Source organism: Nodosilinea sp. P-1105 (assembly GCF_012911975.1).
Classification (GTDB): Bacteria; Cyanobacteriota; Cyanobacteriia; order Phormidesmidales; family Phormidesmidaceae; genus Nodosilinea.
In genome coordinates this window covers 1-115,343 of record NZ_SMDQ01000009.1, presented here as the reverse complement: position 1 = coordinate 115,343, position 115,343 = coordinate 1, and the positions used below count along the sequence as shown (strand labels likewise).

Here is a 115,343-nt window from a genome sequence, read left to right as displayed (position 1 = left end):
TGGTCGCACCGGCCGAGCCGGTAACGAAGGCCGGGCCGTGTCGCTGATTAGTAGCGATGAACTGCACCTGCTAACCAAAATCGAGCGGTTGCTGAAGCAGTCCATCAGCCACGACATCGTACCGGGCTATGAGCCCTCCTTTTCTATGAAGTCTAGACCGGCTGGGAATAGTGCTCCACCCCGCCGTCGCTCCTCGAACCGTCGCCGCTCTGGGGGTGGGCCTCGGCCTGCGGTAGCGGGTCAGCGCCGAGCAGCGCCAACCCTAAAGAAAAAGGCCGCGCGCACAGCGTAACCTGATCGTGCGGTGAATGCATAACTAGAAACCGGGTTTCTGGGGAGTGGTCAGCTAAGGTCTGACACCCACCAGAAACCCGGTTTTTGGCTGTCTAGACCACATCCAAGGTTGAAGGCATTAGCGATCGCGATCGCGTTTGGTCATATAGGCCTTAACCATGGCGTGGGTGCCCCGTTCTGTTTCCCCTTTGGCGGGGCGGCGCTGGGTAAAACTGCCATCGGGGGCCATGTCCCAGGCTTGGCGATTATCCGCCAGCATAATATCCAGCACATCCTGAAGTTCGGCCATCAGGGCTGGGTCTTCCACGGGGGTGACCGCTTCCACTCGACGATCCAAGTTGCGGGTCATCCAGTCGGCACTACCGATGTAGTATTCGGGCTGGTCGTTGTTGTGAAAGCAGAAAATGCGGGAATGCTCTAGAAATTGGCCAATGACGCTAATCACCCGAATATTGTCGCTGACCCCCTTGATCCCCGGTCGCAGACAGCAGATGCCCCGCACAATCAAGTCGATCTCAACCCCGGCTTGGGAGGCTTCGTACAATAGCCGAATGATCTTGGCATCCACTAGGGAGTTCATCTTGGCGATAATTTTGCCCTGTCCCCCGGCTTGGGCATGGTCGATTTCGCGCCGAATCAAAGCTTCCATGGATGTCCGCAGGGTGTAAGGGGCCACCAGTAGTTTGCGGTAGGTCTGCTGCCGCGAATAGCCGGTGAGAAAATTAAATAAATCGGTCAGATCAGCCCCCAAATTCTCCTGGCAGCTGAACAGTCCCAAATCGGTGTACAGCTTCGAGGTTTTGGGATTATAGTTGCCAGTGCCAATGTGCACATAGCGGCGAATCTGGTCCCCCTCTTCTCGCACCACCAGGGTGGTCTTGGTGTGGGTTTTCAGCCCCACAATGCCGTAGACCACGTGCACCCCAGCATCCTCTAGAGTTTTGGCCCATTCGATATTGTTGGCTTCGTCAAATCGCGCTTTCAACTCCACCAGGGCCACCACTTGCTTACGGTTTTCGGCAGCGGTAATCAGCGCCTTGACGATTGGGGAATCCCCGGAGGTGCGGTAAAGGGTCATTTTGATCGCCAGCACCCGAGGATCGTGGGCGGCCTGGGTAATAAACTCCTGTACCGAAGCGGTAAACGATTCATAGGGATGGTGCACTAAGAGATCCCCCTGACGAATCACCTGGAAGATATCCGGGGGCTGCTCGGTGTAAGTGTTTTTATCTTCGTCGTCGATATCAATTACTGGCTGTAGCCGCAGCGGCACTAAGGGGGCCCAGGGTTTATCCTTGAGCTCCGGTAGGGGGAGAGATAAAAAGAAGAATAAGTCCCCCAGGTGCAGCATGCCATCGATCTCGAAGACCCGATCGGCTTTCACCTTCAGCTCTCGCATCATCCCCTGGCGCAGATCCTCGGGCATGGAGCTTTCCAACTCTAGGCGGCAGACAAACCCTTCCAGCCGCCGCTTGCTAATTTCCTGCTCGATGGCAAGCAGCAGGTCATCGGCTTCATCCTCAAGTACCGGAAAGTCGGCATCGCGGGTAATCCGAAACAGGTGATGCCCGCCGATGGTCATACCCGGAAACAAATAGTTCAGATTTGCAGCAATCACTTGTTCTAGGGGTACCCCAACCCAAAGACAGTCTTTCCCCTGGTGGGTACACAGGTCATCCGGCATACTAATGAAGCGGGGCAAGCTACCGGGCACCTTTATCCGGGCAAAGCGCTCCACCCCATTATCTGGATTGATCACCCGTACCGCCAGGTTCAAGCTGAGGTTAGACATGCGGGGAAAGGGGTGGGACGGATCGACACTGAGCGGAGTTAACACCGGAAAGATGCGTTTCTCGAAATAGTCCGTCAGATAAGCCTGTTGTTCTTGGCCCAGGTCGCTGTATTGCTTCAGGTGAACTCCATACTGGGTCAGGGCAGGCCGCAGGTCTTGCTCAAAGGTCTGGTGCTGGAGCTGGACTTGCTCAATCAGGCGCGATCGCAGCATCGCCAACTGCTTGGGGGGGGACAGCCCATCTGGGGTGGTCGGATGCACATCAGCGTCGGCCTGCTCCATCACCCCTGAGATCCGCACCATAAAAAACTCATCCAGGTTGGTGCTGTAAATCGCCAAAAACTTTAGTCGCTCTAACAGCGGCGTGCGAGGGTCTAAGGCTTCGTGTAGGACCCGCTCGTTAAACCCCAGCCAGCTGATCTCTCGGTTGATATAGTACTGATGATCGCTCAACGTTACCGCTGGATCAGCGGCTTCAGCCTTAGCCATTCTAGACTCCATGTTTTGTCGTCTGGGCATCGTAACCAACCAACTTGATGATTAGGTTAAGAGCCTATCCGAATAACCCAGCAAGACACCATATGTGGCGTAAATCAAGGATTGAAATACCGTAGTAGCGCTTTTAGTGACTTTTCGGATAGGTTCTAAGAGGGTTCCAACTAAATACTGATCTGGAATTTCAATGGGGCCGGCCCAACGGACCGAGTTCGCGTCCTGGCAATGAATGCTTTTTTAGTTGGGATACCCTATGGATGTTTCACCAGGATCTTAGCCTTTACGGCCGACTATCCGTTCCAACTCCAACTCAGACCCCCACCCGAGTTGGGGGGGCAGCGGCTAAACAATGCGATGGAACATCCCTCTAACCCTGCCTATTTCATTAACCAGAGAGATAAAGCTAACTCAATTGGCTTGGAGGTTGCACTCTAGTGATAATCTGGATGATGGCGCTTTGGAATGTAACAGTGACATAGAAGCCGCCATAACAGCTGATCATACGGAATAGGCGCAAGCATGGTCACCACAGCAGAGAAAACAAACGTTGGCTACATTACTCAAATTATTGGCCCCGTTGTGGACGTTAAGTTCGCAAGTGGTCAGTTACCTAAAATCTACAATGCCCTAAAGATTAGTGGCACCAATCCCGCCGGTAATCAGGTGTCTGTTACCTGTGAAGTGCAGCAGTTACTGGGCGATTCCCAGATTCGGGCGGTGGCAATGAGCGGCACCGATGGTCTGGTGCGGGGTATGGAAGTGGTGGATACGGGGGCTCCGATTAGCGTGCCGGTTGGGGCGCCTACCCTGGGTCGTATCTTCAATGTCTTGGGCGAGCCCGTGGACGAAAAGGGCCCCGTCAACATGGAAAATACCTCCCCCATTCACCGGGATGCCCCTAAGCTGATTGAGCTAGAAACCAAGCCAACGGTTTTTGAAACTGGAATTAAAGTTATCGACCTGCTGGCTCCCTACCGTCGGGGAGGTAAAGTTGGTCTATTTGGTGGGGCCGGTGTCGGCAAAACCGTACTGATTCAAGAACTGATTAACAACATCGCCAAAGAACACGGCGGCGTGTCTGTGTTCGGTGGTGTGGGCGAGCGCACCCGTGAGGGCAATGACCTCTACAACGAATTTATCGACTCCGGCGTGATCAACGTAGATGACCTGGGCCAGTCCAAAGTGGCTTTGGTATACGGTCAAATGAACGAGCCCCCCGGTGCTCGGATGCGGGTGGGCCTGTCAGCGTTGACCATGGCCGAGTATTTCCGTGATGTTAATAAGCAGGATGTGCTGTTGTTCATCGACAACATCTTCCGGTTTGTCCAGGCAGGTTCTGAGGTGTCAGCGCTGCTGGGTCGGATGCCTTCGGCTGTGGGCTATCAGCCTACCCTGGGTACCGATGTAGGTGATTTGCAAGAGCGGATTACCTCTACCCTAGAAGGGTCAATTACCTCCATTCAAGCGGTATATGTGCCAGCGGATGACTTGACTGACCCTGCTCCGGCCACCACCTTTGCCCACTTGGATGCCACCACAGTGCTATCTCGGGCCCTGGCCTCTAAGGCCATTTACCCGGCGGTTGACCCCCTCGATTCCTCTTCGACCATGCTGCAGGCCAGCGTCGTCGGCGAAGAGCACTACCAAACCGCTCGGGCGGTGCAATCTACCCTACAGCGCTATAAGGAACTGCAAGACATCATCGCCATTCTCGGTCTCGATGAACTATCTGAAGACGATCGCTTGATTGTGGCCCGTGCCCGCAAGATCGAGCGTTTCCTGTCCCAGCCTTTCTTTGTGGCTGAGATATTTACCGGTTCCCCCGGTAAATATGTCTCCTTAGAAGACAACATCAAGGCCTTCAAACAAATTTTGTCCGGCGAGCTGGATGATATCCCTGAGCAGTGCTTCTACCTCAAGGGGGGCATCGAAGATGTATTTGAAGCCGCTGAAAAGCTGAAGGCTGACTCCAAGTAGACTCTCCTGCTAGGTGGATGGCCTGTTCAGCTGGCTTCCACCTAGTGTGCTTTCAAGATCACCTATCCCACTGTTGCTATGGCATTAACCGTTCGCGTAATTGCCCCAGACAAAACCGTTTGGGACTCTGAGGCAGAGGAAGTCATTCTGCCCAGTACCACTGGCCAACTGGGGATTTTAGCTGGCCATGCTCCCCTGCTTACCGCCCTAGATGTGGGGGTGATGCGGGTCCGAGCCGATAAGACCTGGGTGCCCATTGCGTTGATGGGGGGCTTTGCAGAGGTCGAAAGCAACGAAGTGACCATCCTCGTAAATGGGGCTGAGCGTGGCGATGCCATTGACCAAGCCGCTGCTAAAGCTGCCTATGCTGAGGCTGAAACCCGCCTCAGTCAAACCAGCGCTGATGATAAGCAGGCGATGATTCAGGCTAAACAAGCGCTGAAACGGGCTCGGGCTAAGTTGCAAGCCGCAGGCGGCATGAAGTAAATGGCAAAAAACCGCCTGCATGCAGGCGGTTTTTTAAGGGTGTTGAATCAATCGAGTCTCTGATCAATCAGGAGTTAGCCGATCACGAACTACCTGTGAAGGTGATTTCGGGAAACCGATCCTGAGCCTCGGTCAGGGATTTACCTCTACCTTCTTCTTGCCAGTAATTAATGATTTCCGTTGCTTTGTTAAGCACCTCAACCCGTTCTTCTTCTTCAATCCAGGGTTTGCTCTCAAGCTCGGTTTTCATTTCTTCCCAAGCATCGTTGCGCGGCCAAAAGAAGTAGGATGTCAGCGGACTGGTGCCCTTACCTACGACCTGGTCAACCGCTAGAGCCACATCATTTTCTAGCCAGAGAACCTTTAGTACAAATCTGGACAAGCACACCTCCGACGTAATGTTAAGAATACTACAGTCTATAATCCTACCATCTTTGTTGTTTAGCGTTAAGGCTGCGACATCATTCCATGACTTTTTTGGCAACATCCTGGGCAATTTTGATTTTTGATATTGATGGGGTGATTCGGGATGTGGGCGGGTCGTATCGTCGAGCCCTGGCGGATACTGTGGAACAGTTCACTGATGGGGCTTACCGTCCCACGGCTGAAGCAATTGATGCCCTCAAGAGTGAAGGGACCTGGAATAACGATTGGCAGGGGTCCCAGGAATTGGTCTATCGTTATTTTGAGGGTCAGGGGCGATCGCGAGGCACCATAGCTTTGAACTATGACGACATCGTCGATTTTTTTCAGCGGCGTTACCGGGGGGCTGACCCCACTGACCCAAACCAATGGACGGGTTACATTACCGAGGAGCCTTTGCTGGTCGATCGGTCTTATTTTGAGGCGCTGACCAATAGCCAGGTAGCTTGGGGGTTTTTTAGTGGTGCTACCCGGGGATCGGCCCACTATGTGCTGACCCGCCGTCTGGGCTTAGATCACCCGGCCCTGGTGGCCATGGAAGATGCCCCTGGCAAGCCTGATCCCACTGGACTGTTTGCGGTTGTGGAAACTCTGACTCAGCAAGCTCATCTGGCCCCAGATCTACCGGTGATCTATACCGGGGATACGGTGGCGGATATGCACACCATCGTCAAGGCTAAGGCGCAACAGCCTCAGCGACGCTGGCTAGGGGTGGGGGTATTGCCCCCCCATGTGGTAGCCAAAGGCGGCGATTATCAACAGCGCTATGGGGCGGCTTTGCAGACAGCCGGGGCAGAAGCTGTGGTTGACCAGGTCACAGCGTTGACCAGCCAGCGGGTGCGACAATTGATATAGCTTGGCGGGGTATGGCTGGTTTCAGGTTCAAGGATGGTAGCCGAATGGTTGAGCCAATGATGTTTTCTCAACGGACCCGGAAGCGGTTTGGCCAGCACTGGTTGACCAGTGAAAAGGTGCTTCACGCCATGCTAGAAGCGGCGGCGGTGACTCGACAAGACTGTGTGTTGGAAATTGGCGCCGGCACCGGGGTGCTGACTAAATGGCTGATGCCCCTAGCTGATGCCGTCGTGGCGGTCGAAATTGACTGGGACCTCTGCCGTCGGTTGCAAAACCAGTTTGCCCAGGTCGATAATTTTCGTCTGGTGCAGGGGGATGTGTTGGGGTTGGACTTAGGGGCGATCGCCCCAGCTAAAGATTTTCCCTTTGGCCCCCCCAACAAAGTGGTGGCTAACATTCCCTATTACATTACTGGGCCAATTCTAGAAACGCTGCTGGGTAGCCTGGCTACCCCTAACCCCAACCCCTATGACACCATTGTGCTGCTAGTGCAAAAAGAGGTGGCTGAGCGGTTGTATGCCAAGCCCGGCACCAAGGCGTTTGGGGCGTTATCGGTGCGGGTGCAGTATTTGGCGGCCTGTCGGCTGGTGTGCCCAGTACCGGCTAAGGCTTTTCGGCCACCGCCGAAGGTAGATTCGGCCGTGGTCCAGCTGACTCCTCGGCCCCTGGCCACCCCAGCGGTGGACCCCGAGGGGCTAAACCAGTTGGTGACGTTGGGGTTTAGGAGTAAACGCAAGATGCTGCGGAATAATTTAAAGGGAATCTGCGATCGCGATTCCCTGACCACCCTGATGACTCAACTGGGCATTGCCGATACCGCTCGGGCCGAAGATCTGAGTGTGGACCAGTGGGTGGCCCTGGCTAATCAGCTCGGTCAGGGCAACAAAAACCTGGAGGAATCCTAGTATCCTAGACACAAGTGGCTTCATTCATGGCAGAGGAACAATCATGAGCGACTGGTTAGACCATAGCGTGGTGGTAGACGTGGATATTCCTGTGGAAACTGCCTGGGCTCTGTGGTCCGACTTAGAGCAAATGCCCCGCTGGATGAAATGGATTGACTCGGTGCGGGTGCCCGAAGATAATCCAGAACTGTCGGAATGGAAGCTGGCGTCTCGGGGGTTAGAGTTTACCTGGCGTTCTAAAATCACCAACCTGGTCACCCATCAAATTATTCAGTGGGAAGCGATTGATGGCCTACCGAACCGGGGGGCGATTCGGTTTTATGACCGCAAAGAGGGCAGATCGACGGTGAAACTGACCGTATCCTATGCGGTGCCAACGATTGTTAAATGGATGGATGGTCTATTTTTAGGGCGCTTAGTAGAAGCCACCCTACAGTCAGACCTGAATCGATTCCGGGACTATGCCATGGCGGCCAAACAGCAACAGTCGTCTTAAGGGGTGATGGGGCTAACGGTTCAGCAGATTCAAACGCGCTTGGCCCGGGGGCAATTTGAAGCCTTATTTCGTGACGATTTAGGTTGGGCGGCCCCTGAAGCCCCAGACCTGCCCCCAGACCTACCGGGATCGGTACGGGTGCTGGCTCGTCGCGAGACGGCAGCGGTGATTTTGGTCACCGGAGCGACGGCGGCAGGAGAGTTTCCCTGGTCAGCCCCTTCTGGGCCTCCATCCACAGGCCCTGCCCTGGTTGAAGCATTCACCCCCGCCTACCCCGATCCGCTCGTGATTTGGCAGGATGCGGCCGGTCAGCGCTGTCTCTGGTACTGGCGGGGAAGTGTGGCATCCCAGGCCCACTGGCGGACTCACAGTGGGATAGTCGGGGTCGGTAGCCTCCCCTGGGCCACCAAGTTGCTGCGACTCCAAGCCGATCGCCCCGCAACTCCCCTGTACAAGGCGCTCAACACCCTAGAGGTGACCCCGACCCCAGCCCAAGTGCAGGAGTTTTTGTCCAGTTGGCAGAGCCTGGGCCAGGCCCTGGGGGCGATTCCCCAAGCTGCCGATCGTCATCACTATGCCGTGGTGCTCTTAGCCCGTTTAATTGCCCTGGTGGCGCTGCAGCGGCGGGGCTTTTTGGCGGCAGACGAGTGGTACTTGCATAACCAGTTTGGCCAGAGTCAGCAGCGGGGGGCAGACCGATTTTTTCAAGATATTCTGCAACCGCTGTGTCATCAGGGGCTGGGGCTACCGCTGGAGGAGCGATCGCGGCTGATCCAACAGCAGTTGGGCCCCCTCCCCTTTTTGCCCACTGGGCCATTCACCCCAGGAGACTTAGATCGACGCTGGGGTCAACTTCCCCTCGGCGATCGCGCCTTTGAGCCAGCCCTGACCTGGTTGGGGGATTTGGCCCCAGACACCGCTACACCGCTGGTGTATCAGTTGCGCCCGCTTCTGGAGGCCGCTGTCAACCAGCATAGCGGTACCTCCCTGATCACCCCAGAGCCAGGGGCCTGGGCCCTCTGCGATCGCACCCTCAAGGCCACCCTGCTGGACTGGGCTGAACCGCTGCTGGGCTACCGCCCGCCATCGCTGGAGAACCTGTGGCTCAGCCTTTCCCCGGCCCAGGCGGGGGCCCTACTCCAGCGGCTGGGGCAGATCACTGTGCTGGATCCAGCCTGTGGCTCTGGACGTTATCTCGGCTGGGGCCTAGAGCAGTTGATGGCTTTGGCCCAGATCTTGATTGCCATTGCCGACCTCGATCACACCGCTGCTGTCCCCGACTGGGTCCAACCGTCCCCCCTTGCCCTATATGGTCAGTTTGCGGGGCACAGCCTCTACGGCCTTGACCTGTGGCCACCAGCGGTGGAACTGGCCCGCCTGGGCCTCTGGTTGACGGGGGTGGCGTACAGCCAAGCGCCCGAGGACCTGGCCCGCCTGCCAGATCTGAGTCTGACCCTGTTGCAGGGCAATGCCCTGATTGGGCTCGTGCGGGTTGACTCGGAACGGTTTGACCAGATCCCGGCCAAAGGGCGGCGGAGTGCCAACCATGCGCCCCCGTTGCAGGGGAATCTGCTGCAGCCGTTGCTGGCCGATACCTACCAGTCAGTCCTGGCCGAGCGCCAGGTGCGCCTAGAGCACTACCGTAGCCAGACCCGCCTGCTGGCGGAAGCGGGGAGTGTGCCGACCTATGCCCAGGCGGACTTTTTGCGCGATCGCTTGGACGACCTCAACCGCATTGCCCAGGATAAACTCACCCATCTACTGTGGAGCGAAGGCAGTCAACAGCTCAGCATTCGGGTGGCCGATAGTGCCGGGTCCCGCCAGACTCGCCCCCTGGCGATCGCCGATGTGGAAGCGGTCAACCCCTTCCATTGGGGGTTTTACTTTCACGATCTACTGCGCGATCGCATCTCTGAGCCACAAGCCGACGGCCAGGGGGGCTTCGACATCATTCTCAGCCATTTCCCGGGTGGGACGGTACAGCCCACCGCCACTGAGTTTATCGACCTCTATCAGGATTTATTCCAGGCCAAGGGGGTGGCCCCTTCCACCTTTCTGCATAACCACCCCCAGGTGCTAGCCATTGCCCCTGACCTGGCCACCGCCTGGGATCACTATCGCGGTCAGTTTGCCCTGCCAGACAAATATTTCCGCCGCTCGGGCCAATATCCCTGTGCCGCCCAAAGCCAGGGACGACTTTACTGGTCGCGGCTGTTTCTGGAGCGGGCAGTGCAGTTACTGCGTCCTGGGGGGCGCTGTGGGGTGATGCTGGACCCCTTTTGGGCCAAGACGAACAGTGCCCCCCTACGCCACTGGCTGGAACGTCACACCACCCTAGAGGCGGTGGTCGATTTATCTAATCAGCAGGGTCTATGGCCTGACGTCCCCGGCCGCACGGCCCTCTGCCTGTTGTGGCTACAGCGTCAGGGGCCTACCACCACCTGTCCCTATAGTGCCCATAGCCGAGTCGCCAACGCCCTGGCCCCAGAGGCCTTAGGGGCGGCGTTGCAACGCCTGATCCACCTGACGGAAAAGGGACGCTAAATCAGTGGCATTGTCGAGCACCACATCGGCCCGGGCGGCTTTTTGGTCCAGGGGCATTTGGCTTTGAATGCGGGCGGTTGCTTGGGCTGGGGTAAGGTGATTGCGGGCCATCAGCCGCTGCTGCTGCTGCTCTGGGGGACAAGTCACCACCCAAATCTCGGTCACCTGGTCGGTCAATTCTGCTTCAAATAGCAGTGGGATCACTTGCACCACCACTGGCTCTGCGGCCAATGCCGCCATAGCAATGGTAAAGCTCTGGCGCACCAGCGGATGAATCTGCTGCTCTAGCCAGGTCTTTTCGGTGGGATCGTTAAAGACAAGATCCCCTAACCGGGACCGATTGAGGTGGCCATCTGGGGTCACCATGGCCACCCCGTAGCGGGCTTGAATCGCCTCCAGCACCGACGACCCTGGTGACACCGCCTGGCGGGCATAGATATCGGCATCCAGCACCGGTAGCTGGTGGGTGGTTTGCAAATAGTCAGCCACGGTGGATTTGCCTGTGGCGATGCCGCCGGTTAGTCCGATGATCCGCTGGCCCATGCGGCGATCGCCTCCGTAAGCGCATCTAGGGTATAGGTTGCTGGCTCAATATCCACTCGCCCGAGTTGTTCTCGGCAGGTGTGCGAGGTTTTCGGGCCAATGGAAGCCACCGCTACCCCTGCTAGCCACTGTCGCCAGTTAGGGCCTAGCCCCTGCTCCAGTAGTTGGCTAGTGTGCCCTACGGTTTTTGAACTGGCAAAGGTGATAACGTCCACCTGGCGATCGCGCAAAGCGTCGATCGCGCTGGCTTCTGGCCTTAACGGACAGCCCGACTCATAGGCCGCCACCTCCACTACCTCAGCCCCAGCGACGGAAAACGACTGCACCAGCACCTCTCGCCCACCGCTTTCCACCCGGGGAAACAAAATCCGCTGTCCGGCTACCGACTCGGGGAAGGTTTCCACCAGCGAGTCGGCCACAAAGTCGGGGGGAATAAAATCAGGGCTCAACCGCCATTGCTGCAGTACGGCGGCGGTTTTCTGACCCACTACCGCAATCTTTAGCCCCCCCAAGGCCCGCAGATCATGGCCCTGGTCCCACAGACGCTGGAGGAAAAAGTTAACAGCATTGGCCGAGGTGATGATGAGCCACTGAAAGCTGGAGAGCGCCGCGATCGCCCGATCCACCGAGTCCCAACTAGAGGGGGGGCGAATTTCCAGGGCTGGCATCTCAACCACCCTGGCCCCTCGGGCCGTGAGCAGGTCGGTGAAGGAACTGGACTGGCCAGCGGAGCGGGTGATCAGGATGGTTTTGCCGGTCAGGGGTGGGGCGGTAGGGACGGTCCCCGTGTGTCCGCCCTCTGGAGATGGGGGGATGGGGGGATGGGGGGATGGGGGGGGAAAGGCAACGGTAGGGGCGGTACCTGTGTGTCCGCCCTCCAGGGATGGAAGAGTGGGGAGGTCGGGCATCAGGTAGGGACGTAGGCGTACCACCTCGCCAAATACCATCACACAGGGGGACAGGGATTGCCCCTTCACTACCTGGCGAATGCTGAGCAACGTGCCTTCCCACACCTGCTGCTGGTCGTGGCCGCCCCAGCGAATAATCGCCACCGGCATATCGCCCCGACAGCCATTGTGCTGCAAGCGGCGCACAATTTCCTCCAGGTGGCGGCTACCCATCAAAATCACCAGGGTATGCAGTCGCGCCAGGGAGGGCCAGTCCAGCAGATCTGGGTTATGGGCTGTGACCACCCCAAATCCGTGGCTCCAGACCGGGTCCGTCAGCGGGATCCCCGCCAACAGCGGGGCGGCCAGGGCCGAGGAAACCCCTGGCACCACTTCAAAGGGACAGTGGGCTGCCTTCAAAGCCTGCACCTCTGAGGCGGTACGGCCAAAGATAAACGGATCACCACTTTTCAACCGCACCACCTGCCGTCCCTGGCGGCAGAGGTTGACCAGCAACTGGTCGATATCCCCCTGGGCCGGGCTGGGTCGCCCGCCCCGCTTGCCGACGTCAATGGTTTCGCAGTGGGGAGAGAGTAGGGTGAGCACATTGGGATCGACCAGGGCATCGTGCACTAGACACTGCGCCTGTTGTAACAGGCCATAGCCTCGCAGCGTCAGGTAATCGAGGCGGCCCGGTCCAGCCCCCACGATGTATACCCTGCCCATCTGTTGCTCTGCCCCTGTCATCAACGATCACCCTGTGTGTAGAGTCGCCTGTTCCGCCTTGGACATTACTATAGACCTAACCGCCTTACCATGTTGCTAATCTCTATTTGCTATGGAATCCAAGTCTTTCCTAGACGCCTTAAACCCAGACTCGATGGTGGTCAAACCTGGTCACCCAGTGAAGCTGAAGGAGTTTGATCCTGGCTTTACCGGAGGGTTTAAGAAAAAAGAGGCTAAAGACTTTCTGCAGGACGGTATTGAACAACTGGCCAAATACCAGGATGTGCTTTACGCCCAAAATACCTATGCCCTACTGTTGATCTTCCAGGCCATGGACGCTGCCGGTAAAGACAGCACCATCAAGCATGTGATGTCGGGGGTTAATCCCCAGGGATGCCAGGTGGTTAGCTTTAAGCAACCCTCTGAGGAAGAACTGGATCACGACTACCTGTGGCGATCCAGCAAAGCCTTACCTCGTCGGGGCAATATCGGTATCTTCAACCGCTCGTACTACGAAGAGGTGCTGATTGTGCGGGTCCACCCCGAGATCTTAAATAACCAGCAATTGCCGGACACTGTCCGCGGTCCCCACATTTGGCAGCAACGGTTTGAGGAAATCAACAACTTCGAAGAGTACCTGGTCAACAACGGCATTGTGGTCCTGAAGTTCTTTTTGAATGTGTCCAAAGAAGAACAGCGGCAGCGCTTTTTGAAGCGGATTAATCGCCCAGACAAAAACTGGAAGTTTTCTGTCGCTGACGCCAAAGAACGCCGCTACTGGGACGACTACCGGGCCGCCTACGAAGCTGCCATCACCCACACCAGCACTGACTGGGCCCCTTGGCATGTGATTCCGGCTGACCACAAGTGGTTCACTCGGTTGGCGGTGGCTAGCTTCATTTACCAGAAGCTCCAGTCTCTCGACCTGGCCTATCCTGAGTTGGAAGACAACCATCTGGAGCGCCTGCAAGAGGCGAAAGTCATGCTAGAAAAGGAAGCCAAGTAGTTTCCAGCTGTGACAGGAGTAATGTCCTAAACGCCATGGCCATCGCTATATTTGGCTGCGCACAGCCTGTTCACATTCCATCAGGGCCTGGCTACTACCAATGGTTTTTGCCCGTTGCAATACCTGAGGAATCAGATCCTTGATCGGTAGGGTCGGAAAAGTGGGGCTAGTATCCACGTCCTGATAATCACCGGCTTGCAACTGATATATCGTCAACTTGCCGGTGTCGTAAATCCATAGCTCGGGAACACCAATAGCCTGATACGCCTCGGTTTTAGTTTTAGAGGTGACATCACTTTCAATCGCCAGATCTGGCGGCGGATCTACAGCCAGATCAATGCGGTCTTTACCGATAATCGCCTGCTGATTTTGGATGTAAAAACAGTCATCCGGCTCCACACCCGCTAGATTAAGCCGCTTGAAGGTAGTGGAGCGTAGGGACTCCCAAGGCCGTTGCTGCAGTCGCAAAATGATTTTGACCACGTCAGCGATCACGACAATTACCCTTTCATGTTCGGGAAGGGGGGCCATAATATCCAGCGTGCGATTCCAGTAGTGAATTCGAGGTAGACGGCGATGATCACCCCGATGAGCCAGCAGGGCTTCATATTGTGTCCAGGTGACATCGTTAATCAATAGGTGGCTGCCTGGGGATAGCTCGATGGTGGTGATTGGTAGGGTGACCAGATTAAGCGTAGTCATCGAACGATTCTCCTGACGCCATAGTGCGATTGTATCCCTGACGCTATCAAATCTCTACACCTGTTAATTCTCAATTCAAGACTTGACCCTGCTCTAGGCTGACGGGCAAGCGACACCCCCTACTAGTGGTCTGTCAATTCTAAATTTGTAGGTTGGGTGGCGCGTCAGCAGAACCCAACAAGGCTGACTGCTGTTGGGTTTCACTGCGTTTCACCCAACCTACGGGACCCTAATTTTTAGTCTTGACGCTGCACTAGGCTTTGCTGTTCTAACCAGGCGGCCACCTGAAACAGCTTGACCTCCTGATATGGCGCAGCCACCAATTGAACCCCGACGGGCAACTGGCCAGGGCGGTGGATCGGCACCGACAGCACCGGCAGGCCGATAAACGAGAGGGGCTGGGTATAAAACCCCAGGTGGGGGCGCAGGGGAAAGGTGTCGCCATCGATAGTCAGCGTGGTTTGGTCTAAGGGTGGGGCGACGCAGGGGGTCGTGGGGGCCAACAGTACATCGTAGGACTGCAGGATGTCTCGAACGCGATCGCGGTACCAGCGTCTTAACCGCTGGGCCTGCACATACCAGGCAGCCGGGAGCATGGTTCCGGCTAAAAAGCGATCGCGGGTGGCGGGGTCAAAATCCATGGGGTGGTGACGCAGGCGGTCCAGGTGCAGTTGGCTGCCTTCGCAGGCGGTGATCAGGTAAGCGGCGGCTCTGGCCCGGTGGGTTTCGGGAAAGTCTACCTGGGCTGTAACCCCTAGGGCCTGGGCTACGTCATCAACGACTGTGCGCACCCCGGGCTCCATGCCGCGATCGAAATGTCCGCCCAAGCGGGCCAAGCGCAAACCCTGAATGCCCTGATTTAAGGCTGGAGTAACGGGTTCTGGGGACCGTTGGGTACATACGGGATCGGCCGGGTCTGGCCCCTGCAGAGCGTCATAGACCGCCGCCACATCGGTCACCGACCGACCGAACGGCCCCACGTGGTCAAGGCTGCTGGCAAACAGGTAGGCCCCAGCCCTGGATAGTCGTCCGTAGGTGGGCTTTAGGCCATATACTCCACAGAGGGACGCTGGTACTCGAATGGACCCATTGGTGTCGGACCCCAGGGTAACGGGTACCAACCCGGCGGCTACCGCCGCCGCCGACCCGCCGGACGACCCGCCCGCCATCCGGCGGGGATCGTGGGGGTTGGGGGTGGTGCCAAAGTGGTGGTTGATGGTGACAAAGCCGTAGGCGTACTCGTCCATGTTTAGCGCCCCCACCAGAATGGCCCCGGCCCCAGTCAAACGAGCGATCGCGGTAGCATCTTGGCTCGCTGGGGGATTGCCCTGGTTCAGTTTGGCCCCCGCTAGGGTGGTTATTCCCTGAATATCAAACAGATTTTTGACTGCAAAGGGGACGCCAGCTAAGGGACCGGGGTCTTGGCCAGCGGCGATCGCCTGATCGATCGCTTGGGCCTGCTGCCTGGCGCGATCGGCGGTGATCGCTGTAAAGCAGTTAAGGGCAGGATTTTGCGTTTGCAGGGTGGTCAGGGTCGCTTCAACCACTGCTAGGGCCGACAGGTGTCCCTGTTTAACAGCGGCAACCAGGGCCAGGGCATTTTGGGGTGGGGTCATAGCAGAAGCTTGGTCGGGGATGGTCTGGGTCATTTCTATAGACTGCACCCAGGCACTGGGGTTACGGCTCGAAGGTTGCGGCACTTTCGATGGTGTCGGGTAGCGCAAAGGTGATCACAGGCTGGGCGATCGCGCGGATATGCTCTAGATTAGCCACCACCCCAGCCTGAAGACTGGCAGGAACAGGAAGATCTAGCATGGTAGCCATGGCTGCCACATAAGCGGCCGTGTCAGAGGGAGGGAGCCCAGGAGATTCTCCATGAGCAGCGGGGGGAGCAGGCATTGACGTCTAAAAACACTAAGGGCAATAACAATATTGAATCATGGTTAACCCACCCAGCTCAGCCGCGTCGCTTTGCGGCGTCGGTTGGAGCGCAAGCTTTTTCATATGCTGATGAGTTCATGTACGCTAGCTCTGCCGCTAGCAATGTCTAGCAGCACCACGCCCTCTGACTCCGCGTCCAGCTGTGCAAGCAGCTCTCCACAAGCATTCCAAGCGGCCGACTGACCAACGCCGACAAAGCCATCGCTCGGCCCGATACAGTTCGCCATGATCACAAATATATTGTGTTTGCGTGCGACGGCGGGATAGTGCACCATTGCCTTGGCAAGACCACCAGCCGGTTTGGCAACACTGGCTAGATAGATCTCGGCAGACAATGCGGCCGCGCTGTCGGCATGATCCATCTGAAGCGACTCGTAGCAAATGGCAGGGACGAGCTTGTGGCCGCCACTCTCTAACACAAGCTGCTCAGCGCCGGGCACAAAGTAAGGATGTTCGTCGATATGTAGTTGTTGCTTGGCGTACATGCGACGAGCTACGCCAGGTGCGAACCAGAACATCCCGATATGCACGCCAGCAACCGTGGTGACAGGCATGCCGACCCCTATGAGTAGGTTATCTCTGTCGCTGCACTCCTGGAACATGTCGAGTCGGGGATCAGCCGTACCGATAGCCAGTGAGCTCGCGAGCCGTGGTTCAAAGCCCGTGAGCGAAAGCTCAGGAAAGAAAACTAAATCTGCCTGCTGGGCAACGGCCAGCTCGATGAGCTGAAGATGCTTAGCAACGTTCGTTGCGAAATTGCCTGCGGCTGGTCGAAGTTGAGCGGCACACACTTTCATGGTTGGGCGCTATTGAATGAGGGTATGACGGTAGAACTCCGCTGCAAGCATTGAATAAACGGCATGATTACATACTTGCCGTGCAGCCAATTAACAAACTGAACCCCTGCCCGATTCAAGTTTCAGCGAAGCCTGCTGTGATAGGTATTGCGGCTTGGCTCTAGCCCTTTTACTTAGGAGAAATCGCTGCGCGCTCTCCCTGCACTGCTCAGAGCCAGACCCCGATTCCAGTGCCGATTGGGCAACCCCGATTCTTTTTTGGAAAACACTCATGATCCTTTGGCGACAAACGATAGGTGTCAGTTTAGGTTTCGTGGCCGCCAGCAGCCTGTGGACTGTAGCCCAGGCCTACCCCGGTCCAGCAGACGGTGTAGAGGCTCCAAGTTTAGGTCAGGTGGACGAGGCGCTAGCCGAGGCGTCAACACCTGAGCCAGGACAGGTTGCGGCTATAACGCCCGACCAGAGTTTGCTGGAGGCTCTGGCTGAGGAAACTCTGGTTGCCCCAGACCCCACCCTAGAGGCTGACTTGATCGCCCCCCCCGCACTCGCGATCGCTCCAGTGACCACAGAGGTATTAGAACAGCTTTCGCAGGAGCAACTGGCCGCGATCGCCTCTATTATTTCGACTGCAGAAGCGTCAGCCAGCGCCAACCTTGTAGCAGAGCTGCCCCCCGAGATTTTAGCTCAGTTAGACGTTTTACCCATTATCGAACGCCAGGTGGGTCGCAGACGGTGGATGCCGACGGGGTTGGTCAGACGGTTGCGGGTGCCCCAGTTGGTTGCCGCTTTGATTCGCCAGCCCAAAAATACGGCTCTGGTCATGTTGGGTAACCACATTGTGGTTGTCAATCCCGTCACTGGTGCAGTCTTGGGGGCGGTGCTATCAGCCTTGTAGGGAATAGGCCAATCTCCTGTGCCAGACTATGGTGTACAGAGTTGCCGGGCTGTCCCCTATGACGATTCCATTAATTCAGGTTGATGCCTTTACTGATACCGCCTACAGGGGCAACCCAGCGGCCGTATGTGTGTTGCCTCAGGCTCTCCCTGATCGGTGGATGCAGCAAGTGGCCCAAGAAATGAATTTGTCAGAAACAGCTTTTGTCTATCCTGAAGCCGACTGCTACCGGCTACGCTGGTTTACCCCCACCGTAGAAGTAGATCTCTGCGGCCACGCTACCCTGGCCACCAGCCACGTTCTGTGGACTGAAGGCTACCTCAACCCCAACCAGGTCGCCAAATTCCACACCCGCAGTGGTGTCCTCACCGCCAGCCGCCGAGCCAACTGGATCGAGCTAAATTTTCCGACCAACCCATCCCAGGCGATCGCGGTTCCAGTTGGGTTAGCCGAGGCCCTGGGAGCCCCGATTAAAGCCGTGGTGGAAAATTCCCTGGGCTACTTAGTCGAGCTCGATTCAGCCGCCAGGGTAAAGGCGCTAAAGCCGGATTTTATTGCCCTTCAGCACTATCCTGTCCACGGAGTCATCGTTACCAGCCGCAGCCAGGCCCCCTATGATTTTGTCTCTCGCTTTTTTGCCCCCGCCATTGGTATCAACGAAGATCCGGTGACCGGCTCTGCCCACTGCTGCCTCAGCCCCTACTGGCGGGATGAGCTGGGCAAAACCACCTTTCTGGCCTATCAGGCTTCCCCCCGAGGCGGCGTGGTCCAAGTCAACGACGAGGGGGAGCGCGTCCGCCTTAGCGGTCAAGCCGTCACTGTCCTGCGGGGGGTGCTATTGAATGTGGCTGTTTAGAGACATTCTGTAATATCCACCAGTCTGGGGACAGGAATCTTCTAACCTAGAGCTGAAGCAACCCCCAGACATTATGCCCCGGCTGAAGATTGTAGATGCCTACGACTCATCCTTTACCCTTGACCCTGAGGCCCGCCAAGCTCTATTTAGCCTGCTAAACCAGGCAGCATTTCGGCAGCAAATTTGCGCTCAGCTCAGCTGTGCCCAGGTAGCCTTCACCGAGCTATTGTTTCAGCCGGTGCCCTACACGGCCCAAGCCACCAAGGGCATGCCCCCAGAGTACGAGCCGTACCACGACTCCCCTGACTACGCCATTATCAACGTGCCGCCCAACTTTATGTTCAAGGCAAAAGTGTTTAAGCCCAGTCGCCTCTGCGCCATTTACCAAATTTTGACTGGGCCCAACCCAAACCCAGAGGAGGCTTAGCATGACCCTTGATGTCCAGGCCCCGCTGCTTCGAGAGTTAGAATTTCTGCCCTACTGCGATGATCACGGGCGGCTGCCTCAGCAGTTCTCGAAGGCAGTCGGTATTTATGCTATTTATGATGCCGAGAAAACCCTACAATTTGTCGGCTATTCTCGCGACATCACCATGAGCCTGAAGCAGCATCTGGTCCGTTGCCCCCACGCCTGTCACTGGGTCAAGGTGACAACCATCGAGCGCCCAAATCGCACCCTGCTAGAGACGATTCAGTCAGCCTGGTTGGCGGAAAGTGGTACGCCGATTGGCGGTGATATCGACCAGACTAGGTGGACAGAGCCGATCGATGTCAAAGGGCAAATGACCCCAGACGAACAGAATCGGTATCAAGCCGCAGTCACTGAAATTGAGCAGGCAAAGTGCCTGAAAAAGATTGCCCAGCGGGTGGAAGCAGACCTATTAGCGCTGCTTAAAACCCGAGGCATTTGTGAACCCTTACGGTTTGACCCCAAGCTAAAAGAACAGGGGTTGCTGAATATCAAACCCTGACCTGACTCTCAAACGCTAAAATTCAAAGTTTCTACTGGCGGGCCGTGAGGCTAAAGTTGCGGAAATGCTTGGCTTGTTCTTCAATCCGGCAGGCAATGCGATCGCACACCAAACCACACAGCTCAAAAATCAACTCATCCGCCACCCGGTAATAGGCCGATGTTCCCTCAGTGCGGCGACTGAGAATGCCTGCCTGCAACATCACCTTCAAATGCTTTGACACATTAGCCTGACTGGTTTGGGTGGCATCGACCAACTCTTGGACGCATTTTTCTCCCTCCCGTAGCAGGTTCAGGATCCGTAGGCGCATAGGCTCGCTCAAGACACTGAAATACTCAGCCACTTGTTGCACCACCTCAACCGAAACCGGCTCACCAGTATTCATTACAAAAATGCACATGAGGAATTCTCAAACATCTTAACAACTTTTTCATTTTTCAAGCCATCGATAGCAATAGAGTCATGGAAAGAAAGGGCGCAACGTGAGATTCTAAGGGGGAGACCTATCCACCCAGAGGACTTCCGTGAAAGCCATCACCCTACTCGGATCGACCGGTTCCATCGGCACCCAAACCCTGGATATTCTGGAACATCACCCCGATCAGTTTCGCTTAGTGGGGATCGCAGCGGGAAACAATGTCGAGTTGCTGGCCCAACAAGTACGCCAGTTCAAACCCGAGATTGTGGCCATCTGCAACCCTGATAAAGTTGCAGAGCTGCAAACGGCCCTGGCGGACCTCGACCCCCAGCCGCAAATTTTAGCGGGCCAGGATGGCATCGTGGAAGTCGCCCGCTATGGCGACGCCGAGGCGGTGGTCACTGGCATTGTTGGCTGTGCTGGCTTACTGCCAACCCTGGCTGCCATTGAAGCGGGTAAAGACATTGCCCTGGCCAACAAAGAGACCCTGATTGCCGGGGGGCCAGCAGTGTTGCCCCTGGTGAAAAAACACGGGGTCAAGTTGCTGCCGGCTGACTCTGAACATTCCGCCATCTTTCAATGTTTGCAGGGGGTCCCCCAGGGGGGACTGAGGCGGATTCTATTGACCGCCTCGGGGGGCGCCTTCCGGGATTGGCCGGTGGATAAGCTGGCCCAGGTCACAGTCGCTGACGCCCTTAAGCATCCCAACTGGTCCATGGGCCGCAAGATCACCGTTGATTCAGCCACCTTAATGAATAAAGGGCTGGAGGTGATCGAAGCCCATTACTTGTTCGACATGGACTATGACCACATCGACATTGTTATCCATCCCCAGAGCATTATTCACTCCTTAATCGAGCTACAGGACACCTCAGTGCTGGCTCAACTGGGCTGGCCGGATATGCGCCTGCCCCTGCTCTATGCCCTCTCCTGGCCCGAGCGGATCTACACAGACTGGGAGCCCTTAGACCTGGTGAAAGCGGGCAACCTCACCTTCCGGGACCCCGACCACGCCAAATATCCCTGTATGGATTTGGCCTATGCAGCGGGCCGGGCCGGCGGCACCATGACCGCCGTCCTGAATGCCGCCAATGAGCAAGCTGTGGCCCTATTCTTAGAAGAAAAAATCCACTTTCTCGATATCCCTAAAGTCATTGAGGGCGTCTGCGATCGCCACCGGTCCCACAACATAGCCCAGCCAGCCCTGGCCGATATTCTGGCAGCCGACCAGTGGGCCAGAGCCGAGGTGATTAGCGTCAGCGAAACCCTGCCTAAAGCCACCGTGATGACGATGGGGTAATCGCTAGGGCATCGGTACAGTACGTCAAGATCCCAGGGTTCTTGGGCTAGTTGGCCAGGAATTTTGGGGTATCCGAGGGCAGAACCCTGGGATCTGTACCGGCGTTCTAGGGGGCTGGCTTAGGACCGCTAGTCAGCGGGTAGTGCTGGGCCAGAAAATTCAGGGCATCTGCTTCTGTTTGCACCAGGCCATCTAGCTGAGCGGCAAAAACAGCGTTCAACATCGGGCGAAATGTCGGCCCTGGCCGGTAACCAAGGGTTTTTAGCCGATGCCCATCGATCAAAGGCTGCACCTGGGACAGGTGGGTTAAGTAACGCCAAATCAATGGGCCCAGGGTACGGGGATGGCGGGCACTGACCAGCAACAGGGTGGGGGTGTCCGCCTGTACCAGGGCCTGATAGATCTGGCTGGGGGGTTGGGGGGTGGCAAAGTGATGCAGCCAGTCCTGCTCCAGGGACTGAAGCTGCTCTAAACGCTGGATGCTGCTGTCAGGCAGTTGCAGAGCGGCGGCAATGGTGACGCGATCGCCTGCCGGCACCGCCGCCAGCAATACTTCCAGGCGCATCTGCCAAGGGATAAAGCGGTGGGTCCAGCCAAACCGCTCCACCCATCGCGTCATCCGCCGCAGTTGCGTCCACAGAGCAGCTGTCATCGCCAGATCATCATGGATACACCTGAGCGCCCGGAGGTTATCCAGTAGCTCTAGGGCCGACTGCCAATAGGGGGCTTCCAGAATGTACTTCAGCTCATGCTTGAGCCGCACCTGCAGGGCAGGCACCCGTTTGACCTGGCGCTGCATCTGGGCATAGACACCGCTATCCAGAGCGTGGTGGATATAGCCCTGGGTTTGGGGATCAAGGCTAAACCCCAAGCGCACCGCAAACCGCACTGCCCGATAGATGCGGGTAGGGTCTTCAATAAAGCTGCTGGCATGGAGGACACGAACCACCCCCTGGCGCACATCCATCAGTCCGCCAAAATAGTCCAGCAATTGCCCTGCCCCCGGTTGGGTCAACCGCAGGGCCATGGCGTTGATCGTAAAATCTCGCCGGTACAGATCCTGCTGAATGGAACTGGCTTCCACCTCTGGGTTAGCCGCCGGGTAAGGATAAAACTCAGTGCGAGCGGTGGCAATGTCGATCATCACCCCAGCCAGGGGATGGTCCAAGTCTTTGCGCCACACCAAGGAGGCCGTTTGAAACCGTCCATGCACCTGAAGCTCTACCTCAGGGAAATTGGCCTTCACCGCTTCAGCCAAATCCACCCCTGCCCCCACCCGGGCCGCCTGGTAAAACCCATCCACCACCAAATCTAAATCCGGCAAGGTGACGGCCGCTTGCCCGTCGGCCAGCAGTAGATCCCGCACGGCCCCGCCCACCAGGTAAAGATGCCAGCCCTGGTCCTGGGCTGCTGTTACAATCTGTCCCAGGACTACCCTGAGCTGGGGGTTGAGGGTGTCATCTAGCCGGTGGCGTAGGGGTGGGGCGGGGGGCAGTTGGGGCCTTGGGGAGAGCACCTTTCCCGCCTGGTGATTGAGACCATTGGCCACCTGGGCCTGGTGCAGATGGCGCAGCAGGTCCGTGCGGGTGACAATCCCGACTAAACTCTGCTGATCGAGCACGGGCAGGCGGCCAATGTCGTAGGTGACCATCAGATGCTCAATAGCTTCTAGGGGAGTATCGGGGGTAATGGTCTTCAGGTTGGTGGCCATATACCCTTTCACCGGGGCATGACTGAGGCCATGGTGCAGAGCCAGGTCCAAATCTCGCCGGGAAATCACCCCCACTAACTGGCCCTCAGGGTCCACAACCGACAAGCCCGAATGGCCATAGCGCAGCAGAATGCGCTGGGCTTCTGCCATGGGGGTATCGGGGCGAATGGTGCGCACAGGCGACGACATCAAGTCGCGGGCGGTGGGGGGGTGGGGCAACTGCGATCGCGCCTCTGCTAGTGCCTGGTCTACCACCTGAGTGGGGTTCTGGGTGGTGAGGGTAGCCGCCGCCGCTGGGGGGTGACCACCCCCCCCCAGGGGAGTCAAAATCGAGCCCCAGTCAATCCCTAACCCCAACCCCATACGTCCTTGGGCACGGCCAATCAACATCAGCTTATAGTTGGTCGGCGGATGGGGAAAGTCATCCCCCGCCTGGGCCAGTCCTTGGGCCGACTCTTTGGTGGGATAGTAAGCCGCCAACAGCAAACTATCCACATCCGCCAGAGAAATTAAACGTTCCGCCAATCCAGACAACCCAGGAATATAGCCCTCCACGGGCAGCACCACCCAGGCTAGCCCATAGCCTCGAATCGTCTCAGTCTGCAACGCCTCCATCGCCGTTGATAGCAAATCCTGCAGCATCGGCGGCAGCCCCGGCTCCACAAATTCAGCAATCACTTGCATACTCGCCCCCTGCTGCATCAACCAAGCCAGGGCCAAAGCATCTCGCGCCGTTGTTTGTTCAAAGGTCAGCGAACCGGTATCGCTATGAATCCCCAAAGCCATCACCGTAGCCTCCACCCCGGTGGGCGCGATCGCCTGCCGTTGCATCGCCTCCACCACCAGGGTGGTAGTGGCCCCCACCCGATCAATCACCAGGTGCCGAGTGGTCGTTGCCGCCTCCCCTGGAGGGTGATGATCATAAATCGTAATCGGCACAGTCTCCCCTGGGGCCTGGGTAATCCATTCCGCCGCAGGGCCAAAGCGTTCCGGCTGTTGGGCATCCACCAGGGTCAACGAGCGAATCTGGTCGGGGCTCACGGCCCGCCGCTCAATCAATGGAAATTCATCTCGGTGAAACGCCACAAACCGTTGCACCGTCGGATGGCATCCCCCTGTTAGCACCACCCTCGCCCCAGGGCGTAATCTCGCGAGTCCGACAGCGGCCCCCAGGGTATCAAAGTCAGCAGTTGTGTGGCAAAGCACCAAATCCATAGTTATCGGGCCAGCGTCATATAGTCATCATAGGGCTCAGCCTCCTGACCCTAGACCAGCAAACCACCCGGTTGGCCCTAGACAACGTCCCCCCATCAGCGTAATCGGGCGTGACAGACATTCCCTTAGGTCCCCATTTCTGATAGCGTACTAGCAAGGATTGTGCTGCCAATAACCTAGGACGTTTGCTGTTGCCCTGGGGTTGAGGCCATCGTCATTTTGCTGCTGTGATTGAGAGATAGAGGGAAACCAATGGTCATTTTGTTCCAACTCGCGTTGTTCGCCCTGGTACTGCTGTCCTTTGTTCTGGTAGTGTATGTACCAGTTGCCTATGCCTCCCCCCAAAATTGGGATCAGTCTAAGAGATTGATTCTGTTCGGTTCAGTCATTTGGGGTGTGTTGGTCGTCTTAGTGGGCAGCTTGAACTACTTTGTGGTGTAACCCGTTTTAGCCTATGGCAACATTTGAAGGCACGTTTGCATCTACGGGCACGCCCAAGTTTGCCATTGTCCTAGGCCGGTTTAACGATTTGGTCACCGGCAAACTGCTGGCAGGATGCCAGGACTGTCTCAAGCGCCATGGCGTTGATATCAACCCCGCTGGCACCCAGGTAGACTACGCTTGGGTGCCTGGCAGTTTTGAAATTCCGCTGGTGGCCAGGCAGTTGGCCTTGACCGGGCATTACGATGCCATTATTTGCCTGGGGGCAGTGATTCGGGGCCAAACCCCCCATTTTGACTATGTCGCCGCTGAGGTTGCCAAAGGGGTCGCGGCCGCTGGCTTTCAAACCGGCATCCCGATCATTTTTGGCGTACTAACCACAGACACCCTCCAACAAGCCCTAGAGCGAGCTGGCATTAAGGCCAACCACGGTTGGGACTACGCCATGAGCGCCCTGGAAATGGCTAGCTTGATGGGGCAGATTCGTACCGCCTCAGGCTCCGCCTTAGGGAATGGCTCTCCCAGTTCTGGGCAACTATTGCCAGGGCAAGGGCAGTCGATGATGGCTCAAGATTAGCCTGGTCAACAACTTGAGAAGTCACTACACCAAAATTAACTGCCGCTAAAATGTTGACATCGATACATTTTTTTGAGATTCTTATTAAGGTCAAGTTGAGCGTAGCGCTTCTGATAGGGGTTGAACCCGACAGGGTCTGAAAAAGTGTTAAGCTTGATTTGTTATGCGGGTATAGCTCAGTGGTAGAGCGTCACCTTGCCAAGGTGAATGTCGCGCGTTCGAATCGCGTTACCCGCTTTTTGATTGTGATTTGGTTTTTGGGGACCTTCCTGCCGAGTGGTGGGTAATGTCTACTTAGACCTGTCAGGATGTCTCATCTCGGCAAGCTGTCCGACGTTTTCCCTGAGCTGCTGGAGCCTGGTGTCGTCAGCGGGCGATAGAAAGTAAACCTTAAGCTATGGGACCTGGGCAGGAAACTGGGTTAGTCTGCTGAAAAACGCAGTTGTCTTCTGGAGCGAGCCCGTGGTGAACCCCATCGTTGAAACCCTACCTGATAAGCCAGCGCTGATTGACAGGGGTTTGGCGATCGCCGTTGACCAGATCCAACAGGCCATAGCCGACCACGGCTACTGCACCCTAGCCTTAGCTGGCGGTAGTACCCCTAAACCACTCTACGCCGGCTTAGCCAAAGCCAATTTACCCTGGTCTCAGCTTTATATCTTTTGGGGCGACGAGCGTTACGTCCCGGTAGAGCATCCTGACAGCAACGCTGGCATGGCCAAACAAGCCTGGCTCGACCATGTGCCGATTCCGACCGAGCAGATTTTTATCCCCCCCACCCATCATCCTGACCCAGCCATATCTGCCCAAGCTTATCAAACGACAATTCAGCGACTGTTTGACTCCCTTCAAAAGGCACCTACCGCCATCCCTCAGTTTGATTTAATCTTTCTCGGTATGGGTGCCGATGGCCACACCGCGTCTCTGTTTCCTCACACCCCGGCCCTGGCCGTTCACGATCAACTGGTTACCGTAGGCATGAAAGACGGTGCTCCCCGCCTCACGTTTACGGTTCCCCTGATTAATCACAGCCGCCAGGTGCTGTTTCTGGTGGCTGGCGCCGATAAGCAAGCGGCCCTAGAACAGGTCTTTGCTGCCGATGGAGATGAGCAAACGTATCCGTCCAGGTTAATTCAACCCCAAGGGGAACTGCGGTGGTTACTGGACGCTCAGGCGGCCCATGGGTTGGCCTTGCCAGTTTAACCCCGCCGCGATCGCCCTGATTTGTCTAAGCTAAGCCCAAAAACCGTTATGGAGTGCGTTAACTCTGCATTAAAATTGAGTTAGGTCCTTTGGGCTCACCTATGATGAAAACTATCGGCAAGCAACTCTAGCTGAGTAATGTGATTACCCTCTCGCTGCTACACCCTTTGCATAAAACTCCGGTCCAGCATTGGTCGTTTGATCAAGAAACTGTCATCCGGTTAGGTCGTTCCACAGACAATAACGTCATCCTCTACAGTGCCGTTGTGTCGCGGCACCACGTCGAAATACATCGATCCGAAATCGGGTGGCTGGTCAAAAGTATAGGGACCAATGGTACCTACTTAGAGGGTAAACGAATTACGGAAATGCCTGTAGAAGACGGCATGGTGATTCGGCTAGCCCGATCAGGCCCCAACATCCAGATTCACATGACCGAAGAAAAACGGGATCCCCTTAAGGAGTTGCTGCAAAACCGCCGGAAGCACCAGCCCTCGGAGGGCTCTGAAGACAAGGACAAGCCCCAGTCTGAGCCATCCGTTGCCCATTCACACGAGAGCTTGCCACATCAAACCACAGTTATCAACCCCTAGAACACCGGTACTAATCCCCGGGTTCTTGAGCCGACTAGTGGTCTGTCAAGGCTAAAAATTAGGGTAAGTGCTTTGCAAAAGCTTTTTAAGCTTCAGGGAGGTTGCTTCAACACATCAGGACCTTTCATCCCCTCTCACGGAGGGGTGCCCAGAGGGCGGGGTGGGTCCCTTCGGGCTCGCTTGACCCACCCCTACCTACTTCGACAGGTTGCCCCTCCGGGGCCGCTACACGCTAGCAAAGCCATGCCGCAGGCTATACAGCACAGGCCTCCAAAGGAGGGGATTTCGGACCTTGATGCCACTAAATCTCTATATCTGGAAACCCTAAACTCAAGACTTGACGCTGCACTAGCCAGGATCTTTGAGGTATCTGAGGGCAGAACCCTGGGATTTTGAAATACTATATGGAATGCTCAGCGACATCAGGCGGTCAACCACTCCTGATGCCTGACACCTAAACCTGATCCCCTCAGCGACAGTTGCTATATTGCCGCCAGGCAGATGCTAGGCCATATCCACCGACGCCGCCAACGTCGCAGCCCTTTGCTGCATAGCTTTAAAGATGTTGTAGAACCCATTAGCCCGCGATGGCGTCAGACTCACATCCAACTGAGTCTCTTGAATAAAATCAGGGGCTAAGGCCGTTATTTCCTCAGGGGTAAGGCCATTCAGTGCTTTCACCAGCAACGCCACCAATCCTTTGGTAATCTGCGCATCAGAGTCAGCCTGGTACATCACCCTACCGTCTTCTAGATGAGCGATCACAAATACCTGAGAAACACACCCAGGCACCTTATTCTCCGGCACCTTCTGGTCCTCAGGCATCGGATCTAACTTCTTCGCGAACCACAGCAACTGCTGATAGCGTCGTTTAGGGTCAGCCGTTTTCTGAAAGCGGCTGACGATCTTAGTTACAGAAGCAGGACGAGTGTCAGACATAAGTACCTAGGCTGAACAAACAGCAGATATACTTATTCTAGACAATCTAGCAGTCTGCAACGCAGGCAATTATCAAGCAGGATAGCGATCTTAGGATGAATATAAGTCCTGTCCATCTTCAAACCTGGAGTCCCCTAGGGGAAAAGCTAGGGGTAAAGGCAAAAACTACGTCTTTCATCGTGGACTTGGCCTATGGCTATCCAACCGTAGTACAAGAAAAATACCACACTGACTAGCTATTGACTTTCTTGTATCACTCTCAAGTCTTGAAGACTCTTATTTCGTCGGTAGTTTACCAGCAAATCAAGAAGCCTATTTGGAATAGTTGCTTTGACTAGCAAAATCAGAAACATTAAGCGAGTGTAATATTCAAACACTATATCTGGCTTTATCCATATGGCTTTTAAAAGCTTTGCCAAAGAAAGCCTTAAGTTTGCTTTGGAGCGAGTCCCACTCAAGTACAATTCTGCAATATATCTATACATGTAAGATTTACTTGTTTTCTTCAAATACATCAAATTTTCAGGCACTATTGACTGATAAGTAATCTCTACTAAACGAAGATATTGACCTTCCATTCTATCAATTTTAGAGGATATAGACCCTGGAGATTTTCTGTATATGATTTGATTTTTAGGGACTACTACATAATTCCAACTTTTTGCTAATCTTAAACAAAAATCATAATCCTCAACTGCTTCCAGACCAACGGTAAACCGAATATCTCTAATAGCATCTCTCCGAACCAAAATATTAGAACCGCTACCCACAAAGTTGGATTCTAGTAGTTTTGGGAAGACATAGCCTTCGTACCGAACTTGTGCACCCTGAACAAAATGTGTTTCTTCTCCGCTGTCATGCATGAATACTGTCCAACTATAGGCAACACCAGCACTTTTGTCTTGCAATAACGCCTGGAGCTGTCGCTCAAGCTTATCATCAGACCACAAGTCGTCAGAATCTATAAAGGCCAAGAAATTACCACTGGAATAATCAATTCCACGATTTCTTGAAGCAGAAACTCCTGAGTTGCTATGATTATATATATTAATTCTTTCGTCCTGAATACTCTTGACGACATCCACTGTTCCGTCGCTAGAGCCGTCGTTAACAACTATAATCTCAAGATTTTGATGTGTTTGCTCTAATACTGATTGAATTGTTTTCCCAATAGTTCTTTCAGCATTATAGGCAGGTACTATAACTGATATTTTATAATTCATAGCAAATTCATCTTCAACTAATTACTTGAGAAATTTTTCACATTATTTTGCAAAATATTAGAGAATAAATCTCTAGACAAAATCTTTAATGCCAAAAATAATAAAGGTTTATCTGGAATACATGTGAATCTAATAGTTTTCAATATAAGCTGTAGCCTTCTTCTTCCTTGTTGCTTGATAGATTTTATCAACTAAAAATTTAGGCAAATATCTTCTGACTAAAAACTTTGAAATCAGTTTTTGGGTGTAATTCTCTAAGAGAATCTCCGGTTTTCTCTTTATGGAAAGATACAGATAATCTTGCGCACGTTGAATAGCTTGATCACTTGAAGAGCTTACTAAACATAATTCAGCACAGTACCTATACATTAAAGCTATTGCCATAGGTTTTAACTTTTGGAAATCCGTTGAAACAGACTCATATATGAGATTTATTGCTTCAATACCTTCTAAGAGCATTTTGTCGAAATTCAAACTCATAGAGTTAATAGATCGACGATAAAAAATTTGATTCTTGGGTACGGCAATGAATTTCCAGTTGATCGCTAATTTAGTATAAAATTCCCAATCGGCGTAACCACTTAACAACGGATTAAAAAGGTTAGTTGTTTCAATAGCCTCTCTACGAACAAGGATATTGGAGCCACTACCGATGAAATTGCCAACCAGAAGGTTCTTTAAAACATTTCCAGTAACGTTTGCCTTACTACCTTGACTAAAATAACGCTTACCACAATAGTCATACATATTCACAGTTGAGCTGTAAGATACCCCTGCGTAAGGATATTTAATTAATGCACTTATTTGAGCTTCTAGTTTATCATTCGTCCATAAGTCATCAGCATCTATAAATGTCAGGAATTCACCTCGGGCAAGGCTAATGCCGCGATTCCTTGCTGTAGATACTCCTGCATTTTCATATTGGAAAACATGAATACGACTATCATCAACCTGATTGATAATTTTATACGTCTGATCGGTTGAACCATCATCAATAATAATTACTTCAAAATCGTGAAAAGATTGAGAAAGAACTGACTGAAGTGTCTCAGATATCGTATTTTCTGAATTATACGCTGGGATGATTACTGATATTTTACACATTTGTGTCCTAAACTTTAACGATTAGCAGTATAGCTGGGAATTTCTAACTCATTATTTAATGTGAAAAGTTATGTCCGTCATAGCAGTCAAAACCTAAAAGTTAAAATACAAAAAGAGATTTGAGCCTGATCCTTCGAGAATATTAGAGCAAACTCCTGAATTCCAGCTCCTGCCTATTCAGAGCTTGCTGGCCTGAATCTCATGCCAGACTAATCATAGAAAAGAACAAGACTTTAAAGACTAGATATCCTGAAGTGAAAACTCATAAACTATAGAAGCACTCACGGGTACAGATATCATCCTGTGATAAACTGCTTTTGCCTTATGTTTGAATGCCTTAAATTTACTATTTCCATTTGCATAATTAATTTTAGATTGCTCCCACCACATATTTTCGCCATTATCAGTTATATACACAGAGCCAATAATAGGTAAGGGCTTTAAGGGAAAACCTCTTTTTTGCAAAAGAGAGGCGGTATCAATATGATAAAATATACAATCACTTCGATTGATTTTATCATAGGGAATTGATAAATCATTCAAAAGTAAGTCTAGCCTTACTATATGACTAGTATTGGTTCTCAAATGAAAATTTTTCCTTCTCAACTTCAATCTTCTAAGATCTTGACGAAACTCATATCCGCTATCAAAAAACCAACCATTTTGATTTTCCTTCCCAAGTAAAAATCTTGATAATTCTCGACTGACACAATCATCAGCATCAACAAACATAACATGTGTAGTACTTAGGTCGTGAGCAAGCTTTGAGCCAATCAACATCTTAGCCATTTTGTCTTTCTCTTTACTAAAATACGAGTCAAGCGGAAGAGGTAAATCTACTTTATGAAATAAAATTCGATGATCCTTGGCAAAATTTTCAGGTATGTCATGACAGACAACGATAACCTTGAAATCTGGGTGACTTTGATTAAGGATTGAGTCCAAAGTTCTCCCTAGCAACTTACAGGTCAAGTCCCATGAAGTCGCAGTTTCTCTAGCCTTTAAGGGAATAATGAAGGTCAACATAGAATGATGAATATTTCACTTAATGACACCGCCAAACTTTATTTGGCCTATCCAGCCCAAGAATTTCAAAAACTCACTGAAAATCTAGAAGTGACTAGCCCTATAAAGCCTCAAACTCAGTAAACTAATAAGCATCTCAGATTTAGTCAGATTTAGACTAAATCTTGTAAAAACTAAATTCGTCTTTGAAATTTTCAGTTAGTTTTCTACTATTTAATGGCGATAAAACTGTTCTCTTAAGTCCATGAAATATTTCTTTTGGACTACGTTTTATTTTCTCATGTAGCGCCTCTTCAAGAGTTACACTTTCACCGATATTATCCCGAACATAAATGCATCCAGGAAACGGTAGAGGAGCTATAGGATAACCTCGATCAGAAAGGTCAATCTGCGCATATGAATGACCCGTTAAAAATCTATCATACCCTGCAATTTGATCATAAGTCGGAAGAGAATCTGGCACCTTAAATAATTTATAGTTAATAATATTACAAGTTCCGCAGAGCCGATTAAATCCTTTGCGTCGAAAATACACTTTGTTCAGCCCTTCAACATACTCGTATCCACTATCAACAAACCAACCATTAGTTAACTCATTAGAGTCCACAAAAGATGCTATGTTCTTGCTGATACAGTCATCTGCATCTACGAGCATGATGTAAGAAGGATTCATTTGTTTTGCATATACAAGTCCAGCAACTACTCTTTTAGATCGATCATCCATTTTCGATGTATATGCTGAATTCGGTACTGGGAAATTAACATGGTGATAATGTACATTAGGATGATCAAAGTCAGTAACTGGTTTTTGATTGCAAACGACAACGACTTGAAAGTTTTCACTAGATTGCCTACAAACTGAACGCAGAGTGCGTGTAAAATACTTGCTGAGATCAGTCCAAGAATGAGCAACTAGGTGATGCTTTACTGGAATAATAAATACAATCATTTGCTTAATTTACTTAAATTTTGGCGCTTAAATCTGGAGAAAACTTAGAAGCCAACTGAATATACTTTTGGGCAATGATTTTTTCTGAAAAATCTAGGGCTCTTGCCTGAAGTCTATCCCTTGGACAAGGCATTTCAAGAGTTCTCAAGATAGCTAATGACATTTCTTGTGGATTTTCAACTGGTACAAGTTCACCATATTCACCATCAACCAAGATTTCATTTGGACCATAATTACAATCAGTAGCTACAACAGGGGTGCCAACTGCCATAGCTTCTACTAGAACGTTTCCAAAACCTTCCCATTTAGAAGACAAAACAAGCATTGAAGCCTGACTCATGTAGGCATAGGGATTCTGAGTAAATCCAGGAAAGCAAAAATCTTTGTTAAGTGATAGTCCTAAGTACTCACCTAGCTCTACTAAATTAGTGAGTTCGCTTCCCTCTCCTAAAATCATTAGCCGACAAGTTTTCTCTTTAAGAACCAAAGCAAAAGCTCTAAGCAAAGTTCTAAAGTCCTTTTGCTCTGTTAAGCGCCCCACACCTAAAATAACAGGTACTTTAGCTTTTTTACTAAACCAAGGATGGAGGATCTCTGAACTGGCTTTACTAAGTAACTTAGAATTTACGATAGGGTTATAAATTACTTGTATTTTGTTATCTTTTACACCTAACTTTTGAAGATCTGAAGATACGCCATTTGAAACAGCGACAACCGCATCCACCATGGAATAAAAGAAAGGAAGCAGATAGGGTACCAACTTTCTTTTTAGAGAATTAGAATGTCTGATCTCGTGAGTTAGTGCATTATGTACAGTGACAATTAGTGGAGTGTTATTATTAACCGACAACTTAGCACATAAAGCAATCAGATTAGTATCTTCTAATCCTGATATGATTAAAGATGAATTTGCTTGCTTAAGATACTGATGCAGTTTAGGCAAACTTAATAATAATTTGGTTGATTTAAGATCTATAAGATTGATCTTCTCATCTAGTTGCCTAATATATGGGCCAACAGCCCTAGCTAAAACAAAGTCAATGTTATAACCAAGATCTAGCAACCCATGGGCTAAGTTGACAAAAACTTTCTCTGCCCCTCCACCAGACAAATCACTAAGGAATAATGTTATCTTCTTGCTCATAATTAGTATTTATATCTATAAGGAATTCTATTTAGCACATCTTTCCAAGTATTTTTTTCGTTTTACAAATTGACAAGAGCAGGCGACCATTACGAAAGTCACCCACAAAAGCGAGTTGTGTTTGAGTATAGAACTCTCTGTAAGATTATATAATATGAAGAAGGTTATATATGATACTAACCATAAGTACTCTGTGTTGTTAGAGCTCTGAACAGTTTGCACTGCGATAAAGAATGACTGAATTAAGATAAATAGAAAAATTAAGAGGCCAATCAATCCTAATTCTGCAGTTAGATCAATAAAACCATTATGTGAATGAGGGGGCATATAAGTAGCTCTGGAGTCAAGAGAAAGACCAATTTGGTATGGAATACTAGTGTTTAAGTTCCAAAAAGCGTCTCTTCCGTAGCCTAGTAATGGTCTTTGACTAATCATGCTAATCGTTGCATTCCAAATATTGGTTCGACCAGTTAATGTTAGATCCCTACCTAGAAAACCAATTTTCTCATCGGCGTTGCTAAATAGAATTAGAGTTAGAGAAGTGATTGTGAGCATACCTAATATTACTGACAGCACAAAGCCATATCCGCGAAAGCGCATAACCTTAGCTGCAGTATATATAAATAAGACAAAGAAAAAGACTAAAAGACCTGTCTTTGAGTCAGTAATAAAAAGTAATAACATCCAAAGAAAGAAGCCGGTTAAAGAAAATATATTCGTTATTGTTCTAGATTTACCTGATGTATTTCTATTCAAGACAAAAAAGACAAGACTGCTAAATACCGCAACTTGAGCTAGCTCATTTTTTTGGGAATAAACACCTCGTAATGCACCACTGTGCTCAATATCAGTATGAAAAGCAAGATCAGGATAACCTACTAAATATAAAATATTGATTATTCCGATAATTGTAGCAGCAATAGCAAAAATTTTAATTTGCTCTTTAAGTGTATATCTATAAGACAGAAAAAAACCAACGCTTGCTGTTTGAACAACAATGATTCCGCTTTTGAGTGAAGCTAACGGCATCTCTGACCAGAAAGAAGAAATAATAGGTAAGCTAACTAGGATAAGTAACACCTTGTTTGAAAGAAGACATGCAAAGCTAAGTTTTGGCCGAGCAAGTAATAGTAGAAAAAATAGGACATAAGTGCCATGTTGTATTAGCGAGAGTAAAGAATCTGGCAACAGAGTTCTTAAGGTACCACTCAGATAGACAACAATAGTAATAGAGAGGATATATTCTAGGTTGGACACCACGTCAGTATCTCTTAACTAAAAAATCAGAAGCCTGAAGAACAAAAAATCAAAATAAACGTCAAAGGAATATAAAGCACATTCAATAATGCCCAGCCTAGTAGAATCGACAAAGAAAAGAAAATGATATGCTTGACTGACAAGAAGCAGAGGCAGTTAAGCAGTTTTGCTTAGCAAAAACCAAGATCCCTATCTATATCTAATTCAGCCAGTTTGATAAGTCACGATTAATCATATCCTGCAAATTTATTATATCTTGACGGTATACCTTAATTAAATATTCACGTGTTTCTGGTTTTAGGTGTAAATTATGAGCTTTACGATTTTCACTGAAATTCCAGCTCTTTATTCTTGCTGATATTTTTTCAGCTATATAATCAGGCACTGCGCACTTAACAGCTATCTTAAGCCAGTTATCCTTCAAAATTAGTCTATTAATGCACATCGAACGAGGTAGTCCTGAAACATTAAACTTTTTTGAGATATCTATTTCAAAGCTAGGATTTACTTCTAGAAAGTTAATTATATCTTGGATGACTCTCTGAGAACTATCTCGAAAATCATCGTATAGATAAACTCTAATTTGATTTTTGTCAAAAAGATTGTAATAATTTTGTAATTGCCTGGAATAAAATCCTCTTCTTTTGTAATGCCATATACCTTCCCAGTTATCTTTTATTCTCTGCTCCTCATGCTCTAGGGCAAGCTCAAAGCTGGTTAATCTTTCGTCACCATCTCTAATCAAGTGTCTATAGCTAGAAAAGCCTACCTCAACTGGATTTCTTAAAATAGCAATCAGTTTAGAATTAGGAGTTATTTCTTTAATTCTATGGGGTGCGACCTTACTACCTAGATATGTTGTTGAGGCTTCGCCTATAGCTTTTTCGGTAGTTACAGCACTGAAAAGCCTTTCGTAGTCATGTCTATCGTAAATAGCATTTGAAAATCTATGACAATCGCCAGGGCCTTGATAATTAGGTGGCTGATCGTTGAGAGAGAAGTAGTGCGGCTCCTTGTTAGACGGCATATATATTTCAGGATGCTGCTTCAAATATTCATAGACAGAACTTGTTCCTGACTTAGGGGCTCCAATTAGCAAAAAATTAGGTAAAACCATAATAATATAAGCACTTAAAGACTTTCTGAGTATAAAGGAGTAAAAGATTATTATTAGCTTCACATCGAGGTAATGGCTTGATCGCTATCTGAAATCTAAGCTTTTGAATACCTCCAGACATCTTAATAGCACTATCGATAACTACCTGATCCTCTTGCTAAGGGTGAAGATACTATTCTCAGCTTCCAATAAGCTATACAGCCCAGTATCAAGTTCCACACAAGAGTACTGCTTAGCGTAGCCACAGCTGCCCCCAAAGAACCATAGATTGGAATCATACTGATGTTAAGACCAAAATTTACTATCGAACTCACAATAAGGCTGGTTGCAACCCAATCTTGATAACCAGTCATAATTAGTAGAAGACCTACCGAACCAAAAAAAGAGTTAACAATATTAGTCATTGATAGAATGATCAGTGTAGAATTCCCGATTGCATAACTATCACCAAGTATTAGAAATATCCAAGGTCCACACATGATAATAAAAGTTCCGATCAGCAAAGAGACACAAAATATTATCCTATTTGATTTTGTGAATAGCCTTTGCAAGCTTTGCTGCTCACCGCTCGCATGTAATCTTGCAAAAGTTGGACCAATAGACATATTCACGGCAACAAGCACAAAAGTTATAAGGCCTGATAGTTTACCCGATATACTGTAAACACCTATCTCCGCACTATTCGATAAAGCTCCAAGCATTACAGTGTCCATCTGATTATTGATGACAAACATGATGGTTGCAAGAACCATAGGTGTAGCAAAGCGGAGCCACTTTTTTACTTTATACTTTGGACTAAATCGGCGTAAATCTTGAGGTAAGTTAAAAAAGACTAAAAATAAATTGCACAAAAAAGAAATATAAGTCGCAAACAAAAAACTGCATAGAACATGCAATAAGCCAAACTGGTCTCCGAGCCACCAATAAGCCAATATGAGTAAAGTCAACAGAAGAACCGGTTTTATAAATGTAATCGGCAATTGAGACTCTAATATTTTGTTCCTGCCTCTAAGTATTGCCGATCCAAGGTTTGACACTGCTAAAGGTGGTAAGCAGGCAATGATTATAATTAAGTTCTTGTTATCTAAACTAATAAGCCATTCAGGTGAAATTCTATAGGAAAAGTAGAAAAATAGGAGTCCAACCAAAACAGAGGCTATAAGTATATGTATATGAGACCAGATAATAAATCCTCTTAAATATTTCCAATTCTGCTGACTTTCATATACTGATACTTCTCTAGGTGCCAGAGTAGGGAGGCCGAACTCAGTCGGAATCTGCACTAAACTTAATAATGTCAACAAATAAGAATAAGTACCGAAACTTTCGACACCTAATATTTTTGCTAAAAATATACTTGATATATAGCCAACTCCAGAACTAAATGTCATCAATAAAAAAGTCCCAGAACTAGCCTTAGCAAGAAAATTACCTAGTCCATCATCTTTCTCAAGTTTAGTAAATCTATATTTTCTAAGTATTTTCATATACAATTAATATTGTGATCTTTATTTATCCTGACTATGGATTCAGCCGAAGTAGTCAATACGACCAAAATAATCAGTGCTGGAAATCTTATTTACTTAACAGATAACTTTATACGGCCGTTGCTCAATTAAATCAAAATAGAGCAGTTGTGTTCTGGGGTTAATCTTTTCAAAATTTCTGGCTTTGCAAAATTTGTATTTTTAGTAAAATCACTGAATTTGCGAACCTAAAGCAAGGATAGACTAGCATGCTATATGTAGTAGCGGATATAGCGATAGTAGATTGCCTTTAAGTAAATTTTAAGTTTCTCAAAGAAACTCAAGTCCTTTAAATAAATTTGAAATGTTTCATTATCTTTTAGTTTAATACTATTAGCTCCTGCCCACCAGTTCAAAGAAATTCCTAGGGAAAACAGGTTATGAGAAAATTTTGATAATTGCTCATGGTTTTTACGTAGTTGATATGCAGTTAAAAGCTGAACTTTTGACTGCGTGATTTTTTGATCATTGCGGTAGGTGTAGAAATTGTTTCTGTGTATCCTTTGTCGAGAAAGTTTCTGAAAGCTAAAAACTCCTATGCTAGTCCCTAATGCGGCATACTTTAGATAGTCGTCAGCAGTTATCTTAATAGTTTCAGACATCGGTAATAGGTTTTTTAGAAGTGTTCTTTTAAAGGACATCCCTGATGTTGCGGTTTCAAGACGCAATGGTGAACATCCTTCTAGTCTTCCTCTCGAAATATGTATCCGTAAATCATATATTTCTGAGTCAGAAATGTTTTCACAGTTGTCGATATGATCTTGAGAATCTTCACCTATGCTATGCAGTGTATGAAAATGCCAACCTAAATCAGATCTCTTCTCGAATGAAGCAACAACTTCTTCAACCTTTTTCTCTTCAAAAATGTCATCAGCATCTAGGAAGCAAATGATTTCACCATGGCTATGCATATAACCCGTATTAAAAGCTGAAGCTTGGCCTCCATTCTCCTTAAATATTGATACTATTGAATTGCCATAGGCTTCTATGGTTTCCTGAGAATTATCAGTTGAGCCATCGTCAACAACGATCACCTCAATATTTTTATAGGTCTGGTTCAGAGCACTATCGATTGCGTCTTTCAAAAAGCGACCATAGTTATAGTTGTTGATTAATATACTGACGAGAGGTTTGGATGACATTTTTTATGATTTTTCTATAATGAGTTTTCAATCTAAAATCGAAAATGCATATCTCTTACTTTTAATACCCAATAGATTTTGAATATAGTGCAAACAACTTTGAAGCATAAGCAGTTATATCTAAATCACTTATACTCTCTTTAGCATTCAACCCAAGTCTAATTCTTAGCTCGGCATCATTGATAAAATTTGATAGTGCTGCAGTAAGCGATTCTATATCCCCAGGATTGACCAGATAGCCATTCTCCTCGTGTGATATCACTTCAGGGATGCCTCCCACTGGTGTAGTGATGACAGGAAGTGACCAGCTCATTGCTTCAAGTAAAGCCATAGGCAAACCCTCGTTATAGGAAGGTAAGACAAACACATCTGCATCAGCTAATAGCTGATCTCGAGTTTCTGCATCAACCCAACCAGTAAATTGGAGGGTTTCTAAAATATTCAATTCCTTTGCAAGATTTTTTACATTATCAATTTCTCCACAACCCGCTAACGTGAGTTTCATTCGCGAGCGCTCTTCTAGATTCAGCTTTGCAATAGAACGGACAAGGTCATAAACACCTTTCCGCTCATTTATTTTTCCCAAGAATAGAAAGCTAGTAACATCTGACTGATTTTTTTTTCTTAATTGTAGTGGAAAAACAACTGGGTTTTTAAACACTACCACTTGATTTGGACTCAGCTTACATTGCCTTACGTAAAACTCTTTCCAGCTATCTGACAAAGCAATCACGTAAGTGCATCGCTGAAGGCAAGATTGAATCACACTCTTTTGCAAAGATGTCAGGTTATTGTAAAAGACGTGAAACTCACAACCATGAGCATGCATGATAACTGGTTTTTTGAATAAAAAAGCTAAAGAAGCTAAAAATAGCTTTCTTAAGACACTGCCACGCTCGGACATATGAATATGCAATAAATCAACCCTTTGAGCTAGCAATAACTGTAGTAAGGTGCAGCTTGATTTTATAAATGGGATTAGCTTGCCTGACTTTTGAGGAGGAGAGTTCCAAGTTGAAAGGTGCTTATATTCAAATTTGTCAGTGGCAGATGCGACTATCATTTTTTCTACTGAGCCCATACCTCCCTGCTCACTAAGGTTAGGTCCCATAGAAATTATTCTAAGCTTTCTTGTCATATATTTTCATTTATAGTTTCGTTCTGTGTATTTTCTAACTGAGTCGATTCTTCTATTTAATGTTTATCAGCTTTTATAACTAGTCATCGCAACTTCTGGCTGGTCACGATAGTAGAAATAACTATCAGGCTCTTTGTTTATACTTATCCCATTGATGACTACTCCCAACACATTCTGTCCAGTCTGATTGCAGAACTCTATAGAAGACTTGACACAGGATTTATTAGTCTTACCTATCCGAATTACCATGAGTATGCCATCAGATAGTTGTGATAAGACTGTAGCATCAGCTTTGTCTAGTAAAGATGGTGCATCAAAAATAACAAAGTTATAATGCTTTTTTAAGCCTGGAATCAAGGCTCTCATTCGATTTGAGTCTAAGAGTGAAACTGGGTTAGGTGGTACGACCCCTGAAGTTAAAACCTGTAAGTTTGGCATCACTTCTTGAGTCGCCTTGTAAACATCTATTGGCTCAACCAAAATATTGCTGAGGCCACATCTGTTTGGGATATCCCAAATTCTATGCTGAACAGGTCGACGCAGGTTTGCATCAACTAATAGTACTTTGCGACCTACTTGGGCCATGGTAACAGCTAAATTTGCCGCTAGCTCAGACTTTCCCTCTTGAGCAATAGAACTTGTAACCACAATAGCCTTTAGTTCATCATCGGAACGAACAAACTTTAAATTAGCTTGCAACATTCGGTAGGCTTCGCTAATGGGAGATCGGGCTAGATCACGAGTTACCAAACTTGGAACCCATCGTTCTTTCCTTGAATACAGGAGATATTCTTCAGACTCACTAATCATGGGAATCATACCCAGTGTTGCATAACCCAAAAGATCTTTGGCCTCTTTTACTGTTTTTACAGAGGCATCTAAAAGGTCTAAAATAAATGCTACTGTAATACCAAGTAGGCTTCCTGCGACAATACCAGCTAGCAAAATTAGTTTTTTGTTGGAGTTAACTGGCTTCTCTGGTACAAGCGCTGGTGACATAAGGCGTACATTGCCGATATTTTGACTCTCAGCAACTTTAAGCTCCTGGAAGCGAGCTAGAAGGGATTCATAAGTCGCTTTAGCTACCTGTAGATTGCGCTCTAATTCACTTTGCTGTTTTTCGAGATCAGGTAATGATTGCATGCGACTCTCATATCGACCAAGCTGGTTATTAAGTGCACTAACTTGATTTACTAATCCCTGACGTTGAGCATTAAGAGCTACAACTTGGCTGATCAAATCTGATTGTAATCCCCCGATTTGGAGATTGACAGTATTTGGTAAAGGACGTTGATTGACTACTTGATTAATTCGCTTTTGCAAGATACTCTGGAGATTTTCTTGTCGAACTCTTAGTCTTGATATTAATTGACTTTCTTCAGTAAAGAGTGCTCTATTGGTGGCAATTTCTTCTTCAACTTCCTGTAGCTCCCTAAGAACCTTTTGAACACCTTCTGATTGATTTAAGGCTGCTATCACAACAGCATATTGTGGATCACTGATATTTAGTTGAGCCTGATATGTTTGGATGATTGCATCTATGTTGGAAATCTGTGACTCTGCAGAGTCTAGCTGTTCCTGTAAGTTAAATGAGATGTTCACCAATGAACTGGATTCCTGGTCTAATGAGACAATATTATTGAGTTCTTTGAATTGCTTTAAATTTATTTCTGCCTGATTTAGTGCTGCTTCAGTTTGAGGTAGTTGTTGAGACACAAAGTCTCGCGCTGCAGTTGCCTCTGCTCGATTTTCCTGAATATTCTCCCGGACAAAGAATTCGGCAATTTTGTTAGAAACTAAAGCTGAGATTTCTGGATCGCTGGACTTATAGGAGATTTTTATGACATCAGTACCTGCCAAGGCTTCAACAGTTAAGTCCTCGGCCAAATCATCTGGTTTTAACAAATTATTCTCGCTATCCCTTAAGTCTAAATCCTGGATCACAGTCGCCAGTGTCGGTTGAGATTGAATTACCTGTACCTGAGTATCTAGTGGATTGGCCTCAAACGTTAATGTTTCAAGGCGACCCAAAGCCTCTCCTAAGCCGGTGAGTGACGTTGAGCGATCGGTTCTAAAGAGCAACTTGGCTTCTGCTTGGTAAACAGTTTTTTCAGAAAAAGCTACAACCAAGGCAGCTAAGCTAACTAAGCTCAAAGTTCCTATTGCTGGTTTCCATCGCCTTTTGAGAATTAGCCAATAATCTTGGAAATTAATTTCCTCGACTGAGAAATCTGTATCCATTGCAATAGTTAAGATTAATATTATTATTATTTTGATTGGTGAGCTAAGGTCTAGGAACTATAGAGACCGAGTTCGTTTTAGTGCCACACCAAACCCCAGCCCAAACCTGAAGCTGTGCCAGTGGGGAAACTTCAGATCTTGAATTGGAATTGGTTTGGATATAGAAATTGCTTACGGCTTAATTTTCTATGCATTCTTGCCGCTAGGGAAGTGAGAAGGGCAGATTTACGCTGAATGGCGTAAAGCAGTGCACAGAAAACCCCAATAGCTGAGTCGTTTTCCTAATGATAGGCTTTCATGCCTTGGCTTCCCCGTCTTTGCTGCCGACGAAGCGATGGGCCACGGTTTCGGGTTGAATGGCGGAGAGGATGGTGTGCCCCGAGTCTGTGATGATTACGGCGCGGGTACGGCGGCCGTAGGTGGCATCGACTAGTTGACCCCGTTCCCGTGCGTCGGAGATGATGCGCTTAATCGGTGCTGACTCGGGACTGACGATCGCGATTACCCGATTCGCTGACACGATATTGCCGAAGCCGATATTGATGAGCTTAATGTCCATAATGGGAAGGGGCAACTGAGACAGAGGACAAACCGAGCTTCTAGAATTCAACCTGAGCTAACCTGGCCCGGGGGCCACGCCTGAGGTATTTTGCTAGGCAAAGCTCTGTCTAGGGCTAAGGGCAGGCTTATTGCCCATACTAACGAATAGTATGGAGGCTGAGGGGTAATATCGGTCAAAATTTCAAGTTTATCGGGTTTTTAGTGCCATAGGTTACATCCCAAAGCCCAGGGGGCAGCATTTGAGGATTAGGGCTCAGTTTTGGAGCATAGGCGGGCGCGTATAGGAGGTATTGATGCAGCCGGTTGATTTCACCACCTTAATGGCCATAGGCCATAACCTGCGGTGCCATTGGGTGCCGTCTCGCTGTGAGCAGGTGGTGCAGCGTGATACGACATCGATAGCCATAGCGCTACGGACGTTAGATCGGCGGGGCTGGCTGACGATTTCCTGGCATCCCCAGGGGGCGCGGCTGCATTTGGGTAAAGCACCGCCTAAGGTCGCCGATACGTTTACCTTCAGCCAACAGCTAAAGCATCAGTTGAATCAGCTTGCTTTGGTGGCGATCGCGTCTGTAGCCCCTTGGGAACGGGTATTGGATTTACAGTTTGGCCCCCGTCCAGGGGACCCACCCCAGTGGCATTTGTATGTGGAGGTGATGGGCAAATACAGCAATGTGATTTTGGCTAATGCTCAAAACCAAATTGTCACCGCTGCCCACCAGGTCAGTGATCAACAATCACGGCTGCGGCCAATTCAGACCGGGGATGCTTATACCCCACCGCCAGCCATGTTAAGCCCATTACCGAGCCTGACAGAGTCGCAGCAGAGTTGGCAGGAGCGGGTGACGTTAGTGCCTAAGTCCCTACAAAAAATGCTCATGCAGAGCTATGGAGGGCTGAGTTCGGCCCTAGTGCGATCACAGCTTTTAGCCGCTCAGTTAGCCCCTGATCAAACCCCAGATACCCTGACGCCGCAAGACTGGGACAGACTCTTTGGGGTGTGGCAGCAGTGGCTGACTAAATTAGAGCAGGGCCAGTTTCAACCGGGCTGGACCGAGACCGGCTATACGGTATTAGGCTGGGGAATGATAGCGCCAGCGCCTGACATTCACACATTGCTGGAGACCTATTACGCCCAGCAGCTGAACCAACAACGGTTTGACCACTTGAGCAATCAGCTGCGACAAAAGCTGAAGGGGCTACTGGGCAAGTTACGTCAAAAGGCCGATGGCTTTGAGCAACGGCTCGATCAGTCGGCTCAGGCGGAGCAGTATCGGCAAAAGGGGGACCTGCTGATGGCCTATGCGCATCAGTGGCAACCGGGCATGACCCAAATGATTGTGGATGACTTTGCCACAGGGGATCCTGTGGCGATCGCGATTGATCCTGACAAAACGGCCATTCAGCAGGCCCAACGGCTCTATAAACAGCACCAAAAACTGAAGCGGGCCAAAGATGCTGTGGCCCCCCTGTTGACAGCGGTGCGGGCCGAGTTAGCCTATCTAGAGCAGGTGGAAGCGGCCCTGGGACAGCTGAATCGCTATGGGGAACCAGCTGATTTAGCCGCCTTGCTCGATATTCGTCACGAACTGATTCAGCAGGGCTATATGGCCGATCCTGACTATCGCTCCAGCGAGGCTAGGGCCAGCAAGGACGAGGGGTTTCGTCGGCAGACCACCCCGGCCGGGCTACCCGTGCTCATAGGCCGCAATAACCGCCAAAATGATTTGCTGGTATCGGCGATCGCCACCGATTACGACCTCTGGTTTCACACCCAGGAGATTCCTGGCAGCCATGTGCTGTTGCGGTTAGACCCGGGTCAGGCCCCTAGCGATCGCGACCTGCAGTACGTCGCCGATCTAACCGCCTACTACAGTCGGGCTCGTCTCGCGGACCAGGTACCCGTGGTCTACACCCAGCCTAAATATGTGTATAAGCCCAAAGGAGCCCGCCCCGGCATGGTCATTTACAAGCAAGAAACGGTGATGTGGGGGCAGCCTCGACGGATTGAGCAACAGGCCCAGCAGGCTGGGGATTTAGCGTCAGCGGTTGCTGAAGCCTGAGACACCGGCCCAGGGCCAATCCCTAACTGCCCTAATACTCTGGAAAATACACTGGGATACCAGTCAGCCCATCATTCCTAAAACCTGATGCCTGATATCCGACACCTGGCACCTGATACCCGACACCTGGCACCCTCAGCAACGGTGGTCATATTTCTGCCAGGCAGCACTAAGTACATTTGCTCATCAGCTTAGGTTATCAAACCAAGACACAAATACCAGAGATTATGTTAAAGAAAATCTGTACTTGTTGTTACAATGAGAAACGGAGGAGATGAGAGCCCTCCAGAAGTAACCGCCCCAGCTTCCAGAGCTCGAGGCAGTTTCTTCCAGATTGAGAGAACAACATAGGTATTTAAGTATTACCTGCATCGGTCCGGACACGGGCCGATTTTTTTTGTTTCTTTATGTTTTGCCTCCAGGGATCAGGGGGCAAGGCGAGTTAACCCGTCCATGTATCCCCAATCGAGTGCATCCCAGTTTTGCGAGTTGGCCCACCCTTCGGGAAGCGCAAGCTCTACATCCCCCAGCCCCTTCTCCCATTTTGGGAGAAGGGGAGCCGGATTCAAAGTCCCTCTCCCGCTCTGGGAGAGGGATTTAGGGTGAGGGCTGCAAAAGTGGGATGCGTCCTCCCCAATCCGTCTGCCATGGGTGAAAATAGCTACAAGCCTGATGTACATAATCATTGACCAATCGCTATGGCCCGTATTCGAGAGATCTTGCAGACTGGAGAGCCCGACCAAGTCATTACCGTCAAAGGCTGGGTCCGGACAAAGCGTGAATCGAAGGGGTTCACCTTTGTGGACATCAACGATGGCTCGGCTATGGCGGGGCTGCAGGTGGTCCTCAACGCTGATATGGATGGCTATGGGACTGTAGTCAAAGACTTGACGACGGGATCATCCGTCGAAATCAGTGGCCTGTTGGTGGAATCGCCGGGCAAGGGGCAGCGGGTTGAACTGCAGGGGCAATCGATTACGGTGTTTGGCACGGCGGAAGGGGAAACCTATCCGCTGCAAAAAAAACGTCATTCCTTTGAGTATTTAAGGACATTGGGGCATTTGCGAGCCCGCACCAATACCCTGGGAGCCGTTTTTCGGGTGCGCAATGCCTGTGCCCAGGCGATTCACCAGTTCTTTCAAGAGCAGGGTTTTTTGTGGATACACACCCCGATTATTACCGCCAGTGACTGTGAGGGGGCGGGGGAAATGTTTGCGGTCACTAACCTCGATCTAGCCAAGCCGCCCCAGGATCCATCTGGGGCCATTGACTACAGCCAGGACTTCTTTGGCAAACCGGCCTACCTGACCGTCAGCGGGCAGTTGGAGGCGGAAATCATGGCCATGGCCTTTACCAACGTCTACACGTTTGGGCCTACCTTCCGGGCGGAAAATTCCAACACCTCTCGCCACCTGGCTGAGTTTTGGATGGTGGAGCCAGAAATGGCCTTCTGCGATCTGGTGGGCAACATGGACTGGGCCGAATCGTTCCTGAAATACATTTTTAAGTTTGTCCTGGAGCAGTGCCCCGAGGATATGGACTTTTTTAACCAGCGCATTGACAAATCGGTGCTGGCCACTGCCGACAACATCATCAATAACACCTTTGAGCGGATTACTTACACTGAGGCCGTGAAGTTGCTAGAACAGTGCGATCGCCCATTTGAATTCCCGGTAGAGTGGGGCATTGACCTGCAATCTGAGCACGAACGCTACCTGGCCGAGGACCTGTTCAAAAAGCCAGTGATTGTGACGGACTATCCCACTGGCATTAAGGCGTTTTATATGCGCCTCAATGAGGGCGGCGAAACCGTTGCCGCCATGGACGTACTCGCCCCAAAGGTGGGGGAAATCATCGGCGGTTCCCAGCGGGAAGAGCGCCTGGATGTGCTGGAACGACGGATTACAGAAGCAGGTCTAGATCCAGCCACCTACTGGTGGTATTTGGATCTACGCCGCTTTGGCACCGTCCCCCACGCTGGCTTTGGCCTCGGATTCGAACGTCTGGTGCAGTTTATGACCGGCATGGGCAACATCCGGGATGTGATTCCCTTCCCGCGCACCCCAGACAACATTGAGTTTTAAGGGGAGTTTTAAGGGCATCCATGGGTGAAGATCAACGGGTAAAACAACCTAACGACTACAGCCAGCCCCTACAGGCATTGATGCAACGGGCCGGGCTCTCCAGCTATCGGGCCCTCAGCCGTGCGGCTGGGGTATCGCGCTCTACCCTGACGTTGCTGCGACAGGGACAGGTGGGGCGGTTACGGGTAGTCTCCGTACAGCGGCTGGCTCAAGCCCTGGGGGTAACGACTCCAGAGTTGCTGGTGCAGTTCGATGGTGCTGGGCCTGCTGCACCCCCTCCCGCTCAGCCTGTCTCTCAGGGCGCTGTCTCTCAAACCCCTGAGGCCCTGCAGCCAGACATCACCCTACGGCAAGAGTATGAACGGCTGAAGCACCAGCTGGAGACCCAGCCGCAGCAGATTTGTCAGCAGGTCCAGAGGGAGGCGATCGCCCTGCTCGAACCCTGGCTACTCCAGTGGCCCACCGCCATCTATGCCGCCCAGCAAAACCCAACGATTCCAGCTACTCGGCTGATTCCCCTGACCAAGCCCCTGGATGCTCTGTTGCAAGCCTGGGGGTTAACCGCCATTGGCCCAGTCGGGGCTGACGTCCCCTACGATCCCCAGCAACACCAGCCCATGGGAGCCGCCATTACCCCAGGGCAACGGGTTCGAATTCGCTATGTCGGTTACCAGCAGGGCGATCGCCTTCTGTATCGGGCCAAGGTTAGCCCGGTGGAGAGCTAAAGGCTAGTGGTCTGTCAAGCCAGAAGTGACGGGTCAACCGGGTCTGCGGTGCAAGGTGAACGGTATACGGTGCAAGGTGAATGGCAGAACCGTATACCGCAAACCGTAAACCTTAAACCGTGAACCCTAAGTCACATCTCCCGTCATTATTTTTTTGACTGAACACTAGGGTTATATCTTAGGCGACCTCAGCCTACTCAGATTAGTGTTACACTATAAGGGACTCGGACCCATGCGGTCGCAACGCCCAAATCATGTCAGGACCGGAAGGTAGCAGCATTACGGGATGCTTGTGACAGGCGTGGACTCCGGGTCTTTTAGTTAATGGGGTTTTAAGCACTTCTGAGTGCCTCGTCTTCTGGGCAATACACAGACGCTTGGGGGGTTGGGTTTCCCGTATTAGACAGCGTGACATTGCCCCTGGCTCTTGACCAGCATCTTTTTTAGGCTGGCAGTGTGTCTAGAACAACAGGAAGGCGGTTCGTATGGCTGGATTCGGAGATGTGGTTAAAAAGGCTTTCTATCTAGGGGTAGGGGTGGCTTCCTATGCCGGGGAAAAGGCTGGAGATACCCTAAAGGATGTGCGGCAACAAACTCAGACCCTGATGAATGAGTTAGTAGAACGGGGCGAGCTGACGGCCGAGGAAGCTCAGCGGCTGGTCAATGAGATGGTGAATCGTGCCCAGGAGGCCGCACCGCCCTCCCAACCCTCTGAGCCCCGGCGAATTGAAATTTTGGATGATGACCCTGAGGGTACCCCTGCGACTGTCTCCCCTACTGAAGCAGAACAGGCCGCAGCCCTGAGGCAGCAGGTGGAGGCCTTGCGGCAAGAGTTAGAAACCTTGAAGCGAAAGTCGAGCCTTTAACCCATGGATGATTGGCCCAAGCAGTTATTCAATGCCTTTGGCAGCATAGTGCAGGATGTCAGCCAGCAGATGACCCAGGACGCAGAGCGCTGGCTTGAGGAGGTTAACGATCGCCTGGCAGATGCCTCTGACAGCTTGCTAGACACCACCGATCAGTGGGCTGAACAGGTGCAAGAGGCGCTTGATCCAGAGATCGATCGCCTGGTCGATGAGTTGAACCGGACCATCGAGCCCCTGGAGGTTTCTTTGCAGCGTCAGGTCAACCAAATGGTTGATCACCTTGATGAGGTCCTAGAACCACTGGTGGTTGGGCTGGCGGGGTTGGATCAATGGTTAGAAGAGGTATCGGCCCCGCTGAACAGTACGGTGGAGCCAATTTTACAAAATTATCCGGCCTGTGTGGGATGCCGCCATTTCTATGGGCAGACCCATGGGGGGAACACCCTGGTCTGCGCCATGCACCCGTTTGGGCCAGCGGAGGAGCAATCCTGTCCAGACTGGGAGTCTTTTTGGCCCAGCGATCGCGATCAGGTGTAATTCTGTCTGGCGGCTGTCCGGTCAAACCCTGCTACCCGATACTAGCGCAGCAGCGGGAAAAAGTGCCCCACTGGTCCCTGCCCTTGGCCAATCCGCAGCGCATGCTGCAGGGCAGTGGTGACATAATCCTTGGCCTGTTGCACGGCGGTCCAGTTATCCTTACCCTGGGCCAGATTAGCGGCGATCGCAGCGGAGAGGGTGCAGCCGGTGCCATGGGTGTCGCTGGTATCGACGGTGGTGGTGCGCAGCACTTGAGTGGTTTTACCATCAAACCAAACATCGACCCCGCGCAGGTCATCGGCCATGCCACCCCCTTTGACCAACACCGCCTGGGGGCCAAGTTGATAGATTTTACGGGCGGCCGCTTCCATGTCCGCCAAAGTTTCGATCATGAATCCGCTCAGCAACTGGGCTTCATAGCGGTTAGGGGTGAGGATAGTGGCCAGGGGAATGAGCCGTTGGGTTAAGGTGGCGATCGCTGTATCGTCAATCAACTGTACCCCGGTGCGCGATACCATCACTGGATCGACCACCACAGCCGGGCGATCCGACAGTTGCTTGAGGGTGTCAGTCACCGCCTGGATAATCTCCTGATTCAGCAACATGCCCGTTTTAATGCCCTGCACCCCCATGTCGCTGACCACCGCCTGAATTTGGGCCGTCACCGCCGCCGCGGGCAAAGCATCCACCCGATCAACCCCCACCGTGTTTTGGGCCGTGATGCAGGTTAAAGCACTGGTGCCATGGACCTGGTGAAAGGCAAAAGTGCGCAAATCGGCTTGAATACCAGCCCCACCGCCACTGTCAGAACCAGCAATGGTGAGGGCTATGGGCGGCGAAACAGGGGCCATCGTCATCGTTAGCGGTTATTGGGCCGACGGCGCTGCAAAAACTCAGGAATATCGAGGCCGCTGCCCAGCCCTCCTGAGCCGCTACCACCGGTCGGAGGAGAAATGGGCGGGGCAGACAGGTTGCGCTTAAAGGGCGTGACCCGTTCAGCCTCTAGGGCGGGCTGAGCCCCGGACTGGGTATTAAACCCAGTGGCAATTACCGTAATCCGCACTTCCCCTTGCAGCCGCTCATCAATTACCGCCCCAAAGATGATGTTGGCGTTGGGGTCTACCCCTTCGTAAATAATTTCGGCGGCGGCATTGACCTCATGCAGGGTCAAATCACTGCCGCCCGTTACGTTAAACACCGCTCCTGATGCGCCATCAATGGAGGCTTCAAGCAGGGGAGAGGAAATCGCTGCGATCGCGGCTTCCCGAGCCCGAGATTTGCCAGAACCAACCCCAATCCCCATCAAAGCCGTCCCCGCATCCGCCATGATCGCCCGCACGTCAGCAAAGTCCACATTTACCAGACCGGGGATGGTAATGATGTCAGAAATACCCTGGACCCCCTGACGCAAAATGTCATCAGCGGTGCGGAAGGCCTCTTGCACCGGGGTCTGCTCTGAAATCACCGACAACAGCTTGTCGTTGGGGATCACAATTAAGGTATCCACTCGCCCTTGCAAGGCCGCAATCCCTTCGTCCGCCTGGTTCATTCGGCGGCGACCTTCAAAGGTAAAGGGCCGAGTGACAACCCCTACAGTTAGAGCTCCCGCTTCTTTAGCTACCTCAGCCACAATTGGGGCTGCACCAGTGCCTGTACCCCCCCCCATGCCAGCGGTAATAAACACCAAATCTGACTCTTCCAAGGATGCCGCAATTTCTTCTCGGGACTCTTCAGCCGCCTTTTGGCCAATGGCTGGGTTCCCGCCCGCCCCCAGCCCCCGAGTCAGCTTTTGGCCAATGTGCAGACTATTGGTGATGGTGGAACTATCTAAGGCCTGAGCGTCCGTATTCACGGACCAAAACTCGATACCTGATAGGCCACTGCTAATCATTCGATTGACAGCATTACAGCCACCGCCGCCAACGCCAATCACCTTGATACGGGCAACGCTACTGGGCAAGGTATTGTTGTGGTTCAGCGCTTCTCCGGGCATAGATCTGGCATCGTGGGGTTGGCTGTGATTGAGCCCATCCGGGGTGAACGGGTTAGACTGAGCAGCGGAATTGGGCATAGCGTCGACCGATAAACGGAAATCTGACACGGGGGACGAAGAATGATCGTGGTTGAAGCCATCATCCGGTCGGTCATCGGGAAGCATGGATTCGGAGGCCATAGTATATCAAATTCAATAAAACGAAAATAGCACCTAGCCCTAAAACTCTAAACTCTGGCCGATTTTAGACAACTATAGATTACTTCAGTGGAAAACACCAAACAGGATGATAAATTCCTCAAATTTAGCCTGAAGCCAATAAAATAAGTCGAAATCAACCCTTTGACAAGCAAAATCCTTCCTTAAGTTGAGCAGCAGAGATTTCCTTCTAGGACCTCAGTCCAGATTCCAGGATTCTGCCTGGGGATACCCGGTCAGTCACCGTCCATGGGCCAGAGCCCCCCAAAGCCCCCTAAGAAACAAATTCAGGGTATTGACCTACTGTACCGCTGCCCGAGGCAACCCTGTCATGGTGACGAAGAGTTACGGAACCTGACTAGGATCAGCAGATAGGTTTCCAGTTCCTTCAATGATAGAAATGGTGGGAGCCGTAGGTATCGTTAGATCGATATGGGCGACATCCTCGGTACCCAGTTGGTTAGGCAAATTGCGCATTTTGTCCAGAGTAGCTAGCTGCTGCTCTAGCTCTGGGGTGTACGGCCCCAGATAAACCACCCCCAGTTCTGTCTGTAGGACCAGGTTGCTCGGGTCTTGCCAGTCAATTTCCTGAATCGCCACCGGGCTCTGGCGGATAGTGGTATAAATTTGGGGCCAGTACCGTTGGTATTGGGCTTGCACCCCCCGCAGCCGCAGGGTCGGCAACGGGGATGCATTCTCCCCTAGGACAACGCTGGACCTAGGCATCCAAGCCCCTTCAGCATCTAAGAATCCGGCTTGCAGGTACTGAATGTCGATGGTGTTGTCTTGGCGGGGGGGAGGCTCGACCAGGGCCACGGGCAATCGCTCTTGCACCTGTACCTTAAGTCGTGGGGGCAGCAGTTGACGAGTAACCTCGACGGCGGTCACAGGGGCGCGATCGCGCAGTTGCTGAGCCAAAACCTCTGGCTCTACCTTGAGCAGGGGTTGGGGATAGTCAAGGGGGACAAGATCCTGAATCAGGGTGCTACTCAGTAGTTCGTTGCCGGTGACAATGATTTGATCTGGGCCATAAATTAACCACACGGGGCGAGTTGCCCCCCAAAACATGGCTGTCGTCAACCCAGCCATGGCCATAAACCGCCACAGGGCTTGGCTAATGGTCAGCCGTCGCTGTCGTCGTAGGGTTTTTCTACGAGACTGAAGCTGGCTACGGGAAACGGGAGAAACATCAGTCATAGCAACGTCCAGGTTAGCCCATGTATCCCAGACTGGGCCTAGGTTGATGCCGATTTTAGCGTTTGTAGCGATTCCTGCAACGCTTTTTCCCATTGATTCGCCATATCACAGTCAATAAAGGGAATTCGATAGTCTGAACCGTTGGCCAGAAGTAAGACTAATTCAATGGCTTGTCCCCGTTTAACCAGGGTCTTGGGGGGAAGTGGTTGACGATTCACCTGCACTTGAATGGTGTCTACGTCATGTAGATCAACGGATTGTAGATTAATCGGTCCTTGGGGGGTAGGCTGCCCCCAGACCAGGGTAGCCCCAGACTGGGCCAATACGGCCCGAATGTCGTACTTGCCCCGGTCAAAATCGGCAGCCCAGGCCTCATAGGCCTGTAGCTTTTGGTACTCGCGCCAGCCCGCCCAGGCTAACCAGATAAAAGTACCTAGCAGGGGCAACCACATCAATCCTCGTTCCATAAGGTCTGGTTTATCCTCGCTGACGATGTACGCTAACAACAGCATTGTCAGATCAAATACTTCCTATTGAGCACTGGCCAATGGAGGAAGTAAGGGATCTGCGGGTTAATAGTGTACCCAGTGGCCAGGTTTCGACTTCGCTCAACCTTCAGGGATCGAGGGCTGAGCGAAGTCGAGGCCCGATCAGCGGGTAGTTTATTTTCCTGCACGTCCCTAAGCTCTGTTCAAATTGTAAAGTCTTGCAACAGCTAATCCCTCAGAGCCCTGGGCTCATGGAAGAGTAAGCCTAGTATGGGCTGTGCCCCAGCGGGACGGTGCCCCAGCGGGACGCGCCCATGACATTGCGTTTTTGTGCGTTCTTGGAGGCTGTATTTTGGCATTTCTACCTGTTTTAGCGGCAGTACCCAACACCTTAACCTGGAGTCCTAAGGTGGCGGTGGTAATGATTGTGTGCAACATTTTGGCGATCGCCTTTGGCAAGCTGACCATCAAGTACCCCAGTGCTGAGCCAGCTATGCCCTCCCCGCAGCTATTTGGCGGCTTTGGGCTACCAGCGGTGCTGGGGACGGCCAGCTTTGGTCACTTGATCGGGGCTGGAGTGATTTTGGGCCTGGCTAATCTGGGGGCGTTATAGACCCAATCCAAGTCCAGACCTGGCGTTCTACCTATGGGAAAACACCAGATCCCGAGCTGGACTTGGTATAGAGCCCCTGATTGATTAATTTGGCGTGCTTTTGGCCCCATAGCGCCGTTTGGCGTCTGTGGGGCTTTGTTGTTTCTCACCTTTGTTGTTTCTCACCACCACGAGGCCAAGCCACTATGGAATTGGGTGTATGGAGCGCGATCGCCTATGGCATTTTGGCGGCGGTGGGTGGCATCATTGGCTATGCCCAGGCCCGCAGCCAGGTGTCGCTGATCAGCGGTTTGATCAGCGGGGGGTTATTGTTCCTGGGGGCCTGGCTATGGAGTATAGGGTCTGCGGCGGGATCCGGGTTGGCCATGGGGGTAACGGTGGCCCTGGTGATTGTTTTTTTGCGCCGCTGGCAACAAACCCGCAAGGCGATGCCAGCCCTGCTGATGGTGGTAACCGGTCTTTTGGCCTTGATCGGCATGGTGATTTCCCTAGGCTAAGGCCACTTCTGGAAAATAGTCTCTCCCCAATGGTGATACCCATGGCGAGATCCACTAGGTTACTCAGCGGCTTGTTCTTGATCGCGCTGTTGTAGGTCTCGGGCCGAAACTCCCTCGGTTTGGCTGCCAAACCGCCAGAGAGCAGCAGCGGCTTCGGCCTGGGTAACCGCCTTTTGGGGTTGAAATAGGGTGGTAAAGCCAAAGGTACGCAGAATATTGGCGAAATCTCCAGTTTGACGGTCGGCCAACACGGCTCGCAGGGCCAGGGGCTCAATTTCCTCAGCATCCTGGAACCCCCAGGTGGTTTGAACTGCGTCTGGGGTGGCCGCGGGCAGGGGCGATCGCGTGTCTAGGGGCACCTTCCACAGCACCAGAGTTTCTCGCGTCAGCGAATCGTCGGGGCGGAAGTTAACGGCTGTGGCGTTACCCGTCAGGGCACTGGGAATAATGCCAGCCTCCGTCAGCCCTTGAATAGCTCGATACTGGGGGTGGGAGGTGGGCACATCCTGGAAAGCTGGGGTGCTACTGCTGGCCCCTGGGCGAATGCGTTTGGCCGGTTGGTCAGCGTAGAATCGGTTGTTAGCCGCAAATAGCCATTGGGCGTACTCTGCCCGGGTGATGGGCTGGTTCGGCTGAAAGGCTAAATCCGCGATCGCCCCATTTGAGTTTTCCCCAGCTAATCCCAACGCCATCCAATCCTGCACGTAGGGTCGCAGATCCTCGGGCACATCCCTCAGTAGGGTATTTCCATTGCGGCTGCGGACAGGGGTGGTAGGGGTGGTATCGTTAGCCTGGGCGTAGGGGACCGGGCCAATAAAGTCCGCATCTCCCGGTTGGGGGATGTCGGCGACGTCCTGGTCGTTATCCCCATCAGAAGGCGCTGATTCTGACTCAGCTTCGGCCTCTGCATCATCAGAAACCAGGCGATCTTGAAGCTGGGGATCAGCCTCTAGGGATTGCTGTAGGGGACTACCGGCACAGCTCGCTACCAGCACCAGGCTAACCACCGCTAACCGTGGGATAACCCCAGCGGGGCGACACAGACTGAATAAAGCTGACCTGTTCCTCACCAATCGCCTACCGTAATGCCATAGTCACAATTTTAAGCCAGGAAGGCAGCGACTGTTACCTTGACGGATAAATCCCACTGATGGACCCTGCCACTGATAGACACTCATAGACACCGACGGAGGACGGGGATGGCTGCTCAACCACTGATTATTGACTGTGACCCTGGGGTTGATGACGCGATCGCCCTGTTCCTGGCCCTGGCATCCACCGAGGACCTAGATGTACTGGGTATTACCACCGTGGCGGGCAACGTTCCTCTGCCCCTGACCCAATACAATGCCCGGCGCATTGTCCATCTGGCTGGGCGCACCGATGTGCCCGTGTTTGCGGGCTGTCCACGACCGATGTTGTGCCCCCCCGTCACCGCCGAACATGTCCATGGCACCACGGGTTTAGACGGGGCTATCTTGCCGGAACCCACCGCCCCATTGCAGGCCCAACATGCCGTAGCTTTCTTGATTAATCAGCTGACCCAAGCCTCAACCCCGATTACCCTGGCCACCCTGGGACCCTTAACGAATCTGGCGGTCGCCCTGGTGCAGTGTCCTGATATTGCCCAGGGCATTAATCGGGTGGTGATGATGGGCGGGGCCATGGGATTGGGAAACGTCACCCCTTCGGCTGAATTTAACCTCTATGCCGATCCCCATGCCGCCCGGGTGGTGGTGGAAGCCGGGCTGGACCTGACCATGGTGGGTTTAGAAGTTACCCACCAGGTGGTGACCACCCCAGAACGACTGGCGGCGTTAGCCGCGATCGATACCCCCGTCGGTCGAGTGGCCACGGATCTGTTGCGTCACTATGGTCAGCTGGATGCCGACCGCTATGGGCTGGCGGGGTCCCCCCTCCATGACCCCTGCGTGATCGCCTATCTGCTGCAACCCGATCTGTTTACAGGGCGGCCCATACACCTGGCGATCGAAACCGACAGCCCCCTCTGCCTAGGGCGCACGGTGGTCAATCCCTACCCCAATGCTGACCAACCGGCCAATGCCACGGGGCTAGAAACCGCTGCTGCTGACGGGATCTATCAACTCTTAACGGAACGGTTGGCAAAACTATAAACCATCACAGAATCGAGCCGGTCGGGCTTGATAGGATAAACCTAAGCCTTTGTCGGTTGACCCCATGAGCTATACCACCGAGCAACTGCTCGATTTTCTAGATCAGGAACTGCGGGCCACCTGGAAAGGAGAGCGGCTGGTGCTGTCCTCTGCTGATCGATTGGATAATCCAGTGATTTCTAAAGCGATTGGCACAGATAAACTCAGCAAAGTCTATGCCATCCAAGATTTCCGAGCCCAACTGCATGACTACCAGCGCCAACATGGGGTGTCGGGGCTGGTGTGGCACACCTGCCAGTTTCAAGGACGCAGCCTGTGCATTCCTGAACTGCATCCCCAATTGATCGCTATCCCGGCTGATAAGCTCACCCTGGTGGCGGCTAAGCCAGCCCTGATTCAGTTTTGGCGAGAGGCCATTGGCGACCTAAACCTATGGCTGGCGGGTCATGTGCCCCGGGCCACCACCCTAGACCATGTCAACACGCTAATTGCGGCCAGCGAGTGGGCCGAGCTCGCCGCCACCCGCAGCGAGTTATATCTCACCCTATGCTGGGGTGACCCCAAAGATTGTCACTACGATTGGGCCAAACCTGACTCAGGCTGCGATCGCATTATTGCCACCATCGGCGAGCCCAGTGGGATCAAGCTATAGCGTCATAGGGTATGGTCCGCAGGGTATAGTTAAGAGTTGAGGCTGGTCTGGTTTCATCATCCTGGGCAGTCCCTGCGATTATTCCCCCCTGAAGGAGCCCCAGCATGACTATCGCCGTCGGTGTAATTGAAACCCAAACTTTTCCAGCGGTGCTGGCGGCTGGCGATGCCATGGTTAAGGCTGGTCGGGTTACCCTAACTCGACAAGAGCGCTCTGAAAGTGGGCGGCAGTTTGTGGTGGTACGTGGCCCGGTGGCGGAGGTGCGCCGGGCGGTGGAAGCGGGCCTGGTGGCCGCCAAGGCCTGCCCCAATAACGCTGAAGTCACTACCCATGTGATTATTCCAAACCCCCAAGAGAATGTGGATGGCATTTTGCCCATCAGTTTTTCCCCCGAGTCAGAAGCCTTCCGGGTTTAGCGGACTCCAACTTGCTAGCTTTGGCTGGCAAACTATAAAACCTCCCTTGGCTGAGAGTAGTCAAGTTATAGGTGTTAGGGTTCAGGGCTGAGACGTTCAGGACGCCTTACTTACCAGGCTCTGGGCTGGAAGCTATGATCATTGGCCAGTTCCACCGAGTCGCCACATTGTCGGATCACAAATAACCCCTTGCGGTAGGCGTAGCGATCCACGTCCTGAACAAACTCAATGGCCGCAACGGCGCCATACACCTGATGAGAGGCCTGTTCTGGAAAAGCCAACTTGAATTTCTTCAGCTTTTCGCAAAAATCATCTACATCCTGTTGGGCTAAGCGAGATTTGACCTCAATTGCCACGGCAACATCGCCATCGACGGCCAGAATGTCGATTTCCATAGGGGCTGCAGGGCGGGTTGACTTGGCTCGGCGGTAAGTCGTTTGGATATCAATGCCCCGCTCTTGAAACATCCGCAGCACAGCTGGTTCGACCATATTTTCTACAAACGTGCCCCAGCGATCGCCCAAACGCCCCACTTCTCGACTGGTGTCGGCCGCGAGTTGTTCTAGTTTTGCCATATGCCGATCGGCTTCGGCTTTAGACTCTGCCATACGCCGGTCGAATTCTTCCCGCGAGGCTTGCAAGTCAGCCTGGGATGCCTTGAACAGGTCGTAAATGTCTTGAAGGGTGACAGGGTCTGCCATGAGTGCTGTAGGCGAAAGGAACGATGCGCTTACCTCCCATTATGCCTGACCCGGATAAGGCAGCGTTTTTCGTGGGATAGGGCGCTATCCACGACAGCCTGGTCAAACATGGGCTTTAAACTCATTTACCGACCACGGTCGAAACAATCACGGTGACGGTGGCAGCGGCGATCAGGCTAAAGGCCAGCTGCACAACCCACTGGGTGGCTTTTTGATAGTTGTCGAACTTTTGATTAAAGGCGTTGGTGCTTTGGTTAGACTGCTCAACGTCTTGACTGATCTGTTCCACATCCTGGCGCAGCTCGCGGATTTCAGCCAGAATTTGCTCGGCTTGAGTAGGGTTGATATTCAAGTCGTCGTCTGTAGCCTGGGCCATAGCGATGCAGAGTGGCAACTGTTCTTATGATACCCAGGGCACTCTCTGGATTAGCAGTGATGCCGTCTTACCAGGCTCTGGGCTGAAAAACAGTATCATTAGCTAATTCCACCGAATCGCCGCATTGCCGGATGACAAATAGCCCCTTGCGGTAGGCGTAGCGGTCCACGTCCTGAACAAACTCAATGGCCGCAACGGCTCCATACACCTGATGCTGAGACTGTTCTGGAAAAGCTAGCTTAAATTTCTGAAGCTTTTCACACAAATCATCCACATCTTGCTGGCTCAGTCGGGATTTGACTTCAATTGCTACGGCAACATCGCCATCGACGGCAAGAATGTCGATTTCCATAGGGGCTACAGAGCGAGTTGACTTAGCACGGCGGTAGGTCGATTGAATGTTAATGCCCCGCGCTTGAAACAACCGCAGCACCGCTGGTTCTACCAAGTTTTCTACGAACGTGCCCCAGCGATCGCCCAAACGCCCCAATTCTCGGCTGGTGTTGGCGGTAACTTGTTCTAGTTTGGCCATGCGCCGATCAAACTCTTCCCGTGAGGCTTGCAATTCGGCCTGGGAGGCTTTGAATAGGTCGTAGATATCCTGAAGGGTAACAGGGTCTGCCATGGATCGCTGTAAGCCGAAGGAATGATGCGTTTATCTCCCATTATGCCTGACTCAGATGAGATAGCGTTTTGTAATTTACCCAAATAGTAGACTATTCCGACTAACGACAGTGGCTTATCTAATCTCCAAGGGTGAGCATTGTCTTACGCCATACTCACCCCAGAGGTTAGCTATTCAGCCTAGCTAGACTGGCCTTAGCCCATGCGCTCCTCCGTTTTGGCAATTTCCAGCATAGTCTTCAGCACTGTATCCGGGTTGAGGCTAATCGAGTCGATACCCAGTTCCACCAGGAAGGCGGCAAACTCGGGGTAATCGCTGGGGGCCTGGCCGCAGATGCCGATCTTGCGGCCCTGGGCCTTGGCCTTGGTGATCACCTGGCGCACCAGTTCTTTTACCCCTTCGTCGCGTTCGTCGAAAATGTGGGCCACCAGGGCCGAGTCGCGATCGAGGCCTAGGGTGAGCTGGGTGAGGTCGTTGGAGCCGATGGAGAAGCCATCGAACACCTGACTGAACTGATCCGCCAAAATCACGTTGCTGGGGATTTCGCACATGACGTAGACTTGTAGGCCGTTTTCCCCTCGTTTCAGGCCGTAGTTGGCCATGGTTTCCAGCACCTTGCGACCCTCGGCGGGGGTGCGGCAGAAGGGCACCATGGGGATCAAGTTGGTGAGGCCCATGTCATCGCGTACCCGCTTGATTGCCTTACATTCCAAGCCAAAGGCTTCGGTGTAGTTAGGGTCGTAGTAGCGGGAGGCGCCGCGCCAGCCGATCATTGGGTTTTCCTCCTTGGGCTCAAACTCGCGACCGCCGATCAGGTTGGCATATTCGTTGCTCTTGAAGTCGGACAGGCGCACCACTACGGGGTTGGGATAAAAGGCAGCGGCGATCATGCCGACACCAGTGGCCAGCTTCTCAACGAAGAACTCGGGCTTATCATCGTAGTTGGCGGTGAGTTGAGAGATTTCCCACTTGGCGGCTTTGTCTTCCAGTTCATCGAAGTGCATCAGAGCCAGGGGGTGGGCCTTGATGTGGTTGGCGATGATGAACTCTAGCCGAGCCAGGCCGACGCCGTCGCAGGGGATAGCTGCCAGGCTAAAGGCTTCTTCGGGGTTGCCGACGTTCATTAGAATTTGGGTGCGGGTGCGGGGTAGGTTATCTAGCTGGGTTTCCACCACTTCAAACGGAACAAGCCCAGAGTAAACCCGGCCCTCTTCCCCTTCGGCACAGGAAACGGTGACCTCTTGGCCAGTGTTGAGCACTTCGGTGGCATCGCCGCAGCCGACGATCGCCGGAATCCCCATCTCTCGGGCAATGATGGCGGCGTGGCAGGTGCGCCCCCCCTGGTTGGTGATGATGGCGCTGGATTTTTTCATGATCGGCTCCCAGTCGGGGTCGGTCTTGTTGGTGACCAGCACTTCCCCCTCCTGGAATTCAGCGATCCGGTGCACCTCCATGATTACCCGGGCTTGGCCAGCGCCAATCATTTCGCCCACGGCCCGGCCGGTGGTCAGCACATCGCCGCTGCCATTGAGCTTGTAGCTCTTGATCACATTGGTGGCTTTTTGGGACTGCACCGTTTCGGGCCGGGCCTGGACGATGTAAAGATCGCCAGTGATGCCGTCCTTGGCCCATTCAATGTCCATGGGGGTGTCTTTGCCCCGCTTGGCGCTGTAGTGGTCTTCGATGATGCAGGCCCATTTCGCTAGGGTGAGGGCCTCGTCATCGCTGATGCAGAACTTATGGCGATCGGGCTCGGCGACGGGCACGTTTTTGGTATCTTTGCCGCCACCGATGTCGTAGATCATTTTGATCTCTTTGCTACCCAAGCGTTTGTTGAGAATGGGCCGCTTGCCCGCTTTCAGGGTAGGCTTAAAGACAAAATATTCGTCGGGGTTGACGGCCCCCTGCACCACGTTTTCCCCCAGGCCGTAGGCAGCGGTGATTAGGGCGGCGTTCTTAAAGCCGGTTTCGGTGTCGATGGAGAACATGACGCCGGAGGTGGCCAGGTCGGAGCGCACCATCTTTTGTACGCCAACGGACAGGGCGACAGAGAATTCGTCGAAGCCTTCAATCCGCTCGGCGTATTGGTGGCGGTAGGAGATGGCGCGATCGGTGAATAGGGAGGCGAAGCACTTGTGGCAGGCTTCTACCACCCCTTTCACCCCATGGATATTCAGGTAGGTTTCCTGCTGCCCGGCAAAACTGGCGTCGGGCAGGTCTTCGGCAGTGGCACTGGAGCGCACGGCCACGTCCAGGTCACTGGAAAATTTGCGGCACTCGTCGGCGTATTCCCCCGCGAACTGATTGCAGTAGTCGGTATCTTGGCCGTACCGTTCGCACAGGCGCAAATAGGCACTGGCGATCGCCGCCTCCAGTTCGGGGGGGAAGGGGGTGTTCATCACCAGGTTGCGGGCCTGCTTACCCCGCACTCGCAGATCCAACACGTCATCCAAGTCTAGATCGGCAAATAAGTCACGCAGCTTGGCCTCTAGGCCCGCCTTTTCAATGAAGTAGCGGTAAGCAAAGGCAGTGGTGGCAAAGCCGGTGGGTACATTCACCCCTTGGGACCCCAGCTGCTGGATCATTTCGCCCAGGGAGGCGTTTTTGCCGCCCACCAGGGGAATATCGTCAATACCTACGTCTTCAAACCATAGAATGAAGGCGTTTTCTTTGGTTTTTTGAGCAGATACATAACCTTCTGGACGATGGGACAAGACCATAGTGATTCTCCAAATTCGGCGAATAAAATTTACGTCTGAAGGGGCGTAAATTTTGTCAGTGCAGGTGATGCGATGGAGACAAAAACTAGGCGTAGCTAAGGAGCACTAGAGACGACAAGCTGAACATCAGTCGCGATCGCGATCCTGTGGGCAAACAAATGGCTACAATTCACAGGAGTCACCTGATCAGAACAGTTGCTGACCAGCCACCAAACATAACTTAAGCGTTCGCTACAGGAACCTTGAAGCTCCGCTGAGGGAGTGACTAAGCAATTATTCTTACTCCTCTATCCTATGAGGTGAGGGCTGCGACTGGGGCCATTAACACGGTTTTTTAAGGTCTAAGTTTCAACTCTTAATCTTTGGTGGAAAAGAATTGGCCCCCCTGCGCCTGCGGACTGCCGCGATTCCCAGACCCACTAAAACCGGTAGCATGGCGGGGGTGGGCACTGGCCGACCAGATAAGCGGAAGTTAGCATCCGCGCCCTCAAAATTTGAAGCCTGATCTTCAAAGATAAAGTTACCAGTGTCCTGGCGAGTGAAGTAAAACCTGCCCCCAGGGTTTACCCCCACGGGGGACCCCGTCAGCATCAGGCCACTGGCATTGGTGTAAAAGAAATACTGCTGACCAGGTTGCAGGGTGACCTGCGGATGAAACACATACCGACCCGCTGAAATTTGGGACGTCTGAGCCAAAAAGCCGGATAGAGTCTCATTTAACCCCGCTGGCGTACCTAGATATTCCTGATCCAGCAGAAACAGGGTACCAAATGCTGTTGGTGTCAGCAGCGAAGACTCTGAGAAGGAAAACCAGTTGAAGCTGAGCTGATTCCAGGGTCGTGGGCCCTCAGGCATGGTCAACGATTGGCCCGGGAAAAGTTCTAACGAATCCAGCCCAGTACCGCCGGTAAACTCAACCAGGGTTGCGGCATAGGCAGGCTGCTCTGGGGCCAGGGGGGTGGCCCCCGCTATGGCGGTTACGGTGGTTAGCGGGGCAACTAAACACAGCGCAAGTAATTTAGGGGGCATACGCTCACCGACGCAACGGGTTGGCTTAGATCAGCAAGGGCAATAGCGTGGATAGGGGGGCTGAGCGGGGCTAGGGCTCCGGTTTAGCCATAGGCAACGTCTTTGTCTTACTCAAGCTTTACTGCAGGTTCATATACCCTTCCGGATAAATTTATAGTCCTGGCAATCCCCGGCGGCTGAGGCGTGGGCCAGGGTTATGGCTTCGATCAGTAATGCTGAACTGCCGGTACGGCCGGAGGTGTGGCCCATTGGCTGGTATGACTGTTCCCGACCCACCGCGATACAATACGCCCAGCTATTACCACCTGCCATGGGTCGCACACCTACCCTTACTTACGATCGCGGTACCTTGATCTTGCACCCACCCCCTCGCGGTAAACGCTGGGTTGACTTCGCCCACTGGGATGATCGAATTGAAAAGTTTCGCATTCCGGCCCAGCACTATCGCACCCTGGTAGAAACCCTGCGGGCCGAAGCTGTAGCCTTTGCTGATCAGGCCCACACCTTTCAAGCCCTCAATCTAGACCCCCAGACTGTGATGCCGCCCTATCTGCACCAGCAGGAAGCGCTGCACGCCTGGGTCAGCCACCGCTGGCAAGGGGTGGTGGTCTTGCCCACCGCCTCTGGTAAAACCTACCTGGCTCAGCTGGCCATGCAGGCAACCCCCCGCAGTACCCTGATCACCGTACCCACTCTGGATCTGATGCACCAGTGGTACGCCCACCTGACAGCGGCCTTCCCCAATGTACCAGTGGGACTACTGGGGGGAGGCAGCAAAGACCGCACCCCGATTTTGGTGGCCACCTACGACAGTGCGGCCATCCATGCCGAAAGTCTGGGGAACCAGTACGCCCTGCTGATTTGCGACGAGTGCCACCACCTGCCTAGCGATTTTAATCGGGTGATTGCCGAATACTCGATTGCCCCTTACCGCCTGGGGCTAACCGCTACCCCCGATCGGGCCGATGGGCGCCATGACGATCTGAGGCACTTGCTGGGGCCGATTGTTTACCACAAGTCAGCGGCGGACCTCTCCGGCCAGGCGCTGGCACCGTTTCAGATTGTGCCCATCAAGGTCCAACTGTCGGACCAGGAGCGGCAGCGCTATGAGCAACTGATTGCCCAGCGCAATCGCTTTTTGCAAGAGGCCAATATCTGGCTGAGTTCTGCCCAGGGCTGGCAACGCTTTGTGCGGGCCAGTGCCCAGTCCCAGGCGGGGCGACGGGCCATGCTGGCCCACCGAGATGCAAAATTGATTGCCCTAGGGACGCCGGGTAAGCTGCGGGTACTGGAGGACTTGCTGGCCCAACATTGGGGCGATCGCATCCTGATTTTCACCAATGACAACGCTACGGTCTATCAAATTTCCCAGACTTTTTTAATCCCGGCCATTACCCATCAGACCCCGGTCAAAGAGCGCCATACCATCCTGCAAAACTTTCGCAGCGGCGACTATCCTACCCTGGTGGTGTCCCATGTCTTGAATGAAGGGGTGGATGTACCCGAGGCCCGGGTGGCGATCTTATTGTCAGGTAGTGGATCCACCCGAGAGTATATCCAACGGTTAGGCCGAGTGTTACGCAAGGGCAGTGGCCATAAGCAAGCCATCCTCTACGAAGTGGTGGCCGAGCAAACTACCGAAGAAGCCATTTCCAGTCGCCGCCGCCGAGGCACAGAGCCTGCTCCTGTGCGTCAGCTTGAGTTAGTGCCCATGCAGCCAGCACCCGTGAAGCCCGTGCCCGTGAAGCCAGCCTATGATCTTCCCCCTGTCTCGGTGCCCAGGGCAGCAGAGGCCGACGGCAAGTTCCCATCCTCCCCTGCCCCTGAATCGCCCAATGCTTAAATCTTTATGAGAGTGTGCCAGCTCATACAATCCAGGCTAGGGCTAAATACTCTAATAAACCAAGGAAAACTAAGGATAAGAAACGGTCACGCTCAAGGTGACTAGCTATTAGGATTCACGGTTTCAGGCTTAAGGCAGGCCATAAACTGTACCCCAGTGACCTTAGGGATCTGCGGGTTAATAGTGTACCCAGTGGCCAGGTTTCGACTTCGCTCAACCTTCAGGGATCGAGGGCTGAGCGAAGTCGAGGCCCGATCAGCGGGTAGTTTATTTTCCTGCACGTCCCTTACCCCCAGGTCACTGGCTCCTGCCACCACTCACTTCGCCCATGGTTCCCAGCCCCCTAATTTTCGGTGCTTGGCGACTGACCCCAATCGACGATCAATGCTGCTCTAGCTCACCCTCTTTAGCCATGATCATTTCAAAACCCACTGACCCTAGTCTAGGGAATATCAGCCTGACCTCTTCTCCCCTGGCTAAGCCCGACGATCTCAGTCGTTTTCAGGGGATCATCGATCGGGCCACGGCCACCGGTCGTCTGACCCGGCAAGATGAAGATCAGATTTTAGCGGCTCTGGTCAATGGCCGACAACCGGCCCCTGAAAAGTGTGCCCTGTTTCGCCAGATGCAAGAACGAGTCTGGCAAGCCGAACTCCACCTCGATTGATAAGGCCTTGCACGTAAGACCACTGTTCGCCCTAGGAAATTTCTAGGCCAGAGGATCTCTAGTTGATTCTAGTAGCCGTAGCCGCCATGGTGGGGTAGGAGGAGAGCAAGGAATACGCCTTAACATGCAGTACCCACTAGAGCCGTTACCCCACAGGTGGATTCCCACCTATGCAGGAATGAGGTTGGGGATTTTTTTTCACACGAGCTCGTCCTATCGGGGGCCGCTCAGGCGGTCTTGCGGTCCTGGTTATACCATTGACTCCCCTGACGAATGCTGCGATAGTTGAGCGTAATTCCAGGGCGTCGCAACCGTTACCTAGCTTAAATGCCGCTGAGTTGCCATCTCAGGCGATTTTCAGTTGAATAGCAGCTCTAGCATTACTTTGGGATGGTTTACTTGTCCTAAGGCTGCTGGCACGCTGCTGAATGCAGGTTTAAGCTCAGCCATGGGCGTCTTCCTTGGCTCACTGTTGCCTTTGCCTCAATCATCCTGTCCCTTTGATGTTCGCCGAAACGATGCCGTATTCAGCCAGGTTTTTTATTGCCGCTCTGCTTGCCCTCAGTCCTATGACCTCTGATGAGCAGACCTTTGCGACTACTTCGACGGCATGGGTGGCTCAAGCACCAGCCTTTTCTGTGCTAGCGGTGGTGCCCTCAGGCATGTCGTTGCTCTCCACCGCTGGGGCTGAGGCTTCAGAGGTCGAAGTCATCGGAGCGGCCTCCGAGGCAAAGACGGCTCAAGCCATCGATTCAGAGGCTGCCGATGCCGATGCCGTGAATGCTGAGGCAGCAGGTGTGTCTCCCTGGTGGTGGCTGCTGCTACCCATAGCTGCGATCGCGGCGTTAGTCTGGGCCTTAACCCGCAACAAAGGGTCTGATCCCACGCCTGCCACCAGCGATGTGGCCGATCCTCCCTTACCCGTCGGTCCGGCTCCGGCGGTGCCCCCCACCGAACCCCTACCCGAGGCCGATGTGCCCCCTGTACCTGTCGGCCCGGCGGCCAGTGCCGAGGACAGGTCTGTTGCGGCCCCCGCTGCGACACCCGCACCCGAGCCGGAAGTGCCAGCCGCTGCAGATACCCCAGCGGCCCCAGTGCCAACCCCGGCCCCACCACCCACTGCGGCCGCGCCCCCAGAACCGCCCCCACCCCCGGCCTCAACCTCCGCCTTGGGGATAACGGGCATGGCTGGGGCCGCTGGGGCTGCCGGGTTAGCTACCAGTGCCAACGCCTCCTTAGCGGGGACCGACGATCAATCGGCGGTAGAGGCCAGCAAGTTTAACGTGGTGGGGCGTCCCGCCGATGGCGACATTGACCTGTCGGACATTGATGATGGCCTGCCCCCGCTGCCCTCAGGCTATGGGGAAAGCCGCATTGTACTGATGCCCCGCGATCCCCAATGGGCTTACGCCTATTGGGATACCCCTAATAGCCACAAAGAAGACCTGCGACGCCAAGGGGGAGAACACCTGGGCCTGCGGTTTTACGATGTCACCGATGTCAACTTAGATCACCAGGCCCCCCATAGCATGCAGCAGTTCGACTGTGACGAACTGGCCCGTGAGTGGTACATGCAGATTCCAGTCAGCGATCGCGATTACCAGGTAGACATTGGTTATCTGACCCGTGATGGCCGCTGGCTCGTGCTGGCCCGCTCCAACACTATTCGAGTGCCTCCGGTTTACCCCTCCGACTGGAGCGAAGACCACTTCATGACCGTCAGCTGGGACGACAACCTGCAGGGTAAAACTTTGATCACCCTGATGGATCCTCGCCATCAGACAGCTCAACCAGTCGGAATGCATGAGCAGCTGTATACCCTCGCCCAAGGGACCGAGTCACAGCGCCTAGCGGGCTCTCTGTTTGGTTCGATGCACCATCTGCCCGGTTCCATGGCTCCCCCCATCAGCTCCTATGGCCTAGCCTCGGGCATGGGCATGGGAGGGGCTCCCAGTGGAATAGTCCCCACCCTTTCCGGCGTGTCAGGCTTTACCCCTTCGGGCTATCCCGGCCCCACCATGTCGGGGATCTCAGGGCTGACCTTCTCTGGGGTTGGGTTTTCAGCGTCTATGCCGCCCATCCGCCCCCGTCAATTTTGGCTGGTGGCCGACGCCGAATTGATTGTCTATGGTGCTACCGAACCGGATGCCACCGTCACCATCAGCGGTGTACCCATTCAACTCAGTGAAGACGGTACCTTCCGGTTCCAAATGCCTTTCCCGGATGGGTTGATTGAGTACCCAATTATGGCGGTGGCGGCGGATGGAGAGCAAAACCGCTCGATCCATATGACCTTTGAGCGTTACACCCCCCACCGCCACACCAATACTCGGGACGAGGCCCAAGCGGAATGGCCGGAAGAACCCTAATGGCTAATGGCTAATGGCGAAAATCGGTGGGGCCAGTGTAACCGGACAATTCAGCCAGGCGCTCTAAGGATTGGGTGCCTGGATAAAACTCCCCGTCAATTTCCCAGGTGGGAAAACCTGTGATTTGGGGCTTCGACCGACACAGGCTGACCTGGGGGTTCACCCCATCTTCAGCACATTCCACGTAAGGCATGGTTTCAGCCGCTTCAGCCCCAAACACCCGCTTTTGGTCGTGACAGTGGGGACACCACCAGGCCCCATACATCACCGCCCCTGTGTCCTTTAGGTGACGCGCCAGGGCCACCTCCGCTGGCCCCGATGCCAAGGTGATGGGGGGGCCAGCTTGTCCTACAGCAACGCTACTGGCGAGACCATCTCCTCGAATTGGGGCATAGAGAGCCAGCACGCTGGTCAGGGTAACCACCCCTGCAATGATCCCCATAAAAGCCAACTGCCCCCAGTCTTCCCAAGGGTGGCCCACCAAGGCGATCACAAATAGTGACAGGGAAAATAGGGCAGAGGCCACACAGAAGGGACAAAAAGCCTGAATTTCAAAGGCCATGACGCTCATCAGGTAAGCGCTAAACACCACCATGGCTGTGGCTAAAAGAAAGATCAGGGGCCAGGTTTGGCTATTGAGCTTTTGCCACAGCGACTTCTGCTGATCCGCATTCACCAGCAATGGGGCGATCGCTAAGCCCAGCATCGCCGTATAGCCCAGAAAGCCAAACAGGGTTAGGGGCAAACCAAAAACTTCAGCATAGGGGCTAGACAGGACGCGATCGCAGCCTTCGGTCGGACAAGCACCACTACCCGTCAGCTTGATCACGGTTAGATAGGCAGTTTCTATGGCCCCCAGGCCGGCGATGCCAACCAGTAGCCAGCGAGACCAACGATGTATCCAACGGCTTTCTTGACGACGACGTCCCATGATTCTCCCCATCAGAAACGACCTAGCAATCCTTAGGGTACCCTGTCGTGCCCTATCTTAGTGCGTCGCTTAGCTTAGTACGTCCTCGTTAAGGAACCACCATCGTCGGTGTTGACAAGGGAGCATCATCCTTCAACAAGCTTTCCTGCATGGCCTCCACAAACTGCCCGACCCGAATGGGGTCGATGGGTTGGTTGATATTGCCATGGCGCTTCAGGGAACTGGCCACAATCACCCCATCGGCGGCCTGCATCAACGTGCCAATGTTCTCCCAATCTGCGCCACTACCAATAAACACCGGATGATCGCCAGCGGCAGCCTTGGCCAGTTCCAAGTCCTCCAGACTGGGGGGGCTACCCGTCGCCCAACCCGACAAAATAATTCCATCGGCCATGCCACGGTGAATCGTCTCTTGTACCGCCGTGGTCAAGTTCGGAGAACTGAGGGGGCGAGCATGTTTAACCAGCACATCCGCCAAAATACTGACCTGACTCCCCAGAGTCTGACGGTAGCGCAGCAAATCATGGGCACAGCCCTCGATCAGCCCTTGGTCTGTGGCCATCACCCCCGTCAGCACATTCACCCGGATAAATTCGGCCCCTACACAAGTGGCAACCGCCAGGGCGCTGCGACCATCATTGCGCAGCACATTGATGCCAATCGGTAGGGTAATCAGCGTTTGCAGCCTCTGGACCACTAGACTCATGGCGCTGACCACCGCTGGATCGACCTGGCCTTTCGTAAAAGGGGCATCAAAGAAATTTTCCACAATGATGCCATTGACCCCACCTGACGCCAAGGCGGTGGCCTCCTGCTCAGCCCGATCAATCACAACTTGTAAGTCCCCTTGCCAGCGGGGCGACCCCGGTAATGGCAGAAGATGAACGACCCCTAGGACAGGGTTTTGACTTCCAAAGATCTCAGTTAAGTCCACGTTAATCGTGCCTGGACTCTAAATTAGCTACACAACCGTAAAATGTATCTGAGCACAGCCGCAGCTACCCCAGAACCTCAATTACATTATCAGCATATCAACACTGCGGTGTCATAACGGGCTATATCCTGATCTCATGATTCCCCAGCAAGCCTTCTCCCAGGCCATGGCCAACGGCCTCAGCAGGCCATGCTTTTGTGATGTATTATTTACATGTGTTAATTTGTATTGCCCCTAGGTGACATTGACTGAAAAGTTTGCTGGGCAATCTGTCAACACAGCTGTCAGCGCAGCTGTCAACACAACACGGATGGACGCCTAGTTTAACCTTTGTCCTATGCGTTTGTACCCAAGGCTTGGTCAGTCATCTTGCCGTCGTCTGAGCGGTACAGTGACCAGGAGCCGCTAGCCGCGTCATAGGTCAGAGTCGTCAAATGATCAGCACTGTCAGAGGATTAAGCACCGCCATGGGGTTAAAGCCAACCATTGCCTTCAATCATCTTGGTTGCGAGAAGAATCGGGTCGATACCGAGCACATGTTAGGCCTGCTGGTGCAGGCTGGTTATCAGGTAGACGCTAACGAGGAGTTGGCCGACTATGTGGTTGTCAACACCTGTAGTTTTATTGAAGAAGCCCGGCAGGAGTCGGTACGCACCCTGGTGGAGTTGGCCACGGCTGATAAAAAGGTGGTGATTACAGGCTGTCTGGCTCAGCACTTTCAAGATCAGCTACTACAGGAAATTCCAGAAGCTGTGGCCCTAGTGGGCACCGGAGATTACCACCAGATTGTGACCGTGATCGAACGGGCCGAGGCTGGAGAGCGCGTGAAACTGGTAACGCCAGAGCCCACTTACATCGCTGACGAAACTGTACCCCGCTATCGCACTACCGCCTCTAGCGTGGCCTACGTGCGGGTAGCCGAGGGGTGTGATTACCGCTGCGCCTTTTGCATAATTCCCCACCTGCGGGGCAACCAGCGATCGCGCCCGATTGAATCCATTGTGGCCGAAGCCCACCAACTTGCCAGTGAAGGGGTCCAGGAACTGGTGTTGATTTCCCAAATCACCACTAACTATGGGGTTGACCTCTATGGTAAGCCCCGCCTAGCCGATTTGCTGCGGGCCTTGGGAGACGTGGACGTGCCCTGGATCCGGATGCATTATGCCTACCCCACTGGCCTCACCCCTGAGGTGATTGCAGCCATTCGCGAAACCCCCAACGTACTGCCGTATCTCGATTTACCCCTGCAACATTCCCACCCGGAGGTACTGCGGGCGATGAATCGTCCCTGGCAGGGGCAGGTGAACGATCATGTGATTGAACGCATTAAAGCCGCCCTGCCGGAAGCCGTACTGAGAACTACATTTATCGTTGGCTTCCCCGGGGAAACCAAGGCCCATTTCCAGCATTTGCTGGAGTTTGTCGACCGGCATCAATTTGATCATGTGGGGGTTTTCTGCTTTTCCGCCGAGGAGGGCACCCCCGCCTACAGCTTGCCCGACCAGGTACCCGAGAATATACGAGAACAGCGGCGAGAAGCGCTGATGCTGGCCCAACAACCCATTGCCTGGCAGCGCAACCAGTCGCAGATCGGTACGGTAGTCGATGTTTTGATTGAGCAAGAAAACCCAGCCACTGGTATGGCCCTGGGCCGTTCCGCCCGGTTTGCCCCCGAAGTCGATGGGGTGGTGTATGTCGAAGGGGCCGCCCCCCTAAATCAGATTGTGCCGGTGAAAATTGTAGCCGCTGATACCTATGACCTGTTTGGCCAGGTCATGGCGTGATGGAGATTGGTTAAGGACTGACCGTTCGTTGTTGTTTCGAGGAGATGTTATGACCTTATCGTTTACCAGCTTGGGGTTGTCTGCAGCCCGCGTCAGCCACCTAGAGGCGATGGGCTACCACGAACCCACAGCCATCCAGGCTGAGGCGATTCCCCATCTACTCTCGGGACGGGATCTGATTGGTCAGGCCCAAACCGGCACGGGCAAAACGGCCGCTTTCTCGCTGCCCTTAATGGAGCAGGTGGACAACAACAATCCGACAGTCCAGGCCCTGGTGCTGACCCCGACCCGCGAACTGGCGATTCAGGTCTGTCAGGCCATGCGCAGTTATCGCCTGCAAGGACGACCTAAGGTACTCGCCTTATACGGGGGTCAGTCCATCGAGCGGCAGCAAGAGCAACTGCGACGGGGCACCCAAATTGTTGTGGGCACCCCTGGTCGCGTGCTGGACCTGTTGGGGCGGGGCACCTTGTCTTTAAAGGGCCTGGGCTGGCTGGTACTGGATGAAGCCGACGAAATGTTAAACATGGGCTTTATCCAGGATGTTGAGAAGATTCTCAGTCAGGCTCCAGGCGATCGCCAAACCGCCTTCTTCTCGGCCACCATGGCCCCTGAGATTCGGGAACTGGCTACCAAGTTTCTGCAATCGCCTGTGACGGTTACAGTCCAGTCTCCGAAAGCCTCGCCCAAGCAGATTCAACAGATGACCTATGTCGTCCCTCGGGGTTGGACCAAGGTGCGGGCTCTGCAACCCATTCTAGAAATCGAGGATCCAGAAACAGCGCTAATCTTTGTGCGCACTCGACGCACGGCTGGCGACCTGACCCGGCAGCTGCAAGCGGCGGGCTACAGTGTCGATGAATATCATGGGGATCTCAGCCAGTCCCAGCGAGAGCGGTTGCTGATGCGGTTTCGGCAGCAACAGGTACGGCTGGTGGTGGCCACCGATATTGCCGCTCGGGGACTGCATGTGGACGACCTGACCCATGTGATCAACTACGACTTGCCCGACGCCGTCGAGAGCTATGTCCACCGCATTGGCCGCACCGGGCGGGCTGGCAAAACTGGCGTTGCCATTTCCCTGGTGACGCCTCTGGAAAAATATAAGCTGCGTCAGATTGAGCGCCACACTAAGCAGCCCATGACCTTTGCAAAAATTCCCACCCGGGCTGAAATTGCGGCTCGCAATTTAGAGAAACTGCGCACCCAGGTCAGAGAAGCGATTACCAGCGAGCGACTAGCCTCATTTTTGCCGATTGTGTCTCAACTCAGCGAAGAGTACGACCTGCGTACCGTCGCTGCCGCTGCCCTGCAAATGGCCTATGACCAGACTGTGCCTGCCTGGCAGCGTCACGATCAACATGCCACCGAGGATTCCAGCCCTCGCAAAGCCGCTCCTCCGGTGAAAAAGCGCAAATCTAAGTCGGGGAAAACTGAACCCAGAGAAGCCACCAAAGCCCAAGACTAGGAGGTAACAAGCCTGAGGGGATCGTAGGTACCCGCGCAGGGCACCAGGCGGGTTATCGTTATATTACATTCAGTATCATTTCCTGGCATTGCGTATGAAAGGACACACCTACCCTAAAGGAACCTCCTAAAATTAAGGGGAGCTTAGGGGAAAGGGTTCCCGCTAATATCTAGCCAGTGGATATTGGTTTAGGTGGTCATACCCCTAAGGCTGCGCGATGTTCAGGAGGTGATTCCCATGCTGGTAATGGTGACTGAGAACCAACTGATTTCGCCCCAAGCTGTCTGTGCTGGTTGTTTGATGGCCGATCATAATGGCCAACCCCGCTGGCAGCAGGGAGAACTGCGCTGTGGTAAATTGATTACGGGCATAGGGGGTGACCGGCCTGCTCAGTTTGAGTGCCAAATGGGCTTCCGCATTGCCAACATCGGCTAGGGACGGTTTTCGCCAGCTGGCTCCCATGGGTGCTGACAGCAGGACCATCCTGCTACTGTGCCAGCCCTCAGCAGATTACGATATGGTAAGACTAAGTCATTCCCATGGAGAAGTCTGATGACCTGGAGCAGTTCCCCTAGCATTCGCGATCGCATTTTTGCCGCCCTACCCTACATCCTGCCCATTGTTGCGGCTCTGCCCTATGGTTTGCAGTTGACGGCTCAGTTCCCTGTGTTTGGGTATATTCTGCTGCCCCTGTCTCCATTAATCAACATTTACATTGGCCTCCAACGGACAATTCCCTTTTTTGGCTTAATTATTTTCTTTGCCCTGATTTTGCTGGTGGTTCGGAACGACAGCATCAGTCGCTTCATTCGCTTCAACACCATGCAGGCGATTTTGCTCAGTCTTATTTTTGCTGTGGTGGGGCTGATTCTTAGCTTGTTGGATCCCAGCATTTTTGGGGCACTGCTCTTCAATACCCTATCTAACGTGCTGTTTCTAGGCATGTTAATTGCCGTTGGTTTCTCCCTGGTCCAAACGTTTCGGGGGCTATACGCCGAAATTCCCACCCTCTCCGAAGCGGTACATATGCAGGTGCGGTAGTTGGCCAGGCTATGCGGTTTTCGGTTCCAGGCGGGCAACCACCTGGTTTTGCAGCACACCAATGCCTTCAATTTCAACCCTTACCTGATCACCAATGGCGAGGGGGCCTACTCCGGCTGGGGTGCCGGTTAGCACCACATCCCCTGGTAGCAGAGTCATAATTTGACTGATGTAGGCCACCAGATAATCAGGGCTGAAGACCATGGCATCCAAGGTGGCCGATTGTACCGGAGTCGGTTGATCGTTCAAAAACGTTTGCAGAACCGCCCCCGGGTTAAGCTCTCGCACAATCCAGGGCCCCAAGGGGCAAAAAGAGTCAAAGCCCTTGGCGCGGGTCCATTGGCCATCGCGCTTTTGCAAATCCCGAGCAGTAATGTCATTAGCGATGGTGTAGCCCCAGATTTTGGCTCGGGCCTCGTCAGGTAGCACTTGGGCGCAGCGATCGCCGATCACCACCGCCAGTTCCCCTTCATAGTCCAACCGCTGGGTTTGGGAGGGGTAAAAAATGGGTGCCCCGACAGAGGTGACGGTGGTTGAGGGCTTGATAAAAATCAATGGTTCTGTCGGTAACGGGGTGCCCATTTCGGCGGCGTGGTCAGCATAATTTTTACCTACAGCCACCACCTTAGACGGGGCACAGGGCGCCAAAATAGAATACTGGCTGGGGGATAGTTCATCCTCCATGGGTTGCCCTTGCAACCAGGGGGGCGCGTCGAGCACTTGCACACTGCGGTCGGGGCGAAGTAGCCCATAGTGCAACTGTCCGGTATGGGACTGGACTCTAACGTATCGCTGCGCCATATTACCTGCTAAATCCTTGGTATAATTGTAGATCCTTGTCTTTAAGCCAATCACACAGGCACCTGAAGCGGCTGGTTTTACTCCAGCAAAATCGGCACTGGTGCCTTATTTTTGGCGATTAAAGGCCATTCTGTCCACAAGGAGACTTTATGAAAGCTTACATGTACGAAACCATGTACATTCTTCGGCCTGATTTGAATGATGAGGCTGTTGACGCCGTCATTGGTAAATACCAAGGCATGTTAAAGGACCAAGGCGCTTCTATTCTGGAAACCCAGCACCGGGGCAAACGTCGCCTAGCCTACGAAATCGATCGCATTCGCGAAGGGATTTACATTCAAATGAATTACACAGCTCCGGGCGCCGCGATCGCCCCCCTAGAGCGAGCCATGCGCCTGAGCGATGAAGTCATCCGCTTCTTGACGGTGAAACAAGAGACCGAGGAGGCCTTGCCTGAGGCTGAGCCAGAAGTGGTGGCTGTCGGTGCCACCGAAGAAGAGTAGACGGCCTAAGTCATTAACCCCTGATCGTCTAAGGTGACTTTCGAGAAAGAAGATCTTCGCGTTAAGTCAGCGATCGCAGCTTTCGTAGAGTGGGCAATGCCCACCAATCGGTAGACAGTTTCTTAGAAGTTACCTAAGCCTTATCCTCGGTGCTGCGGCCCGCTGTCATAGCACCTGATCGGCCGAGGGCTTGACGCCAAAACAAGTCCCCTTTCCTGTGAGATTCCCCAGGCAAGGGGACTTGTTTTAGGGGTTTGTGTGTCACTTTTTCCAGTAGGTGCTATAAAGTAGCAGCAACTAGGCTCAACGCTAGGGAAAATCTGGCCAGACTAAGGCCCGTGACTCAGGCAGTCGGCCAGTAGCCGTTGGGCGCATCAACGAGGGACGTAGTGTTAGTTGGTAGGGGAGTAGTTCTGTGACTCAAACGCCGTACACAGACATGAGCGAGCAACAAGCTGAAATTGCCCGGCTCGAGGCTGAGCTAGAGCTTCGTGATCAGCTGGTGCAACAATTATCCCAGGAGCTGTTTCGGCTGGTTAAGGGGAATACAGGCTTTGTGCCCAGCCCCGAAGCGTCAGAACAGCACCAGGCCGAACTGTCAGCCCTGCGGGATCAGTTGCGTGGGGTTGAAAAGCAGATTGACTTTTACCAAGCTCAAATGGCCGAACGCGACGGGGAAATCTTGCAATTGCGCCAGACGGTCCAGGAGCTGACGGATCGCTCCCGCATGCTAGAACAGGTGGTGCAAGAGCTGCCAACGGTTTATCGGCAAAAATTTGCTGAGCGCATGGCCCTGGTGAAGCAACGGGTGGCCGAAATTCAGCGGGAAAATCGACAATTACAAGCAGAACTCCAGAGTGTCAGCTACCGACTGGCGGTGCGGACTCGTCGCAGTCAACGACTGGAGCTACCCAGCCTAGATCCCGATGCGATCGATGGCATTTCCCTTCCCTCCTTTGGTAACGCCTAGTGGTCTGCGGTATAGGTCAGCCTGAGTTCGGGATAAGAAGTTCGGGATAAGAAAAGTCTGTGCAAAATCAGCCTCGCCATCCCCTCCTGGGAGGGGTAGGGGTGGGTCAAGCACCCTCGAAGGGACCACCCCGCCCTCCGGGCACCCCTCCGTGGGAGGGGATGGTAGGTCTTAAGTTCTATTAGCTCAAATAGCTCAAACCTTCGCGTGGAAAAGGATTTCACTTCCGCCTTCTTACTTCTGCCTTTCTGAACCCGCCTTACAACGAGTGGGGCATCGCCTGGGGAACCACCACATAGGGCAGCGGTACCGCCTGTAACTGGCCGGTATAAACTAGGGCCCGGTGCACCATGGCCGTGACCTCGGCCCGATTGGCCTGACGGTTAGGTTCAAGTTGGTTTAGGTCCGGATGGTTGACCACCAGCCCCGCTTCGATCGCAGCCACCAATGACCGTTGAGCCCAGTCGGGTACCTGGTCATGGTCATCGTAAGGCTGCAGCACCGCTGCAGCACCGCTGCTAGACCGTAGGCCTAATCCATTCGCCAGGGCCAAAATGACCTGAATACGGGTGATGGTTTGCTCCGGTGCAAAAGTGTCATTGGGGTAGCCGGTTAAAAAGCCCATCTGCACTGATTTTTGAATGCTTGCCTGAGCCCAATAGGTAGTTCCCACATCGGCATAGGCGGGGGCTGTATGGGACTGGGGAAAATCAAACAGCCGGGCTAACTGGGCGGCAAACTCGGCTCGGGTCATGGGGACCGCCGGGCGAAACGAGCCATCAGGGAAGCCCGAGAGCATCTGGCGACCGGTCAAGTCCTGCACCACAGGGGCGGCCCAATGGTCGGAGGGCAGATCGTTAAACCCCTGCATGGCTTGCTGTGAGTCTTGTATGGGGTTTTCTGGCCAGGCTTCGTGGGGAAGTAGGGGTTGAGGAATCACCGGTGGCGGCACCGTCAATGCCGTCTGATCCTGGGGGGGGGGAAGTGCTGTAGCCAGAGAATCTGTCACCTCAGGTCTGGGCTGCTCCCGAGGCCAGGCCAGGGAAAGCCGGTTAAGCCAGGTGTTTAGGACGGGATACCTGGCCCGCCAGATCAGAAACAGGGCGGCGGTGGTAGCTGCCAATAAGACGACAATGATGACCCATTCCTCAAGTCTGACGCGGGAACGAGAAGAGGACGACATAGACTTGGGAGTTGAAACAACCGAGAAGCAAGGCCAGGCAAGTTTTTGACTCTACCTGCTGTTCATGATAAGTCTTTCATAGCGATGAACAGGTATGGTCTCTGTTAAACTTTAGAGTTCTGGGTTACAGTCACGTCCAACAATCAGGTTGAACTGAACGAATTGAGCATGGCAAAACCAACAGGTCTAGCGGCGGTGCTAGGTACAATGGCATTCCTCTCAGGGGTATTGATAGCTAGCACCTATCACCAGCCCCCGGTCAATAACCTCTCGGCAGTAGCGGCAGACTCTGGGCGGCGAACCTCCTATAGGTCTCAGGCTAGCAGAATGCTTAATGGGGTAGTCGCCCCGCTTAATTCTCTAAAGACTATGAAACGGGCGATCGCCGTTTCTCCGACCACCAATGTCCGGGAAGTGGCAACGTTAGCTATTTTGACCGAACCTCTCAAGACCACAGGGCTAGGGCCCATTGAAATTGGCATGAGCCTGGGGCAGATAAGGACCAAAGGCTTGCGGTTAGAGCCAATGGCCAACAGCGGCAGTGGCGAATGTAAGTACTATAAGTTGCAAAATCACAGTGACCCCATTGGTTTGATGGCGATTGATAATCGGGTGTTACGCATTGATGTGTGGCCGGGTAGCGAAACCGAAACCCTGAGTGGGGCCAAAATTGGCTCTACAGAGGAAGAATTGGTCCAGCTTTATGGCGATCAACTAGAGGCCACAGCCAACCCAATTACCCTCGGCAAAACCATTGTGTTTACCCCTAAAGACCCCGGCGAAGATATCTTCCGCCTGGTTTTTGAAACCGATGACCGTGGTAGGGTGGTGCAGTATCGGGCCGGGCAGTTTCCCTCAGTCACGTGGCCAGAAGGTTGTCTGTAGTTTTGAATTCTGCATAAATCATGACTAAGGTGACTTCCAGGAAACCTTCTACCGAGTGGTGGGCAATGCCCACCCTACGAAAGCTACGATCGCTGACAATAAGCGGGATTATCTTTCTCAGAAATCTCCTAAACCATCTCCAAGTCCAGATCTGGAGTTCTGCCTGGTGGAAAACTCCGGATCCCGTGCTGGACTTGGTTTAGCTGGCCGCTGAGCAACTCGATGCCCTGAATGCTCCAGGTTGGCTTACGTTGGTCCTGGCTAAAAATTACCGATCACGGCACTGCCCGTACCTCGGAACATCACCCAAGACAAAAAGAAATTGCTGATAAAAATCGCCAACAGGGCCGTGACCACAGCTGTGGTCGTCGATTGCCCCACCCCTTTGGCCCCACCCGTGGTGGTTAGCCCCCAACTGGTACCGATAATGGCAATCAAAATGCCAAAGCAAAAGGCTTTAATCAGCGAACTAAACAGATCCCAGACGGTTAAGAAGTTTTTGGCCGAGTCTAAAAAGACGGAATAAGGGATGTTGTACTGGCTCGTGGCAATTAACAGACCGCCGGTCATACCGGTAATGAAAGACAGCACGCTTAACAGCGGCAACATCAGGGCGCAGGAAATCACCCGAGGAATCACCAAATAATCGATTGGATCCGTCTTAAGGATTTGCAGGGCATCAATTTGTTCGGTCACGCGCATGGTGCCAATTTCCGCCGCAAAGGCTGACCCCACTCGTCCGGCAATAATCACTGCGGTCAGCACAGGCCCCAGTTCGCGGGCTAGGGTTAGGGCTAGGACACCGCCGACTGCCGCACCAGCCCCAAAATTAATAAACTCTCGGGTCACCTGAATGGTAAACACCATACCGACAAAGCTGGCGGTAATCAGCGCAATCAGCAGTGACTCTGGCCCTACAGCCGCCATTTGCTCGATCGTGTTACGGCGATGAATTGGCCGAGAAATCAGGTGAATCACCACTTGCCCAGCCAAAAAGAGCGCCGCTACCATTCGCTGCCCCCACTGCCTTAACGTTGAGCGATCTACCGCCTGTGCCAAATGTCTACCCCCTTAACCGCCGAGCGGCCTAGTGATTGCTGTAGAGTCATTATCCCCTGACCGCGATGATGCGTATACCGCCAGCCTTTGTTACAGCACTTCAAAACAATACGTAATCAAGCTTGAAGTTTTTTCTACAGGTCTACCCACTCCAAGACTATCTGCGTAAGGTATTAGAAATTCTGCCGGGGAGGTTGCTCTCTGGCCGCAAACGAGCCCCACGTTTAGGTTAATCGTTTAGGTGAATGCTGTGACTACACAATCTAAACGGGTTAGATACTATTTGCGATCGCTGGTGATGACGGCGATCATTACCTTTCTCATGCCTCTCATCCTAGTCGCAATTTGTCTGCTGGTGCTAGCCAGTTTGCAACAGTCCCCCGGGTTAAGCCCATGGGCGCAGGCTCCCTACGACCAACTGCTGACGTTACTTACCACCCTGGGCAGTGGCGACCCTTGGCAAGGAGCGTTGACCATTGCGATCACCGCTAGCCTGGTGGGTCTGTTGTTTGACACCTATACTCTGTATCTTAGCCAGGGGCTGATCACTGTGAAGCGGCGGCATTAGTGCAGCATTAGTGCGGCATTAGTGTGGTCATCTACCGATGAACTCCAGTATCCTGGCAGAGAGGAATCATTGGTTTAGAGTCAGGCTTAGAGTCGGTCTATGAAAGTAACTATGGCGACCCAATTGCCCCAACTTGCTCAATCACGGGGATGGATCAGGGCGATCGCCTCGATCATGGTTGCCCTTGGCCTATGGATTGGCTGGCCCATCGCCCCGGTTCAGGCCCGAGAGGCCGCTACCAATGCCCAGGCGATTCAGCCTTACATCGATCGGGTGGCCGATTCAGTCACCGAGTTCACCCTAGACAACGGCATGAAATTCATTGTGTTAGAGCGGCACCAGGCCCCCGTGGTGTCTTTTATGATTCATGCCAATGTGGGGGCGGTGGATGAGGAGGATGGCAAAACTGGCGTTGCTCACTACCTCGAACACCTGGCTTTCAAAGGCACTGAGCGCATCGGCACCACTGACTACCCGGCGGAGGCCCAGGTGCTAGACCAGATGGACAATGTCTTTGACCAGATCTTGGCGACTGAAGCAGCCGGTGATACTGCCCAGGTGACCCAACTTTGGCAGCAGCTAGAGGCCCTGAAGCAACAGGCCGCTAGCTATGTGGAGCAGAATAAGTATGGTCAAATTGTCCAACAGGCGGGTGGCGTGGGGCTGAATGCCACCACTGGGGCCGATGCTACCCGCTACTTCTATAGCTTGCCTTCAAATAAGTTAGAGCTGTGGATGTCCCTGGAATCGGAACGGTTTCTGGAGCCGGTGTTTCGCGAGTTTTTTGAAGAAAAAGAGGTCATTTTAGAGGAACGCCACATGCGGGTGGATAACTCCCCCATCGGCACTATGGTCGAGCAATTCCTAGAAACCGCCTTTGTCGCCCATCCCTATCGGCGTCCAGTGATTGGCTATCAAGACGACCTGTATGTGGCCACCCGTCAAGATATTCAAGACTTCTACGACATCTACTACGGCCCCAGCAATCTAACGGCGGTGGTGGTGGGGGATGTTAACCCTCCAGAGGTGCAGCAGCTCGCTGCCATCTACTTTGGCCGCTACACCCCTCGGCCCGAGCCACCCCAACCTGTGATCAACGAGCCAGAGCAAACTGCCCCTCGGGAATTCACCCTAGAGCTTGCTTCAGAACCCTGGTACCTGGAGGGATATCACCGACCTGGGCTCACCCACCCAGACCATGTCATCTACGGCATGATTCAAAGCCTGCTGACAGGGGGACGCACCTCCCGTCTCTATAAAACCCTGGTCACAGACGCACGGGTCGCCCTCAGCATTGGTGCCCTAGACGGGTTTCCCGGCGACAAATACGACAACATCTTTCTTCTCTATGGGTTAACAGCCCAAGGACATAGCCCTGGCGATATTGCCCAGTTAATGGCCCGAGAGCTAGAACGGCTCCAGACCGAGCCCATTAGTCAAGCTGAACTAGACCGGGTGAAAACCCAGGCTAGGGCAGGGTTGTTGCGCAGTTTGGCGTCTAACAGTGGCATGGCTTCCCTACTGGCTGAGTATGAGGCCAAAACGGGTAGTTGGCGTAATGTGTTCGACGACCTGAAAGCGATTGAAGCGGTGTCAGCTGCCGATGTGCAGCGCGTAGCTCAAGCCCTGTTTCAACCCAATCACCGGACCGTAGGTAAATTACTCTCGAACCATGGCGACCATGGTGGATGACCCATTCCCGATAACAAGTACCAAGATTGGGCATGCCCGAGGGGTTAATAACGCCCTGACTGCTTGAAATTAGCTAAGACCTCAGGATTAGGACTATTGCGCTATGAGCTGGTTATCTACTGTCCGCCGCCCGTTTACCCAACGCTGGATACTGTTGCCCACCTTGGGGTTGTTAGGGCTGTTAGGGGTGATGTTACTGGGCTGGCAGTCTCCAGCTCGCGCCCTGGCCCCCCGTCATTATGATCAGTTAGAGTTCCCAGCCCTAGGGGATGTCCAAATTCCCGACTACGAGCGCTACCAGTTGGCCAATGGATTGGTGGTTTATCTGATGGAAGACCATGAGCTCCCTTTGGTGAGTGGCTCGGCTACCTTTCGCACTGGCTCTCGGTTTGAACCAGCTGCCCAGGTGGGCCTGGCCACCTTAACCGGGGAAGCCATGCGGTTGGGGGGCACCCTCAACCTGGCCCCCGATGCCTTGAATGATCAGCTGGAACAGCGGGCCGCCTCGATTGAAACTGGCATTGATACAGCGGCAGGTAGCGCCAGCTTTAGCGCTCTGGCCGAAGATACCGAGGCGGTCTTTCAGTTGTTTGCCGAGGTGATTCAGCGCCCTGCTTTTGCCGAAGACAAGATTGCCCTACTGAAGAGTCAGTACGGCGGTAGTATTGCGCGGCGTAACGATAGTCCTGATGCGATCGCCTCGCGAGAGTTCAATAAGCTGGTCTACGGGCAAGACAGTCCCTATGCCCGCACCATGGAATATGCCACCCTGGACGCCATCGACCAGCAGGATATACAGCGGTTTTACCAGGGGTCGATTCGGCCAGAACATACCATTTTGGGCCTGGTGGGCGACTTTGACCGGCAGGCGATGAAAGCGATGATTGATCGCTATTTCGGCCAGTGGGAAGGGACTGGACCAGCCCTAGCCACATCACCACTGCCGACCGTGAACCAGGCTCAGACGGGCGTGTTTTTAGTTGAGCAATCTCAACTGACCCAGAGCTATGTGCAACTGGGCCATTTGGGCGGACAGTTAGATGACCCCACTTACCCAGCCTTAGCAGTGATGAATGAGGTGCTGAATGGATTTGGCGGGCGGTTGTTTAACGAGGTGCGATCGCGCCAGGGGTTAGCCTACTCGGTCTATGGTTTTTGGTCTCCCCGCCATGACTACCCTGGCCTAGTGATTGGCGGTGGGCAGACCCGTGCCCAGGCGACGGTGCCCTTTATTCAGTCGGTCAAAGCTGAACTGAACCGCCTCCGCACAGCACCCATTACGACCACTGAGTTAGCCCAGGCCCAGGACTCGGTACTGAACAGCTTTGTGTTTAACTTTCAAAGCCCTAGCCAGACCCTGTCGCGGCTGATCCGCTATGAGTACTACGATTACCCAGCTGATTTTGTATTTCAGTTTCAAGACGGGGTCAGGCAGGTCACCCCAGAGGCGGTACTGGCAGCGGCCCAAACCCACCTGGAACCGGACCAACTGGTGGTACTAGTGGTGGGAAATCCAACGGAAATGCAACCGCCCCTGGCGGCCCTTGACCCCAACCAATCCGTCACATCCATTGATATCACTATTCCCACCCCAGGGGCTTAGGGCTGGCTGGCAGAAATGTGATCCCCTTCGCTGGGGGCGCCAGGTGCTAGGGGACAGGTAACAGAAGGGGTTGGCCGACTTATGCCGTACGGTACTACACCAAGGCCAGCTCGGGATCTGGAGTTTTCCCACAGGCAGAACTCCAGGTCTGGACTTGAATCCGGTTAGTTGGGCCAGGTTTCCTCGTTCTGCCATGGGGTCCAACCCTCGGGCAGCATTTCGGTAGATTCCGTGGCGGCGGTAAGTGAATCCCCTTGGTCGATTGACTCAGGTGTCTGGCCATCATCCACGGGTGGGAGAGAATCTGCTTGCGATCGCAACCGAGGTGCCATCTGTTCTAAATCGGTGATGACGTCCAGGGCAGACTGATAGCGCTCCGTAAAGTCATACTTCACCAGTCGGTCTACCACGGCGCCAAAGGCCTGGTCCAACTCAGGCACCCCATGGCGCCAAATCAGCTCTCCCTGGTTATCCCGCTTAATGGCATAGGCTGGGATCCCGGTTAGGGCCTCAATCACTGTAATCCCTAGGGCATAGAGATCACTGTTAAATTTAGGCAGACCCGCTGACTGCTCACTGGGCATATAGCCTTGGGTGCCCACCCCCACCGTGGATGTGGACGTGATTTGGACATCACTGTCAGCCAGCTTATTAGAGATTAGTTTTACGGCCCCAAAGTCAATCAACACTAGCTTGCCGTCAGACTTACGGCGGATGACATTGGAAGGCTTGATATCTCGATGAATCACCCCCTGGTGATGGACAAACGCAATCACTGGCAGCAGGCCTTGCAGCAGATCGAGAGCATAGATCTGCCCCATCGGCCGTCGACTGGTCAACTCAGCTTTCAGCAGCCGCCCTGCCACCATTTCTTCCACCAGATAGAAGGAATATTGATCCTCAAAATAGGCGAGTAGGCGAGGAATCTGGTCATGGTGACCTAGCTTTTCTAAGGTTTCAGCTTCCCCCAAGAAAAAGCGCCGCCCCAGCCGATGGGCCTTGGGGTCATCGCTAATAATCCGCAACTGCTTGACTACGCACACCGGCTCCCCAGGACGTTGCGTATCTTGGGCCACATAGGTTTCGCCAAACCCCCCTGACCCTAGCAAGCGGACAATCCGGTAGCGGTTGCCCAACAACAGGCCAATCACCTCCGCTTCCCGTAGCCTGAGCAGATCCTTGAGGTCTTCCTGCTGACTAATAATCTCCTGCACAATCGGGGAGGTTACGTATTGCTCTAGGGTTTGGCGTAGGCGTTGCTTGCGCAACTGTTCGGTGACAATGTCGGTAACAATAAAGCTACCCCCTAGCACCATAAAGCCGACGATTGGGGTTCCGGCAGGCAGCAACATTCCTCCCAGGCTAAAAGCCCCATAGCTCAACCAAAACCAGGCGCCAATGGTAGCCCCAGTCCAGCCCAGGCGGGCAATGGGGCGGTTAAAATGCCAGAGCAGTAGGCCAAATCCAGAGCCAATGCCCAGTATCAGCAAGGCGCGGCCCCAGGGGTTGGGAATCCCCTGGCGCAGGGTAGTGCCATTCTGCAAACTGGCAATGTCATTGGCTAAGATTTCCACCCCAGCCATGGGGATAGGGTGGAGCAACGTTTCTGAAAAAGGCGCCTGGTGAAAATCTTGCATAAAACCAGCCGTAGCCCCAATCAGCACAATCTTGTCGGCAAAAAAGGCTCCTTCCTGCAGCTGATTCACCCAGGGGTCAGAATCAAGCACATACCAAAACGGCAGATGGGTAAAGGTCTGGTGAGGACCGTAGAAATTAATAAACTCTCCCCCTGGCGGCGGATAAGCCATGCCAGCGGCTTCAAGGGTTGCTTCTGCGAACGAGAGTGGGATCGGCAGGTTTCCATCGCCTGGGCTAGCGGTCAGCAGCTCAGACACATCCTGCTGTACCCAGTCTAAATAAACCCAACCATGGCGATGAATTCGACCATCGGGTTCTCGGAGAAAATTAATGTTACCCAGGTAGGCCGCAGTATCCAGCAGCGATGGAATCGGCAGGGTGGGACGAATTAACGTTCCTTGGCGGAGGTTAGCGTCGTCAAATTTGGCAGCTAGCACAACCCGATCGCCGTAGCGATCCAACACGTCAACCAGGGCTTGGTCATCGGCAGGACCATAGCTACTGTCGGTGAAAAACATTACATCCACCGCCACCGCGCTAGCTCCAGCCTCTAGCAGCCGTTCAATGGCGATCGCATGGGCGCGCCGCTGCCAGGGGCTACCAGCAAGCGGGGCCAGGGCCTGATGCCGGTCTGGGTCAGCTCGGTAATGCTCAGCTTGGTCAACGGACTCATCATCCATGGCCAGAATGACAATGTCATCGGGGGCCACTACTGGTCCCCGCATTTCAAAAAATAAGGTTTGCAGCCGCCGGTCCAAGAACTGGGCTGGTAAGGAATCTGTCGCCACATGGACGGCTAAGAAGCTCAGCCACAAACCCGCTAAAGAAACCTTAAACCAGCCCCGGTTCAAGTTTTGCTTCACCCAGCCCGTGACTTGATGGGTGGCCGATAAGCTGGAACTGCCAGATCGAGATGATTTAGGACCAAGGGTCATAGCCTACAAAAATAACAGGGTTGGCCAAGGCGACATGGCTGAACGCTACCCTCTCCCCATTCCAGACGAAACCAGTGGAATGTATGCCGCCATAGGCTAGACCGATGGTGGTGTTGTAGTCATTCAAGCGCACCAAAACACCCTGCACTAGCCCCCAGCTTAACCTAAGGCATCGACCTTCAATCAGCTTGTTTGTTTGTTTGAATTGATGACGTCCCCTCTTGACTCCTGACAACTGGCAACTAACGACTCCCTGAAAGAGTTGTGCCGTCTTCAGCGCAGACATCTCACTCCAGGGAATCAGGAAGCCAGTAATTACAGGGCTTACTGCCCCGATTCAGGCTGCTGCGAACGAATGTAGTTGAGCACCTCTGTGGATGGAAATAGCCGTACCTGCTCCAGTTGAGCATCCAACGCTGGATCTTCATTGGTTGCCATCGTTGCTAGAAGCCATTCTAGGGAGAGCACCTGTACCACGATTTCTTGGGCGGCGGCAGCATCGGTTTCGGCATAACGATCTAACAGGGTTTGCAAGTCATTGCGGGAAAAGAACATAGGCAATGACGTTTCCCCATTTTGGGTAATGGTTAAGTAAGGACCATCTTCCCCCTGGCGGGCAATGAACAATGGCACCCCCTGGAAGTCTTCCTCCATTCCCATGGCGGTATCTAGCTCTTCCACAATGGGGAAGTAGAGTAGCGGGGTAGCCGCTTCAGCACTCAAGTGAGTCTCTTGGTAAAGGGTGCCGAGGTCAATCAGAGCAATGGTGGCACTTTGATCTTCAGCCTGGGCTTGGTCTAGAAAGGTTTCAGCGGTTTCACCATCAATAAACACCACTGGCACCTTAACTTCCTGATTGTTCGCTTCAGCGGAGGCCGTTAGCGGCTGGCCATCAGAGTTCAAAATAATAAAGACAGGAACTTGCTCCAGCTTATCGACAATGTCTTCGTCACTCAGGGCTTCAGCAGGTAAGGGAAACAGCCAGGACCCAGCCAAGATGCCACCGCCAACGATGGCGCTTAACACAGTGGCAGGCAAAAATGATCGGGGAAACAGACGTCGCATAGGGCTACAGCATAATCAACAGCAGGTCAAATTCTACTCATAAGCGACACATAATGAGCATGGCCCTTGTGACAGTAATCTGAGGGTTATACCCGCTTGAGACAACCGGCTGTGCTGATCTATCTGGGGTGTGCTAGATTGCATCATGCATAGGCTTCGGCAAAAATCAGGTCATGGGAACCACAGGATAATGAAAACCACAACAGGATCATAGTAGTAGTGCAAACCTGCCTTTGCTCCACAGCTGTCACGGGGCTTGATAGTTTAACTTGATGCTGGCGATCAACTTAGAGTCTGAGATCTAGGGCTAACGCCAGAGTAGCTGCTGATGATTAATCTATGCTTTACTCCAGCTTTGATGGCACGTTTGCTTTTTGTACTGACTGAGCTAAACAAGCTGTGGCTACCAAACATTAGTTCTGGGATACACCTGAAACCTTTCGCTTATGGACATTGTTGATGTTGCCACTGATCTTCGTTTAATTCTTATCAAGAGTTTTTGATCAAACTCCTAGCCAATTTTCAAGTGACCTGGCTAACATTTCTAGTCCTATTACTCCACGGAAATGTTTTCTTGCCAGAAGCTCTGCCCGTGGGATAGATTGTTTACTTTTACGTCTTTCATACATGAGAAGACGTTCTAGCTTTTGACATTAATGAGAACATATGGAAACCGTGTTAAAAAAGTCAGATTTTGTTTTAGTCCCCTACATGAAGAGTGATGATCGACGGGCCACGTATCAGATTTTAAATACAGTAGTCCCTTATGTAGGGTTGTGGTTTCTGGCTATTAAGGCGGCTTCCATTTCTCTATGGATTTTGCCGCCCATCATTATTTTGATGGTGCTCTTCTTGTTACGTTGTTTTTCGCTAATGCATGATTGTGGCCACTACTCCCTCTTTAGATCTAAGGCCACTAACAGATGGGTCGGCTTTATGCTAGGAGTTATTAACGCCATCCCCCAGTATGGCTGGTCAAGAGATCATGCCTACCATCACAAAACTAATGGAGACTGGGAGCGCTATCGTGGTATTGGAGACTTCCTGTCCACCGACGAGTTTGCTCAGTTGGACAGCTTTAATCAAAGGCTCTATGGGATTTTACGCCAGCCCATCATTATTTTGCCTGGTGGTTTCTTTTATCTGGTCATCAAACCTAGACTGGCTTTAATTTTTGGTATCCATGATTTTATAAACCATGGAATAACCTATTTGAAACATAAAGGCAATATCGACTTGGGGATGATAGTGTCTTCCCACAACTCTAAATACTGGCATTCGAAAGAAGAGTTTTGGGACTTGCTCTTAAATAATATTTTTGTGGTTAGCAGCTGGCTGATCCTCAGCCAACTCATTGGGGTAAAGCTCTTCTTTGGCTTATATGCCGTTACTCTGACGATGGCTGGGGCTGTTTTTATCAGCATCTTCTTTGTGCAGCACAATTTTGAGGGCTCCTATGCTCACAGTACGGCTGACTGGGACTATATTCGTGGCGCAGTTGAGGGGAGCAGCTACCTAGAATTACCTGCGATCCTGCGATGGTTTACCGCAGATATCAGCTACCACAACATCCATCACCTTTCAGAGCGGATTCCCAACTACCACTTGGCCGCTTGTCATCGGGCTAACAGCCACTTGCTCTCAAATGTCAAGGTCCTTCGGATTAGCGATATGCCGAACTGTGCCCGATTTATTTTGTGGGATGCGGATTCCAATAGCCTGGTGCCGCTGCCAACAAAGCGCCGTCTATCCTCGTCACTTCATTCCTAGGGCGTCGGCACAGTATGGGTGAATGCTACTGAAATAAGCCCTAAACAGTCCTCGAAAATCGCTGAAAGCCTTGATCTGCTGTAAGGTGGGCAAGTGCCCACCAGCCTTAATTCAATGCCCTGGTTTCGACTCCGCTCAACCAGCGACGAGGCCTGAGCGGAGTCGAAGGCCGGATCAAGGATCAAGTCAGTTATTGTGTCCATGTACTTATCAGAAGGGTCTTCAAGCGTACCTGTGGTCCTAAACATTAAGATCGACAGGTCACTCGGAGCCCGGTTCCTGGGCCGACTTGCTAAAGAAGTCGAAAAAAAATCGGGATGACAGGATTTGAACCTGCGACATCCTGCTCCCAAAGCAGGCGCGCTACCAAGCTGCGCTACATCCCGTAGACTAAAACTATCCTCAGTATAAACCCAATCCCGACCGATATGATCACCCAGGATTATCCCCTTCAGAACTTACCTGGCCTGAGTACTGAGCACCAAACAGCTCTGGCTAATTTGGGATTTTCGACCACAACGCAGCTGTATCGCTTTGGCCAGTCCCCATCCCATCAGGCAGCGCTGGCCCAGCAGTTACGATTGCCGCTGAGATATGTCAAAAAGTGGGTAATTTTGGCCGACTTAGCCAGGGTCCCGACAGTTGGTTGCGAATTCAACGGATTACTGCTCCATGCAGGCATTACCTCCCCGGAACAACTGGCCCAGACCTCAGCCCAAACCCTGGCAGTACAGGTGAAGCGACTCCATGTCGCTACCCTACGACGCAATGACCTCAGTCCTACGCCTGATCAAGTGAAGCTGTGGATCACTAATGCTCGCGTCCTGGTGCAGAAAACCAGTGGCGTATAGAAAGGCAGAATACAGGTGTGAAGTATTAAGCAAAGCCTAGCTCTGTGGAAGCACGGCCCGATCGCGGTGTTGCTCTAACCACCCTCGCATTTTGCCGGGATTTAGCAACCCATAGGGATCCACTTTAGCCTTAAAGTCCACCTGCACCTGGTCCACCTGCTTCATGCCCCCATCCTCTAGGACATAGGTATGGGGATTAGCAATTAGGGCACCGTGGGCTTCGTGGTACTGAATAATCTGATTCAGTCGGTCCTCAGTGGAGTAGCGGACAATTTGTAGGGCAGCGGGACACACCTGCCCCCCCATGCGCAAATATTCGAGGTGCATCAGCACTTCGTCCCCGAAGTAGTCATAAAAATGCTGCACTCCCTTTAAATCTGCGTCGTAGGGAAATAGGGTTTGCAGGTAGGTGAGGGACGGGTCAGCACTGCGGGCATGGAGGGTGGTGTGGTTCCAGGTAAACTCTGCCAGAGGAGCCCCCCGTTGGGCCTCCTGGGCCGACTTGCAGTAAGTAATCGTGCCCCCACAGGCCGCTACCAGTTCTCTAAATAGCTCTAGGGATGACTCCGCCACCATCAGTAGGGCGGCGGCTTTGCCCGTGGGCAAGTAAGGCTTGAGGGCGACGAAATAGCTGGGAATGGGCCAGGCGTGGATGCTGATCAGCTTTTTGATTAAGCCGTCAGATTCCCCTAATACTTGACCAAAGTGGGCAGCAGCCATGAACTGATCAAAGACGACAATCACCTCGGCCCAGGGGTAGGCAGGCCCCAACGGAATCTCCAACTGGGTAATGATGCCATTGGTGCCGTAGGCATGGTTTACCTTTTGGACATCGTCTCCCCGCAGCTCAATCACCCGGGGGGTACTTTCTAGGGTGACGACCCGAACAGCATTAAGGTTGCCGCGATCGCGCAGTTGGCCATAGGTAATCGAGCCAATGCCGCCGCTACCGCCGCCAATGAAGCCGCCGATGGTGGCCGTGCGATAGGTCGAAGGGTACATGCGCAGTTCCCAGCCCGAGGGCCGAGTCACCTTATCAATGGCGGCCAGCTTAGCACCGGGCTCTACCCAGGCTACTCCCAGCTGCACCCGCTGAATCGCGTTCATCCGGCTCAGGTCTACAATCACTCCCCCCGCTAGGGGCATGCATTGCCCATAGTTGCCAGTACCTGCCCCCCGTACCGTAACCGGCACCCGGGCATCGACGCAGACTTGGGCAACAGCTAGGACTTCCGCCTCAGTGGTAGGACGCACCACTAGGTCCCCGACCTTATCAGCCAGCAGCCCTTGCAGCACCGGACTGAAGTAGTAATAGTCCTTAGAGAGCTTATCCAACTGGTTCGGGTCACGGATGGTTTCAATCGCACCAAACGCCTGGGCTAGAACCTCCCAGTTGATGTCAGTAGGTGGGTGAACTGCGGTCATACACGCCTCTAGGCAAGTAACATGGCCCCGGCTGGGACGTGTAAACCATTGTAAACCCAGCTTAATCCCAGCGTTGGCTTATCGGCTGTTCAGTAAGCTCTCGGTCAGGGGGGCAGCGGCGATCGCGCTATCCCCCACTTGCCGTCGAATGTTTGCGCCTAAGCGGCGTAGCTTACCCTCTAAATCGTCATAGCCCCGATCCAAATGTTGTAGTCCTTGAATCGTGGTCGTGCCTTGGGCCGCCAGGGCCGCCAACACCAGTGCCGCCGAAGCCCGTAGGTCAGTGGCTAATACCGGAGCGGCCGAGAGTTGAGGCACCCCTTTAATCACGGCACAGTTACCATTCAAACGAATATCAGCCCCCATCCGGTTCAGTTCAGCCACATGGCGCAGACGATTTTCAAACACCGTTTCGGTAATCAGACTGTTGCCATCGCACAGCGCCATCAGGGCCATAAACTGAGCCTGCATATCCGTCGGAAAACCCGGAAATGGCCCCGTCTGGATATCCACGGGGTGAATCACCGAACCGGGCACGTAACGCACCCGACTGGGACCATCGACAACCACTTGCCCCCCCATGTCATGCAGCTTGGCAATCACGGCCGTGAGGTGCTCGGGCAGCACCGGAGACAAACTAATTTCAGACCGGGTAATCGCCCCGGCCACCAGAAAGGTGCCCGCTTCGATGCGATCGGGAATGATGCCGTAGTCGGTGGTATGCAGGCGCGGCACCCCGGCGATCGTGATGGTGTTGGTGCCAGCCCCTCGAATCCTGGCTCCCATGGCCCGGCAAAAGTTCGCCAGATCAACCACTTCTGGTTCTTGGGCTGCGTTTTCAATCACGGTTTCGCCGTCGGCCAAAGTAGCCGCCATCATTAGGGTTTCAGTAGCCCCAACACTGGGATAGTCTAGATAAATTCGGGCTCCTTTTAGGCGTTTACCACTGCCCGGAACATAGGCATGAACCGTGCCATGCTCGATATGAACATCAGCCCCCATGGCTTGCAGGCCCCGCACGTGCAGTTCCACCGGGCGGGCCCCAATGGCACAGCCCCCTGGCAGCGGCACCCGAGCCACCCCCATCCGGGCTAACAGGGGACCAATCACAAAGAAGCTGGCTCGCAGGCGACTAACCACGTCATAGGGTGCCTTGGTGTGGGCAATGCTACTGGCATTAACATCTAGAGCGTCCCCATCTCGCTTCAGCTTCACCCCCAGGGCAAGCAAGACCTCCCCCATGCGCTCAATATCCATTAAGTGGGGAATATTGCGGAGGCGACAGGGCTGTGAGCACAGGAGTGTCCCGGCCATCACCACCAAGGCCGAGTTTTTGGCCCCGCTGACCGAGACATGGCCCGATAGTTTTGTGCCACCGGTAATCTCTAGGACGGCATCGTCAGTGTCAGAGATTGTCAAGGGGTTAGGCGAACTGATAGACGTAGCGATAGCGGTATCCTCCACAGCTGAACATCCCCACCTAAAAGGCCAAATTTTCGTCTAGATTCTACCCGAAATCCTTAATTTCGCCATAGGTATCTAGATTTCCCTGGCTAGAGCAGAGCCACCATAGAATAGCCGATTTGTTTCAATAACGAAATCTTTTTCAAAAGCCTTGACTGTGATCAGACACTAAGGCATGATTACAAATCGCGGTGTGAATATAGCATCGCTATGCGGAACTGGCGGAATTGGTAGACGCGCTAGGTTCAGGTCCTAGTGTTAGCAATAACATCCGGGTTCAAGTCCCGGGTTCCGCATCCTGGTTAAGCTCCGAAATCCCCTCCTTTGGAGGGGTAGGGGTGGGTCAAGCAAGCCCGAAGAACCCACCCCGCCCTCCGGGCACCCCTCCGTGGGAGGGGACCATAAGTCCTACTACCTTCCTGAAGGGACTAGTACCGCTACGCGGAATTCAAAATGCAAAGTTCAAGGTGAAAAATTGTTGCTGCGCAAGGATTTTAAGCGTCCTGAACAGTAGGTGGATTTCTGCCTTGGTGTACTAGGCTTTTGCACAGCGCTTGCCCTAATTTTTAGCCTTGACAGACCACTAGAACGCCGGTTCAGATCCCAGGGTTCTGTCCCTGGATGCCCCAAAAAACCTGGCCAATCAGCCCAAGAACCCTGGGATCTTGACATCCTGTACCGATGCTTTAGCGCCATCGCTACCTCTCCTGATTTAGGCACAGTGCTTATGTTGACCAGTTTGCAAAACCCTTTGGTGAAGGCGATCCGGCGCTTGCATCAAGGAAAATTTCGCCGTGCCCAGGGGCAGTTATTGCTGGAGGGTACTCATCTGGTACAGGAAGCCCTGGCCGTCGGCTATCCCCTTCAGACAGCGTGTTACACCGAAGCCTGGGCCCAGCGCTATCCCGCTTTGATGGCGACTTTAGTGGGGCAGGTGCAACGGGCAGAACTGGTTTCTGAGGGAGTATTGCAGGCGATAGCCACCACTCAGCATCCAGATGGGGTGGTGGTCGTCGCTCCCCGACGCCCCAATACCGTTGATGTCCCCATTGCCGGGGTGGGGCTAGCGATCGCCACCCTCCAAGACCCCGGCAATCTGGGCACCATCATTCGTACCGCAGTAGCGGCTGAGGCTGGGGGGCTGTGGCTCAGTGCCGATAGTGTAGCCCCCGATCATCCCAAGGTCTTGCGGGCGTCAGCAGGGCAGTGGTTTCGCCTACCGCTGGTAGTCACGGAGGACTTGCCCCCCCTAGTGACAGGCTGGCGTCAGCAGGGGGTACAGCTGGTGGCGACAAATCCCAGGGCCTCCCTGAACTATTGGGCCATTGACTTTAACCAACCAACCATCATCTTGCTGGGGAACGAAGGGGCTGGGCTACCAGCCCCCTTGCAGCAAGCGGCCACGGTAGAGGTGTCTATCCCCATGCACCCGGCGGTAGAGTCGTTGAATGCCGCCATTTCAGCAGCTCTGCTGCTCTATGAAGCCAAGCGCCAGCGCCAGCAAAGGAAATTAGAGAAATGAATTTAAGAGTTGTCTAATCCCCCCAATGTGGTCAAGAATGGGGGATGACCTTGACCAGGTCGAGGCTGTCCGTGGCTCTGCCCCACGGGTCAGAACAGCCTCTGGCCGGTGTTAATGCTGATGTGGTGATGTCTCAGGAGCCTGCTGTGAGTGACGCATTTGACTACGACCTGCTGATTATTGGGGCTGGGGTAGGGGGCCACGGTGCCGCTATTCACGCGGTCAAGGCGGGTCTCAAAACGGCCATTGTTGAAGCTGATATGATGGGAGGCACCTGCGTTAATCGGGGCTGCATTCCCTCTAAGGCACTTTTGGCCGCCTCTGGCCGGGTGCGGGAATTGCGCAACCAGCATCACCTCAAATCTTTAGGGATTCAGGTGGGGCAAGTCACCTATGAGCGCAGCGCGATCGCCGATCATGCCAACACCCTGGTCAGCAAAATTCAGGGGGACATGACCAACAGTTTGACCCGGTTGGGGGTCGACATTATCACCGGCTGGGCCAGAGTGGCCGGGGAACAAAAAGCGGTGATCGACACCCCCGATGGAGAAAAAGTGGTTACGGCCCAGGACATTATTCTGTCCCCAGGGTCAGTGCCCTTTGTGCCCCCAGGGATTGAGGTGGACGGCAAAACCGTCTTCACCAGCGACGAAGCTCTAAAGCTGGACTGGCTGCCCGACTGGATTGCGATCATCGGCAGTGGCTACATTGGCCTAGAATTTTCTGATATTTACACGGCCCTAGGCTGTGAGGTGACGATTATTGAAGCCCTGGATCAGCTGATGCCCACCTTTGATCCTGACATCGCCAAGATTGCCCAGCGGGTGCTGATTGCCCCCCGGGACATCGAAACCCGGGCTGGGGTGATTGCTAAAACCGTGACCCCTGGATCGCCCGTGGTGATTGAACTGGCCGACCGGGAAACAAAGGAAATTGTGGAAACCCTGGAGGTGGATGCCTGTCTAGTGGCCACGGGACGGATTCCAGCCACCAAAGACCTGGGCCTAGAACGAGTCGGGGTTGAGCTAGACCGGCGGGGCTTCATCCCCACTAATGATCATTTGCAGGTGCTACGACAGGGGGAACCAGTCCCCCACCTGTGGGCGATTGGCGACGCCACTGGCAAAATGATGCTGGCCCATGCCGCCTCGGCCCAGGGGGTGGTGACGGTAGAAAATATTTGTGGGCGCGATCGCACCGTTAACTATCTCAGTGTCCCTGCCGCCGCCTTTACCCACCCAGAGGTTAGCTTTGTGGGGCTGACCGAGCCCGCCGCCAAAGCCAAAGCCGAGGCGGAAGGGTTCGCCATTGATACTGTGCGCACTTACTTCAAAGGCAACTCCAAAGCCCTGGCAGAAGGGGAATCTGACGGCATAGCCAAGGTGATCTACCGCCAAGATACCGGGGAGATTCTGGGAGCCCATATCATTGGCTTACATGCGGCTGATTTAATTCAGGAGGCGGCCAATGCGATCGCCCAAGGGCAAACGGTCACCGACCTGTCCTTCTGTGTCCACACCCACCCCACCCTGTCAGAAGTCTTGGATGAAGCCTTCAAGCGGGCCGTGGTGGTGCCTGCCTAAGAGGCTCGCCCCGTGGTCATCATTTCAACGGCTAGTCTAGGTCAAGTTATGTGCTCAATATGAAAATTCGTCGCCGTCCTCCTAATCCCGCTGTTGCTGTGGACTATCTCCGTTATCAAATCAAATCTGAAGATGGAGAACCGCGCAATATTCTCGAAAAAATCGTTTGGCAAAAAGAAGCAGAAGTAGATCGACTGCGAGAGCAATTGCCCCTGGCCGAGTTGCAGCGGGACGTGCTCAGCGCTCCCCCAGCCCGAGACTTTGAGGCCGCGTTAAGGCAGGGACCTACTACCCCTGCCCTGATTGCTGAGGTCAAAAAGGCCTCCCCCAGCAAAGGCGTCATTCGAGCCGACTTTGACCCCGTCGCGATCGCCCAAGCCTACGCCCGCCACGGTGCCACTTGCCTGTCTGTACTGACCGATAGGCCCTTTTTCCAGGGAGACTTTGACTATCTGGCTCAGATTCGGGCAGCGGTGGAACTGCCCCTGCTGTGCAAGGAGTTCATCATTTACCCTTACCAAATGTACCTGGCCCGGCTAAAGGGGGCCGATGCGGTGCTCTTGATTGCCGCGATTTTGTCAGATAAGGATTTGGGTTACTTCGTCCAAATTGCTAAGGCCCTGGGCATGAACGCCCTGGTTGAAGTGCATACCCTGGACGAGCTGGATCGGGTGCTGGCCATTCCTTCCGTATCTCTGATTGGAATCAACAACCGTAACCTGGAAACCTTTACCACCCAGCTTTCAACCACCCAGTCGCTGATTGCCGCTCGTCAGGCCCTGCTGCAAGAAAGGGATATCCTGATTGTTAGTGAGTCTGGTATTCATACCTCTGATGACTTACAAACTGTGACCAACGCTGGAGCGAAGGCGGTGCTGGTGGGCGAATCTCTCATGAAACAACCTGATCCAGGAGCTGCGATCGATCGGCTTTTCCGTAGACCTTAATCCCCTGAGGGTATTCCAGGATAGAGAATATCCATGGTGTGAACGCTAAACTCAGCCAAACAGGGACGTTTAGCCCACAGCCTGGGTACTGTAGTCATGGGAACACGCTCAGGCTAGCCCATGTGTCCGCTTACTTAATCGAATTCTTATGGCTAACTCGGGTAAACCGGTTCCACTCCCCTCTCATATTCATTACGAGTTACTCCTACAGTTGCTAGAACAGCAAACGATGGCAGCGGTCTATCAAGCCCCTGCCATGCGGACCCAGGTCCAAGAGTTAATCAGCACCCTGCGCAAAGCCCTGTCCCAGCAGCGTCAAATTGAGGAGTTTTGTAAACAGACTCAACAACCTGTGGAGTACCAGTGGTCTACAAATCAACTGTCTGAGCGGTTTTCATCGGAAGATAATCCGACCTAAAGACGTCTTGTGTTGTTATGGCTTGGTGACTCCATGAAAGCACTGGCAGAACAGCCAATTTTATCGACAGAGCGGCTAATCCTGAGGCCATTTACCCAGGCTGATGTACCTACCGTTACTGATTTGGCTGGCGTCAGGCAAATTTCCGAGATGACTTTATCTATTCCTTATCCCTACACTGAAGCTGATGCCACAGCTTGGATTAGCCAGCATCCTCAACTGTGGGCGGAAGGTAAAGCTATTGACTATGCCATCACTCGCTATGATGTCAGTCTCTGTGGATCCGTGGGATTGGGCTTAAACCCTGATCATAATTTGGCGGAACTGGGTTACTGGATTGGCCAACCCTACTGGGGATTAGGCTACGCCACTGAAGCCGCCCGTGCAATTGTGGCGTTTGGATTTACAACATTGGAACTAAATCGCATCAATGCCACCCACTTTAGCGACAACCCTGCCTCTGGCAGGGTGATGGAAAAGCTGGGTATGCGCTGCGAAGGTTACCGTCATCGTCATACCTTGAAGTGGGGTAAGTATCGAGATATCAAGCTCTATGGCTTACTCCAAAGTGATTGGTATCAGTTCGCTCAAAAAGGTTAGACATCATTTGATGGGTTAAATGGACTAGAACCCAAGAGCCATTAGTCTTCAGGCAAAAAGCAGAAACAAAAAGCGGGGCTATTGATATTTTTCAATAGCCCCGCTTAGTTATTTAAAGAGCTTCATGGCTAAGCTCTGTTCATCACACGCTAACTAGCTGTGGCCGCCGCTGACCAGGGTGGTCAAAATAGGCAGATTAGCCGCTAGCAGGTAAGCAAAGGTAGCGCCACCGATGCCGCCAATCAAAAAGCCACCGGCAAACTCACTCCAGCCTTCATCGGTTTCCAGGCTAGCTGGCGGAGTGAAGGGGGTTGTGGTCTTGGTGACCGCAGTGTTAACCCCAGCCCCAGAGTAAATCGAGAGGCAGGCCGTCAAAATTACAATCAAGGCGGCAGCACTGAGCAACCCAGCTAAGCCAGGAATCTCAGAGTCCCGCAGAGGGCCAAGAACGGCAAAGGGGCCATACAGCAGATAGCCATGGGCCATACCAATTTCCAGACCCCGCCGCTGGGGAGATAACCCAGTTCGGTAGGCAGGCAAGTTGCCAATAAAAGCCTTAGAAAAGGCCGAGGAATTAATTGGCGTTTCTAAGTTACCAATTTGGGGATCCCCAGCTGGCGTAATAAGCTCGGTCATAGGGTAGTTCTCCAGTCAAACACAGATCACAGCAATATAATCAACTGTTTTACGGTAAGGCTGCTATCTGACAAAACAGTTAAAGGCCTTAAAACAGTTATAAGGCCTTAAGAAACGTTTGGGAAGTCGCTGTACAGCCCAGAACGCTATTGCAGCGCCTAGGGGTGCAGCAACAAATCCGGGAAAAATCGATTAAACTCAATCAAAATCCCGGCGGTAATCACCATCCACACGGCGGCCAGCACGGGGGCCGTGGACAGATACTTAAGCAGGTTGTCCATTAAAGTCTCTCCAAAGTTGATCAAGACAAGGGCATGGGCGAAAACGCTAGGGATCTAGCGAGGGGAAACGGTGATCTCGTCATCCTTCGCAAACATGGCACCCGTGGTGATGTCTTTAAAGGCGGTCAGAGGCCAAGCGAACCCAGACAGAGAGCACTTCACAGCCAAGGGAACATCAATAATGATTTCCTTCTCTTCAGGCTTTTTCTCCTGTCTGACCGCAATCAAGTAGGCGCGACCTACCCAGCCAATCCAGCCGGCAATATAGAGAAAGAGGAGACTAGGAATGAGAAACTCTCCAGCATGGGCTAGATCGCCATCAACCACCAGGTGGGGTAGGCCATCGGTACCACAGAGCAAACTAGAGTTACCGTAAAACTCGAACCGAGCTTTGGCTTGGTCCGTGGTGGCCTGGGCGGCCCGCTTGAGGAAAGCTTCGTTTTGACCGCAGGGGGTGAGGCCCGCTACGTTGTCCCCAGCCAAACTGGCAGAGGCTGGGGAGGCAAACCCAAACCAGAGGCAAATTACCAGAGCTACAGCAAAAAACCGTCGCATAAACTGTTCCTTTTAATTACCTAAGAAACCTAGGGCGATTCGAACGAAAGTTAAGTTTTTTGTACAAAAATTCACCCAACTTGGACGCCATAATACCCCGCCATCGGGACGCCGTAAAGCTAAGATCGGTGGGGTGTTTACATCTCTACAAGATTCAATTCAGGTTATTTAGCGGTTAGCCCATGGCAACAATTTTGGCTCTAGAAACCAGTTGCGATGAAACGGCGGTGGCGGTGGTGCGCGATCGCGCTATTCTCAGCAGTGTGGTGTCCTCTCAAATTGATATCCACCAGCGTTATGGCGGCATTGTGCCCGAGGTGGCCTCCCGACAGCATGTGGTTACCCTGGGCGCAGAGCTTGAGGCCGCCTTAACCCAAGCTGGACTGAGCTGGGATGCCATTGATGGGGTGGCGGCCACCTGTGCTCCAGGGCTGGTGGGGGCTCTGCTGGTGGGGCTAACCGCCGGTAAAACTCTGGCCATGGTGCATCAAAAACCCTTTTTAGGAATCCACCACCTAGAGGGACACATTTATGCCAACTACCTGGCCAGTCCAGAGTTGCAGCCCCCATATTTGTGCCTGCTGGTGTCAGGGGGGCATACCAGTTTGATCTATGTCAAAGCCTGTGGCCAGTACCAGACCCTGGGCCAAACCCGCGACGATGCCGCCGGAGAAGCCTTTGACAAGGTGGCCCGATTGCTAGGGTTGAGCTATCCCGGTGGCCCGGTGATCGACAAATTGGCCCACACCGGCAATGCCAAGGCATTTCCTCTACCCGAGGGCAATATTTCTCTGCCAGAAGGGGGCTTTCACCCCTACGATTCCAGCTTTAGCGGTCTGAAAACCGCCATGCTGCGCTTGGTGGAAAAGTTGCGCGCTGATGGGGTAGATCCTCTACCGATCGCCGATTTGGCGGCCAGCTTTCAGGCGACCGTGGCCCGTAGTTTAACCAAGCGAGCGATCGCCTGCGCCCGTGACTATGATCTCACCACCATTGCTGTCGGGGGCGGGGTAGCGGCTAATCGTGGACTGCGGCAGCAGTTGACTGAGGCGGCCAAACACCACCACCTGCAAGTCCTGTTTCCGCCCCTTAGCCTCTGCACTGACAACGCCGCCATGATCGGCTGTGCTGCCGCCGACCACCTTAACCACGGCCACTACTCTGGGCTAGAGATCGGGGCTCAGTCACGCCTGGACATCACCCGAGTGATGGAACTCTATGGATAGCGCTACACTAGCCATGTGCTCTAAACATTCATACAGCTCATCCCCTAAAGTCTAGAACGTTGCTATGGCTAACTTATCGTCTTCTCGTTTCTCGCTGTCCAACGTTAAGCCTAACTTACGCTGGACTGGAACCCTGGCCCTAGGGGCAGTTTTGCTGGTGGGATGTGGTACCGAACAGCCCCAGGCGGGCACGGCTGACAGCTATGAAGCCCAACTGGCCCAGCACTTAGAAGAGACTGGCAGTGTGATGTATGGGGCTTACTGGTGCCCCCACTGCGCTGACCAGAAAGCCGCCTTTGGTGAAGCCAGCGACCAGGTGCCCTATGTGGAATGTGCAGCCGACGGCGAAAATGCCCAGCCCCAGCTGTGCGCCGATAAAGGAATTCAGGCCTTTCCCACCTGGGAGATTGATGGCGAATTCATCCCTGGCGCCAAACGCCTGGAAGATCTGGCTGAGTTATCTGGGTTTGCCCCTCCCCCCGACAGCGGTGACTCTTAAACGCACAAGCTAGGCGCACAAACTATCAGTCTCCCCCCCCTGCCCCTGGCCCAACCGCTAATCCTCCAATCATGCTCTAAGGCCTCGAGCCTTCTGTCTTCTGCCTTTCCCCCCCTTCCCCTACCTTGCAAGACCCCATTCCCCACACTCACTTACACGATATTTCGGCCCCTGCTGAAAGCCGGGACATTCATCCCCACGTCCATGATCCTGAATCCCTACGTCGGATCATTAACCGTCTGGCTCGGATTGAGGGCCACATTCGTGGCATCAAAACGATGGTGCAGGAAAGTCGCCCCTGTCCCGATGTGCTGGTCCAAATTGCGGCCGTGCGAGGGGCCTTAGACCGGGTGGCTCGGATTATTCTCGATGAGCACCTGACAGAATGTATTGGCCGTGCGGCGGAAGACGGCAATATCGAGGCTGAAATTGCGGAATTAAAAGCCGCCCTTGACCGATTTCTGCCCTAGGACTTGTTCTAAGCCACTATGAAGCGATCGTGCTGGCGTAAGACCTGACTTTCAAACTGGCGGACCCAATGACTGAATTGATCGGCTTCTGCCAAACTGGCAAAGGTAATCCGGCTCTTCATCAGTACAGCGATATAGTTGTCTCTACCCCGGACCACAATGGCGCTCTGTTGCTGCAAGTCAATGGTAATGTGCTGAAACCCTTCTAACTTCAGGGAAGACAGCAGCAGTGATTTGAGGCCTAGGGCCTGGAACACCAATTGCACCCAGTTGGTTTGTTTATTGTCTGCGGTAATGAAATATTCTTTGGGAAGGCCATTGAGGTCAAAGGTCGCTACCCCTACAATTGTCTGAATAATAGCGTCGTGGGACGGTAGAGATGATACCGGTTGGGCCAGGGGAAATGCATTAACCGTAGTCATACTTGCAGCCTTGAGCGTGGCATTGAATCTAGAACTAAACCAAATTCAAGCCCAGACCTGGAGTTCTGCCTGTGGGAAAACTCCAGATCCCAAGCTGGACTTGGTATGGATGGGTCAAAGCTGGGCACAACTCTGGCGCTATGGTGACTGCTACGATCGTTCAGCGCCTTGGGGCAGCGGTAAATTGAGAACAACACCCACAGCCATGACCTGATCGCAGGGCTGCCCGTTCCGGGCCTGAGGACATGAACGCGGAACCCTGGTTATTGTTAAGCGTACCCAGGCGAGATGTACAATTCGCAGCCGTCATATAAACGTTGCCCCCGATCGCAGAAGGATATCTAGCCTAGTGTCTGAACTAGATAGTCGCTGGAATAGGCCAAGGCAAAGGATAATCAATCGTTAAGTAAACCCTATAAGGCGATCAAAGGGTCACTAAAAAACGTATGTTTTCAACAGATGCGATTGAGTTTAAAGCCAGTCTAGATCAGCTCTAACTTGACATTGGCGGTTGCTTGTAGACCCATGCGGCCCTGGACTGGGGAAATCAGCTCAATCATTCTGTTGACGTTTTGCAATAGACCAGCGCTATGGCTTCACCCACAATCGAATCTATCCTGCATGAGAAGCGTCTATTTACGCCTCCCGAGAGTTTTGTCCAGCATGCTGCGATCAAGCACATTGATCAGTATCAAGCGTTAGCAGATCGCGCGGCTAGGGATCCGGCGCAGTTTTGGGCTGAATTGGCGGCTCAAGAACTGCACTGGTTCAAGCCCTGGGATACGGTGCTGAATTGGCAGCCACCTTTTGCCAAGTGGTTCGAGGGAGGCAAAATTAATATTTCTTATAACTGTTTAGATCGTCACCTGACCACGGCCCGCCGGAATAAGGCCGCTTTGATTTGGGAAGGAGAACCTGGGGATAGTCGCACCTTGACCTACGCTCAGCTCCATCGGGAGGTGTGTCAGGTGGCCAATGTGCTGAAGCAATTTGGTATCAAAAAAGGCGATCGCGTGGGTATTTATATGCCCATGGTGCCCGAGGCGGCGATCGCCATGCTGGCCTGTGCTCGCATTGGCGCTCCCCACACCGTTATCTTTGGTGGCTTTAGTGCCGAGGCCCTGAAAGATCGGCTGTTGGACGCCGAAGCCAAGCTGGTGATTACCGCCGATGGCGGCTTCCGCAAGGATAAAACGATTCCCCTCAAGGCGGCTGTGGACGATGCTTTGGCCAACGATGGGGTCCCCAGTGTAGAAAACGTACTGGTGGTCCAGCGCACCAAGGCCGATGTCACCATGGTGCCCAACCGCGATCACTGGTGGCATGAGCTCCAAGCCACCGCATCGCCCCACTGCCCCGCCGAAGAAATGGACGCCGAGGACTTACTATTTATTCTCTACACCAGCGGCACCACCGGAAAACCCAAAGGGGTGGTCCACACCACAGGCGGCTATAACCTGTATACCCACATGACCTTTAAGTGGGCCTTTGACATCAAAGAAACCGATGTGTATTGGTGTACGGCCGATGTCGGCTGGATCACGGGCCACAGCTACATCGTCTATGGCCCCCTGTCGAATGGGGCGACCAGTTTGATGTACGAAGGGGTTCCCCGGCCTTCAAACCCCGGTTGCTTTTGGGATGTGATTGAAAAGTACGGTGTCAACATTTTCTACACAGCCCCCACCGCCATTCGCGCCTTTATCAAAATGGGGGATGAACTACCCAAAGCCCGGGACTTGTCTTCCCTACGGCTGCTCGGCACTGTCGGTGAACCGATTAACCCCGAAGCCTGGATGTGGTACCACCGGGTGGTGGGAGGGGAGCGTTGCCCGATTATTGATACCTGGTGGCAAACGGAAACCGGTGGGTTTATGTTGACTCCATTACCCGGCGCTATCCCCACCAAACCTGGGTCTGCTACGGTTCCCTTTCCTGGCATTTTGGCAGATGTAGTAGACCTGGACGGTAACCCAGTAGCGGCTAACGAGGGCGGTTATCTAGTGATTAAGCACCCTTGGCCCAGCATGATGCGCACAGTTTACGGTAATGACGAGCGCTACCGTCGCACCTATTGGGAGCATATTCCGCCCAAAGACGGTCAGTACCTTTACTTTGCCGGGGATGGGGCTCGCAAGGACGAAGACGGTTACTTTTGGGTGATGGGGCGCGTCGATGATGTGATTAGTGTTTCGGGTCACCGCCTGGGCACGATGGAAATTGAATCGGCTTTGGTGTCTCACCCGGCCGTTGCCGAAGCCGCCGTTGTAGGCCGCAAAGATGAGATTAAAGGAGAAGATATCTTTGCCTTTGTCACCCTAGAGGGGCAGTATACCCCTAGCGATACCCTGAAAGATGAACTGAAGCAACATGTTGTTAAAGAAATTGGGATTATTGCCCGGCCTGGGGAAATTCGCTTTGCGGATGCCCTGCCCAAAACCCGATCAGGCAAGATCATTCGTCGCTTCTTACGCAATCTAGCGAGTGGCGAAGCGGTAGCTGGAGACGCATCCACCATGGAAGATCAAAGCGTTCTTGACATGCTAAGGGAAGGCTAATCGGCGTGACATTTAAGCCGGGGAATTCTGAATAGGCAGGAGTCGGAATCTAGGAGTCAGAACCCAGTCCCTTCTTGTGTTCTGACTCCTGGACCTTTAACCAGCTCAGGGTAGGCTCCTGAATTCTATTACGGGCATAGCTTCCCACCTTAAGGAATACGCCAAAACAAATGGTGTCCTTGTCAGCAGATGGAGAGGTTTGAGATCTTCATCTGTTTTTTTGCTGACAGATTTCTAGCCCATGATTATAATTGATAGGACGAAGCAATCAAACTAGAAAATTCTTTATTCATATTGCGTTAAATCTAAGTCATTCCTCTGCTAGGATTTATACCTGGCAAGTTTGAAAAGTTTTGTACAATTCGGCGTTATACTTTTTCCCCAAGGAACTTCCCTAGTGATGGCAGACAAACCCACCCCCCTGACTGGTAAAGCGCTACTCCAAAAGGTAAAGGAGCTTGCCCATCTATCTAAGCGAGAAACTGCTAAAGAGTGTGGTTATTATACTCTCTCGCAGGAGGGCAAAGCGAGGGTAAACCTGTCTGGGTTTTATGATGCCCTGCTAGAGGCAAAAGGGATTAGCCTCGATCCAGATAGTGGTAAAGATGGTCGTGGTCGTGAACCGACCTATCGCGTCAGTGTCCATAAAAATGGACAAATTGTGATTGGTTCTACCTACACTCAGGAAATGGGGCTCCAATCTGGGGATGAGTTTGAGATTAAGTTGGGCTATAAGCATATTCATCTGAAGCAGTTAGATACTGATTCAGATGAATATGAATAGGGAAATGGTGTCTGTTGTCTTCCTTTGTGAGCTTACTGGCTTTTTTTCTAACTTGGGTAGTTATCGGCTTGCCCGTGGTTGTGGCGATCGCCCGAGCCCGACACATACCCTTAACCTATCCCGTTGCCCCAGACCATAAGCTACTTTTGCTTATTCCCTTCTATGGCCTAGCGCCAGTGGCTGTAGAACTACATCGCCGCTATGGCCCAGGGGCGACGTGGGCTGACTATGGGGCTGACTGGAGCTTTACCCTGGTACTGGGGGCGGCTTTGGGTTTTGGCCTTGGCCTGTTGGGGGTGGTCGCGTTAGTGGGAGGGCAACTGGCCCTGGGCTGGCAGCAGTGGCGTGGCCCAAAGTTCTCCCAGACCGCAGCGACGACTCTGCCCCCCTGGGGGATAGTCCTGGCTCTGTTGCCGTTAACCCTATTCATTGGCTGGGTCGAGGAGTTAATTTTTCGGGGGGTACTCGTGCAGGGCTTAAGGCCTGCCCTCCCCTGGCTAGCCATAGCCGTCTTGGTTAGCGCTGTTTTTGCCCTGTCCCACTTGCTGTGGGATGGACCAGCAGGGGTACCCCAGTTACCAGGATTGGCCCTGATGGGGGCGGTGCTGCTGGTGGCCCGATGGGTCAACGGTGGGTCATTGGGTATACCCTGGGGTCTGCATGCCGGGTGGATCTTTGCGATCGCCCTCGTAGACACCCTAAACCTGGTTACCCCGGCCCCTGCTGCCCCCACCTGGTGGGTCGGTCAACCCGACCAGCCCCTAACTGGCGGAGCTGCCTTAGCCCTATTGGCCATAACTGGTCTGGGCCTTTGGGGCGTTAGCCAGATCGGTTGGCTGAGCCCTGGTTTGGGATAATCATCTTGTGCAGACTCACCATGAAGCCTATCTATGCCCATCTACTACTTTTGGGGTGATGACGACTTTCAGCTACAGGCTGCGGTCAACGACTTGCGCCAAAACACCCTTGCCGCCGACTGGGCTAGTTTTAACTACGATGTCATTGCTACAGATCAACCCAATGATGCTACTCAGGGGTTAAATCAGGCCATGACCCCCCCCTTTGGTTTGGGTCAGCGGCTAGTATGGCTGCAAAATACCTCCCTCGGGCAGCGCTGCCCAGAAGACATGTTGGCCGAGTTTGAGCGCACCCTGCCAGCTCTACCCGAAACCACGGTGCTACTGCTGACTAGCCCCACCAAGCCAGATGGTCGAGCAAAGTTCACCAAACTGCTGAAAAAGTACGGCGAAATTCGAGAATTCACCACGATTCCCCCCTGGAAAAGCGATCTAATTCGTCAGCAGGTGGCAGCGATCGCCCATAAGCAACGAGTCAGCCTGGCCCCTGAAACCGTGGATGTCCTCGCTGAGGCCGTGGGCAATGACACCCGTCAGCTCTATTTAGAACTGGAAAAACTGGCCCTCTACTGGGATCAACCAGCCCAGCCCATTCCCCCGGAGGTGGCGACCAAGCTGGTGACCGTTTCCACCCAAACCAGCCTGAAGTTGGCGGCGGCAATTAAACAGGCCGATACTAGAACCGCCCTGACCCTGGTTGATGACCTGATCAACCGGAACGAGCCCGCCCTCCGGATTGTCGCTACCCTGATTAGCCAGTTTCGGCTTTGGCTCTGGATTAAACTAATGACCGAAATCCGTGGCCAGAGTGATGCGGATATCGCGGCGGCGGCAGAGGTGACTAACCCCAAGCGCATTTACTTTCTCAAGCAGGAAGTGCGATCGCTAACCCTGCCTGCCCTGCAACGAAGTTTACCTTTGCTATTAGAATTAGAATTTGGTTTAAAGTCTGGTAAAGATGAACGAGCAGCCCTACAAACCACAATAATTGAGCTTTGCCAAGGCTTTCGAGCCTAAGGGGGCATCATCCTTGGGCCCAGCGCTAGTGTTTAGCGATGGCCTTTGATCAAGGCAAGGGGGGCAAGGGGGGCAAGGGGGGGGCTCAGCCGCTTGCAGGGGAACTTAGGCTGACTACAATACATCCAGTAGTAAACGCAATCCAGTCGTCAGCCAGCAACAACATAGATCGACAGATCGGCCATGGATTAACAGGGCAGCCCTACACCACACCAACAGCGAGTTATTCCTTCGGAGCACAATTTAAGCCTGGTTAAGGCCAGTACAGGGAGATTATGGTGATGCATTCACAGTCATTATTTAAAGTGCGCTGGGGCCTGGTTCTGGCCTTAGCGGTGGCGTCTGTGGGCGTCGGCGAAATAAGTCGGCCCCTGTCGTCGACCGGTGAGGCGACCTGGACGGTCGGAACCGCCGCCTGGGCTCAAGGGGCCAGCTTTAGCCAAGCTGAAATTGTCGGCTATGCCGCCTCAGTGCTGGAGATGGATGGCTATAGAACCGAAGCCTACAATCAAATTCAGGCCTTGTTGGCCAATACGAATCACAATATCAACACCATCGACATGAGCTGCACTAGCACCGCGTCGTTAAACCAGTTACCGCGCAACCTCCGGGGCAACATTCGCACGATTGTGGTGAATTACTGTAACGAAGCCAGTGCGATCGTCCAGTCCCACGGGCTGACCATCCGCCAGTTCAACGCCATCACCGCTGCCCATCCTGAGGATCCAGCCCTAGCGGAACAAATCCGCACAGCCCTGATTCAACTTCAGCAGCAGGGCAATAGCCGCCCTCGTAATGGGGCTTCCCAATAATGCAGTTTATCGATCAGGCTGAAGTTGACGTCATTGCCGGGGATGGGGGTGACGGTATTGTTGCTTTTCGCCGGGAAAAGTATGTTCCTGCTGGTGGCCCTGCGGGGGGTAACGGTGGGCCTGGCGGATCGATCTACCTGAGGGCGGTGACCCGTCTCCAGACGTTACTGGACTTCCGCTATGCCCATCGATTTAAGGCTGGGAATGGCCAGCGAGGCGGTCCTAAGAACATGACTGGAGCGGCTGGTGATGACCTGCACTTAGACGTGCCCTGCGGAACGGTGGTTTACGATGCCACCACCCAGGAGTTACTGGGGGATTTAGTGACGCCTGATCAGGTGCTGCTAGTGGCCCAAGGGGGTAAAGGGGGACTCGGCAATCGTCACTTCCTTAGTAATCGCAACCGTGCCCCAGAACATGCACTGCCAGGACTCCCTGGAGAAGAACGACGGATTCGGTTAGAGCTCAAGCTATTGGCGGAAGTGGGGATTATTGGGCTGCCCAATGCTGGTAAATCCACCCTGATTGCAGCCTTGTCAGCCGCCCGACCCAAAATTGCTGACTATCCGTTTACCACCCTGATACCCAATTTGGGGGTAGTGCGCCGTCCCACTGGAGACGGCACTGTGTTTGCCGATATTCCCGGCTTGATTGAAGGAGCCCATACCGGCTTAGGGCTGGGTCACGAATTTTTGCGCCACATTGAGCGTACGCGCCTGTTGCTGCATGTGGTTGACGCCACGGCTGAGGACCCAATTGAGAATTACCACATTATTCAGCAAGAGCTACAGGCCTATGGCCATACCCTGGCCGAGCGTCCCCAAATTTTGGCCCTAAATAAAATCGATGCCCTAGATAGTGCCACCCAAGCTGACCTGGTGGCCGCATTGCAGGCTGAAACGGATACTTCTGTCCATGGCATTTCAGCGGTCACCGGGGCTGGCCTACAGCCGATGCTGCAACACATTTGGGATACGCTGGACCCAGCTATCATCTAGTACTGCCTGGCAGACCTATAACTGCCGTTGCTGAAGGTGTCAGGCTCTAGGTGTCAGGTATCGGGAATGGTTGGGCCGACTTATGCCGCAGGATACTAGCTTTACCAAAGCTTCTTATCGGCGCAATCCCCCTTGGTATCGTCCTTAGGGGCTACATAGATTGACTGGCAAGGCTTTAACCCCATGTTCTGGGACTAAAAGTCGTTGCTTACCGCTGGCTTCCGGGCATTCTAAGCCTGTATCCCTTAAGAGTGTTGTATTGGCCATGAGCCCTTCCCTATCGAACGTTGCGGCCGGTAGCCTACCAGTACAGTCGTGGCCTTGCTGCCCATTACCAGAAACGGCCTTGGCCGAGCGTCAGCACCATCGTTTAGCTTGTTTAGCGGCCCTAGGGTTAGACAACAACCGTAGCGTGGCCAGCTTTGAAGAGGCGGCCCAAATTGCGGCCCGCTATCTTCAGGTGCCTGTGGCATGGGTGAGCGTCGCGGATGGAACGACTGAGTACATTAAAGGAGCCTATGGTTTGTCCCAGTTTGGGCTTACCCATCCATTGCTGTTGCATCGTCAAATGCCCTTAGGGGAAGGCCTGAGTCATTATGTGCTCGCCAGCCACCAGCCCCTCGTTTTACCAGATCTTACCCTGCACTCTACTTTGGCCCAGGCCCCACTAGTGGCAAGTCAGGGGTTGATCACCTATGGCGCTGTCCCTTTAATCACCAGTGATCAGCAGTGTGTGGGCACCCTGGCGATTATGGATGTTAAGCCCCATTCCCTGACGGAGCGTGACATGAGTTTCTTAACGATGACGGCCCGATGGGCCATGGGAGACTATGAACGCAGCCAGGGGGGTCAACCCAGGGGGACTGCAGCGGTGACCAGTGGGGTGGATAGCCAGGCGCGATCGCCCATCGACAGCATTCAGTTACATCTGATCAGCCAACTCACTCAAGATTTACGCAGCCCATTGACCGCTGTGCTGGGGATGGCCAGTATGCTAAGGCGCGAAATCTATGGCCCCCTTACTCCCAAACAGCGGGAGTACACCGAAATTGTTTGCACCAGCAGCCAAACCCTGATGACCCTGGTGGGTGAGATCATCGAGCTCAGTGGCTTAACGGCCCAGTCGATCCAGCTAGCGCCCACCTCTGTGGACATCCAGTACCTGAGCCAGCTGGTACTGGCAACGCTACATCCCTTAGCTGAAAAACGGGCGCAAACCCTAGAGCTCACCATAGAACCCCACGAGCACCAGTGGATTCTAGACAAAGCTATGGCTAAACAAGTGCTGTATCACCTAGTCTTTAGTGTCATGCAGCTGGCTGGGGAGAATAGCACCATTCGCGTCCATGCTTCCCGCAAGGGAGCCTATTTAGCCTTAGCTGTTTGGCTGGCCAATCCCTGGCTCGGAGAGGGACTGCCCGCTGCTATCGTTGAGTTTTGTCAAGCCCTCAGCCAAGCCCCCAACCCCAAAGCCCCACCCACAATTCAAGCCCCCCTGGTAGCCAATGGCCTATCCCCTGATGTATCCGTAGATGTTCAGGGGTTGCTGCTCAGCCAGTATTTGGCCCAGCAACAGCATGGTCAATTTCAACTCCATGGCGGCCCTGATGTGGGCCATCGAATTGTGGTGTTATTGCCAAATTTAGAGGCTTCTAGTGGGCGCACGGAAGGACGAATAGAGCCACCGGCTGAGGCGACCCTCAGCTCAGATGTGGCGGTAGAAGGCTTAAGTCGCACCCCTTCCCCCTTTGGACTGATATGATCTCCATCAGAACAAATCCCGACGGGAGATAGAGTTGTGCGAGACATTTTAATTAGTTTTGGCGTGCTGGCGGCATGCTGTCTGGTGCTAATAGTCGCCCAGTTTACCAGTCCCCAACCCGAGGCGATCGCCGATCAGCTAAACCAAGCCGCCCCCATCGAGGCCTCAACCCCAGCTGAGGATCAGGGGGTTATGCTAGCCCAAGCTGACGCCTTAGAATCCCCTACAGAATCCCTTACCGAGACCACCTCCCCGATGGCCGACGACGCATTGATTACCACTGATTCTGGTTTACAGTATGCCGATGTGGTGGAAGGTACAGGGGCGATGCCCCAGCCAGGGCAACGGGTGACTGTGCACTACACGGGTACCCTGGAAGACGGTACGAAGTTTGACAGCTCTCGCGATCGCGGTCGTCCCTTTAGCTTTCAAATTGGCGTCGGCCAGGTGATCAAAGGCTGGGATGAAGGGGTCGCCACCATGCGGGTCGGTGGCCAGCGCAAGCTTGTTATCCCCCCCGAATTAGGCTACGGCAGCCGAGGTGCCGGCGGCGTAATTCCACCCAATGCCACCTTGTTGTTTGATGTAGAACTGCTGCGCATTGGCTAGGGCCAGGAAGGCAGAGGGCAGAGGGCCTACTAAGTACACATAAGTTCTGAGACCCTTGTGGGCAGGGCTTTCCCTCCATCCCCCAGCCCCTTCCTCCCAAAACCTACTAAGTACACATAAGTCCTGAGCCCCTTGTGGGCAGAGCTTTCCCTCCATCCCCCAGCCCCTTCCTCCCAAAACGGGAGGAAGGGGAGCCGGAAACAGCCAGAAATGCTTGTCTTGCCTCCCCCTCTCCCATTTTTGGGAGAGGGGGACTGAGGGGGTGAGGGCCAAGATGTGTGTACTTAGTAGTCCCCCAAAACGGGAGGAAGGGGGGCCGGAAACAGACCGTTAGTTAGGGTTCCAGGGCATCTGTCTAGATGTCCTGGGGCACGGATATTACATGTTATTGCGAGGTTACGGAATTACCAGGATAGGTTGGAAGTCACCGGGGAAAACTACAGCAATAGTAATTCTTCCTTACCCGGCTTATGAGCGAATACACAGGTATGACTCCCACCGTGATCATTGGCCTGGGGGGCACTGGCAAAGAGATTTTAATCAAAATTCGTCGCATGATTGTGGAGCAGTATGGCTCCCTCGATGCCCTGCCCATTGTCTCCTTTCTCCACATTGATACCGAACAGAATGCTCGGGTCTCTGAGGCGCAGACCGTTCTCAAGCAAGACATTTCCCTGCGCCCGATTGAGCAGGTGTGGGCCAAGGTGGAAGATGCCAAGGCGATTCTGAATAAGCTCTCGGCCTATAGCTATTTAGATGATTGGTTTCCCAGCGAGCTCAAGGGCACCGATTCCATTTTGGCCGGGGCCGGTCAAATTCGTGCCCTGGGGCGATTTGCCTTTAGCCTCAACTATCCGCTGATTAAGGACTATTTCAATAAAGCCAAAGGGCGGATCGTTGGCCATGAGAAATTCATGCTCGATCGATGGAAGGTGCAGCTCGATAAGGGCATCAACATTTTCGTGGTCTGCTCCCTATCGGGGGGGACAGGGTCCGGCATGGTGCTGGATTTGGCCTACAACCTACGGGACTGGGTGCCCATTTCCGAGCTCCCCCAGACCAGTGCCTTTCTGGTGCTACCGGGGGCATTTTCGGGCCTGGGCGATCGCGTTATTGCCAACGCCTACGCCGCCCTGATGGAGCTAAACCACTACAGCCGGGGCGACACCCGCTTTGACGTGCAGTATAGCGACAGCCAGAGCGATCGCATCACCAGCCAGAGCGGCCTGGATACCCCCTTCAACTTCACCTACCTGGTGGGCAACAGCAACGACAAAGTCACCTTCCCCACCCTAGGCGATGTGCTGGAGATGGTGTCCCAGAACGTGTTTTTGGACTTCACCTCCGGCTTTAGCCAGTACAAAAAGCTGGTGCGCGACAACGTCCGCAAACACTGGGCCAGCGCCGACGCCCTGGGCTACCCCCAGAACTTCATGAGCTTTGGCCTCTCTAGCGTCCAGTTTCCGGTGGAGCGAGTGCTAAATGCCTGCTCGGCCCGACTGGCGGGCAAGCTGGTGGACTGGTGGAGCAACCCCACCCCGGCTCCCTCGGCGATGTCCGACCTGATTCGCACCGAGATTTTGCCGGGGCTGTTTCTGGCGGAATCCGAGCACGACCACCAGATCATCGACAGCATCAGCATGGGCGACAACAAAAAGCCCTACGCTAAGGAAGTCGCCGACTGGGTGGCCAGCATCCGCAAACGCCGCAACGACCTGAACATCCCCTTCGAGAACCTGCAACGGTTCATCTCCAACGAGCAGGAGAAGTACGCCCCCCACTTCCACGACACCGGCACCGACCCCAAGCGCTGGAGCGACTACTTCCAAAAAATGTGGGACAACCTCACCTGGCTGATCCCCGAAAAGCGCCAGGAACTGCGAACAGCGGTGTACCAAATGGTAGAAGACCGCTTCCGGGGGCCAAAGTTTACCCGGCAGTTTTTGGAAGTGCTGATCGAGGTGTTTGCCGACTTCCGCAGTAAGTTCGACCAAGAGCGGCAAAAATACTGGCTGCCCCGGGAACGATCGGCCCAAAACGCCCTGCAAACCCTGCTGAAGCAGATCGACAACCACGCCCGGCAGATGATGATGCTCAACCGTAAGAAAGTCATCGAAGACGACTTTCAGGGCATTATGCAGGCCCTGGAGCAGATCTATGTATCCAAGGTCGAAGTCAAGGCCCGTACCCTGGGGGTAATGCTGCTAGACGGCCTGCGGGAAGAAATCGACCAGCTTTTGGTCGACCTGACCGCCTTTGAAGCGGTCCTAGCCAACCTGCAAACCGAATTACGGGATAAAGAGCGGGTCTACACCCGCGAAACCAGAGGTCTGACCGTCAACGGCATTTTACTCTACGACGAAAAGGAAATCGACGCCGCCTACCGCAAAACCGTCGCTGACCAGGAAGAAACCCTCTGCCAGACCCTCTCCCAGCAGGTGCTGGAAGACCTGCGCCTGCGCCTGTTCGACCTCTACCTCTTCGACGCCCTCAAGACCAAAGACCTCTACGGACGACTGCTAGGCCAGGCCATGGAGGTGTTCCGCCGCCGCAGCCAGCTCGACATTTCCACCGCCCGCAAGTTCCTGGAACAATACCCCACCGTGGAAATGCAGGAAGCCCAGATCAAAACCACCTTCGAGAAGTCGGAACCCTTCCTGCGCCTTAGCCAGGAGCAAAAGAAACTGGGCTGGGACGACAAGCTGGAGAAGTACCAAAAACTGGTGGGCATCCAGGGGGGCAGCAAACCCACCGACCCCGCCGTCTCGGCCCTGCTGCCGATGATCCGCAAAACCAGCACCGTCACCGACAAGGAAATTCGTCCCCTCAACGACCCCTACCATGTCTACTTTGTCCAGGAAACCGGAGCCTTCCCCCTGCGGTTGATTGAGGGGATGGAACGGATGCGATCGCTCTACCGCGCCGTGGCCCAGGCCGACCACAACCCCCTGCATACCCACCAGGACTACCGCCAGTTTGGCGACATCATGCCCGAAACCAGCAACGAACGCCAGGCCCGCTACAACCTGATGCTGGCCAATGCCCTGGGCCTGGTGCGCCGGGAAGACAACCGAGTCACCGGCTTTGCCGAGGTCAAATTCACCTACCGCGACAAACTCACTGGCTTCAATAAAACCGATGTGATGGGGGCCACCTGGCAGGAAGCCGAGGACTTTTTGCTTACCGACCAAAACCGCAAACTAGCCGAAACCCTGGACACCAGCATTCGGACCATCGGCGAGCAGGCCGCCACCAAACCCCAAAAGCAGGCCCTCTATGCCCAGGTGATGGCTTACCTACAAGAGCAACAGCAAACGATTCCCGGCGGCACCGACAGCGAGGAGTATAAGCGCATCCAGGCTGCGATCGCTGACTTCGTCACCACCCACCGCTTGTTTATTCCTAGCGACACCCCCCAACCCATCACCATCCCCACCCCGGTTGCTTCCCCCTCTCCCCCTCCCTCCCCATCTCCCCAATCAAGTTCAAAATTCAAAATTCAAAATTCAGAACTTAATCCCCCCGCCCTCGACTCCGAAAACCTGGCCAAGTACGCCAAGCTGGTGGAAACCTGCTACCGACGCGGCACCCCCTCCACCACGGAGCTGGAGCTGCTGGAGAAGTTTCGGGTGAAGTACGGGGTTTCGGTGGAACAGGCCAACGCGATCGCGGCCCAATACCAACCCCAAGACACCCTGGAACGGGCGTCGCAAGTAGTGGGGGGAGGGCAACTGTTCTATAAAAGAAGAGGGATGGTGGTGACCATCCCTGCCGAATTAAAACAATACGTTGACTATAGATCTTTTAGACTCTCCTTGCCTAGCTGAGGCTCCGAGGCTCTTATGGCGCCAACGCTTGCGCGATGCCGCTAGCCTGAGTGCCCTGGTGTGGATTGGCTTCGAAATCGGGTTATGGCTGGCACGAGGGATCGTTGAGCAAGAGCTGGAGCGGCGTGCCCAGGCCCCGACCTCGTGGCCAGAGTGCCCTCACTGCGGGCGACGATTACACAGTAAAGGCTTCCGAGCCCGTCAATTGACCACTTGGCTGGGGACGATTCGCTGGCGACGGCGAGTAGGGCGCTGTCCTGGACACTGTGACGGGGTTCAAGCCATGCCGTTAGACGAAGCGTTGGGGGTGCAGCCTTACCAACATATCTCGGTCGAAGTCGAACGGTTGGGTTGTTTGCTGAGTCTGTTTTTGCCCTTTGAGTTGGCATCTGAGTTGATGCGTCAGATGAGTGGAGTATCGGTGTCCAGTTCGAGTCTGTGGCAGTGGGTTCAACGCCGGGGCCAGCAAGCGGTCGAGCAGCTAGAGCGCCAACTCAGCCACCTGGCCAATGGGGGCAACATCGAACCGGATGACCTGGACGAGGCTGTGGCCCAGATGGCACTGGTAATGGCGGCCGATGGCGTTATGGTGCCGATACGACCGCAGGTGGGAACCTCCCAGGGCAAAACCCGATGGCTGGAAGTCAAAGTCGCGGTGCTCGCCCGCTTAGGGCAACGGGTCACCCGCTCAGGGCGCAGTGTCACTCAGCTGTATCACCGACGATTAGTCGCCGTTTTGGGGTCGATTGAGGAGCTTGCCCCTCGATTACAGCTCGAAGCTTTGCGGCAGGGCCTGCTCAGTGCCCCCAAGGTGGTTTGGCTCAGTGACGGGGGCAAAGGCTTTTGGCGGCTCTATCGGCACTACTTTGCCACCTATGCCGTAGCCATTCTCGATTTCTACCATGCGGCCAGTCATCTCTGGCGAGCCGCAGCCGCCTGGTTGGATGGTCGCACCTCCTCAGCCAAGTGGTGTTTTCAGCGCTGGCGTCATCTCCTGCGACATGGTGGAGACCGACAGCTCCTGCGCGAACTGACCCGCTTAATTCAACGCGATGAGCTCACCCCGTCGAGCCGAAAAACCCTAATCCAGGTGCAGCAGTATCTCCAAGACCATCGCTCACACATTCACTATCACGACTATGCTCAACAGGAGCTCCCCTTGGGCTCTGGGATTGTCGAG

The 115,343-nt window shown here is 53.2% G+C and carries 105 protein-coding genes, 3 tRNA genes, 1 other RNA gene and 1 pseudogene (1 of these 110 running past the window's edge); 63 read left to right on the top strand and 47 right to left on the bottom strand.

Annotated features, from left to right (window positions below; genetic code table 11):
- On the top strand, positions 1–292 hold the 3' end of the coding sequence (locus E1H13_RS06360; protein WP_169612560.1) for a DEAD/DEAH box helicase. Its footprint begins 992 nt before the window's first position; only the last 292 of its 1,284 coding nucleotides appear in the window; its start codon lies beyond the left edge, outside the window; the stop codon is at positions 290–292.
- Positions 293–412: 120 nt separating this feature from the next.
- Here E1H13_RS06360 and ppk1 read toward each other — a convergent pair whose 3' ends face one another.
- Positions 413–2,575, bottom strand: a complete 2,163-nt coding sequence (gene ppk1 / locus E1H13_RS06355) for a polyphosphate kinase 1 (protein ID WP_169612559.1) — start codon at positions 2,573–2,575, stop codon at positions 413–415.
- Between the two features lie 525 nt (positions 2,576–3,100).
- Between ppk1 and atpD the strand changes: the two genes are divergently transcribed.
- The gene (atpD, locus tag E1H13_RS06350; RefSeq protein WP_169612558.1) at positions 3,101–4,558 is read left to right on the top strand and encodes a F0F1 ATP synthase subunit beta; all 1,458 of its coding nucleotides are present in this window, start codon (positions 3,101–3,103) and stop codon (positions 4,556–4,558) included.
- 78 nt (positions 4,559–4,636) lie between these two features.
- Complete coding sequence (gene atpC / locus E1H13_RS06345; protein ID WP_169612557.1) at positions 4,637–5,044, top strand: ATP synthase F1 subunit epsilon; 408 nt, start codon at positions 4,637–4,639, stop codon at positions 5,042–5,044.
- A gap of 82 nt (positions 5,045–5,126) precedes the next feature.
- Here the strand turns inward: atpC and E1H13_RS06340 are convergent, their stop codons facing one another.
- The gene (locus E1H13_RS06340; protein ID WP_347404129.1) at positions 5,127–5,432 is read right to left on the bottom strand and encodes a 30S ribosomal protein PSRP-3; all 306 of its coding nucleotides are present in this window, start codon (positions 5,430–5,432) and stop codon (positions 5,127–5,129) included.
- Between the two features lie 80 nt (positions 5,433–5,512).
- Here E1H13_RS06340 and E1H13_RS06335 point away from each other — a divergent pair, with 80 nt between their 5' ends.
- Genes E1H13_RS06335 through E1H13_RS06320 form a run of 4 tightly spaced genes read left to right on the top strand, consistent with a single transcriptional unit; the run spans position 5,513 to position 10,267 of the window.
- Positions 5,513–6,322, top strand: coding sequence for a TIGR01548 family HAD-type hydrolase (locus tag E1H13_RS06335; RefSeq protein WP_169612555.1), 810 nt, complete (start codon positions 5,513–5,515; stop codon positions 6,320–6,322).
- Positions 6,323–6,381: 59 nt separating this feature from the next.
- Entirely contained in the window at positions 6,382–7,227 is an 846-nt protein-coding gene (rsmA, locus tag E1H13_RS06330) for a 16S rRNA (adenine(1518)-N(6)/adenine(1519)-N(6))-dimethyltransferase RsmA (RefSeq protein ID WP_169612580.1), read from the top strand.
- A gap of 43 nt (positions 7,228–7,270) precedes the next feature.
- Complete coding sequence (locus tag E1H13_RS06325) at positions 7,271–7,723, top strand: SRPBCC family protein (protein ID WP_169612554.1); 453 nt, start codon at positions 7,271–7,273, stop codon at positions 7,721–7,723.
- Positions 7,724–7,729: 6 nt separating this feature from the next.
- A complete protein-coding gene (locus E1H13_RS06320) occupies positions 7,730–10,267 on the top strand; it encodes a hypothetical protein (protein ID WP_169612553.1) in 2,538 nt (845 codons plus the stop codon).
- Here E1H13_RS06320 and coaE read toward each other — a convergent pair.
- Together coaE and cobA are read right to left on the bottom strand one after the other, a co-directional pair.
- Positions 10,217–10,810, bottom strand: a complete 594-nt coding sequence (gene coaE, locus E1H13_RS06315; protein ID WP_169612552.1) for a dephospho-CoA kinase — start codon at positions 10,808–10,810, stop codon at positions 10,217–10,219. The two genes, E1H13_RS06320 and coaE, sit on opposite strands and share 51 nt — an antisense overlap.
- Positions 10,786–12,444 (bottom strand): uroporphyrinogen-III C-methyltransferase, encoded by a 1,659-nt coding sequence (gene cobA / locus E1H13_RS06310; RefSeq protein WP_169612551.1) that lies wholly within the window; start codon positions 12,442–12,444, stop codon positions 10,786–10,788. The genes coaE and cobA overlap by 25 nt, the downstream gene beginning before the upstream one ends.
- A 91-nt stretch (positions 12,445–12,535) precedes the next feature.
- On the opposite strand from cobA, the gene E1H13_RS06305 reads away from it, so the two are divergent.
- Positions 12,536–13,429 carry a polyphosphate kinase 2 family protein gene (locus E1H13_RS06305; protein WP_169612550.1) on the top strand — a complete coding sequence of 298 codons (894 nt, stop codon included), beginning with the start codon at positions 12,536–12,538 and terminating at the stop codon, positions 13,427–13,429.
- A 45-nt stretch (positions 13,430–13,474) separates the two neighbouring features.
- Here the strand turns inward: E1H13_RS06305 and E1H13_RS06300 are convergent, their stop codons facing one another.
- From E1H13_RS06300 to E1H13_RS06285, 4 genes are all read right to left on the bottom strand, one after another.
- The gene (locus E1H13_RS06300) at positions 13,475–14,131 is read right to left on the bottom strand and encodes a Uma2 family endonuclease (protein ID WP_169612549.1); all 657 of its coding nucleotides are present in this window, start codon (positions 14,129–14,131) and stop codon (positions 13,475–13,477) included.
- Positions 14,132–14,367: 236 nt separating this feature from the next.
- Positions 14,368–15,747, bottom strand: coding sequence for an AtzE family amidohydrolase (locus E1H13_RS06295; protein ID WP_169612579.1), 1,380 nt, complete (start codon positions 15,745–15,747; stop codon positions 14,368–14,370).
- A gap of 61 nt (positions 15,748–15,808) precedes the next feature.
- Positions 15,809–15,946, bottom strand: coding sequence for a DUF4089 domain-containing protein (locus tag E1H13_RS06290; protein WP_240966491.1), 138 nt, complete (start codon positions 15,944–15,946; stop codon positions 15,809–15,811).
- A 185-nt stretch (positions 15,947–16,131) separates the two neighbouring features.
- Positions 16,132–16,869 carry a carbon-nitrogen hydrolase family protein gene (locus E1H13_RS06285; RefSeq protein ID WP_169612547.1) on the bottom strand — a complete coding sequence of 246 codons (738 nt, stop codon included), beginning with the start codon at positions 16,867–16,869 and terminating at the stop codon, positions 16,132–16,134.
- A 271-nt stretch (positions 16,870–17,140) separates the two neighbouring features.
- On the opposite strand from E1H13_RS06285, the gene E1H13_RS06280 reads away from it, so the two are divergent.
- From E1H13_RS06280 to E1H13_RS06265, 4 genes are all read left to right on the top strand, one after another.
- Positions 17,141–17,764 (top strand): hypothetical protein, encoded by a 624-nt coding sequence (locus tag E1H13_RS06280; protein ID WP_169612546.1) that lies wholly within the window; start codon positions 17,141–17,143, stop codon positions 17,762–17,764.
- Between the two features lie 58 nt (positions 17,765–17,822).
- Positions 17,823–18,620 (top strand): PhzF family phenazine biosynthesis protein, encoded by a 798-nt coding sequence (locus E1H13_RS06275; protein WP_169612545.1) that lies wholly within the window; start codon positions 17,823–17,825, stop codon positions 18,618–18,620.
- 73 nt (positions 18,621–18,693) lie between these two features.
- Positions 18,694–19,047, top strand: a complete 354-nt coding sequence (locus tag E1H13_RS06270; RefSeq protein ID WP_169612544.1) for a hypothetical protein — start codon at positions 18,694–18,696, stop codon at positions 19,045–19,047.
- 1 nt (position 19,048) lies between these two features.
- Complete coding sequence (locus E1H13_RS06265; RefSeq protein ID WP_169612543.1) at positions 19,049–19,591, top strand: GIY-YIG nuclease family protein; 543 nt, start codon at positions 19,049–19,051, stop codon at positions 19,589–19,591.
- Between the two features lie 31 nt (positions 19,592–19,622).
- Here E1H13_RS06265 and E1H13_RS06260 read toward each other — a convergent pair whose 3' ends face one another.
- Positions 19,623–19,976, bottom strand: coding sequence for a metalloregulator ArsR/SmtB family transcription factor (locus tag E1H13_RS06260; protein WP_169612542.1), 354 nt, complete (start codon positions 19,974–19,976; stop codon positions 19,623–19,625).
- A gap of 139 nt (positions 19,977–20,115) precedes the next feature.
- Here E1H13_RS06260 and dxr point away from each other — a divergent pair, with 139 nt between their 5' ends.
- Positions 20,116–21,309: a 1-deoxy-D-xylulose-5-phosphate reductoisomerase gene (dxr, locus tag E1H13_RS06255; RefSeq protein ID WP_169612541.1), complete on the top strand. Its 1,194-nt coding sequence runs from the start codon at positions 20,116–20,118 to the stop codon at positions 21,307–21,309.
- Between the two features lie 106 nt (positions 21,310–21,415).
- On the opposite strand, the gene E1H13_RS06250 is transcribed toward dxr, so the two are convergent.
- Positions 21,416–24,235, bottom strand: a complete 2,820-nt coding sequence (locus tag E1H13_RS06250; RefSeq protein WP_169612540.1) for a CBS domain-containing protein — start codon at positions 24,233–24,235, stop codon at positions 21,416–21,418.
- A 252-nt stretch (positions 24,236–24,487) separates the two neighbouring features.
- On the opposite strand from E1H13_RS06250, the gene psbZ reads away from it, so the two are divergent.
- The 5 genes from psbZ (at position 24,488) to E1H13_RS06225 (ending at position 27,049) form a co-directional block, all read left to right on the top strand.
- Positions 24,488–24,676 (top strand): photosystem II reaction center protein PsbZ, encoded by a 189-nt coding sequence (psbZ, locus tag E1H13_RS06245; protein WP_169612539.1) that lies wholly within the window; start codon positions 24,488–24,490, stop codon positions 24,674–24,676.
- Between the two features lie 13 nt (positions 24,677–24,689).
- Positions 24,690–25,253 carry a 6,7-dimethyl-8-ribityllumazine synthase gene (gene ribH, locus E1H13_RS06240; RefSeq protein ID WP_206070108.1) on the top strand — a complete coding sequence of 188 codons (564 nt, stop codon included), beginning with the start codon at positions 24,690–24,692 and terminating at the stop codon, positions 25,251–25,253.
- A 165-nt stretch (positions 25,254–25,418) separates the two neighbouring features.
- Positions 25,419–25,490: transfer RNA gene (locus E1H13_RS06235), tRNA-Gly, on the top strand.
- Positions 25,491–25,718: 228 nt separating this feature from the next.
- Positions 25,719–26,456, top strand: a complete 738-nt coding sequence (gene pgl / locus E1H13_RS06230; protein WP_169612578.1) for a 6-phosphogluconolactonase — start codon at positions 25,719–25,721, stop codon at positions 26,454–26,456.
- A 140-nt stretch (positions 26,457–26,596) separates the two neighbouring features.
- A complete protein-coding gene (locus tag E1H13_RS06225) occupies positions 26,597–27,049 on the top strand; it encodes an FHA domain-containing protein (RefSeq protein WP_169612538.1) in 453 nt (150 codons plus the stop codon).
- A 504-nt stretch (positions 27,050–27,553) separates the two neighbouring features.
- Here E1H13_RS06225 and E1H13_RS06220 read toward each other — a convergent pair.
- From E1H13_RS06220 to E1H13_RS06160, 13 genes are all read right to left on the bottom strand, one after another.
- The gene (locus E1H13_RS06220) at positions 27,554–27,988 is read right to left on the bottom strand and encodes a SufE family protein (RefSeq protein ID WP_169612537.1); all 435 of its coding nucleotides are present in this window, start codon (positions 27,986–27,988) and stop codon (positions 27,554–27,556) included.
- Between the two features lie 236 nt (positions 27,989–28,224).
- Positions 28,225–29,211, bottom strand: coding sequence for a glycosyltransferase family 2 protein (locus E1H13_RS06215; RefSeq protein ID WP_169612536.1), 987 nt, complete (start codon positions 29,209–29,211; stop codon positions 28,225–28,227).
- A gap of 129 nt (positions 29,212–29,340) precedes the next feature.
- Entirely contained in the window at positions 29,341–30,315 is a 975-nt protein-coding gene (locus E1H13_RS06210; RefSeq protein ID WP_169612535.1) for a glycosyltransferase family 2 protein, read from the bottom strand.
- Between the two features lie 240 nt (positions 30,316–30,555).
- On the bottom strand, positions 30,556–31,341 hold the full coding sequence (locus E1H13_RS06205) for a glycosyltransferase family A protein (protein WP_169612534.1): 786 nt from the start codon (positions 31,339–31,341) through the stop codon (positions 30,556–30,558).
- A gap of 157 nt (positions 31,342–31,498) precedes the next feature.
- Positions 31,499–32,290: a glycosyltransferase family A protein gene (locus tag E1H13_RS06200; protein ID WP_169612533.1), complete on the bottom strand. Its 792-nt coding sequence runs from the start codon at positions 32,288–32,290 to the stop codon at positions 31,499–31,501.
- A 13-nt stretch (positions 32,291–32,303) separates the two neighbouring features.
- The gene (locus E1H13_RS06195) at positions 32,304–33,434 is read right to left on the bottom strand and encodes a glycosyltransferase (protein WP_169612532.1); all 1,131 of its coding nucleotides are present in this window, start codon (positions 33,432–33,434) and stop codon (positions 32,304–32,306) included.
- Positions 33,435–33,461: 27 nt separating this feature from the next.
- Positions 33,462–34,691 (bottom strand): O-antigen ligase, encoded by a 1,230-nt coding sequence (locus E1H13_RS27200; RefSeq protein ID WP_206070106.1) that lies wholly within the window; start codon positions 34,689–34,691, stop codon positions 33,462–33,464.
- Between the two features lie 199 nt (positions 34,692–34,890).
- Positions 34,891–35,808: a sulfotransferase gene (locus E1H13_RS06185; protein WP_169612530.1), complete on the bottom strand. Its 918-nt coding sequence runs from the start codon at positions 35,806–35,808 to the stop codon at positions 34,891–34,893.
- Between the two features lie 131 nt (positions 35,809–35,939).
- Positions 35,940–37,295: a flippase gene (locus E1H13_RS06180; RefSeq protein ID WP_169612529.1), complete on the bottom strand. Its 1,356-nt coding sequence runs from the start codon at positions 37,293–37,295 to the stop codon at positions 35,940–35,942.
- A 251-nt stretch (positions 37,296–37,546) separates the two neighbouring features.
- Positions 37,547–38,476: a glycosyltransferase family A protein gene (locus tag E1H13_RS06175; protein ID WP_169612528.1), complete on the bottom strand. Its 930-nt coding sequence runs from the start codon at positions 38,474–38,476 to the stop codon at positions 37,547–37,549.
- A gap of 61 nt (positions 38,477–38,537) precedes the next feature.
- Positions 38,538–39,587, bottom strand: a complete 1,050-nt coding sequence (locus E1H13_RS06170) for a glycosyltransferase family 4 protein (RefSeq protein WP_206070104.1) — start codon at positions 39,585–39,587, stop codon at positions 38,538–38,540.
- A 93-nt stretch (positions 39,588–39,680) separates the two neighbouring features.
- Positions 39,681–41,855 carry a polysaccharide biosynthesis tyrosine autokinase gene (locus E1H13_RS06165; protein ID WP_169612526.1) on the bottom strand — a complete coding sequence of 725 codons (2,175 nt, stop codon included), beginning with the start codon at positions 41,853–41,855 and terminating at the stop codon, positions 39,681–39,683.
- Positions 41,856–42,150: 295 nt separating this feature from the next.
- On the bottom strand, positions 42,151–42,414 hold the full coding sequence (locus tag E1H13_RS06160) for a DUF370 domain-containing protein (protein WP_169612525.1): 264 nt from the start codon (positions 42,412–42,414) through the stop codon (positions 42,151–42,153).
- Between the two features lie 295 nt (positions 42,415–42,709).
- Here E1H13_RS06160 and E1H13_RS06155 point away from each other — a divergent pair, with 295 nt between their 5' ends.
- From E1H13_RS06155 to E1H13_RS06130, 6 genes are all read left to right on the top strand, one after another.
- The gene (locus E1H13_RS06155) at positions 42,710–44,479 is read left to right on the top strand and encodes an NFACT RNA binding domain-containing protein (RefSeq protein WP_169612524.1); all 1,770 of its coding nucleotides are present in this window, start codon (positions 42,710–42,712) and stop codon (positions 44,477–44,479) included.
- Positions 44,480–45,171: 692 nt separating this feature from the next.
- A complete protein-coding gene (gene asnS / locus E1H13_RS06150; RefSeq protein ID WP_347404128.1) occupies positions 45,172–46,563 on the top strand; it encodes an asparagine--tRNA ligase in 1,392 nt (463 codons plus the stop codon).
- Between the two features lie 20 nt (positions 46,564–46,583).
- Positions 46,584–47,288, top strand: coding sequence for a helix-turn-helix domain-containing protein (locus E1H13_RS06145; RefSeq protein ID WP_169612522.1), 705 nt, complete (start codon positions 46,584–46,586; stop codon positions 47,286–47,288).
- 221 nt (positions 47,289–47,509) lie between these two features.
- Positions 47,510–47,606: signal recognition particle sRNA small type (gene ffs / locus E1H13_RS06140), an RNA gene on the top strand.
- A 167-nt stretch (positions 47,607–47,773) separates the two neighbouring features.
- Positions 47,774–48,154, top strand: coding sequence for a hypothetical protein (locus E1H13_RS06135; protein ID WP_169612521.1), 381 nt, complete (start codon positions 47,774–47,776; stop codon positions 48,152–48,154).
- A 3-nt stretch (positions 48,155–48,157) separates the two neighbouring features.
- Positions 48,158–48,691, top strand: a complete 534-nt coding sequence (locus E1H13_RS06130) for a hypothetical protein (protein ID WP_169612520.1) — start codon at positions 48,158–48,160, stop codon at positions 48,689–48,691.
- 41 nt (positions 48,692–48,732) lie between these two features.
- On the opposite strand, the gene thiD is transcribed toward E1H13_RS06130, so the two are convergent.
- The 4 genes from thiD to E1H13_RS06110 all read right to left on the bottom strand — a co-directional run bounded on the left by thiD (position 48,733) and on the right by E1H13_RS06110 (position 52,546).
- Positions 48,733–49,548 carry a bifunctional hydroxymethylpyrimidine kinase/phosphomethylpyrimidine kinase gene (gene thiD / locus E1H13_RS06125; protein WP_169612519.1) on the bottom strand — a complete coding sequence of 272 codons (816 nt, stop codon included), beginning with the start codon at positions 49,546–49,548 and terminating at the stop codon, positions 48,733–48,735.
- A 2-nt stretch (positions 49,549–49,550) separates the two neighbouring features.
- Entirely contained in the window at positions 49,551–50,762 is a 1,212-nt protein-coding gene (ftsZ, locus tag E1H13_RS06120) for a cell division protein FtsZ (RefSeq protein WP_278002499.1), read from the bottom strand.
- 465 nt (positions 50,763–51,227) lie between these two features.
- The gene (locus tag E1H13_RS06115) at positions 51,228–52,079 is read right to left on the bottom strand and encodes an FtsQ-type POTRA domain-containing protein (RefSeq protein ID WP_169612518.1); all 852 of its coding nucleotides are present in this window, start codon (positions 52,077–52,079) and stop codon (positions 51,228–51,230) included.
- A gap of 38 nt (positions 52,080–52,117) precedes the next feature.
- A complete protein-coding gene (locus E1H13_RS06110) occupies positions 52,118–52,546 on the bottom strand; it encodes a hypothetical protein (RefSeq protein WP_206070102.1) in 429 nt (142 codons plus the stop codon).
- Between the two features lie 373 nt (positions 52,547–52,919).
- Here E1H13_RS06110 and psaK point away from each other — a divergent pair, with 373 nt between their 5' ends.
- Positions 52,920–53,180: a photosystem I reaction center subunit PsaK gene (psaK, locus tag E1H13_RS06105; RefSeq protein WP_169612516.1), complete on the top strand. Its 261-nt coding sequence runs from the start codon at positions 52,920–52,922 to the stop codon at positions 53,178–53,180.
- A gap of 185 nt (positions 53,181–53,365) precedes the next feature.
- A complete protein-coding gene (locus E1H13_RS06100) occupies positions 53,366–53,677 on the top strand; it encodes a TMEM14 family protein (protein WP_169612515.1) in 312 nt (103 codons plus the stop codon).
- Between the two features lie 59 nt (positions 53,678–53,736).
- Here the strand turns inward: E1H13_RS06100 and E1H13_RS06095 are convergent, their stop codons facing one another.
- Complete coding sequence (locus tag E1H13_RS06095; protein WP_347404126.1) at positions 53,737–54,684, bottom strand: S-layer homology domain-containing protein; 948 nt, start codon at positions 54,682–54,684, stop codon at positions 53,737–53,739.
- 192 nt (positions 54,685–54,876) lie between these two features.
- Here E1H13_RS06095 and E1H13_RS06090 point away from each other — a divergent pair, with 192 nt between their 5' ends.
- The 3 genes from E1H13_RS06090 to E1H13_RS06080 all read left to right on the top strand — a co-directional run bounded on the left by E1H13_RS06090 (position 54,877) and on the right by E1H13_RS06080 (position 56,880).
- Positions 54,877–55,812: a nucleoside hydrolase gene (locus E1H13_RS06090; RefSeq protein WP_169612514.1), complete on the top strand. Its 936-nt coding sequence runs from the start codon at positions 54,877–54,879 to the stop codon at positions 55,810–55,812.
- 64 nt (positions 55,813–55,876) lie between these two features.
- Positions 55,877–56,464, top strand: coding sequence for a hypothetical protein (locus tag E1H13_RS06085; RefSeq protein ID WP_169612513.1), 588 nt, complete (start codon positions 55,877–55,879; stop codon positions 56,462–56,464).
- 104 nt (positions 56,465–56,568) lie between these two features.
- Positions 56,569–56,880, top strand: a complete 312-nt coding sequence (locus E1H13_RS06080; protein WP_169612512.1) for a carbon dioxide-concentrating mechanism protein CcmK — start codon at positions 56,569–56,571, stop codon at positions 56,878–56,880.
- A 110-nt stretch (positions 56,881–56,990) separates the two neighbouring features.
- On the opposite strand, the gene E1H13_RS06075 is transcribed toward E1H13_RS06080, so the two are convergent.
- From E1H13_RS06075 to E1H13_RS06055, 5 genes are all read right to left on the bottom strand, one after another.
- A complete protein-coding gene (locus tag E1H13_RS06075; protein WP_169612511.1) occupies positions 56,991–57,581 on the bottom strand; it encodes a hypothetical protein in 591 nt (196 codons plus the stop codon).
- A 121-nt stretch (positions 57,582–57,702) separates the two neighbouring features.
- Entirely contained in the window at positions 57,703–57,957 is a 255-nt protein-coding gene (locus E1H13_RS06070; RefSeq protein WP_169612510.1) for a hypothetical protein, read from the bottom strand.
- A gap of 67 nt (positions 57,958–58,024) precedes the next feature.
- Positions 58,025–58,582 carry a hypothetical protein gene (locus E1H13_RS06065; protein ID WP_169612509.1) on the bottom strand — a complete coding sequence of 186 codons (558 nt, stop codon included), beginning with the start codon at positions 58,580–58,582 and terminating at the stop codon, positions 58,025–58,027.
- A gap of 194 nt (positions 58,583–58,776) precedes the next feature.
- Positions 58,777–61,302 carry a phosphoenolpyruvate synthase gene (ppsA, locus tag E1H13_RS06060; protein WP_169612508.1) on the bottom strand — a complete coding sequence of 842 codons (2,526 nt, stop codon included), beginning with the start codon at positions 61,300–61,302 and terminating at the stop codon, positions 58,777–58,779.
- Positions 61,303–61,650: 348 nt separating this feature from the next.
- Positions 61,651–62,331 (bottom strand): PTPA-CTERM sorting domain-containing protein, encoded by a 681-nt coding sequence (locus tag E1H13_RS06055; RefSeq protein WP_169612507.1) that lies wholly within the window; start codon positions 62,329–62,331, stop codon positions 61,651–61,653.
- Between the two features lie 310 nt (positions 62,332–62,641).
- Between E1H13_RS06055 and E1H13_RS06050 the strand changes: the two genes are divergently transcribed.
- From E1H13_RS06050 to E1H13_RS06040, 3 genes and pseudogenes are all read left to right on the top strand, one after another.
- Positions 62,642–64,174 (top strand): DEAD/DEAH box helicase family protein, encoded by a 1,533-nt coding sequence (locus E1H13_RS06050; RefSeq protein ID WP_169612575.1) that lies wholly within the window; start codon positions 62,642–62,644, stop codon positions 64,172–64,174.
- Positions 64,175–64,586: 412 nt separating this feature from the next.
- Positions 64,587–64,841 carry a hypothetical protein gene (locus E1H13_RS06045; protein WP_169612506.1) on the top strand — a complete coding sequence of 85 codons (255 nt, stop codon included), beginning with the start codon at positions 64,587–64,589 and terminating at the stop codon, positions 64,839–64,841.
- 1,262 nt (positions 64,842–66,103) lie between these two features.
- A pseudogene (locus E1H13_RS06040) lies at positions 66,104–67,210 on the top strand (DUF4912 domain-containing protein); the annotation flags it as partial.
- A 10-nt stretch (positions 67,211–67,220) separates the two neighbouring features.
- On the opposite strand, the gene E1H13_RS06035 reads toward E1H13_RS06040, so the two are convergent.
- Entirely contained in the window at positions 67,221–68,141 is a 921-nt protein-coding gene (locus tag E1H13_RS06035; protein ID WP_169612504.1) for a vitamin K epoxide reductase family protein, read from the bottom strand.
- A gap of 88 nt (positions 68,142–68,229) precedes the next feature.
- The gene (gene btpA, locus E1H13_RS06030; RefSeq protein ID WP_169612503.1) at positions 68,230–69,075 is read right to left on the bottom strand and encodes a photosystem I biogenesis protein BtpA; all 846 of its coding nucleotides are present in this window, start codon (positions 69,073–69,075) and stop codon (positions 68,230–68,232) included.
- Between the two features lie 467 nt (positions 69,076–69,542).
- Here btpA and rimO point away from each other — a divergent pair, with 467 nt between their 5' ends.
- The 4 genes from rimO (at position 69,543) to E1H13_RS06010 (ending at position 73,368) form a co-directional block, all read left to right on the top strand.
- Positions 69,543–70,859, top strand: a complete 1,317-nt coding sequence (gene rimO, locus E1H13_RS06025; protein ID WP_169612502.1) for a 30S ribosomal protein S12 methylthiotransferase RimO — start codon at positions 69,543–69,545, stop codon at positions 70,857–70,859.
- 49 nt (positions 70,860–70,908) lie between these two features.
- Complete coding sequence (locus E1H13_RS06020) at positions 70,909–72,327, top strand: DEAD/DEAH box helicase (RefSeq protein WP_169612501.1); 1,419 nt, start codon at positions 70,909–70,911, stop codon at positions 72,325–72,327.
- A 237-nt stretch (positions 72,328–72,564) separates the two neighbouring features.
- Positions 72,565–72,762: a hypothetical protein gene (locus E1H13_RS06015; RefSeq protein ID WP_169612500.1), complete on the top strand. Its 198-nt coding sequence runs from the start codon at positions 72,565–72,567 to the stop codon at positions 72,760–72,762.
- Between the two features lie 117 nt (positions 72,763–72,879).
- On the top strand, positions 72,880–73,368 hold the full coding sequence (locus E1H13_RS06010) for a Tic20 family protein (protein ID WP_169612499.1): 489 nt from the start codon (positions 72,880–72,882) through the stop codon (positions 73,366–73,368).
- 9 nt (positions 73,369–73,377) lie between these two features.
- On the opposite strand, the gene E1H13_RS06005 is transcribed toward E1H13_RS06010, so the two are convergent.
- Positions 73,378–74,169 carry a fumarylacetoacetate hydrolase family protein gene (locus E1H13_RS06005; protein ID WP_169612498.1) on the bottom strand — a complete coding sequence of 264 codons (792 nt, stop codon included), beginning with the start codon at positions 74,167–74,169 and terminating at the stop codon, positions 73,378–73,380.
- Between the two features lie 149 nt (positions 74,170–74,318).
- On the opposite strand from E1H13_RS06005, the gene rpsF reads away from it, so the two are divergent.
- Positions 74,319–74,672: a 30S ribosomal protein S6 gene (gene rpsF / locus E1H13_RS06000; protein ID WP_169612497.1), complete on the top strand. Its 354-nt coding sequence runs from the start codon at positions 74,319–74,321 to the stop codon at positions 74,670–74,672.
- Positions 74,673–75,111: 439 nt separating this feature from the next.
- Positions 75,112–75,642, top strand: coding sequence for an Npun_F5560 family protein (locus E1H13_RS05995; RefSeq protein ID WP_169612574.1), 531 nt, complete (start codon positions 75,112–75,114; stop codon positions 75,640–75,642).
- A 259-nt stretch (positions 75,643–75,901) separates the two neighbouring features.
- On the opposite strand, the gene E1H13_RS05990 is transcribed toward E1H13_RS05995, so the two are convergent.
- On the bottom strand, positions 75,902–76,825 hold the full coding sequence (locus E1H13_RS05990; RefSeq protein WP_169612496.1) for an S-layer homology domain-containing protein: 924 nt from the start codon (positions 76,823–76,825) through the stop codon (positions 75,902–75,904).
- Positions 76,826–77,194: 369 nt separating this feature from the next.
- Between E1H13_RS05990 and E1H13_RS05985 the strand changes: the two genes are divergently transcribed.
- The gene (locus E1H13_RS05985; protein ID WP_169612495.1) at positions 77,195–77,710 is read left to right on the top strand and encodes a hypothetical protein; all 516 of its coding nucleotides are present in this window, start codon (positions 77,195–77,197) and stop codon (positions 77,708–77,710) included.
- A gap of 261 nt (positions 77,711–77,971) precedes the next feature.
- On the opposite strand, the gene E1H13_RS05980 is transcribed toward E1H13_RS05985, so the two are convergent.
- Positions 77,972–78,769, bottom strand: a complete 798-nt coding sequence (locus tag E1H13_RS05980; protein WP_169612494.1) for an MlaE family lipid ABC transporter permease subunit — start codon at positions 78,767–78,769, stop codon at positions 77,972–77,974.
- 250 nt (positions 78,770–79,019) lie between these two features.
- Here E1H13_RS05980 and E1H13_RS05975 point away from each other — a divergent pair, with 250 nt between their 5' ends.
- From E1H13_RS05975 to E1H13_RS05965, 3 genes are all read left to right on the top strand, one after another.
- The gene (locus E1H13_RS05975) at positions 79,020–79,337 is read left to right on the top strand and encodes a hypothetical protein (RefSeq protein ID WP_169612493.1); all 318 of its coding nucleotides are present in this window, start codon (positions 79,020–79,022) and stop codon (positions 79,335–79,337) included.
- A 99-nt stretch (positions 79,338–79,436) separates the two neighbouring features.
- Positions 79,437–81,029, top strand: a complete 1,593-nt coding sequence (locus E1H13_RS05970; RefSeq protein ID WP_240966489.1) for a pitrilysin family protein — start codon at positions 79,437–79,439, stop codon at positions 81,027–81,029.
- A gap of 103 nt (positions 81,030–81,132) precedes the next feature.
- Positions 81,133–82,632 carry a pitrilysin family protein gene (locus E1H13_RS05965; protein ID WP_169612492.1) on the top strand — a complete coding sequence of 500 codons (1,500 nt, stop codon included), beginning with the start codon at positions 81,133–81,135 and terminating at the stop codon, positions 82,630–82,632.
- Between the two features lie 164 nt (positions 82,633–82,796).
- On the opposite strand, the gene E1H13_RS05960 is transcribed toward E1H13_RS05965, so the two are convergent.
- Complete coding sequence (locus E1H13_RS05960) at positions 82,797–85,205, bottom strand: serine/threonine-protein kinase (RefSeq protein WP_169612491.1); 2,409 nt, start codon at positions 85,203–85,205, stop codon at positions 82,797–82,799.
- Positions 85,206–85,529: 324 nt separating this feature from the next.
- Positions 85,530–86,270 carry a Tic22 family protein gene (locus E1H13_RS05955; RefSeq protein WP_169612490.1) on the bottom strand — a complete coding sequence of 247 codons (741 nt, stop codon included), beginning with the start codon at positions 86,268–86,270 and terminating at the stop codon, positions 85,530–85,532.
- 666 nt (positions 86,271–86,936) lie between these two features.
- Here E1H13_RS05955 and E1H13_RS05950 point away from each other — a divergent pair.
- Complete coding sequence (locus E1H13_RS05950) at positions 86,937–88,040, top strand: fatty acid desaturase (protein ID WP_169612489.1); 1,104 nt, start codon at positions 86,937–86,939, stop codon at positions 88,038–88,040.
- Positions 88,041–88,352: 312 nt separating this feature from the next.
- Here E1H13_RS05950 and E1H13_RS05945 read toward each other — a convergent pair.
- Positions 88,353–88,426, bottom strand: a tRNA-Pro gene (locus tag E1H13_RS05945).
- A gap of 42 nt (positions 88,427–88,468) precedes the next feature.
- Here E1H13_RS05945 and E1H13_RS05940 point away from each other — a divergent pair.
- On the top strand, positions 88,469–88,891 hold the full coding sequence (locus E1H13_RS05940) for a DUF4332 domain-containing protein (protein ID WP_169612488.1): 423 nt from the start codon (positions 88,469–88,471) through the stop codon (positions 88,889–88,891).
- 36 nt (positions 88,892–88,927) lie between these two features.
- Here the strand turns inward: E1H13_RS05940 and E1H13_RS05935 are convergent, their stop codons facing one another.
- Both E1H13_RS05935 and murA read right to left on the bottom strand, forming a co-directional pair.
- Entirely contained in the window at positions 88,928–90,316 is a 1,389-nt protein-coding gene (locus tag E1H13_RS05935; RefSeq protein ID WP_169612487.1) for an FAD-binding oxidoreductase, read from the bottom strand.
- A 78-nt stretch (positions 90,317–90,394) separates the two neighbouring features.
- Positions 90,395–91,729, bottom strand: a complete 1,335-nt coding sequence (murA, locus tag E1H13_RS05930; protein ID WP_347404127.1) for a UDP-N-acetylglucosamine 1-carboxyvinyltransferase — start codon at positions 91,727–91,729, stop codon at positions 90,395–90,397.
- Between the two features lie 263 nt (positions 91,730–91,992).
- On the opposite strand from murA, the gene E1H13_RS05925 reads away from it, so the two are divergent.
- The 6 genes from E1H13_RS05925 (at position 91,993) to E1H13_RS05900 (ending at position 96,850) form a co-directional block, all read left to right on the top strand.
- A tRNA-Leu gene (locus tag E1H13_RS05925) sits at positions 91,993–92,076 on the top strand.
- Positions 92,077–92,507: 431 nt separating this feature from the next.
- Positions 92,508–93,302: an RNA methyltransferase gene (locus tag E1H13_RS05920; protein WP_169612485.1), complete on the top strand. Its 795-nt coding sequence runs from the start codon at positions 92,508–92,510 to the stop codon at positions 93,300–93,302.
- Between the two features lie 128 nt (positions 93,303–93,430).
- Entirely contained in the window at positions 93,431–94,885 is a 1,455-nt protein-coding gene (gene lpdA / locus E1H13_RS05915) for a dihydrolipoyl dehydrogenase (protein ID WP_206070126.1), read from the top strand.
- A gap of 59 nt (positions 94,886–94,944) precedes the next feature.
- Positions 94,945–95,832 (top strand): indole-3-glycerol phosphate synthase TrpC, encoded by an 888-nt coding sequence (trpC, locus tag E1H13_RS05910; protein WP_169612484.1) that lies wholly within the window; start codon positions 94,945–94,947, stop codon positions 95,830–95,832.
- Between the two features lie 148 nt (positions 95,833–95,980).
- Positions 95,981–96,250: a DUF5340 domain-containing protein gene (locus tag E1H13_RS05905; protein ID WP_169612483.1), complete on the top strand. Its 270-nt coding sequence runs from the start codon at positions 95,981–95,983 to the stop codon at positions 96,248–96,250.
- Positions 96,251–96,283: 33 nt separating this feature from the next.
- Entirely contained in the window at positions 96,284–96,850 is a 567-nt protein-coding gene (locus E1H13_RS05900; RefSeq protein WP_169612482.1) for a GNAT family N-acetyltransferase, read from the top strand.
- Positions 96,851–97,003: 153 nt separating this feature from the next.
- Here the strand turns inward: E1H13_RS05900 and E1H13_RS05895 are convergent, their stop codons facing one another.
- From E1H13_RS05895 to E1H13_RS05885, 3 genes are all read right to left on the bottom strand, one after another.
- Positions 97,004–97,486 (bottom strand): photosystem I reaction center subunit XI, encoded by a 483-nt coding sequence (locus tag E1H13_RS05895; RefSeq protein ID WP_169612481.1) that lies wholly within the window; start codon positions 97,484–97,486, stop codon positions 97,004–97,006.
- 158 nt (positions 97,487–97,644) lie between these two features.
- Complete coding sequence (gene psaJ / locus E1H13_RS05890) at positions 97,645–97,767, bottom strand: photosystem I reaction center subunit IX (protein ID WP_169612480.1); 123 nt, start codon at positions 97,765–97,767, stop codon at positions 97,645–97,647.
- Between the two features lie 54 nt (positions 97,768–97,821).
- Positions 97,822–98,322 (bottom strand): Photosystem I reaction center subunit III, encoded by a 501-nt coding sequence (locus tag E1H13_RS05885; protein ID WP_169612479.1) that lies wholly within the window; start codon positions 98,320–98,322, stop codon positions 97,822–97,824.
- 182 nt (positions 98,323–98,504) lie between these two features.
- Between E1H13_RS05885 and tsaD the strand changes: the two genes are divergently transcribed.
- From tsaD to E1H13_RS05870, 3 genes are all read left to right on the top strand, one after another.
- Positions 98,505–99,548 (top strand): tRNA (adenosine(37)-N6)-threonylcarbamoyltransferase complex transferase subunit TsaD, encoded by a 1,044-nt coding sequence (gene tsaD, locus E1H13_RS05880; protein WP_169612478.1) that lies wholly within the window; start codon positions 98,505–98,507, stop codon positions 99,546–99,548.
- Between the two features lie 64 nt (positions 99,549–99,612).
- Positions 99,613–100,047, top strand: coding sequence for a hypothetical protein (locus tag E1H13_RS05875; protein ID WP_169612477.1), 435 nt, complete (start codon positions 99,613–99,615; stop codon positions 100,045–100,047).
- A 161-nt stretch (positions 100,048–100,208) separates the two neighbouring features.
- Complete coding sequence (locus tag E1H13_RS05870; RefSeq protein WP_169612571.1) at positions 100,209–100,517, top strand: metal-sensitive transcriptional regulator; 309 nt, start codon at positions 100,209–100,211, stop codon at positions 100,515–100,517.
- Positions 100,518–100,525: 8 nt separating this feature from the next.
- On the opposite strand, the gene E1H13_RS05865 is transcribed toward E1H13_RS05870, so the two are convergent.
- On the bottom strand, positions 100,526–100,939 hold the full coding sequence (locus E1H13_RS05865; protein ID WP_240966487.1) for a hypothetical protein: 414 nt from the start codon (positions 100,937–100,939) through the stop codon (positions 100,526–100,528).
- A 590-nt stretch (positions 100,940–101,529) separates the two neighbouring features.
- Here E1H13_RS05865 and acs point away from each other — a divergent pair.
- The 10 genes from acs to E1H13_RS05815 all read left to right on the top strand — a co-directional run.
- On the top strand, positions 101,530–103,497 hold the full coding sequence (gene acs / locus E1H13_RS05860) for an acetate--CoA ligase (protein WP_169612476.1): 1,968 nt from the start codon (positions 101,530–101,532) through the stop codon (positions 103,495–103,497).
- Positions 103,498–103,897: 400 nt separating this feature from the next.
- Entirely contained in the window at positions 103,898–104,281 is a 384-nt protein-coding gene (locus tag E1H13_RS05855; protein WP_169612475.1) for an AbrB family transcriptional regulator, read from the top strand.
- Between the two features lie 26 nt (positions 104,282–104,307).
- Positions 104,308–105,138, top strand: coding sequence for a CPBP family intramembrane glutamic endopeptidase (locus E1H13_RS05850; RefSeq protein WP_206070098.1), 831 nt, complete (start codon positions 104,308–104,310; stop codon positions 105,136–105,138).
- A gap of 33 nt (positions 105,139–105,171) precedes the next feature.
- The gene (gene holA, locus E1H13_RS05845) at positions 105,172–106,155 is read left to right on the top strand and encodes a DNA polymerase III subunit delta (protein WP_169612473.1); all 984 of its coding nucleotides are present in this window, start codon (positions 105,172–105,174) and stop codon (positions 106,153–106,155) included.
- 281 nt (positions 106,156–106,436) lie between these two features.
- Positions 106,437–106,967 (top strand): DUF4168 domain-containing protein, encoded by a 531-nt coding sequence (locus E1H13_RS05840; protein ID WP_169612472.1) that lies wholly within the window; start codon positions 106,437–106,439, stop codon positions 106,965–106,967.
- A complete protein-coding gene (obgE, locus tag E1H13_RS05835; protein ID WP_169612471.1) occupies positions 106,967–107,965 on the top strand; it encodes a GTPase ObgE in 999 nt (332 codons plus the stop codon). Before E1H13_RS05840 ends, obgE begins: the two co-directional genes overlap by 1 nt.
- Positions 107,966–108,311: 346 nt before the next feature.
- Complete coding sequence (locus E1H13_RS05830; RefSeq protein WP_169612470.1) at positions 108,312–109,727, top strand: GAF domain-containing sensor histidine kinase; 1,416 nt, start codon at positions 108,312–108,314, stop codon at positions 109,725–109,727.
- A 36-nt stretch (positions 109,728–109,763) separates the two neighbouring features.
- Complete coding sequence (locus tag E1H13_RS05825; RefSeq protein WP_169612469.1) at positions 109,764–110,336, top strand: FKBP-type peptidyl-prolyl cis-trans isomerase; 573 nt, start codon at positions 109,764–109,766, stop codon at positions 110,334–110,336.
- A 470-nt stretch (positions 110,337–110,806) separates the two neighbouring features.
- Positions 110,807–114,163: a tubulin-like doman-containing protein gene (locus tag E1H13_RS05820; RefSeq protein WP_240966486.1), complete on the top strand. Its 3,357-nt coding sequence runs from the start codon at positions 110,807–110,809 to the stop codon at positions 114,161–114,163.
- Positions 114,126–115,343, top strand: a 1,218-nt coding sequence (locus E1H13_RS05815) for an ISKra4 family transposase (protein WP_240966485.1), incomplete at its 3' end; no start/stop codon positions are given. The genes E1H13_RS05820 and E1H13_RS05815, both read left to right, overlap by 38 nt.

Coding starts and splice junctions, on each gene's coding strand:
- ppk1 (WP_169612559.1), bottom strand. CDS start 2,575: ATGGCTAAGGCTGAAGCCGCTGATCCAGCGGTAACGTTGAGCGATCAT.
- atpD (WP_169612558.1), top strand. CDS start 3,101: ATGGTCACCACAGCAGAGAAAACAAACGTTGGCTACATTACTCAAATT.
- atpC (WP_169612557.1), top strand. CDS start 4,637: ATGGCATTAACCGTTCGCGTAATTGCCCCAGACAAAACCGTTTGGGAC.
- E1H13_RS06335 (WP_169612555.1), top strand. CDS start 5,513: ATGACTTTTTTGGCAACATCCTGGGCAATTTTGATTTTTGATATTGAT.
- rsmA (WP_169612580.1), top strand. CDS start 6,382: ATGTTTTCTCAACGGACCCGGAAGCGGTTTGGCCAGCACTGGTTGACC.
- E1H13_RS06325 (WP_169612554.1), top strand. CDS start 7,271: ATGAGCGACTGGTTAGACCATAGCGTGGTGGTAGACGTGGATATTCCT.
- E1H13_RS06320 (WP_169612553.1), top strand. CDS start 7,730: ATGGGGCTAACGGTTCAGCAGATTCAAACGCGCTTGGCCCGGGGGCAA.
- coaE (WP_169612552.1), bottom strand. CDS start 10,810: ATGGGCCAGCGGATCATCGGACTAACCGGCGGCATCGCCACAGGCAAA.
- cobA (WP_169612551.1), bottom strand. CDS start 12,444: ATGACAGGGGCAGAGCAACAGATGGGCAGGGTATACATCGTGGGGGCT.
- E1H13_RS06305 (WP_169612550.1), top strand. CDS start 12,536: ATGGAATCCAAGTCTTTCCTAGACGCCTTAAACCCAGACTCGATGGTG.
- E1H13_RS06300 (WP_169612549.1), bottom strand. CDS start 14,131: ATGACTACGCTTAATCTGGTCACCCTACCAATCACCACCATCGAGCTA.
- E1H13_RS06295 (WP_169612579.1), bottom strand. CDS start 15,747: ATGACCCCACCCCAAAATGCCCTGGCCCTGGTTGCCGCTGTTAAACAG.
- E1H13_RS06290 (WP_240966491.1), bottom strand. CDS start 15,946: ATGCTAGATCTTCCTGTTCCTGCCAGTCTTCAGGCTGGGGTGGTGGCT.
- E1H13_RS06285 (WP_169612547.1), bottom strand. CDS start 16,869: ATGAAAGTGTGTGCCGCTCAACTTCGACCAGCCGCAGGCAATTTCGCA.
- E1H13_RS06280 (WP_169612546.1), top strand. CDS start 17,141: ATGATCCTTTGGCGACAAACGATAGGTGTCAGTTTAGGTTTCGTGGCC.
- E1H13_RS06275 (WP_169612545.1), top strand. CDS start 17,823: ATGACGATTCCATTAATTCAGGTTGATGCCTTTACTGATACCGCCTAC.
- E1H13_RS06270 (WP_169612544.1), top strand. CDS start 18,694: ATGCCCCGGCTGAAGATTGTAGATGCCTACGACTCATCCTTTACCCTT.
- E1H13_RS06265 (WP_169612543.1), top strand. CDS start 19,049: ATGACCCTTGATGTCCAGGCCCCGCTGCTTCGAGAGTTAGAATTTCTG.
- E1H13_RS06260 (WP_169612542.1), bottom strand. CDS start 19,976: ATGAATACTGGTGAGCCGGTTTCGGTTGAGGTGGTGCAACAAGTGGCT.
- E1H13_RS06250 (WP_169612540.1), bottom strand. CDS start 24,235: ATGGATTTGGTGCTTTGCCACACAACTGCTGACTTTGATACCCTGGGG.
- psbZ (WP_169612539.1), top strand. CDS start 24,488: ATGGTCATTTTGTTCCAACTCGCGTTGTTCGCCCTGGTACTGCTGTCC.
- ribH (WP_206070108.1), top strand. CDS start 24,690: ATGGCAACATTTGAAGGCACGTTTGCATCTACGGGCACGCCCAAGTTT.
- E1H13_RS06220 (WP_169612537.1), bottom strand. CDS start 27,988: ATGTCTGACACTCGTCCTGCTTCTGTAACTAAGATCGTCAGCCGCTTT.
- E1H13_RS06215 (WP_169612536.1), bottom strand. CDS start 29,211: ATGAATTATAAAATATCAGTTATAGTACCTGCCTATAATGCTGAAAGA.
- E1H13_RS06210 (WP_169612535.1), bottom strand. CDS start 30,315: ATGTGTAAAATATCAGTAATCATCCCAGCGTATAATTCAGAAAATACG.
- E1H13_RS06205 (WP_169612534.1), bottom strand. CDS start 31,341: ATGTTGACCTTCATTATTCCCTTAAAGGCTAGAGAAACTGCGACTTCA.
- E1H13_RS06200 (WP_169612533.1), bottom strand. CDS start 32,290: ATGATTGTATTTATTATTCCAGTAAAGCATCACCTAGTTGCTCATTCT.
- E1H13_RS06195 (WP_169612532.1), bottom strand. CDS start 33,434: ATGAGCAAGAAGATAACATTATTCCTTAGTGATTTGTCTGGTGGAGGG.
- E1H13_RS06185 (WP_169612530.1), bottom strand. CDS start 35,808: ATGGTTTTACCTAATTTTTTGCTAATTGGAGCCCCTAAGTCAGGAACA.
- E1H13_RS06180 (WP_169612529.1), bottom strand. CDS start 37,295: ATGAAAATACTTAGAAAATATAGATTTACTAAACTTGAGAAAGATGAT.
- E1H13_RS06175 (WP_169612528.1), bottom strand. CDS start 38,476: ATGTCATCCAAACCTCTCGTCAGTATATTAATCAACAACTATAACTAT.
- E1H13_RS06170 (WP_206070104.1), bottom strand. CDS start 39,587: ATGGGACCTAACCTTAGTGAGCAGGGAGGTATGGGCTCAGTAGAAAAA.
- E1H13_RS06165 (WP_169612526.1), bottom strand. CDS start 41,855: ATGGATACAGATTTCTCAGTCGAGGAAATTAATTTCCAAGATTATTGG.
- E1H13_RS06160 (WP_169612525.1), bottom strand. CDS start 42,414: ATGGACATTAAGCTCATCAATATCGGCTTCGGCAATATCGTGTCAGCG.
- E1H13_RS06155 (WP_169612524.1), top strand. CDS start 42,710: ATGCAGCCGGTTGATTTCACCACCTTAATGGCCATAGGCCATAACCTG.
- E1H13_RS06145 (WP_169612522.1), top strand. CDS start 46,584: ATGGGTGAAGATCAACGGGTAAAACAACCTAACGACTACAGCCAGCCC.
- E1H13_RS06135 (WP_169612521.1), top strand. CDS start 47,774: ATGGCTGGATTCGGAGATGTGGTTAAAAAGGCTTTCTATCTAGGGGTA.
- E1H13_RS06130 (WP_169612520.1), top strand. CDS start 48,158: ATGGATGATTGGCCCAAGCAGTTATTCAATGCCTTTGGCAGCATAGTG.
- thiD (WP_169612519.1), bottom strand. CDS start 49,548: ATGACGATGGCCCCTGTTTCGCCGCCCATAGCCCTCACCATTGCTGGT.
- ftsZ (WP_278002499.1), bottom strand. CDS start 50,762: ATGCCCAATTCCGCTGCTCAGTCTAACCCGTTCACCCCGGATGGGCTC.
- E1H13_RS06115 (WP_169612518.1), bottom strand. CDS start 52,079: ATGACTGATGTTTCTCCCGTTTCCCGTAGCCAGCTTCAGTCTCGTAGA.
- E1H13_RS06110 (WP_206070102.1), bottom strand. CDS start 52,546: ATGGAACGAGGATTGATGTGGTTGCCCCTGCTAGGTACTTTTATCTGG.
- E1H13_RS06100 (WP_169612515.1), top strand. CDS start 53,366: ATGGAATTGGGTGTATGGAGCGCGATCGCCTATGGCATTTTGGCGGCG.
- E1H13_RS06090 (WP_169612514.1), top strand. CDS start 54,877: ATGGCTGCTCAACCACTGATTATTGACTGTGACCCTGGGGTTGATGAC.
- E1H13_RS06085 (WP_169612513.1), top strand. CDS start 55,877: ATGAGCTATACCACCGAGCAACTGCTCGATTTTCTAGATCAGGAACTG.
- E1H13_RS06080 (WP_169612512.1), top strand. CDS start 56,569: ATGACTATCGCCGTCGGTGTAATTGAAACCCAAACTTTTCCAGCGGTG.
- E1H13_RS06075 (WP_169612511.1), bottom strand. CDS start 57,581: ATGGCAGACCCTGTCACCCTTCAAGACATTTACGACCTGTTCAAGGCA.
- E1H13_RS06070 (WP_169612510.1), bottom strand. CDS start 57,957: ATGGCCCAGGCTACAGACGACGACTTGAATATCAACCCTACTCAAGCC.
- E1H13_RS06065 (WP_169612509.1), bottom strand. CDS start 58,582: ATGGCAGACCCTGTTACCCTTCAGGATATCTACGACCTATTCAAAGCC.
- ppsA (WP_169612508.1), bottom strand. CDS start 61,302: ATGGTCTTGTCCCATCGTCCAGAAGGTTATGTATCTGCTCAAAAAACC.
- E1H13_RS06055 (WP_169612507.1), bottom strand. CDS start 62,331: ATGCCCCCTAAATTACTTGCGCTGTGTTTAGTTGCCCCGCTAACCACC.
- E1H13_RS06050 (WP_169612575.1), top strand. CDS start 62,642: ATGGGTCGCACACCTACCCTTACTTACGATCGCGGTACCTTGATCTTG.
- E1H13_RS06045 (WP_169612506.1), top strand. CDS start 64,587: ATGATCATTTCAAAACCCACTGACCCTAGTCTAGGGAATATCAGCCTG.
- E1H13_RS06035 (WP_169612504.1), bottom strand. CDS start 68,141: ATGGGACGTCGTCGTCAAGAAAGCCGTTGGATACATCGTTGGTCTCGC.
- rimO (WP_169612502.1), top strand. CDS start 69,543: ATGGGGTTAAAGCCAACCATTGCCTTCAATCATCTTGGTTGCGAGAAG.
- E1H13_RS06020 (WP_169612501.1), top strand. CDS start 70,909: ATGACCTTATCGTTTACCAGCTTGGGGTTGTCTGCAGCCCGCGTCAGC.
- E1H13_RS06015 (WP_169612500.1), top strand. CDS start 72,565: ATGCTGGTAATGGTGACTGAGAACCAACTGATTTCGCCCCAAGCTGTC.
- E1H13_RS06010 (WP_169612499.1), top strand. CDS start 72,880: ATGACCTGGAGCAGTTCCCCTAGCATTCGCGATCGCATTTTTGCCGCC.
- E1H13_RS06005 (WP_169612498.1), bottom strand. CDS start 74,169: ATGGCGCAGCGATACGTTAGAGTCCAGTCCCATACCGGACAGTTGCAC.
- rpsF (WP_169612497.1), top strand. CDS start 74,319: ATGAAAGCTTACATGTACGAAACCATGTACATTCTTCGGCCTGATTTG.
- E1H13_RS05995 (WP_169612574.1), top strand. CDS start 75,112: ATGAGCGAGCAACAAGCTGAAATTGCCCGGCTCGAGGCTGAGCTAGAG.
- E1H13_RS05990 (WP_169612496.1), bottom strand. CDS start 76,825: ATGTCGTCCTCTTCTCGTTCCCGCGTCAGACTTGAGGAATGGGTCATC.
- E1H13_RS05985 (WP_169612495.1), top strand. CDS start 77,195: ATGAAACGGGCGATCGCCGTTTCTCCGACCACCAATGTCCGGGAAGTG.
- E1H13_RS05970 (WP_240966489.1), top strand. CDS start 79,437: ATGAAAGTAACTATGGCGACCCAATTGCCCCAACTTGCTCAATCACGG.
- E1H13_RS05965 (WP_169612492.1), top strand. CDS start 81,133: ATGAGCTGGTTATCTACTGTCCGCCGCCCGTTTACCCAACGCTGGATA.
- E1H13_RS05960 (WP_169612491.1), bottom strand. CDS start 85,205: ATGACCCTTGGTCCTAAATCATCTCGATCTGGCAGTTCCAGCTTATCG.
- E1H13_RS05955 (WP_169612490.1), bottom strand. CDS start 86,270: ATGCGACGTCTGTTTCCCCGATCATTTTTGCCTGCCACTGTGTTAAGC.
- E1H13_RS05950 (WP_169612489.1), top strand. CDS start 86,937: ATGGAAACCGTGTTAAAAAAGTCAGATTTTGTTTTAGTCCCCTACATG.
- E1H13_RS05940 (WP_169612488.1), top strand. CDS start 88,469: ATGATCACCCAGGATTATCCCCTTCAGAACTTACCTGGCCTGAGTACT.
- E1H13_RS05935 (WP_169612487.1), bottom strand. CDS start 90,316: ATGACCGCAGTTCACCCACCTACTGACATCAACTGGGAGGTTCTAGCC.
- E1H13_RS05920 (WP_169612485.1), top strand. CDS start 92,508: ATGTTGACCAGTTTGCAAAACCCTTTGGTGAAGGCGATCCGGCGCTTG.
- lpdA (WP_206070126.1), top strand. CDS start 93,431: ATGTCTCAGGAGCCTGCTGTGAGTGACGCATTTGACTACGACCTGCTG.
- trpC (WP_169612484.1), top strand. CDS start 94,945: ATGAAAATTCGTCGCCGTCCTCCTAATCCCGCTGTTGCTGTGGACTAT.
- E1H13_RS05905 (WP_169612483.1), top strand. CDS start 95,981: ATGGCTAACTCGGGTAAACCGGTTCCACTCCCCTCTCATATTCATTAC.
- E1H13_RS05900 (WP_169612482.1), top strand. CDS start 96,284: ATGAAAGCACTGGCAGAACAGCCAATTTTATCGACAGAGCGGCTAATC.
- E1H13_RS05895 (WP_169612481.1), bottom strand. CDS start 97,486: ATGACCGAGCTTATTACGCCAGCTGGGGATCCCCAAATTGGTAACTTA.
- psaJ (WP_169612480.1), bottom strand. CDS start 97,767: ATGGACAACCTGCTTAAGTATCTGTCCACGGCCCCCGTGCTGGCCGCC.
- E1H13_RS05885 (WP_169612479.1), bottom strand. CDS start 98,322: ATGCGACGGTTTTTTGCTGTAGCTCTGGTAATTTGCCTCTGGTTTGGG.
- tsaD (WP_169612478.1), top strand. CDS start 98,505: ATGGCAACAATTTTGGCTCTAGAAACCAGTTGCGATGAAACGGCGGTG.
- E1H13_RS05875 (WP_169612477.1), top strand. CDS start 99,613: ATGGCTAACTTATCGTCTTCTCGTTTCTCGCTGTCCAACGTTAAGCCT.
- E1H13_RS05865 (WP_240966487.1), bottom strand. CDS start 100,939: ATGACTACGGTTAATGCATTTCCCCTGGCCCAACCGGTATCATCTCTA.
- acs (WP_169612476.1), top strand. CDS start 101,530: ATGGCTTCACCCACAATCGAATCTATCCTGCATGAGAAGCGTCTATTT.
- E1H13_RS05855 (WP_169612475.1), top strand. CDS start 103,898: ATGGCAGACAAACCCACCCCCCTGACTGGTAAAGCGCTACTCCAAAAG.
- holA (WP_169612473.1), top strand. CDS start 105,172: ATGCCCATCTACTACTTTTGGGGTGATGACGACTTTCAGCTACAGGCT.
- E1H13_RS05840 (WP_169612472.1), top strand. CDS start 106,437: ATGCATTCACAGTCATTATTTAAAGTGCGCTGGGGCCTGGTTCTGGCC.
- obgE (WP_169612471.1), top strand. CDS start 106,967: ATGCAGTTTATCGATCAGGCTGAAGTTGACGTCATTGCCGGGGATGGG.
- E1H13_RS05820 (WP_240966486.1), top strand. CDS start 110,807: ATGAGCGAATACACAGGTATGACTCCCACCGTGATCATTGGCCTGGGG.